The 114,074-nt window shown below is 71.9% G+C and carries 97 protein-coding genes and 2 pseudogenes (2 of these 99 cut by a window edge); 51 read left to right on the top strand and 48 right to left on the bottom strand.

Translation table 11 applies throughout. The features are described 5' to 3' along the window. Positions 1 to 358, top strand: the 3' portion of a protein-coding gene (locus QQM67_RS17905) for a 2'-5' RNA ligase family protein (protein ID WP_314174894.1). 287 nt of this gene lie to the left of the window's left edge; only the last 358 of its 645 coding nucleotides appear in the window; its start codon lies beyond the left edge, outside the window; its stop codon occupies positions 356 to 358. A gap of 212 nt (positions 359 to 570) precedes the next feature. Here the strand turns inward: QQM67_RS17905 and QQM67_RS17900 are convergent, their stop codons facing one another. Further along, on the bottom strand, positions 571 to 1,566 hold the full coding sequence (locus QQM67_RS17900; protein WP_314174893.1) for an aldo/keto reductase: 996 nt from the start codon (positions 1,564 to 1,566) through the stop codon (positions 571 to 573). A 68-nt stretch (positions 1,567 to 1,634) separates the two neighbouring features. Between QQM67_RS17900 and QQM67_RS17895 the strand changes: the two genes are divergently transcribed. Next, entirely contained in the window at positions 1,635 to 2,699 is a 1,065-nt protein-coding gene (locus QQM67_RS17895) for a hypothetical protein (protein ID WP_314174892.1), read from the top strand. A 73-nt stretch (positions 2,700 to 2,772) separates the two neighbouring features. On the opposite strand, the pseudogene QQM67_RS30665 reads toward QQM67_RS17895, so the two are convergent. Then, positions 2,773 to 3,048: pseudogene (locus QQM67_RS30665) on the bottom strand (TetR/AcrR family transcriptional regulator C-terminal domain-containing protein); the annotation flags it as partial. On the opposite strand from QQM67_RS30665, the pseudogene QQM67_RS17885 reads away from it, so the two are divergent. Further along, positions 3,026 to 3,415 (top strand): annotated as a pseudogene (locus QQM67_RS17885) (ABC transporter permease); the annotation flags it as partial. The pseudogenes QQM67_RS30665 and QQM67_RS17885 sit on opposite strands and share 23 nt — an antisense overlap. A gap of 102 nt (positions 3,416 to 3,517) precedes the next feature. Here the strand turns inward: QQM67_RS17885 and serC are convergent. From serC to QQM67_RS17870, 3 genes are all read right to left on the bottom strand, one after another. Next, a complete protein-coding gene (gene serC / locus QQM67_RS17880) occupies positions 3,518 to 4,636 on the bottom strand; it encodes a phosphoserine transaminase (protein ID WP_314174890.1) in 1,119 nt (372 codons plus the stop codon). A 212-nt stretch (positions 4,637 to 4,848) separates the two neighbouring features. After that, the gene (locus tag QQM67_RS17875) at positions 4,849 to 5,577 is read right to left on the bottom strand and encodes a DUF1990 family protein (protein WP_314174889.1); all 729 of its coding nucleotides are present in this window, start codon (positions 5,575 to 5,577) and stop codon (positions 4,849 to 4,851) included. A gap of 75 nt (positions 5,578 to 5,652) precedes the next feature. Next, positions 5,653 to 5,865 carry a hypothetical protein gene (locus QQM67_RS17870; RefSeq protein WP_399067010.1) on the bottom strand — a complete coding sequence of 71 codons (213 nt, stop codon included), beginning with the start codon at positions 5,863 to 5,865 and terminating at the stop codon, positions 5,653 to 5,655. Positions 5,866 to 5,943: 78 nt separating this feature from the next. Between QQM67_RS17870 and QQM67_RS17865 the strand changes: the two genes are divergently transcribed. The 11 genes from QQM67_RS17865 to QQM67_RS17815 all read left to right on the top strand — a co-directional run bounded on the left by QQM67_RS17865 (position 5,944) and on the right by QQM67_RS17815 (position 22,798). Further along, positions 5,944 to 6,714, top strand: a complete 771-nt coding sequence (locus QQM67_RS17865) for a DUF1990 family protein (protein ID WP_314174887.1) — start codon at positions 5,944 to 5,946, stop codon at positions 6,712 to 6,714. Between the two features lie 68 nt (positions 6,715 to 6,782). Next, the gene (locus QQM67_RS17860; RefSeq protein ID WP_314174886.1) at positions 6,783 to 9,710 is read left to right on the top strand and encodes an FAD-binding and (Fe-S)-binding domain-containing protein; all 2,928 of its coding nucleotides are present in this window, start codon (positions 6,783 to 6,785) and stop codon (positions 9,708 to 9,710) included. Between the two features lie 143 nt (positions 9,711 to 9,853). After that, positions 9,854 to 10,720 (top strand): TIGR03084 family metal-binding protein, encoded by an 867-nt coding sequence (locus QQM67_RS17855; RefSeq protein ID WP_314174885.1) that lies wholly within the window; start codon positions 9,854 to 9,856, stop codon positions 10,718 to 10,720. Next, complete coding sequence (locus QQM67_RS17850) at positions 10,717 to 12,477, top strand: acyclic terpene utilization AtuA family protein (RefSeq protein ID WP_314174884.1); 1,761 nt, start codon at positions 10,717 to 10,719, stop codon at positions 12,475 to 12,477. The genes QQM67_RS17855 and QQM67_RS17850 overlap by 4 nt, the downstream gene beginning before the upstream one ends. Beyond that, positions 12,474 to 14,099 carry an acyl-CoA carboxylase subunit beta gene (locus tag QQM67_RS17845; RefSeq protein ID WP_314174883.1) on the top strand — a complete coding sequence of 542 codons (1,626 nt, stop codon included), beginning with the start codon at positions 12,474 to 12,476 and terminating at the stop codon, positions 14,097 to 14,099. Before QQM67_RS17850 ends, QQM67_RS17845 begins: the two co-directional genes overlap by 4 nt. A gap of 20 nt (positions 14,100 to 14,119) precedes the next feature. Further along, positions 14,120 to 16,369, top strand: coding sequence for an ATP-binding protein (locus tag QQM67_RS17840; protein WP_314175135.1), 2,250 nt, complete (start codon positions 14,120 to 14,122; stop codon positions 16,367 to 16,369). Further along, the gene (locus QQM67_RS17835) at positions 16,366 to 17,538 is read left to right on the top strand and encodes an acyl-CoA dehydrogenase family protein (RefSeq protein WP_314174882.1); all 1,173 of its coding nucleotides are present in this window, start codon (positions 16,366 to 16,368) and stop codon (positions 17,536 to 17,538) included. The genes QQM67_RS17840 and QQM67_RS17835 overlap by 4 nt, the downstream gene beginning before the upstream one ends. 286 nt (positions 17,539 to 17,824) lie before the next feature. After that, positions 17,825 to 19,420, top strand: a complete 1,596-nt coding sequence (locus tag QQM67_RS17830; RefSeq protein ID WP_314174881.1) for a 4-coumarate--CoA ligase family protein — start codon at positions 17,825 to 17,827, stop codon at positions 19,418 to 19,420. 86 nt (positions 19,421 to 19,506) lie between these two features. Beyond that, positions 19,507 to 20,352 (top strand): enoyl-CoA hydratase family protein, encoded by an 846-nt coding sequence (locus QQM67_RS17825; RefSeq protein ID WP_314174880.1) that lies wholly within the window; start codon positions 19,507 to 19,509, stop codon positions 20,350 to 20,352. After that, on the top strand, positions 20,340 to 20,948 hold the full coding sequence (locus QQM67_RS17820) for a TetR/AcrR family transcriptional regulator (RefSeq protein ID WP_314174879.1): 609 nt from the start codon (positions 20,340 to 20,342) through the stop codon (positions 20,946 to 20,948). The genes QQM67_RS17825 and QQM67_RS17820 overlap by 13 nt, the downstream gene beginning before the upstream one ends. Positions 20,949 to 21,235: 287 nt before the next feature. Beyond that, positions 21,236 to 22,798 (top strand): sodium:solute symporter family protein, encoded by a 1,563-nt coding sequence (locus QQM67_RS17815; protein ID WP_314174878.1) that lies wholly within the window; start codon positions 21,236 to 21,238, stop codon positions 22,796 to 22,798. A gap of 49 nt (positions 22,799 to 22,847) precedes the next feature. Here the strand turns inward: QQM67_RS17815 and QQM67_RS17810 are convergent, their stop codons facing one another. Then, entirely contained in the window at positions 22,848 to 23,132 is a 285-nt protein-coding gene (locus tag QQM67_RS17810) for a hypothetical protein (RefSeq protein WP_399067005.1), read from the bottom strand. 116 nt (positions 23,133 to 23,248) lie between these two features. Here QQM67_RS17810 and QQM67_RS17805 point away from each other — a divergent pair, with 116 nt between their 5' ends. Beyond that, positions 23,249 to 23,986, top strand: coding sequence for a MerR family transcriptional regulator (locus QQM67_RS17805; RefSeq protein ID WP_314174877.1), 738 nt, complete (start codon positions 23,249 to 23,251; stop codon positions 23,984 to 23,986). Between the two features lie 48 nt (positions 23,987 to 24,034). On the opposite strand, the gene QQM67_RS17800 is transcribed toward QQM67_RS17805, so the two are convergent. Together QQM67_RS17800 and QQM67_RS17795 are read right to left on the bottom strand one after the other, a co-directional pair. After that, a complete protein-coding gene (locus tag QQM67_RS17800) occupies positions 24,035 to 24,484 on the bottom strand; it encodes a hypothetical protein (protein WP_314174876.1) in 450 nt (149 codons plus the stop codon). 55 nt (positions 24,485 to 24,539) lie between these two features. Continuing rightward, positions 24,540 to 25,640: a citrate synthase 2 gene (locus QQM67_RS17795; protein WP_314174875.1), complete on the bottom strand. Its 1,101-nt coding sequence runs from the start codon at positions 25,638 to 25,640 to the stop codon at positions 24,540 to 24,542. A 379-nt stretch (positions 25,641 to 26,019) separates the two neighbouring features. On the opposite strand from QQM67_RS17795, the gene pdxH reads away from it, so the two are divergent. Then, positions 26,020 to 26,667, top strand: coding sequence for a pyridoxamine 5'-phosphate oxidase (gene pdxH, locus QQM67_RS17790; RefSeq protein WP_314175134.1), 648 nt, complete (start codon positions 26,020 to 26,022; stop codon positions 26,665 to 26,667). Between the two features lie 420 nt (positions 26,668 to 27,087). Continuing rightward, a complete protein-coding gene (locus QQM67_RS17785; RefSeq protein WP_314174874.1) occupies positions 27,088 to 28,638 on the top strand; it encodes a PAS domain-containing protein in 1,551 nt (516 codons plus the stop codon). 30 nt (positions 28,639 to 28,668) lie between these two features. On the opposite strand, the gene QQM67_RS17780 is transcribed toward QQM67_RS17785, so the two are convergent. Then, entirely contained in the window at positions 28,669 to 29,421 is a 753-nt protein-coding gene (locus QQM67_RS17780; RefSeq protein WP_314174873.1) for an SIS domain-containing protein, read from the bottom strand. Between the two features lie 224 nt (positions 29,422 to 29,645). Here QQM67_RS17780 and QQM67_RS17775 point away from each other — a divergent pair, with 224 nt between their 5' ends. The 7 genes from QQM67_RS17775 to purU all read left to right on the top strand — a co-directional run bounded on the left by QQM67_RS17775 (position 29,646) and on the right by purU (position 38,266). Then, complete coding sequence (locus QQM67_RS17775; protein ID WP_314174872.1) at positions 29,646 to 30,341, top strand: metal-dependent transcriptional regulator; 696 nt, start codon at positions 29,646 to 29,648, stop codon at positions 30,339 to 30,341. Positions 30,342 to 31,056: 715 nt separating this feature from the next. Then, a complete protein-coding gene (locus QQM67_RS17770) occupies positions 31,057 to 31,977 on the top strand; it encodes an alpha/beta fold hydrolase (protein ID WP_314175133.1) in 921 nt (306 codons plus the stop codon). A 470-nt stretch (positions 31,978 to 32,447) separates the two neighbouring features. Then, a complete protein-coding gene (locus QQM67_RS17765) occupies positions 32,448 to 32,981 on the top strand; it encodes a hypothetical protein (RefSeq protein WP_314174871.1) in 534 nt (177 codons plus the stop codon). A gap of 246 nt (positions 32,982 to 33,227) precedes the next feature. Beyond that, on the top strand, positions 33,228 to 34,616 hold the full coding sequence (locus QQM67_RS17760) for a tetratricopeptide repeat protein (protein WP_314174870.1): 1,389 nt from the start codon (positions 33,228 to 33,230) through the stop codon (positions 34,614 to 34,616). A 139-nt stretch (positions 34,617 to 34,755) separates the two neighbouring features. Beyond that, positions 34,756 to 36,621, top strand: a complete 1,866-nt coding sequence (locus QQM67_RS17755; RefSeq protein WP_314174869.1) for a hypothetical protein — start codon at positions 34,756 to 34,758, stop codon at positions 36,619 to 36,621. 224 nt (positions 36,622 to 36,845) lie between these two features. Beyond that, entirely contained in the window at positions 36,846 to 37,292 is a 447-nt protein-coding gene (locus QQM67_RS17750) for an SCO4402 family protein (RefSeq protein ID WP_314174868.1), read from the top strand. Positions 37,293 to 37,339: 47 nt separating this feature from the next. Beyond that, the gene (gene purU, locus QQM67_RS17745) at positions 37,340 to 38,266 is read left to right on the top strand and encodes a formyltetrahydrofolate deformylase (RefSeq protein WP_314174867.1); all 927 of its coding nucleotides are present in this window, start codon (positions 37,340 to 37,342) and stop codon (positions 38,264 to 38,266) included. A gap of 50 nt (positions 38,267 to 38,316) precedes the next feature. On the opposite strand, the gene QQM67_RS17740 is transcribed toward purU, so the two are convergent. Then, a complete protein-coding gene (locus tag QQM67_RS17740) occupies positions 38,317 to 39,738 on the bottom strand; it encodes a zf-HC2 domain-containing protein (RefSeq protein ID WP_314174866.1) in 1,422 nt (473 codons plus the stop codon). Then, positions 39,735 to 40,319, bottom strand: a complete 585-nt coding sequence (locus QQM67_RS17735; protein WP_314174865.1) for a sigma-70 family RNA polymerase sigma factor — start codon at positions 40,317 to 40,319, stop codon at positions 39,735 to 39,737. The genes QQM67_RS17740 and QQM67_RS17735 overlap by 4 nt, the downstream gene beginning before the upstream one ends. Before the next feature lie 398 nt (positions 40,320 to 40,717). Between QQM67_RS17735 and QQM67_RS17730 the strand changes: the two genes are divergently transcribed. Both QQM67_RS17730 and QQM67_RS17725 read left to right on the top strand, forming a co-directional pair. Continuing rightward, on the top strand, positions 40,718 to 41,095 hold the full coding sequence (locus tag QQM67_RS17730; protein ID WP_314174864.1) for an STAS domain-containing protein: 378 nt from the start codon (positions 40,718 to 40,720) through the stop codon (positions 41,093 to 41,095). 393 nt (positions 41,096 to 41,488) lie between these two features. Continuing rightward, complete coding sequence (locus QQM67_RS17725; protein ID WP_314174863.1) at positions 41,489 to 41,983, top strand: ATP-binding protein; 495 nt, start codon at positions 41,489 to 41,491, stop codon at positions 41,981 to 41,983. A gap of 24 nt (positions 41,984 to 42,007) precedes the next feature. Here the strand turns inward: QQM67_RS17725 and QQM67_RS17720 are convergent, their stop codons facing one another. Further along, positions 42,008 to 43,078 carry a GlxA family transcriptional regulator gene (locus QQM67_RS17720; RefSeq protein WP_314174862.1) on the bottom strand — a complete coding sequence of 357 codons (1,071 nt, stop codon included), beginning with the start codon at positions 43,076 to 43,078 and terminating at the stop codon, positions 42,008 to 42,010. Between the two features lie 70 nt (positions 43,079 to 43,148). Between QQM67_RS17720 and QQM67_RS17715 the strand changes: the two genes are divergently transcribed. The 3 genes from QQM67_RS17715 (at position 43,149) to QQM67_RS17705 (ending at position 45,666) form a co-directional block, all read left to right on the top strand. Then, positions 43,149 to 44,564 (top strand): MFS transporter, encoded by a 1,416-nt coding sequence (locus QQM67_RS17715; protein ID WP_314174861.1) that lies wholly within the window; start codon positions 43,149 to 43,151, stop codon positions 44,562 to 44,564. A gap of 51 nt (positions 44,565 to 44,615) precedes the next feature. Then, a complete protein-coding gene (locus QQM67_RS17710; protein ID WP_314174860.1) occupies positions 44,616 to 45,077 on the top strand; it encodes an SRPBCC domain-containing protein in 462 nt (153 codons plus the stop codon). Positions 45,078 to 45,246: 169 nt separating this feature from the next. Beyond that, on the top strand, positions 45,247 to 45,666 hold the full coding sequence (locus tag QQM67_RS17705) for a VOC family protein (RefSeq protein ID WP_314174859.1): 420 nt from the start codon (positions 45,247 to 45,249) through the stop codon (positions 45,664 to 45,666). Between the two features lie 49 nt (positions 45,667 to 45,715). On the opposite strand, the gene QQM67_RS17700 is transcribed toward QQM67_RS17705, so the two are convergent. Further along, a complete protein-coding gene (locus QQM67_RS17700; protein ID WP_314174858.1) occupies positions 45,716 to 46,753 on the bottom strand; it encodes a GlxA family transcriptional regulator in 1,038 nt (345 codons plus the stop codon). A 212-nt stretch (positions 46,754 to 46,965) separates the two neighbouring features. Between QQM67_RS17700 and QQM67_RS17695 the strand changes: the two genes are divergently transcribed. Next, positions 46,966 to 47,820, top strand: a complete 855-nt coding sequence (locus tag QQM67_RS17695) for an NAD(P)H-dependent oxidoreductase (RefSeq protein ID WP_314174857.1) — start codon at positions 46,966 to 46,968, stop codon at positions 47,818 to 47,820. Positions 47,821 to 47,842: 22 nt separating this feature from the next. On the opposite strand, the gene QQM67_RS17690 is transcribed toward QQM67_RS17695, so the two are convergent. Both QQM67_RS17690 and QQM67_RS17685 read right to left on the bottom strand, forming a co-directional pair. Continuing rightward, positions 47,843 to 48,994 carry an NAD(P)-binding domain-containing protein gene (locus tag QQM67_RS17690; protein ID WP_399066997.1) on the bottom strand — a complete coding sequence of 384 codons (1,152 nt, stop codon included), beginning with the start codon at positions 48,992 to 48,994 and terminating at the stop codon, positions 47,843 to 47,845. A 157-nt stretch (positions 48,995 to 49,151) separates the two neighbouring features. After that, a complete protein-coding gene (locus QQM67_RS17685; protein ID WP_314174856.1) occupies positions 49,152 to 49,799 on the bottom strand; it encodes a TetR family transcriptional regulator in 648 nt (215 codons plus the stop codon). A gap of 769 nt (positions 49,800 to 50,568) precedes the next feature. On the opposite strand from QQM67_RS17685, the gene QQM67_RS17680 reads away from it, so the two are divergent. Both QQM67_RS17680 and QQM67_RS17675 read left to right on the top strand, forming a co-directional pair. After that, a complete protein-coding gene (locus tag QQM67_RS17680) occupies positions 50,569 to 53,202 on the top strand; it encodes an outer membrane protein assembly factor BamB family protein (RefSeq protein ID WP_314174855.1) in 2,634 nt (877 codons plus the stop codon). 46 nt (positions 53,203 to 53,248) lie between these two features. Further along, positions 53,249 to 53,632, top strand: coding sequence for a VOC family protein (locus QQM67_RS17675; RefSeq protein ID WP_314174854.1), 384 nt, complete (start codon positions 53,249 to 53,251; stop codon positions 53,630 to 53,632). A 69-nt stretch (positions 53,633 to 53,701) separates the two neighbouring features. Here QQM67_RS17675 and QQM67_RS17670 read toward each other — a convergent pair whose 3' ends face one another. Continuing rightward, positions 53,702 to 54,676, bottom strand: a complete 975-nt coding sequence (locus QQM67_RS17670) for a hypothetical protein (RefSeq protein ID WP_314174853.1) — start codon at positions 54,674 to 54,676, stop codon at positions 53,702 to 53,704. Between the two features lie 178 nt (positions 54,677 to 54,854). On the opposite strand from QQM67_RS17670, the gene QQM67_RS17665 reads away from it, so the two are divergent. Beyond that, positions 54,855 to 55,397: a hypothetical protein gene (locus QQM67_RS17665; RefSeq protein ID WP_314174852.1), complete on the top strand. Its 543-nt coding sequence runs from the start codon at positions 54,855 to 54,857 to the stop codon at positions 55,395 to 55,397. A gap of 75 nt (positions 55,398 to 55,472) precedes the next feature. Here QQM67_RS17665 and QQM67_RS17660 read toward each other — a convergent pair whose 3' ends face one another. The 11 genes from QQM67_RS17660 to QQM67_RS17610 form a co-directional block, all read right to left on the bottom strand. Further along, positions 55,473 to 55,706, bottom strand: a complete 234-nt coding sequence (locus QQM67_RS17660) for a hypothetical protein (RefSeq protein ID WP_314174851.1) — start codon at positions 55,704 to 55,706, stop codon at positions 55,473 to 55,475. A 224-nt stretch (positions 55,707 to 55,930) separates the two neighbouring features. Continuing rightward, entirely contained in the window at positions 55,931 to 56,128 is a 198-nt protein-coding gene (locus QQM67_RS17655; protein WP_314174850.1) for a hypothetical protein, read from the bottom strand. Positions 56,129 to 56,347: 219 nt separating this feature from the next. Further along, the gene (locus QQM67_RS17650) at positions 56,348 to 59,305 is read right to left on the bottom strand and encodes an AfsR/SARP family transcriptional regulator (protein WP_314175131.1); all 2,958 of its coding nucleotides are present in this window, start codon (positions 59,303 to 59,305) and stop codon (positions 56,348 to 56,350) included. A gap of 257 nt (positions 59,306 to 59,562) precedes the next feature. Further along, on the bottom strand, positions 59,563 to 60,867 hold the full coding sequence (locus QQM67_RS17645) for a cytochrome P450 family protein (protein WP_314174849.1): 1,305 nt from the start codon (positions 60,865 to 60,867) through the stop codon (positions 59,563 to 59,565). Further along, positions 60,825 to 62,291, bottom strand: a complete 1,467-nt coding sequence (locus QQM67_RS17640; RefSeq protein ID WP_314174848.1) for a cytochrome P450 family protein — start codon at positions 62,289 to 62,291, stop codon at positions 60,825 to 60,827. The genes QQM67_RS17645 and QQM67_RS17640 overlap by 43 nt, the downstream gene beginning before the upstream one ends. Then, positions 62,288 to 62,863 (bottom strand): GTP-binding protein, encoded by a 576-nt coding sequence (locus tag QQM67_RS17635; RefSeq protein WP_314175130.1) that lies wholly within the window; start codon positions 62,861 to 62,863, stop codon positions 62,288 to 62,290. The genes QQM67_RS17640 and QQM67_RS17635 overlap by 4 nt, the downstream gene beginning before the upstream one ends. Before the next feature lie 115 nt (positions 62,864 to 62,978). Continuing rightward, entirely contained in the window at positions 62,979 to 63,347 is a 369-nt protein-coding gene (locus tag QQM67_RS17630; protein WP_314174847.1) for a DUF742 domain-containing protein, read from the bottom strand. Further along, positions 63,344 to 63,769, bottom strand: coding sequence for a roadblock/LC7 domain-containing protein (locus QQM67_RS17625; protein ID WP_314174846.1), 426 nt, complete (start codon positions 63,767 to 63,769; stop codon positions 63,344 to 63,346). The genes QQM67_RS17630 and QQM67_RS17625 overlap by 4 nt, the downstream gene beginning before the upstream one ends. Beyond that, positions 63,766 to 65,562 carry an ATP-binding protein gene (locus QQM67_RS17620; protein ID WP_314174845.1) on the bottom strand — a complete coding sequence of 599 codons (1,797 nt, stop codon included), beginning with the start codon at positions 65,560 to 65,562 and terminating at the stop codon, positions 63,766 to 63,768. The genes QQM67_RS17625 and QQM67_RS17620 overlap by 4 nt, the downstream gene beginning before the upstream one ends. Before the next feature lie 298 nt (positions 65,563 to 65,860). Continuing rightward, the gene (locus tag QQM67_RS17615; protein WP_399066992.1) at positions 65,861 to 67,366 is read right to left on the bottom strand and encodes a CehA/McbA family metallohydrolase; all 1,506 of its coding nucleotides are present in this window, start codon (positions 67,364 to 67,366) and stop codon (positions 65,861 to 65,863) included. 205 nt (positions 67,367 to 67,571) lie between these two features. Continuing rightward, complete coding sequence (locus tag QQM67_RS17610) at positions 67,572 to 68,129, bottom strand: hypothetical protein (RefSeq protein ID WP_314174843.1); 558 nt, start codon at positions 68,127 to 68,129, stop codon at positions 67,572 to 67,574. 135 nt (positions 68,130 to 68,264) lie between these two features. On the opposite strand from QQM67_RS17610, the gene QQM67_RS17605 reads away from it, so the two are divergent. Then, complete coding sequence (locus QQM67_RS17605) at positions 68,265 to 70,865, top strand: bifunctional FO biosynthesis protein CofGH (RefSeq protein ID WP_314174842.1); 2,601 nt, start codon at positions 68,265 to 68,267, stop codon at positions 70,863 to 70,865. Positions 70,866 to 70,976: 111 nt separating this feature from the next. Further along, positions 70,977 to 72,071: an ADP-ribosylglycohydrolase family protein gene (locus QQM67_RS17600; RefSeq protein ID WP_314175129.1), complete on the top strand. Its 1,095-nt coding sequence runs from the start codon at positions 70,977 to 70,979 to the stop codon at positions 72,069 to 72,071. Positions 72,072 to 72,194: 123 nt separating this feature from the next. Here the strand turns inward: QQM67_RS17600 and QQM67_RS17595 are convergent, their stop codons facing one another. From QQM67_RS17595 to QQM67_RS17585, 3 genes are all read right to left on the bottom strand, one after another. After that, complete coding sequence (locus QQM67_RS17595; RefSeq protein ID WP_314174841.1) at positions 72,195 to 72,404, bottom strand: DUF397 domain-containing protein; 210 nt, start codon at positions 72,402 to 72,404, stop codon at positions 72,195 to 72,197. Positions 72,405 to 72,542: 138 nt separating this feature from the next. Then, positions 72,543 to 73,403 (bottom strand): helix-turn-helix domain-containing protein, encoded by an 861-nt coding sequence (locus tag QQM67_RS17590; protein WP_314174840.1) that lies wholly within the window; start codon positions 73,401 to 73,403, stop codon positions 72,543 to 72,545. Between the two features lie 435 nt (positions 73,404 to 73,838). Beyond that, entirely contained in the window at positions 73,839 to 74,642 is an 804-nt protein-coding gene (locus tag QQM67_RS17585) for a GOLPH3/VPS74 family protein (RefSeq protein ID WP_314174839.1), read from the bottom strand. A 229-nt stretch (positions 74,643 to 74,871) separates the two neighbouring features. On the opposite strand from QQM67_RS17585, the gene QQM67_RS17580 reads away from it, so the two are divergent. After that, positions 74,872 to 77,964 (top strand): D-alanyl-D-alanine carboxypeptidase, encoded by a 3,093-nt coding sequence (locus QQM67_RS17580; protein ID WP_314174838.1) that lies wholly within the window; start codon positions 74,872 to 74,874, stop codon positions 77,962 to 77,964. A 90-nt stretch (positions 77,965 to 78,054) separates the two neighbouring features. After that, on the top strand, positions 78,055 to 80,424 hold the full coding sequence (locus tag QQM67_RS17575; RefSeq protein WP_314174837.1) for a chromosomal replication initiator protein DnaA: 2,370 nt from the start codon (positions 78,055 to 78,057) through the stop codon (positions 80,422 to 80,424). Between the two features lie 40 nt (positions 80,425 to 80,464). On the opposite strand, the gene QQM67_RS17570 is transcribed toward QQM67_RS17575, so the two are convergent. The 7 genes from QQM67_RS17570 to QQM67_RS17540 all read right to left on the bottom strand — a co-directional run bounded on the left by QQM67_RS17570 (position 80,465) and on the right by QQM67_RS17540 (position 89,552). Then, on the bottom strand, positions 80,465 to 80,851 hold the full coding sequence (locus QQM67_RS17570) for a VOC family protein (protein WP_314174836.1): 387 nt from the start codon (positions 80,849 to 80,851) through the stop codon (positions 80,465 to 80,467). Between the two features lie 267 nt (positions 80,852 to 81,118). Then, on the bottom strand, positions 81,119 to 81,553 hold the full coding sequence (locus QQM67_RS17565; RefSeq protein WP_314174835.1) for an SSI family serine proteinase inhibitor: 435 nt from the start codon (positions 81,551 to 81,553) through the stop codon (positions 81,119 to 81,121). A 306-nt stretch (positions 81,554 to 81,859) separates the two neighbouring features. Then, entirely contained in the window at positions 81,860 to 82,231 is a 372-nt protein-coding gene (locus QQM67_RS17560) for a hypothetical protein (RefSeq protein ID WP_314174834.1), read from the bottom strand. 154 nt (positions 82,232 to 82,385) lie between these two features. Then, positions 82,386 to 85,253 (bottom strand): NHLP bacteriocin export ABC transporter permease/ATPase subunit, encoded by a 2,868-nt coding sequence (locus QQM67_RS17555; RefSeq protein ID WP_314175128.1) that lies wholly within the window; start codon positions 85,251 to 85,253, stop codon positions 82,386 to 82,388. Positions 85,254 to 85,758: 505 nt separating this feature from the next. Beyond that, complete coding sequence (locus tag QQM67_RS17550) at positions 85,759 to 87,876, bottom strand: NHLP family bacteriocin export ABC transporter peptidase/permease/ATPase subunit (RefSeq protein ID WP_314175127.1); 2,118 nt, start codon at positions 87,874 to 87,876, stop codon at positions 85,759 to 85,761. Positions 87,877 to 88,250: 374 nt separating this feature from the next. Then, a complete protein-coding gene (locus QQM67_RS17545) occupies positions 88,251 to 89,057 on the bottom strand; it encodes an HlyD family efflux transporter periplasmic adaptor subunit (protein WP_314174833.1) in 807 nt (268 codons plus the stop codon). Between the two features lie 291 nt (positions 89,058 to 89,348). Further along, a complete protein-coding gene (locus QQM67_RS17540) occupies positions 89,349 to 89,552 on the bottom strand; it encodes a type A2 lantipeptide (protein ID WP_314174832.1) in 204 nt (67 codons plus the stop codon). A gap of 1,280 nt (positions 89,553 to 90,832) precedes the next feature. On the opposite strand from QQM67_RS17540, the gene QQM67_RS17535 reads away from it, so the two are divergent. Beyond that, positions 90,833 to 91,309, top strand: coding sequence for a phospholipase (locus tag QQM67_RS17535; RefSeq protein WP_314174831.1), 477 nt, complete (start codon positions 90,833 to 90,835; stop codon positions 91,307 to 91,309). 208 nt (positions 91,310 to 91,517) lie between these two features. On the opposite strand, the gene QQM67_RS17530 is transcribed toward QQM67_RS17535, so the two are convergent. The 3 genes from QQM67_RS17530 to QQM67_RS17520 all read right to left on the bottom strand — a co-directional run bounded on the left by QQM67_RS17530 (position 91,518) and on the right by QQM67_RS17520 (position 94,467). Continuing rightward, positions 91,518 to 91,751, bottom strand: coding sequence for a hypothetical protein (locus QQM67_RS17530; protein ID WP_111602483.1), 234 nt, complete (start codon positions 91,749 to 91,751; stop codon positions 91,518 to 91,520). Positions 91,752 to 91,867: 116 nt separating this feature from the next. Beyond that, positions 91,868 to 92,284: a CBS domain-containing protein gene (locus QQM67_RS17525; RefSeq protein WP_314174830.1), complete on the bottom strand. Its 417-nt coding sequence runs from the start codon at positions 92,282 to 92,284 to the stop codon at positions 91,868 to 91,870. Positions 92,285 to 92,664: 380 nt separating this feature from the next. Beyond that, a complete protein-coding gene (locus tag QQM67_RS17520) occupies positions 92,665 to 94,467 on the bottom strand; it encodes a bifunctional metallophosphatase/5'-nucleotidase (protein WP_314174829.1) in 1,803 nt (600 codons plus the stop codon). Between the two features lie 323 nt (positions 94,468 to 94,790). Here QQM67_RS17520 and QQM67_RS17515 point away from each other — a divergent pair, with 323 nt between their 5' ends. Both QQM67_RS17515 and QQM67_RS17510 read left to right on the top strand, forming a co-directional pair. Next, positions 94,791 to 95,612: an SAM-dependent methyltransferase gene (locus QQM67_RS17515; RefSeq protein ID WP_314174828.1), complete on the top strand. Its 822-nt coding sequence runs from the start codon at positions 94,791 to 94,793 to the stop codon at positions 95,610 to 95,612. Between the two features lie 271 nt (positions 95,613 to 95,883). Then, entirely contained in the window at positions 95,884 to 97,191 is a 1,308-nt protein-coding gene (locus tag QQM67_RS17510; RefSeq protein ID WP_314174827.1) for a CapA family protein, read from the top strand. Positions 97,192 to 97,236: 45 nt separating this feature from the next. Here the strand turns inward: QQM67_RS17510 and QQM67_RS17505 are convergent, their stop codons facing one another. Together QQM67_RS17505 and QQM67_RS17500 are read right to left on the bottom strand one after the other, a co-directional pair. Beyond that, a complete protein-coding gene (locus tag QQM67_RS17505) occupies positions 97,237 to 97,929 on the bottom strand; it encodes a response regulator transcription factor (RefSeq protein WP_314174826.1) in 693 nt (230 codons plus the stop codon). Further along, positions 97,926 to 99,227: a sensor histidine kinase gene (locus tag QQM67_RS17500; RefSeq protein WP_314174825.1), complete on the bottom strand. Its 1,302-nt coding sequence runs from the start codon at positions 99,225 to 99,227 to the stop codon at positions 97,926 to 97,928. Before QQM67_RS17500 ends, QQM67_RS17505 begins: the two co-directional genes overlap by 4 nt. Positions 99,228 to 99,422: 195 nt before the next feature. Here QQM67_RS17500 and QQM67_RS17495 point away from each other — a divergent pair, with 195 nt between their 5' ends. The 10 genes from QQM67_RS17495 to QQM67_RS17450 all read left to right on the top strand — a co-directional run bounded on the left by QQM67_RS17495 (position 99,423) and on the right by QQM67_RS17450 (position 108,945). After that, entirely contained in the window at positions 99,423 to 99,878 is a 456-nt protein-coding gene (locus QQM67_RS17495; RefSeq protein ID WP_314174824.1) for a hypothetical protein, read from the top strand. Positions 99,879 to 100,557: 679 nt separating this feature from the next. After that, the gene (locus QQM67_RS17490) at positions 100,558 to 102,102 is read left to right on the top strand and encodes an ATP-binding protein (RefSeq protein ID WP_314174823.1); all 1,545 of its coding nucleotides are present in this window, start codon (positions 100,558 to 100,560) and stop codon (positions 102,100 to 102,102) included. Then, positions 102,099 to 102,503: a roadblock/LC7 domain-containing protein gene (locus QQM67_RS17485; protein ID WP_314174822.1), complete on the top strand. Its 405-nt coding sequence runs from the start codon at positions 102,099 to 102,101 to the stop codon at positions 102,501 to 102,503. The genes QQM67_RS17490 and QQM67_RS17485 overlap by 4 nt, the downstream gene beginning before the upstream one ends. 29 nt (positions 102,504 to 102,532) lie before the next feature. Continuing rightward, positions 102,533 to 102,868 (top strand): DUF742 domain-containing protein, encoded by a 336-nt coding sequence (locus QQM67_RS17480; protein WP_314174821.1) that lies wholly within the window; start codon positions 102,533 to 102,535, stop codon positions 102,866 to 102,868. Next, a complete protein-coding gene (locus QQM67_RS17475; RefSeq protein ID WP_314174820.1) occupies positions 102,840 to 103,448 on the top strand; it encodes a GTP-binding protein in 609 nt (202 codons plus the stop codon). The genes QQM67_RS17480 and QQM67_RS17475 overlap by 29 nt, the downstream gene beginning before the upstream one ends. Next, a complete protein-coding gene (locus QQM67_RS17470) occupies positions 103,445 to 104,719 on the top strand; it encodes a cytochrome P450 (RefSeq protein ID WP_399066983.1) in 1,275 nt (424 codons plus the stop codon). Before QQM67_RS17475 ends, QQM67_RS17470 begins: the two co-directional genes overlap by 4 nt. Then, positions 104,716 to 105,972 carry a cytochrome P450 family protein gene (locus QQM67_RS17465; RefSeq protein WP_314174819.1) on the top strand — a complete coding sequence of 419 codons (1,257 nt, stop codon included), beginning with the start codon at positions 104,716 to 104,718 and terminating at the stop codon, positions 105,970 to 105,972. The genes QQM67_RS17470 and QQM67_RS17465 overlap by 4 nt, the downstream gene beginning before the upstream one ends. Before the next feature lie 239 nt (positions 105,973 to 106,211). Next, complete coding sequence (locus QQM67_RS17460) at positions 106,212 to 107,447, top strand: polyprenyl synthetase family protein (protein ID WP_314174818.1); 1,236 nt, start codon at positions 106,212 to 106,214, stop codon at positions 107,445 to 107,447. Beyond that, on the top strand, positions 107,444 to 108,385 hold the full coding sequence (locus tag QQM67_RS17455; RefSeq protein WP_314174817.1) for a UbiA family prenyltransferase: 942 nt from the start codon (positions 107,444 to 107,446) through the stop codon (positions 108,383 to 108,385). Before QQM67_RS17460 ends, QQM67_RS17455 begins: the two co-directional genes overlap by 4 nt. Positions 108,386 to 108,525: 140 nt before the next feature. Further along, positions 108,526 to 108,945 (top strand): PPOX class F420-dependent oxidoreductase, encoded by a 420-nt coding sequence (locus QQM67_RS17450; RefSeq protein ID WP_314174816.1) that lies wholly within the window; start codon positions 108,526 to 108,528, stop codon positions 108,943 to 108,945. Positions 108,946 to 109,132: 187 nt separating this feature from the next. Here the strand turns inward: QQM67_RS17450 and QQM67_RS17445 are convergent, their stop codons facing one another. The 3 genes from QQM67_RS17445 to QQM67_RS17435 form a co-directional block, all read right to left on the bottom strand. Then, positions 109,133 to 109,450 carry a hypothetical protein gene (locus QQM67_RS17445; RefSeq protein WP_314174815.1) on the bottom strand — a complete coding sequence of 106 codons (318 nt, stop codon included), beginning with the start codon at positions 109,448 to 109,450 and terminating at the stop codon, positions 109,133 to 109,135. A gap of 122 nt (positions 109,451 to 109,572) precedes the next feature. Next, entirely contained in the window at positions 109,573 to 109,770 is a 198-nt protein-coding gene (locus tag QQM67_RS17440; protein WP_314174814.1) for a ferredoxin, read from the bottom strand. A gap of 55 nt (positions 109,771 to 109,825) precedes the next feature. Next, positions 109,826 to 111,031 carry a cytochrome P450 gene (locus QQM67_RS17435; protein ID WP_314174813.1) on the bottom strand — a complete coding sequence of 402 codons (1,206 nt, stop codon included), beginning with the start codon at positions 111,029 to 111,031 and terminating at the stop codon, positions 109,826 to 109,828. A gap of 133 nt (positions 111,032 to 111,164) precedes the next feature. Here QQM67_RS17435 and QQM67_RS17430 point away from each other — a divergent pair, with 133 nt between their 5' ends. After that, entirely contained in the window at positions 111,165 to 111,845 is a 681-nt protein-coding gene (locus QQM67_RS17430; RefSeq protein WP_314174812.1) for a TetR/AcrR family transcriptional regulator, read from the top strand. Positions 111,846 to 111,902: 57 nt separating this feature from the next. On the opposite strand, the gene QQM67_RS17425 is transcribed toward QQM67_RS17430, so the two are convergent. The 3 genes from QQM67_RS17425 to QQM67_RS17415 all read right to left on the bottom strand — a co-directional run. Beyond that, positions 111,903 to 112,700 (bottom strand): IclR family transcriptional regulator, encoded by a 798-nt coding sequence (locus tag QQM67_RS17425; RefSeq protein WP_314174811.1) that lies wholly within the window; start codon positions 112,698 to 112,700, stop codon positions 111,903 to 111,905. A 145-nt stretch (positions 112,701 to 112,845) separates the two neighbouring features. After that, positions 112,846 to 113,565, bottom strand: a complete 720-nt coding sequence (locus tag QQM67_RS17420; protein WP_314174810.1) for a class II aldolase/adducin family protein — start codon at positions 113,563 to 113,565, stop codon at positions 112,846 to 112,848. 67 nt (positions 113,566 to 113,632) lie between these two features. Then, positions 113,633 to 114,074, bottom strand: the end of a protein-coding gene (locus QQM67_RS17415; RefSeq protein WP_314174809.1) for an SLC13 family permease. Its footprint extends 965 nt past the window's final position; only the last 442 of its 1,407 coding nucleotides appear in the window; its start codon lies beyond the right edge, outside the window — the gene reads right to left on this strand; it ends in the stop codon at positions 113,633 to 113,635.

The raw sequence follows: 114,074 nt of genomic DNA, 5'->3' as shown, positions 1-114,074 counted from the left end.
CGGCGCGCCCTCCGGCCAGGACTTCGGCAGCGACGCCGCACCTGCCGGGGCGGACCCGTCCGGCGTCCGCCCCGACGGCGAGGCCCTGCGGTGCCTCGCCGCCGCCACCGCCGCCGCGGGGAGGCGCGTCGGCCTCGGTCCGGACGAGCCCCGGCGCTTCCGCGCACACGTCACGCTGGCCCGCGCCAGGTCGCCCCGGTTCGACCTGCGTCCGTACACCGAGGCCCTCGGCGCCTTCGTGGGCGAGCCCTGGACCGCGGGCGAACTCGCGCTCGTACGCAGCAATCTGCCGGAGAGCGGAGTGGAGGGCGAGCAGCCCCGTTACGAGCAGATCGCGGCCTGGCCGCTGGGCGGTTGAGGGACTTGGTTACCTTGGAAGGCGTGAATACCAAGACGAGGACGCGCATCGTCAGCGGTGCGCTCGTGCTGCTGCTGGTCGTGGTGGCCATCGCGGCGGCCGTCGGAGCCTAGATCCCGTACGCCCGGGACGCCCCCGCAGGCCCGGGACTCCGGGAACGCGAAGGGCGCCGGGCGGCCGGGCCTGTGCGTGCCCGGCCGCCCGCCGCCGCGTCACCAGGCGAACGCCTCCGGCGTCGGGCCAGGCCCGGGGAAGATCTCGTCGAGCGAGGCCAGCAGGCCCTCGTCGAGCTTCAGTTCCGCCGCGCGCAGCGCCGACTCCAGCTGCTCCGGCGTGCGCGGGCCGACGATCGGGCCCGTCACGCCCGGCCGCGTGAGCAGCCAGGCCAGGGCGGTCTCGCCCGGGTCGAGGCCGTGCTCGGCGAGCAGATTCTCGTAGCGCTGGATCTGCTCGCGTACCTCGGAGTTCGCCAGCGCGTCGGCCGAGCGCCCCGAGGTGCTGCGTGCGCCGCCGCCCTCCGTCTCCTTGCGGATCGCGCCGCCGAGCAGGCCGCCGTGCAGCGGCGACCACGGGATGACCCCCAGCCCGTACTCCTGCGCCGCCGGGATCACGTCCATCTCGGCGCGGCGTTCGGCGAGGTTGTACAGGCACTGCTCGCTGACGAGGCCGTACGTGCCGCGCCGTGCGGCGGTCTCGTTGGCCTGCGCGATGTGCCAGCCCGCGTGGTTGGAGGAGCCCGCGTAGATGATCTTGCCCTGCTGGATCAGTACGTCGACGGCCTGCCAGATCTCCTCCCACGGCGTCTGGCGGTCGACGTGGTGGAACTGGTAGAGGTCGATGTAATCGGTCTGGAGCCGCTTGAGGCTCGCGTCGACGGCGCGGCGGATGTTCAGCGCGGAGAGCCGGTCCTGGTTAGGCGTGCTGTCGCCCTCCGCGGCCATGTTGCCGAAGACCTTGGTGGCCAGCACCGTCTTCTCGCGGCGGCCGCCGCCCTTGGCGAACCAGGTGCCGAGGATCTCCTCGGTGCGGCCCTTGTTGGGGCCCCAGCCGTACACATTGGCTGTGTCGAAGAAGTTGATGCCGGCGCCCTGCGCGGCGTCCATGATCGTGTGACTGCCGGACTCGTCGGTCTGCGGTCCGAAGTTCATCGTCCCGAGGACGATCCGGCTCACCCTGAGGCCGGTGCGGCCGAGCTGCGTGTACTCCATGTCCGTAGAGCCAAGCCGTTGGAGTGGACTCGAAGCAAGCTCCCCTCACCGTGCGGGAGACTGTGACCATGTCTGTGCTTTGGCGCCGCGCCGTCGCGGCTGTGGGGGTCGGGGGAGTGGCGGGTCTGCTCGCGCTGGGGGCGGCGGCGGGTGCCGCGCCGGCGTCGGCGGCTCCGCGTGCGGCGGCCGGAGGCGAGGAGGGGCAGGGCTCGTTCCGCATCAAGGACCCCCGCATCACCGAGTCGAGCGGGTTGGCGGCGAGCCGTACGCACAAGGGCGTCTACTGGACGCACAACGACTCGGACGACGGCCCGTACATCTACGCCGTGGACTCCTCCACCGGACGGACCGTCGCCACGGTCACGCTCAAGGGCGTCAACCCCCGTGATCTGGAGGCCGTTTCGACCGGCCCGGGCGGCGAGGTGTACGTCGGCGACATCGGCGACAACCTGAACGGCGGCTGGAACGAGGTGTGGATCTACCGCTTCCACGAGCCGCGGACGCTGCGCGACACGACGGTGACCCCGACCCGCTACACGGTGCGCTACGCCGACGGCCCGCGCGACGCCGAGTCGCTGATGGTCCACCCGAAGACCGGTCGCGTCTACATCGCCAGCAAGAACCAGAACAAGAAGGGCGGCATCTACGCGGGCCCGGAGCAGATGTCGCCGTCCGGCGTGAACACCTTCCGCCGCATCGCCCGTACCGAGGTGTGGGCGACGGACGGCGCCTTCTCGCCGGACGGGACGCGGCTGGTGCTGCGCGGCTACTTCGGCGGTGAGATGTTCCGCTGGCGCGACGGCAAGCCCGAGGCGCTCGACACCCCCGTCAGCGTGCCCGTGGCGGGGCAGGGCGAGTCGGTGACCTTCACCGCCGACGGGCGCACCCTGATGTGCGGCTCGGAGGGCAAGGGCAGCACCGTCGATCCGCTGGAGCTGGAAGGGGAGTTGCTGCCGGACAGCGTTCCGGCGGACGAGCGGAAGGCGGACGGCGGAGCGAAGGGCGGCGGCGGCGCGAGCGGCGGCGACGAGGGCCAGATCGGCGAGAAGAAGGTCGTGGTGGGAGGCGCGGCGATCGCGGCCGCCGTGGTGGTGTGGACGCTGCTGCGGAGGCTCTTCCGGCGCCGGAGCTGACGTACGGCGTGAAGGAGTCCTCCGGCAGCGCGGCCATGTGCGGATACTCGCCGGTGCCCATCGCGCGTTCCAGATACGGCAGTTGGGAGTCCCAGAACTCCCGCTCCGACAGGCCTGTGTGCTCCGTGGCCGACTGCTGTAGCACGTGGGTGCGCGCCGCACCCAGCACGTAGTTGTCGAGCGTGCTCAGCAGGCCGATCTTCTCCCGTCCCGTCAGCTCCAGCCCTTCCATCGCCGACAGCGCGAACTCGACGCCCATCAGCGAGCCGGGCCCGAGCACGGGACGCACCTGGGAGACCTGGAGCAGCCAGGGGCTCCGGGTGTAGAGCGCCGGGAGTCTGCTCGCCACGCTCTGCGCGTTCGCGCTGCTGCTTCTGCTGCGCTTCTCGCTGATCTGGGTCGGCGTCTGGCTCGGCCTGATCGCGCCGAACCAGGAGGTCGCGGGGAACCTCTTCGCCGTGGCGTTCCCGTTCGGGATGATCTCCAGCGTCTTCACGCCGCCCTCGGCGATGCCGGACTGGCTGGGCGCCGTCGCGATGTGGAATCCGGTGTCCGCCACCGCGAACGCCGTACGCGATCTGTACGGCAACCCGCTGCCCGCGGGCGGCAGTTGGGTCGAGCAGAACGCGGCCCTGATGGCCGTGGTGGGGCCGCTGGTCATCACGGCGGTCTTCCTGCCGCTCGCGGTGCGGAAGTTCCAGCGGCTGTCGGGCTGATGCGGCTGCCGGTCTGACGGCGTCACGGGCTCGGCGGAAACGGGGCGGGCCCGGACGCCGTACGTACGGCGTCCGGGCCCGCCTTCGAGCGTGCTGTGCCCGTCAGAGGTTCTCGATGACGTAGTCCACGCAGCGCGTGAGCGCCTCGACGTCCGAGGGCTCGACCGCGGGGAACATCGCCACGCGCAGCTGGTTGCGCCCGAGCTTGCGGTAGGGCTCGGTGTCGACGACGCCGTTGGCGCGCAGCACCTTGGCGACGGCGGCGGCGTCGACGTCGTCGCCGAAGTCGATCGTGCCGACGACCTGCGAGCGCTGCGCCGGGTCGGAGACGAAGGGCGAGGCGAACTTGGCGTCCTCCGCCCATCCGTACAGCGTCCGCGAGGACGTCGCGGTGCGGCGGACCGCCCAGTCGAGGCCGCCCTGCCCATTGATCCACTCCAGCTGGTCGTTCAGCAGGAAGAGGGTGGTCAGGGCGGGGGTGTTGTACGTCTGGTTCTTGCGCGAGTTGTCGATCGCGGTCTTCAGGTCGAAGAACGCGGGGATGTGCCGGCCGGACGCGGCGATGCGCTCGGCCCGCTCGATGGCGGCGGGCGAGAAGACGGCGATCCACAGGCCGCCGTCGGAGGCGAAGGACTTCTGCGGGGCGAAGTAGTAGACGTCGCTCTCGCGCACGTCGACGGGGAGGCCGCCCGCGCCGGAGGTGGCGTCCACCAGGACCAGCGCGCCGTCGTCGGCTCCGGCCACGCGCTCGATGGGCATCGCGACGCCCGTCGAGGTCTCGTTGTGTGTGAAGGCGTAGACGTCGGTGCCGGCCTCGGCCCGCGGTGCGGGATGGGTGCCGGGCTCGGATTCGATCACCGTGGGCTCGCCGAGCCACGGGGCCTGCTTGGAGGCCTTGGCGAACTTGCTGGAGAACTCGCCGAAGGAGAGGTGCTGCGACCTGGACTCGATCAGCCCGTGCGTCGCGATGTCCCAGAAGGCGGTCGTGCCGCCGTTGCCGAGGACCACCTCGTAGCCCTCCGGCAGCCGGAACAGCTCTTTGACGCCCTCACGCACCTGCCCGACCAGGTTCTTGACCGGAGCCTGGCGGTGTGAGGTGCCGAGAAGGGACGTGCCGGTGGCAGCCAGCGCGGTCAGCGCCTCCGTACGCACCTTGGACGGGCCCGAGCCGAATCGACCGTCGGCGGGCTTGATGTCAGCGGGAATCTGGAGATCAGCCACACGTGCAGCCTAGTGCGTTCCTTCACATGGCACGGCGGGTGGTCCAGCGGATGAGACGAAGGCCCTGCTGGGACGGGCTGCGCTGTCCCCCTCCACGAGGGCCTGCGCCCCCGCGGAGGGGGCGGCGGCGGAGCTGTTTTCCCAACTGCCGGCGCCTTCATCCCATGCAGCGCTGCGAGATGCACCGCAGCGGGTCACCGTTCACCGTGCGTTCAACCACACGATTGCCGGGACGTGCCACCGATCCGCCCGCCCGGAGCGATCACGACACCCTCGCCGCCCGGGTGGGGTTCGGGCCTGGACGGTGGGCTTCCGCGCAGTTCGGCGAGGAGGAGCCGGTGCAGGCGCCGCGCGCTTCCGCGGTAGAAGCGGCGCTGCGTCAGGCGTCCGAAGAGCACGAATCCGAACCGGACGAGGGGGTTGCGGACCGGGGCCCGCCGGGAGTGGCCGGTGATGACGAAGTCCACGCGGCCAGTGGCCAGATGCTTGACGACCTCGTAGGTGAGCTCGCCCTCCTCCAGATGGCCGGGCAGGGTCTGGTAGCCCCAGCCCCACACGCGGCGTGCGCTGTCGCCGGTGCCGCGTGTGCCGTCCGTGACGGAGGTGATGCGCACGCCCATGTCGAAGCGCAGTCCGCAGAAGCGGCCTTCGAGGAGCATGTTCCGCCCCAGCAGCGGCTCGTGGACGTCGTAGATGCTGCGGAGGATGCGCGGATCGGCGAACTCGTAGTCGCGTACGAGGCGGCACGCGGTCTCCCACGGGCCGCCCGCGGTCGGCGCCCCCGCGTCCTCCGCGGGGAGCGGCTGGACGAAGGAGTCGAAGTGCCAGCCGGTGGCCGGGTCCGGCCCGGGAAGCCGGCGGGGATAGTTGACGGCCAGCCGGCCGAGAGCGCGCAGGGAGGAGACGGCGCTGTCGCGGCGCAGGCGCCTCTCGCGGATCACGCGTGCCTCACCGGCCCGCGCGGGCCGCGGCGCGGTTTCGCCGGGGTGCGCGGGCTGCCCGGGGCCGGTCCGGCGTTATTCGAGTTCACGCAACGACTGGCCCAGCAGCAACAGGGTGGGGGCCCACAGGCCCACGAAGATGGCGCGGCGCTCGGCGTTGCCGCGCTCGTCCTGGTCCAGGCCCGACGCGCGCATCCACAGCACGAGGCACAGACCGACCGAGCCCATGGCCGCGTCCTGCAAGTGCCGGCTGCGCAGTCCCGTGAAACGCATCACTGTCTCGGTCAACACTCACGGCTCCCGTTCTCCAGTGGCGACAGGTGGACGATCCTGCACGCAAATGGTGCATATGGTGTCATGACAAGCATGTCGACGCCGCATGCCGCACGTCCGCGGGGGGCTTCGCCGAGGCGCCGCGCCGGAGCCCTGGCGCGATTTCCCCTCGGCGTGCTGGTGGTGTCCTGGCAGTACCTCTGGCGCGTCACGGCGCTGCACCGCACCGAGACGCGCGGCGATGCCCGCGATCTGCCGCCCGAACTGCCCGCCGGGCTGTGCGACGAGCGCAGCAAGCCTCTGTCCGACGGCGCCGGGCCCATGTTCCACCGCCGCTTCAGCGTCCGGATCGAGGGCTCCCCGATGACCCCCGTCGAACTGACCGATGCCGTCATGGCGAATCTCAACAGGGTCGCGCCCTCGACCGTCGCGGTCTTCCACAAGATCGTGGGCGCTGACGGGCCTCCCAGCGTGGGCGACGAGTACCGGGTCCAGATGCCCGGTCCCTGGGACGGGCCCGTCCGCGTGATCCACCGCGACCCGGTCTCCTTCCGGTTCGGCACGCTGCAAGGTCATCTGGAGGCCGGGCAGATCGAGTTCCGGTCCCGCGAAGCCGGCGGGCGGCTCGTCTTCGAGATCGAGGCCTGGTCGCGTGCTGGGGACCGGCTGGCGGACCTGCTCTACAGCCGGCTCCGGGTGGCCAAGGAGATGCAGTTCAACATGTGGGTGCACTTCTGCCTGCGGGCCGCCGCCGTCGCCGGGGGACGAGTCGCCGGGGGTGTGAACATCGACACCCGCGACATCCCCGGGGAGTTGTGCCTGGAGGCCCGGGGTCCCAGGGACCCTGCCGGTCCGGCCAGGTGAGTACGACCAGGTGAGTACGGCCAGGTGAGGGGTGCCGCGAGCGGGCCCACAGCGTGCAGGCTGGAGCCATGGCACAGGCACAGGCGCCGGCACGGGCGCGCGAGGTCGAAGAGGCGTTGCGGCAAGCGGTACGGGGCGGGGAGGTCGAGTTCGGCACGGCCACGCGGTCGCTGTTCACCATGGACGCCTCGAACTACAGGCGCGTCCCGCTGGGCGTGGTCGCCCCGCGGGACGCGGACGACGTGGAGGCGGTGCTGGCCGTCTGCCGCGAGCACGGCGTTCCCGTGCTGGCGCGCGGCGGCGGTACGTCCATCGCGGGGCAGGCCACCGGAACCGGCGTGGTGCTCGACTTCACCCGCCACATGGACCGCATCGAGTCCCTCGACCCGGAGACGCGCACCGCGGTCGTGCAGCCCGGCGTGATCCTGGACCGGCTGCGCGACGCCGCCGCGCCACACGGACTGACCTTCGGCCCCGACCCGTCCACGCACAGCCGCTGCACCCTCGGCGGGATGATCGGCAACAACTCGTGCGGCTCGCACTCCGTGGCCTGGGGCACGACGGCCGACAACGTACGGGAGCTGGAGGCGACCGGCTACGACGGCCTGCGCATGACGCTCGCCCGCGGCGGCGAGGGCGTGCCGGAACGGCTGCGCGAGGACGTACGGGCGATGGTGCGGCAGGAGCTCTCGCGGCTGCGCACCGGATTTCCCGAACTGCCGCGCCGCATCTCGGGTTACGCGCTCGACGAGCTGCTGCCCGAGAAGGGCGAGGACTGGGCGCGTGCCTTCACCGGCAGCGAGGGCACGCTGGCCGTGCTGACGCGGGCGAAGGTCACCCTCGTGCCGGTGCCGGGGGCGCGGGTGCTGGCCGTCCTCGGTTACGTCGACGAGAGCGCGGCCGCCGAGGCCGCGGCGGGCCTGCTCGTGCACGGCCCGCTGACCGTCGAGGGCATGGCGAACGACCTGGTCTCCGAGGCTTCCCGGGCCGGACTCCCGCGCGGCGGCGCCTGGTTGTTCGTCGAGGTCGGCGGCGACGACGAGGCGCAGGCCCGCTCCCGTGCCGGGGAGCTGTGCCGGGCCGCCGCCGCGGACGGCTCGACCGACCACCGGCTCGTCGTGGAGCCGGGGGCGCAGCGCGCGCTGTGGCGCATCCGCGAGGACGCCTCGGGCACGGCGACGCGTCTGCCCGTGGCGACGGGAGCCGGAGGCTCCGGGGGAGAGGCGTGGCCCGGCTGGGAGGACTGCGCCGTGCCGCCGCCCCGACTCGGCGCGTATCTACGGGACTTCAGGGCGCTGCTGCGCCAGTACGACCTGCACGGGCTGCCGTACGGGCACTTCGGAGACGGCTGCATCCACGTACGCATCGACTTCGACCTGATGAGCGACGCGGGCATCCGGAGGTTCCGGGAGTTCTCCTCCGACCTCGCGGAGACGGTCGTGGCGCACGGGGGCTCGCTGTCGGGCGAGCATGGCGACGGCCAGGCGCGCGCCGAACTGCTGCCGAAGATGTACGGGGAGGAGATGGTCGGCCTCTTCGGGCGCTTCAAGGACATGTGGGACCCCGCGGGCGGGCTCAATCCGGGAATGCTGGTGCGCCCCGCGCGCATCGACGAGAACCTGCGCTTCGCCCCGCTGCCGCGTGAGCCGGTCGATGTGGAGTTCGGCTATCCGCACGACGGCGGCGACTTCTCGGCGGCCGTACGGCGGTGTGTCGGCGTCGCCAAGTGCCGCAACACGGAGGCCGCCTCCAGCGTGATGTGCCCGTCGTTCCGGGCGACCGGCGAGGAGCAGCACTCCACGCGAGGACGGGCCCGGCTGCTGCACGAGATGCTCGCGGGCGAAGTCGTCACCGACGGCTGGCAGTCGGAGGAGGTGCACGACGCCCTCGACCTGTGCCTCTCGTGCAAGGGCTGCCGCAGCGACTGCCCGGTGAACGTCGACATGGCCACGTACAAGGCCGAGTTCATGCACCACCACTACAAGGGCAGGCGCCGTCCGATGGCGCACCACTCGATGGGGAGGCTGCCGGAGTGGCTGCGGCTGGCCGCCGCGAGCCGTGTGGTCCCGCTGCTGAACGCGGCGGCGCGGGTGCAGCCGTTGGCCGCGCTGGCCAAGCGGTTCGGCGGGATCGCGCCGGAGCGCGACATCCCGGCGCTGCCGCGGGAGCCGTTCACGCGGTGGTGGCGAAGGCGGCGGTCCGGTGCGGGTGCCGGTGCAGATGCCGGTGCCGCCCGTACGAACGGCGCGGTGCCGGACGGCGGCGAGCGGATCGTGCTGTGGCCCGACACGTTCACCAACTACCTCTCCCCGGAGGCCGGTTCGGCGGCGGTGCGGGTGCTGGAGGACGCCGGGCTGCGCGTGACCGTGCCGGAGAAGCAGGTGTGCTGCGGCCTCACCTACGTCTCCACGGGCCAGCTCGACCGGGCGCGCGCCGTGATGCGCCGCACCCTCGACCGCATCGAGCCCGCACTGGACGCCGGGCTGCCGGTCACCGTGCTGGAGCCGCCCTGCGCGGCGGCGCTGCGGACCGACGTACCGGAACTGCTCGCGGACGACCCGCGCGCCCGCAAGCTGGCCGGTGCCGTACGGACCTTCGCGCAGACCCTCGCCGAGTACGCGCCGGAGTGGGAGCCGCCGCGCCTCGACCGTCCCGTCGCGGGCCAGACCCACTGCCACCAGCACGCCGTCATCGGGGACGCGGAGGACCGCCGCCTGCGTGAACGGGCGGGGCTGACGGGCGAGTTGAGCAAGGGCTGCTGCGGCCTCGCGGGCAACTTCGGCTTCGAGAAAGGGCACTACGAGGTGTCCGTGGCGTGCGCCGAGGACCAACTGCTCCCCGCCGTACGGGAGGCGGGCGCGGACGCGGAGCTGCTCGCGGACGGCTACTCGTGCCGTACGCAGCTGGAGCAGCTCGGCGGCCACCGCAGCCGGCATCTGGCCGAGGTGCTCGCGGAAGGGCTGGAGGCGCAGTCGCAGGCGCAGCCGAAGCGCTGATCCGGGCGCGAGTCGTAATGCAAGCACGCTTGCTTGTTTTTCTCGGTGCTGTCACGCTCGGAGACCACAGGACAGGGACCGGCCGGACCGGGACCGGGAACAGGAATCCGGTCCGGCCGGAACAGGAAGGGGCGGGGCGCGCGATGGACGACGCCGCGAACGTGACGGGAGCCGTCCTCGCGGACCTCCGGGACGAAGGCGACGCCCTGGAGGGACTGGTGGCCGGGCTCGACGCCGCGGCCTGGGCCCTCCCGACGCCCGCGCCCCGCTGGACGCTCGCCCACCAGATCGCCCATCTCGCCTGGACCGACGAGCAGTCGCTGCTGGCCGTGACGGACGAGCCCGCCTTCCGCGAGGCCTCGCAGGCGGCCCTCGCCTCGCCCGGGACCTTCGTCGACGAGGGCGCGGAGGCCGGTGCCGCGCTGCCGCCCGGGTCGCTGCTGGCGCGATGGCGTGCCGGGCGGGCCGAACTGGGGCGCGTACTGGGCGAGTTGCCGCAGGGGCACCGCATCCCCTGGTACGGGCCGTCGATGAGCGCCGCGGGCATGGCGACCGCGCGGCTCATGGAGACCTGGGCGCACGGCGAGGACGTCGCCGACGCCCTCGGTGTGCCGCGCGAGCCGACGGCACGGCTGCGTCACGTCGTACGGATCGGCGTGCGGGCACGGGACTTCGCCTACGCGGTGCGCGGACTGCGGCCGCCGTCCGAGCCCTTCCGCGTGGAGCTGGAGGGGCCGGGCGGCGAACTGTGGGCGCACGGGCCGGAGGACGCGGCGCAGCGGGTGACCGGCGACGCCGTCGGCTTCTGCCGTCTCGTGACGCAGCGCGTACACCGCGACGACGCCGGCGTGCGTGCCGAAGGCCCGGACGCACAGCGGTGGTTGGAGATCGCGCAGGCCTTCGCGGGGCCGCCCGGGGACGGCCGCCCGCGCAAGGAGACGCAGCGCAAGGAGGCACAGCGCAACGAGACACAGCGCAAGGAGACGCAGCGCAAGGAGGCACAGGCGTGAGCGGGCATGCGGCGGACGCTTCCGCCGAGGTGCTGCGCGTCGGCAACTGCTCCGGCTTCTACGGCGACCGCTTCGGCGCCATGGAGGAGATGCTCACCGGCGGCGCGCTCGACGTCCTGACCGGGGACTACCTCGCCGAGCTGACGATGCTGATCCTCGGCCGCGACCGGCTCAAGGACCCGGCGCGCGGCTATGCGAAGACCTTTCTGCGCCAGCTGGAGACCGGGCTGGGGCTCGCCAGGGACCGCGGGGTGCGGATCGTCGTCAACGCGGGAGGGCTCAATCCGGCCGGACTGGCCGACGCCGTACGGGAGTTGAGCGAGCGCACCGGCGTTCCCGCGGCCGTCGCGCACGTCGAGGGCGACGACGTGCTGGGGCGGGGCGGCTGGGGCGAGGGGGTGCTGACGGCCAACGCCTATCTGGGCGGCGGCGGAATCGCCGAGTGCCTGCGCGGCGGCGCCGACGTCGTCGTGACCGGGCGGGTGACGGACGCCGCACTGGTGAGCGGGGCGGCCGCCGCGCACTTCGGCTGGGCCGCCGACGACTGGGACGCGCTCGCCGGAGCCGTGGTCGCGGGCCACGTGCTGGAGTGCGGTGCGCAGGCCACCGGCGGCAACTACGCGCTCTTCGCGCAGGAGGGCATCGACGTGACGCACCCCGGCTTCCCGATCGCCGAGGTCGCGCGGGACGGCAGCGCCGTCATCACCAAGCAGCCGGGCACCGGCGGTGCCGTGACACCCGGCACCGTCACCGCCCAGCTGCTCTACGAGACCGCGGGCGCCCGCTACGCCGGGCCGGACGTGACGGCGCGGCTGGACTCCGTACGGCTGTCGCACGAGGGCACGGACCGGGTGCGCATCGACGGTGTGCGGGGCGAGGCGCCGCCGCCGCGGCTCAAAATCGGGCTGACCAGGATGGGCGGCTGGCGCAACGAGGTCACGTTCGTGCTGACCGGCCTCGACGTCGAGGCCAAGGCGGCGCTCGTACGGCGGCAGATGGAGGACCGGCTCGCGGCGGACGGGCACCGCCCGGCGGAGGTGACCTGGAGCCTCGCCCGTACAGACCACGCGGACGCGCCCGTGCAGGAAGAGGCGAGCGCGATGCTGCGGATGGCCGTGCGGGACCCGTCGGAGGAGGCCGTCGGGCGGGCCGTGAGCGGTGCGGCGATCGAGCTCGCGCTCGCGAGCTTCCCCGGGTTCCATGTGACGGCGCCGCCCGGAAAGGGCTCGCCGTACGGGGTGTTCGAGGTGGCGTGGGAGGACGCGGGGCGCGTGCCGCACGTCGCCGTGCTGACGGACGGGCCGGGGGTATCGCCTGGCGGCGGCAGGAGAACCGTGGAGGTGCCGGCTCCCGGGAAGACGCAGGAGCTCGTGCCCGTCGCGGAGCCCGAGCTGCCGGAGCCGCCGGCCGCAGCGGACGGGCCGGTGCGCAGGGCGCCGCTCGGTCTGGTGGCGGGAGCGCGCAGCGGTGACAAGGGCGGCAGCGCGAACGTCGGCGTGTGGGTGCGGAGTGATGAGGCGTGGCGGTGGTTGGTTCACGCGCTGACAGTGGATGAAATCTGTCATCTGCTACCTGAAATCCGTGATCTGCCCGTCACCCGCCACGTACTCCCCAACCTCCGCGCCCTCAACTTCGTCGTCGACGGGCTGCTCGGCGAGGGCGTCGCCTCGCAGGCGCGCTTCGACCCCCAGGCCAAGGCCCTCGGCGAGTGGCTGCGCTCGCGGCACATGGACATACCGGAAGGACTTCTCCCGTGACCGTGCTGACCTCGTCGCTGGACGTCTCCGGCGACGAATACGCCGCGCACCGGCGGCAGATGCTGGACCGGCTCGCCGAACTCGACGCGGAGCTGGCCAAGTCGGTCGCCGGCGGCGGCGAGAAGTACACCGAACGCCACCGCCGCCGCGGCAAGTTGCTCGCCCGCGAACGCATCGAGCTGCTGCTCGACCCCGACACCCCCTTCCTGGAGCTGTCACCCCTGGCGGGCTGGGGCAGCGACTACACCGTGGGTGCCTCGCTGGTGACCGGCATCGGCGTCGTCGAGGGCGTCGAGTGCCTGATCACCGCGAACGACCCGACGGTGCGCGGCGGGGCCAGCAACCCGTGGACGCTGAAGAAGGCGCTGCGCGCGAACGAGATCGCCTACGCCAACCGCCTGCCCTGCATCAGCCTCGTCGAGTCCGGCGGGGCGGATCTGCCCAGCCAGAAGGAGATCTTCATCCCCGGCGGGGCGCTCTTCCGGGACCTCACCCGGCTCTCCGAGGCCGGAATCCCCACGCTGGCCGTCGTGTTCGGCAACTCGACCGCCGGAGGCGCGTACGTCCCCGGCATGTCCGACCACGTGATCATGGTCAAGGAGCAGTCGAAGGTGTTCCTCGGCGGGCCGCCGCTGGTGAAGATGGCGACGGGCGAGGAGGCCGGGGACGAGGAGCTGGGCGGCGCCGACATGCACACTCGCGTCTCCGGCCTCGGCGACTACTTCGCGCTCGACGAACCGGACGCGCTGCGCCAGGCGCGCCGCGTCGTCGCCCGCCTCAACTGGCGCAAGGCGCACGGCGGTTCTCCCCCTGCCTTCGGCGGAGGTGCCCCCAGCCTGCCCGTACCGCCGAAGTACGACGAGGACGAGCTCCTCGGTGTCGTCCCCGGCGACCTGAAGACCCCTTTCGACCCCCGCGAGGTCGTCGCCCGCATCGTCGACGGCTCCGACTTCGACGAGTTCAAGCCCCGCTACGGCACGAGCCTGGTGACCGGCTGGGCCCGGCTGCACGGCTATCCGCTGGGCGTCCTCGCGAACGCGCGCGGCGTGCTCTTCAGCGAGGAGTCGCAGAAGGCCACGCAGTTCATCCAGCTCGCCAACCAGCGGGACATCCCGCTGCTGTTCCTGCACAACACCACGGGATACATGGTGGGCAAGGAGTACGAGCAGGGCGGCATCATCAAGCACGGCGCGATGATGATCAACGCGGTGTCGAACTCGAAGGTGCCGCATCTGTCGGTGCTGATGGGCGCGAGCTACGGCGCGGGCCACTACGGCATGTGCGGACGGGCCTACGACCCGCGCTTCCTGTTCGCCTGGCCGAGCGCCAAGTCCGCGGTGATGGGCCCGCAGCAGCTCGCGGGCGTGATGTCGATCGTCATGCGGGAGTCGGCCGCGGCGAAGGGGAAGCCGTTCGACGAGGAGGCCGACGCCGGGCTGCGGGCGATGGTCGAGCAGCAGATCGAGGCGGAGTCGCTGCCGATGTTCCTGTCGGGACGGCTCTACGACGACGGCGTGATCGACCCGCGCGACACCCGCACGGTGCTCGGCCTGTGCCTGTCCGCCATCCACACGGCGCCCGTCGAGGGCGCGCGCGGCGGCTTCGGCGTCTTCCGGATGTGAGGAGCGGAGTGGACCAGAGAATGATCACAACGGTGCTGGTCGCGAACCGTGGCGAGATCGCCCGGCGCGTCTTCCGTACGTGCGTGGAGCTGGGCATCGGCACGGTCGCCGTCCACTCGGACGCGGACGCGGAGGCGCCCCACGTACGGGAGGCGGACGCCGCGGTGCGGCTGCCGGGCGACGCGCCCTCGGAGACTTACCTGCGGGGCGACCTGATCGTCGAGGCGGCCCTGGCGTCCGGCGCCGACGCGGTGCACCCGGGCTACGGATTCCTCTCCGAGAACGCGGAGTTCGCGCGTGCCGTGCGGGACGCGGGCCTCGTATGGATCGGGCCGCCGCCGGAGGCCATCGAGGCCATGGCCTCCAAGACGCGGGCGAAGAAGCTGATGGGCGAGGCGGGTGTGCCGCTGCTGGAGCCCGTACGTCCGGAAGAGGCGACCGAGCGGGACCTGCCCCTGCTGGTGAAGGCGGCGGCGGGCGGCGGTGGACGCGGCATGCGGATCGTGCGTGAACTCGCCGCGCTGGAAGGGGAGATCGCGGCGGCGCGCGCGGAGGCCGCGTCGGCCTTCGGGGACGGCGAGGTCTTCGTCGAGCCGTACGTCGAGCGCGGACGCCATGTGGAGGTGCAGATCCTCGCCGACGGCCATGGCGCGGTGTGGACGCTCGGCACGCGCGACTGCTCGTTGCAGCGGCGGCACCAGAAGGTGATCGAGGAGGCGCCGGCGCCGGGCCTCGCCGCCGGACTGCGCGACGTGCTGCACCGTTCGGCGGCCGACGCGGCACGTGCCGTGGAGTACCGGGGCGCGGGCACCGTGGAGTTCCTGGTCGCGGGCGGCGCGGACCCCGGCCTGGACGGCGGGGATGGCGGAGAGAGCGCAGACGGGCGGGACGGCGACGGCGCCCGTGCGTACTTCCTGGAGATGAACACCCGGCTCCAGGTCGAGCACCCCGTCACCGAGTGCGTGCACGGCGTGGATCTCGTGGCACTCCAGATCCGCGTCGCCGAGGGCGAACGGCTGGACCCGGCCGGACCGCCCCCGGCGCGCGGGCACGCCGTCGAGGCCCGTCTCTACGCGGAGGACCCGGCGCGCGGATGGCAGCCGCAGACCGGCACGCTGCACCGCCTGGACGTCCCGGGCGCGGGAGTCGCGTCTGCGGACGCGAGCGGCGGCGTCCGGCTGGACAGCGGCGTCGCGGACGGCGACGTGATCGGCGTGCACTACGACCCGATGCTGGCCAAGGTCGTCGCCTGGGCGCCCACACGACGCGAGGCGGTGCGCAGGCTCGCGTCGGCGCTGGAGCGTGCGCGCGTGCACGGGCCGGTGACCAACCGCGAGCTTCTCGTTCGGTCGCTGCGCCACCCGGACTTCGCCGCGGCCCGCCTCGACACCGGCTTCTACGACCGGAACCTCGACGAGCTCACCGCGGAGCCGGAGCAGACCGACGGTGCCGCGGGCAGCCGCCGGCTGGCGGCCCTCGCCGCCGCGCTCGCCGACGCGGAGCGGACACGGGAGGCCGCCGGCACCGTCGCCGCGCGCCTCGGCGGCTGGCGCAACGTGGCCGCGCACCCGCAGACGAAGACCTTCAGGGCCGAGCCCTCGCACCAGGAGATCGAGGTCCGCTACCGCCTCACGCGCGGCGGACTCGTCCTCGACGACGGGGACTTGCCGGACGGCGGGCTCCGTCTGCTGCGGGCGGCTCCCGACCGCGTCTGTCTCGAAGTCGGCGGCGTGCGCCGGGAGTTCCGCGTGGCGCGCTACGGCGAGGACGGCTCGCAGGTGTACGTGGACGCACCGCCGCCCTCCCCCTGGGCCTGGGGGCACCACCCGGGCCGAAGGCCCAGGGGGAGGCCCGGGTGGTACCCCCAGGGCTCCCACGCCTTCACCGCGCTGCCGCGGCTGCGCGAGCCGGAGACCGCGAACGAGCCCGGTTCGCTGCTGGCCCCGATGCCGGGCGCCGTGGCGCGCGTCGTGCCCGGGCTCGCCGTCGGCGCCACCGTCAAGGCGGGCGAGCCGCTGCTGTGGCTGGAGGCGATGAAGATGGAGCACAAGGTCGTCGCCCCGGTGTCCGGCACGCTCACCGCGCTGCACGCCGAGCCGGGCCGTCAGGTCGAGGTCGGCGAGCTGCTCGCCGTCGTCACCGAGGACGACGAAGCGCAGCCGGACGCCGTACGGACGACCGGGCCGCCCGCTGAGCCCGAACCGGCGTCCGTCCCCGCACCAGCACCCACACCCGCCCCCGCCACGCCCGCCCGTGAGGAGACGTCATGACCAACGCCCTGCTGGAGACCGAGGAACAGCGTGATCTGCGAGCCGCGGTGGCCGCGCTCGGCAAGCGATTCGGGCGCGAGTACTTCACCGGCGTGGTCGCCGACGGCAAGCACACGGACGAGCTGTGGGCCGAGGCCGCCTCGCTCGGCTACCTCGGCGTCAACCTCCCCGAGGAGTACGGCGGCGGAGGCGGCGGCATGACCGAACTGGCCATCGTCCTGGAGGAGTTGGGCGCCGCGGGCTGTCCGCTGCTGATGCTGGTCGTGTCGCCCGCGATCTGCGGCACCGTCATCGCCCGCTTCGGCACCGAGGCGCAGAAGCGCGAGTGGCTGCCCGGACTCGCCGACGGCAGCCGCAAGATGGCCTTCGGCATCACCGAGCCCGACGCGGGCTCCAACTCCCACCGCATCACCACCACCGCGCGCCGCGACGGGGAGGACTGGCTGCTCTCCGGCCGCAAGGTCTTCATCTCCGGCGTCGACATCGCCGACGCCACGCTGATCGTCGGCCGCACCGAGGACGCCCGTACGGGCAAGCTCAAGCCGTGCCTGTTCATCGTCCCGCGCGACGCGCCCGGCTTCACCCGCAGCCCCATCGAGATGGAACTGGCCGCGCCGGAGAAGCAGTTCGAGCTCGTACTCGAAGACGTGCGGCTGCCCGCCGACGCGCTCGTCGGCGGAGGCGAGGGAGAGGACGCGGGGCTCCTCCAGCTGTTCGCCGGCCTCAATCCCGAGCGCATCATGACCGCCGCCTTCGCGATCGGCATGGGCCGCCACGCCATCGACCGCGCCCTGGACTACGCCCGTACGCGCCAGGTGTGGAAGGAGCCCATCGGCAGCCACCAGGCCATCGCCCACCCGCTCGCCCAGGCGCACATCGAGCTGGAACTCGCGCGGCTGATGATGACGAAGGCCGCCGCGCTCTACGACGCGGGCGACGACATGGGGGCCGGGGAGTCGGCCAACATGGCCAAGTACGCGGCCGGGGAGGCGTGCGTGAAGGCCGTCGACCAGGCGGTGCACACCCTCGGCGGCAACGGGCTCACCCGCGAGTACGGCATCGCCTCCATGATCACGGCGTCCCGCGTCGCCCGCATCGCGCCCGTCAGCCGCGAGATGGTGCTCAACTTCGTCTCGCACCAGACGCTCGGCCTGCCCAAGTCGTACTGAACGGAGTCGTACTGAGCGGAAAGGAACGGAGCCGCAACGGAGCCGCGAAGGCCGGTACGGGACCGGCAAGCGGGACGGACCGGGAAGGGATCGGGGCGGACCAGGGACGGGAGCCGGACCGGTCGCCGTGCGGAGCGCAGCGCACGGGGCTTCTGGGGAGCCGCGGAAGGCACGAGACTGTGGGCATCTCCGGTCATTTCACCGGCGCCGGCGCCCGGACCCGCCCCCGACCGGGGCGGACCCGGCCCGCGCCGCACCGCTCGACCACGCCGCTCGGGAGGGCCGCATGATTTTCCACAGCGAGTACGCCGACGTCCCGCTCGTCGACGAGCCCATCCACGACGCCGTGCTGGGCTGCTCCGCCCGGGAGCACGCCGAGAGGACCGCACTCGTCGACGGCGTCGACGGCTCCACGCTCACCTACGCCCAACTCGACGCGTTCTCCCGCCGTATCGCCGCCGCGCTGACGGAGGCCGGGCTGCGCAAGGGCGACGTCCTGGCCCTGCACAGCCCCAACACCCTCGCGTTCCCCGCCGTCTTCTACGGGGCGACCCGCGCGGGCGCGGCGGTCAGCACGGTCCATCCGCTCGCCACGGCCGAGGAGTTGGCGCGGCAGCTCGGCGACTCCGGGGCGCGCTGGATCGTGACGGTCTCGCCGCTGCTGGAGACGGCACGGCAGGCCGCGGAGCGCACCGGAGGAGTGGCCGAGATCTTCGTGTGCGACCGGGCCGAGGGGCACCGCAGCGTGCTCGACATGCGCGAGAGCACCGCGCCGGAGCCGCGGCCGGAGATCGATCCCGTGCGGGACCTGGCGGCGCTGCCGTACTCCTCGGGCACCACGTCCTTGCCGAAGGGCGTGATGCTCACGCACCGCAACATCGCCACCAACCTCGCCCAGCTCAACCCGCTGATGCCGAGCGGCCCGGACGACAGGCTGCTGGCGGTGCTGCCGTTCTTCCACATCTACGGTCTGACGGCCCTGGTGAACGCGCCGCTGCGGCAGGGCGCCACCGTCGTGGTGCTGCCGCGCTTCGAACTCGGCCAGTTCCTCGGGGCGATCGAGACGCACCGGGTGAACGTCCTCTACGTGGCGCCGCCGATCGTGCTGGCCCTGGCCAAGCACCCCGACGTGGACAAGTACGACCTGTCCTCGCTGGAGTTCGTCCTCAGCGCCGCCGCGCCACTCGACGGCGAACTGGCCGCCGCCTGCGGGCGGCGGCTGAACGTGCCGGTGGTCAAGCAGGCGTACGGGATGACGGAACTCTCGCCGGGCACGCACGTCGTGCCCCGCCACGAGTCGGCGCCGCCCGGTGCGGTGGGGAAGCTGCTGCCGTCCACCGAGATGCGCGTCGTCTCCCTCGACGACCCCGGCCGCGACGCGGGCAGGGACGAGGAGGGCGAACTCCTCTTCCGCGGGCCCCAGGTGATGAAGGGCTACCTGGGACGTACGGGCGAGACCGACGCGATGATCGACGCCGACGGCTGGCTGCGCACCGGGGACGTCGGGCGCGTGGACGCCGACGGATGGCTGTACATCGTCGACCGCGTCAAGGAACTCATCAAGTTCAAGGGCTACCAGGTCGCCCCGGCCGAGCTGGAGGCCGTGCTCCTCACCCATCCGGGGATCGCGGACGCCGCGGTCATCGGCGTGACGGACGAGGACGGCAACGAGGTGCCGAAGGCCTACGTCGTACGGCAGCAGGGCGGCGCGGGCGCGGAGTTGACCGAGGAGGACGTGCTGGCGTACGTCGCGGAGCGTGTCTCCCCGTACAAGAAGGTGCGGCGGGTCCGGTTCACGCCGGGCGTGCCGCGCGCTGCCAGCGGCAAGATCCTGCGGCGCGAACTGCGCGCCGCGGAGCGGGACATGGCGGAGACGACGTAGCGGGCGCACGGCGTGCGGCGTACCGGCGTGGAACCACTACGGACGTACGGACGCACGGCGTGCGGGTGTGAACGAGGCTGCGACGCATGAGCGGACGAGCGCGGAAGGACGAGCGAGAAGTGACCGGAAACGCCGAAGAGGCCCGCGGCGACGGGCAGTTGGTGCGCCACGCCCACGAACGGGGCGTCACCACCCTCACCCTGGACTCCCCGCACAACCGCAACGCGCTCTCCAAGGGCCTCGTCTCCCAGCTGTACGCGGGCCTGGAGCGGGCAGCGGACGATCCACGGGTGCGCGCGGTGCTGCTGACCCACACGGGCAACACCTTCTGCGCGGGCGCCGATCTGCGGGACGGCAGCGGCAGCCCGGCCGATCTCGTGGCGCTGCTGCGCGCGATCGTGGAGCTGCCCAAGCCGGTCGTCGCGCGGGTCGACGGCCATGTGCGGGCGGGCGGTACGGGGCTGCTGGGAGCGTGCGACATCTCGGTGGCCGGGCCGCGGTCGAGCTTCGCGTTCACCGAGGCGCGCATCGGGGTGGCGCCGGCGGTGATCTCGATGCCGCTGCTGCCGCGGCTCGACGCGCGTGCCGCCGCGCGCTACTACCTCACCGGCGAGCGGTTCGACGCGGCGGAGGCGGCCCGCATCGGACTGGTGACGCTCGCGGCGGGCACCGGCGAGGGCGGCGGCAGCGCGGACAGCGGCGCGGACAGCGGGGTGGACGCCGTGCTGGAGCCCGTACTCGACGGCCTGCGCCGCGGCTCGCCGCAGGGTCTGGCGGAGTCGAAGCGGCTGGTCACCGCGGAGGTGCTGCGCGTCTTCGACCGGGACACCGGTAGCCTCGCGGATCTGTCCGCGCGGCTGTTCGCCTCCGACGAGGCCCGCGAGGGCATGACCGCCTTCCTCGAACGACGGGAGCCCGCATGGGTGCTGTGAACACCCGCGGTGCCGCACCGAAGCAGGACCGCAGCCGCGCCACGCGGCAGCGGCTGCTGGAATCGGCCGTCACCTGCCTCGCCGAGCACGGCTGGACGGGCAGCACCGTGACGGTCGTCGCCGAGCACGCCGGCGTCTCGCGCGGCGCGGCGCAGCACCATTTCCCCACGCGCGAGGACCTGTTCACGGCCGCGGTGGAGTACGTGGCCGAGGAGCGCTCCAAGGCGCTGCGGTCTCCGGGACGGGGCTCGGACGGGCGGCCCGGCACGAGGGCCGCCGTCGAGATGCTCGTCGCCCTCTACACGGGGCCGCTGTTCCGCGCCGCTCTGCAACTGTGGGTGGCGGCGTCCAACGAGCCCCAACTGGGGCCGCGCGTCGTCGCGTTGGAGGCGCGGATCGGCCGGGAGACACACCGCATGGCGGTGCAGCTGCTCGGTGCCGACGAGTCCGTGCCGGGCGTGCGGGAGACCGTGCAGGGGCTGCTCGACATGGCGCGGGGCCTCGGCCTGGCGAATCTGCTGACGGACGACAGCGCGCGGCGCCGGCGGGTCGTCGCGCAGTGGGAGTCGATCATCCGCGACGCGCTCGCGCGGTAGCGGAGCCACAACTCGGCGCCCGTCACGCGGAGGCCGCGGCCCCGGCACCCTTGTGGTCCGCATTCACCGACGTGGATGCGGATCACGGACGCGCCGTGTTCCGGCCTCTTGCAGGCAGTTCCCCGTCCCGTCTCGCCCGTGGCTGATATGCGCTTGTGCGCGGTATTGACGGTCTACCAGGCCACTTCTATGGTGACGCTCGATTCATGGACCTGGTAAGCGTTCAAGTCAGTGAACGTCAGGCTTAGTTGGGTCCTCCCGGCGCACACCGAACACCGAGGAGCGTCATGTCCGGACTGGACTGGGTCGTGGTCGGCGCGTACTTCTTCGTGATGCTGGCCATCGGAGTGTGGTCGAAGACCCGCGTCGAGAACGTGGCCGACTTCTTCACCGCCCGTGGCCGCGTCCCCTGGTGGCTGTCCGGCATCTCGCACCACATGTCGGGCTACAGCGCGATCATGTTCGTCACCTTCGCGGCCGTGGCGTACGACGCCGGCGTCACCGTCTACTTCTGGTGGGCGATGACCATCGGCATCGGCATCGGCATCGGCGCGTTCCTCTTCGCACCGCGCTGGAACCGGCTGCGCGCCCGGCACGGCGTCAACTCGCCGCTGGCCTACCTGGCCGTCCGCTACAACCTCCCCACGCAGCAGGTCCTCGCCTACAGCGGCGCGGCGCTGAAGGTCGTCGACATCGCGGCCAAGTGGGTCGCCATCGCCGTGCTGTTGCAGGGTTTCGCCGACATCCCGATGGCGTGGGGGATCGGGCTGACCGGCGTCTGCACGATGTTCTACGTGACCTTCGGCGGCCTGTGGGCCGATGTCCTCACCGACTTCGGGCAGTTCGTCATCCAGGCCGTGGCGGGACTGGCGATGCTCTTCGCGGTACTGGCGCACCTCGGCGGCGTCTCGTCGCTGTGGACGATGTGGGGAAGGCTTCCCGAAGGGCACGGCGATCCTGTCGCGGGCGACGTCACCACGGGACTGATCCTCGCGTTCCTGCTGGTGAAGACGTTCGAGTACAACGGCGGCATGTGGAACCTGGCGCAGCGTTACATGTCCGCGCCCAGCGGCTCCCGCGCCCGCAAGTCGGCGCTGCTCTCCAGCGCGCTCTGGCTGGTGTGGCCGTTCGTCCTCTTCGTGCCGATGATCGCGGCGCCCCTCGTCGTGCCCGGGCTGGACAACGCGGAGGACTCCTACATCCGCCTGGCCCAGGAACTGCTGCCCACCGGGCTCATCGGGCTCCTGCTGGCCGGGTTCTTCTCCCACACCATGGCGATGGTCGCCTCCGACTCCAACGTCATCACGGCCGTCATCACCCGTGACCTCGCGCCCGTCCTCGTGCCCCGGATCAAGCGCATGACGCAGCGCGGCCAGCTGCTCTTCGCGCGCGTCACGACCGTCGCGTTCGTGACGTCGAGCATGGCGCTGGCGCTCTTCAGCGACCCGGACGGATTCATCATGACCGTCGTGGTGAGCATCGTGGCGGCGACCATGGGGCCGATCTCCATTCCGCTGATGCTCGGGCTGCTGCCCTGGTTCAAGCGGACGGGCCCGCTCGCCGCCATCACCTCCTGGGCCGGCGGGCTCGCGGTGTGGGCGTACCTCTACTGGGGCGTGGGCGACGCGTCGGAGGCCGAAACCGTCGGCTTCCCCGTGCTCACCTCGCTGGTGCTCTACGTCGGCGTCGGCCTGCTGAGGCCGCAGGCCGACGACGAGCGTGCCGCTCTCGTCGACTCTCTCGGCAGCGATCCGACCGAAGAGGAACGGCTCGCGCTGGAGCGGCAGTTCCTCGCCGACCCCGACAAGGGCGGTGAGCCCAGGGAGAGGACGGCGGCGGGGGAGCGGTAGCGGGGAGCCGTGACGTCATGAGGGGATCCGTCGCCTCATGAAGGGCGCCTCATGAAGGCCGCCTCATGAAGGGCCGCGCAAAAACGCCCCCCGTGCGGGACGCCTCGACCCGTGCGACCTCCCCGGGCGTGCCCTCCGCGACGATCTGCTGCAACACCCCCAGCAGCCGCGCCGTGTCCGCGACGTGCAGCCCGGTCGAGCGCTGCGCGAGCCCCTTCGCCAGCTTGATCCGCTGGGCCTCACCGCCCGACAGCGTCGTCGCCGACTGGCCCAACCGCAGGTAGCCGAGGCCGACTTCGTCCAGCCGCCGGATGCGGGCAGCCGCCCTGGGCACCCGCGCGGGGCTTTGCCGAGCCCGTACCAACGGCGAGCAGGGAGTGCGGAGTTGGAAGTCTCAACCACCCCGTGAGGGCGTCGGTCGATCGTCGGTCGATCCTGGAGGAGGCGAAAATGCGGAAGGGGGGCCCGGTGAGCGGTGAGGAGAAGCGGCTGCGTCCCGTCGATCTCGCGCGCGCGGCGGGCGTCTCGGCGCAGCAGATCCGCAACTACGAGGCGTCCGGCATCCTGCCGCCCGCGTCGCGCACGGAGTCCGGCTACCGAAAGTTCACGGAGCGGCACCGCAGCGCGCTGCTCGCCTACCGGGCACTGGCGCGCGGTCACGGCCCGGTCGCCGCGCAGGCCGTCATGCTGGCGGTGCACGACGGGGACGTGCCGCGGGCGCTCGCCCTCGTCGACGAGGGCCACGCCTCGCTGCACGAGCAGCGCCGCTCCCTGCGCGAGGCCGCGCGGGCGCTCGAAGCGATCGCGGGAGGGGACCCGGAGGCCCACACCGGCCGTCCGCCGCGCCCCGACCTGCGGATCGGCGAGGTCGCCGCGCACATCGGAGTGCGCACGTCGGCGCTGCGCGTATGGGAGGACGCCGGTCTGCTCACCCCGCGGCGGGACCCCGCGACGGGCTACCGGCGTTACGGCGCCCGCGAGGTGCGGGACGCACGGCTGGTCGACACGCTCCGTCGGAGCCGCTATCCGCTGCCGCGCATCGCCGGCGTCCTCGACGGGCTGCGCCGCACCGGCAGCACGGACGCGCTGCGCGAGGCGGTCGCCCAGCGCCGCGAGGAGCTGGACCGCCTGTCGCGCGCCATGCTCGAAGGCGCGGGCCTGCTGCACGGCTATCTCGCAGGCGGCTAAAGCCTGTTCGGCGCTACTTCCGGGACGATCGCCGGCACTCCAGCGGGGTCACTCGTCGGGCCGATAGCGCTCGCCGGTCCCGTCGTCGTGGACCAGACGCATGCCGTCGGTGGGGTCGTCCGTGGTGAAGGCCGACCAGACCGGGCAACTGTGCACCGGGCCGCCCCTCGGCTTGAAGGTCATCTTCGCGCCGGGGTTCTCGTCGCTGAACGCGCCCACCTTCCAGGTGCCCGTGCCCGATACGCGCTCACGCATGGGGCGCTCGGACTCGGGGTCGCAGTTCGGGCCGAGGGTCACGTCGGTGGCGACGAACCGCCCGTCACTCCGGAATTCCAGTGTGCCCTTCCGATTGGACTTCCAGACGCCGACGATGTCCGACTCCTCGATGTCCGGTTGCGCGGAGCACCCGGCGATCGGCCATGCGACGGCCATGACAGCCACGACCGCACGCGAGACGGCGGTCGCAAGCCCAGGCGAGGGCCGGAAGGGCCTGCTCATCGACTCGCTCCGACGGACGGCCCGGCACGCGGAGGCCGGGCCGCCCGGACCCGGCTCAGTGCAGCGCCTCGCCGTACCCGTCCACCTGGCGCGGATCGCGCGGGCCGGGCCCGACGTACCGCGCCGAGGGCCGAACCAGCCGCCCCGTGCGCTTCTGCTCCAGGATGTGGGCCGCCCAGCCCGCCGTGCGGGCACACGTGAACATCGAGGTGAACATGCTCGCGGGCACCTCGGCGAAGTCCAGCACGATGGCCGCCCAGAACTCCACGTTCGTCGCCAGCACCCGGTCGGGACGGCGCGCGTGCAGCTCCGCCAGCGCCGCGCGCTCCAGCGCCTCCGCCACCTCGAACCGCGGCGCGTCCAGCTCCTTCGCCGTACGGCGCAGCACGCGGGCGCGCGGGTCCTCCGCGCGGTAGACGCGGTGCCCGAAGCCCATCAGGCGCTCGCCGCGGTCCAGTTGGCGCTTCACGAAGGCCTCGGCGTCGCCGGTGCGCTCGATCTCCTCGATCATGCCGAGCACGCGCGACGGGGCACCGCCGTGCAGCGGCCCGGACATCGCGCCGACCGCGCCGGAGAGCGCGGCCGAGACGTCGGCTCCCGTGGAGGCGATGACGCGGGCGGTGAAGGTCGAGGCGTTCATGCCGTGTTCGGCGGCCGAGGTCCAGTACGCGTCGACGGCTGCGACGTGCTTGGGATCGGGCTCGCCGCGCCAGCGCCGCATGAACCGCTCGACGATCGTCTCCGCCTTGTCGATCTCCTGCTGGGGCACCATCGGCACGCCGGGGCCGCGCGCCGACTGCGCGACGTACGACAGCGCCATCACCGCGGCGCGCGCCAGGTCGTCACGGGCCTGCCGCTCGTCTATGTCGAGCAGCGGTTTGAGACCCCAGACGGGCGCGAGCATCGCCAGCGCCGACTGGACGTCCACGCGGATGTCGCCGGAGTGCACCGGGATGGGGAACGGCTCGGCCGGCGGCAGCCCGGGGTTGAAGCTGCCGTCCACCAGCAGGCCCCACACGTTCCCGAACGAGACGTGTCCCACCAGGTCTTCGATGTCCACGCCGCGGTAGCGCAGCGCGCCGCCCTCCTTGTCGGGTTCGGCGATCTCCGTCTCGAACGCGACGACACCCTCGAGCCCGGGTACGAAGTCGGACATCAGGCGGCTCCTCATGATGTTGTCGGCGCCGGCGCGCGGCCGGTTCGCCGGTGTTCGGTCGGGCGGGGACGAGGCGGTTCCACCGCCGGTGCAGGCTGGCGGACCGCGACGTCGTCACTCCAGGCCTGCCCCGTGCGGAGCGTGGTCACCCCCGCCCGTGCGGTCGTGCAGGGCGGCGGCCGGACAACTCCTGTGTGCGCAGGCCGCGATGGTACGGCTGACGATTCTGGAGCCTGCCCGCTCCGGCGGACATCCATGGGACGGGGTGAGATCAGGCACACGGACGCGGCGGCGGATGATGTTGCAAGATGAGTGCGTGCCCGACGCTGACGAAGACGCCGCCCGCAACGCCCCGCTGACCGTCCTCGATCCCGCCGCGATGCGCGCCCGCTACCGCGCCGAGGGGCTCGCGGAGCAGGAGCTCGCGCCCGATCCGTACGGCCAGTTCGCGCGCTGGTTCGCGGACGCCGCGGCGAGCGGTCTGCACGAGCCGAACGCGATGATCGTCTCGACGGCGGACGCGGACGGCCGCCCCAGCTCCCGCACGGTGCTGATGAAGCAGTACGACGAGCGCGGCTTCGTCTTCTTCACCAACTACGGCTCCCGCAAGGGCCGCGAGCTGGACGCCAATCCGTACACGTCGCTGCTCTTCCCGTGGCACTCCATCGCCCGCCAGATCATCGTCGGCGGCACCGCGGAACGGATCGGGCGGGACGAGACGGCGGCCTACTTCCGCACCCGCCCGCACGGCTCGCAGCTGGGGGCATGGGCGAGCGAGCAGTCCTCGACGGTGGCCTCCAGGACGGAGCTCGACCGTCTCTACGCCGAGCTCGCCGAGCGCTATCCGGAGGGCGAGGACGTGCCGGCCCCGCCCGGCTGGGGCGGCTACCGGGTGCGGGCGGAGACGGTCGAGTTCTGGCAGGGGCGGGAGAACCGGCTCCACGACCGGCTGCGTTACGTACGCGACGAGGGCGCATCCACGGCGCCGGGCGCCGCCGGCTGGAGGGTCGAGCGGCTCTGCCCCTGAGCCAGAACGGCGGTGGGTGGCGAACCGTCGCGTCGCAGAAACGGCGGCGCGGTGCGTGCGAACGCAGGCGGCCCGCGGGCTGCTCCGCTCGCCGGGGGCGAACGGCGCCGGTCGGACGAGTCCGACGAGCCCGCGGGCCGGGTGACTGCATTGAGATTGGCCGGCGATACCGGCGTCACACTGTGGCGTCGGCGCTAGGCCGCAGCCACCTCACGCGTCCGGGAACTCTTCATCTACCGGATCACCTCCTTTCTCGTGTACCAGGCACGCTATGCAGCGTGAAAGGACGCCCGCAAGCGATTTCGGGGCGGCAACGATTTCGCCGAACATCGTGTGCGCTGCGTCACGTTCGAGTTGAATGATCCGTGCGCGCAGCGGCAAGCGGCAGTCAATTCGGCGCGTTCAGCTGGGGGTGCTTAGGTGTCCGCTCGATCCAGGACCCACGCTGCTTCGTCGTCCGACGGCGACGACAGGCACGGTCCCGACGACGAACTGCTCCTCGCCGCGCTGCTGGACGGCATGGACGCGGCGCTGTGCGCCTTCGACGCGTCCGGCGTCGTCACCCACTGGAACCGCGAAGCGGAACGGCTGCTGGGCTGGACGCCGGAGGAGGCCGTGGGCCGCAAGGGCCTGGCGGGCTGGGCGGTGCGCGAGGCCGACGCGGAGCAGGTCCAGGCGCGGCTGTCCGCCGCGATGCACGCCCCCGGGCGGCAGGTGCACGAGTTCGCGCTGCTGACGAAGGACGGCCGCCGCCTTCTCGTACGTACGCAGGCGTCCGGCGTCGTCGCGGCCGACGGCAGCCCCATGGGCGTCTACTGCGCGTTCAGCGAGGTGCACGCGCAGATCGACCTGGAGCGCTCGATCGCACTGAGCGAGTGCCTCTTCGAGGACGCGACGTGGGGCGTGGTCCTGGTCGACGCCGATCTGCGTCCCGCGGTGGTGAACATCTCGGCGGCGAGCGCCTTCCGCGTCTCGCGGGCGACGATGCTCGGACGTCCCCTGGGCGAGCTCATCGACCAGGGCGTGGAGGAGCTGGAGGGCGCGCTCCAGCACGTGCTGGCCGACGGGCCGCCCGCGTCCCCCGCCGAGATCTGGGTGACGCTCCGCTCGGGCCGCCGCTCCGCCGAGGAGTCGTCCGCGGCGCCGGGCGAGGGGAACGGCGCGCGCAGATGCTGGCGCAGCGGGTTCCTCCGGCTCTCCTCCCCGCTCGCCGAGGCGCCGGTGCCGCTGGGCGTGGCATGGCTCTTCCAGGACGTGACGGAGTCGAAGCGCCAGGAGCAGGAGTCCGACCGGCTGCGCTTCCGCGACAACCAGCTGCACCGCGCGGCGCGCGCCGCCGCCGAGTGCGAGAAGCCGATGGAGGCCGCGACCGTCCATCTCGACTTCGCCCTCGCGGGCTTCGCCGACCATGCGCTGCTGGATCTGGCCCTGCCCGCCGAGGACGAAGAGGACGGCGACGGCGAGGGCCACGGGCTCGACGCCGACGGGCTGAGCGCGAGCCCCGACCTGGTGCGCGTCGCGTCCACCCCGTCGGCCGGACCGGGCCCGGTGCCCACGCTGCGGCAGGGCGTCGCGGGCGGGCAGGGCGCACCGGGCACACCCGGCGGCATCCCCGTCGGCTACCCGGAGGGACACCCGGCGCATCAGGCGTACGCGCGCTGCGGTTCGGTGCGGGCGAGCGTCGGCGGGGCCGCGTCCGCCGGTGCGGCCGGCGGCGCCGTGATCGAGGGCTGGGCCACCGCGCGCAAGTGGCCGGAGGGCACGGTCCACGGGCTGTGCACGGTGCTGCGCAGCAGGGGCCGCACGCTCGGCGTGGTCACGTTCCTGCGCGGGGCGAGCCGCCGCTCCTTCGACCGCTCCGACGCCTCGTACGCGGAGGACATCGCCGTACGTATCGCGGCCGCCGTCGATATGGAGCGGCTTGAGCAGGCCGCCCGGACGGCACGGACCGCGGGCGGCGCGCACCCGTAGCCACTGGGAGCGCACCCAGCACCCGCGGGGTCAGCGGTAGAAGATGCGGTCCGCGTAGCGCTCCATGACGGTGTCGTTCCACGCGAGTCCGCCGTCGACGTTCCCGGAGCGCAGCAGCGGCGGCTCGATGCCCCGGGAGACGAGCTCGCCCGCGGCGGTGGCCACCACGGCCTGCATCAGCGCGCTGGTGACGACGGTCGAGGCCGGAGCGAACGGAGCGGGCACGCCGTCCGTCGTCAACTCCGCGTCCCCGACGGGGATTCCGCTGTCGAGGACGACGTCGCAGTGGTCCTTGAGGAAGGTTCCGCTGCTGTGCCGGGACGTCGTCTCGCGTGCGTAGGCGACGGAGGTGACGCCGACGACCTTGATCCCCAGGGCACGCGCGTGCGAGGCCATCTCCACCGGCAGCGTGTTGCGGCCCGAGAGGGAGATCACGAACAGCAGGTCGCCGGCGCGCGCGGGCCCGGTCTCCAGCACCGCCGACGCGAGCCCGCCCACGCGCTCCAGGGCGCTGCCGAGCGTGGCGGGGCGCACGTCGACCCCGACGGCGCCGGGCACGGGCAGCAGATTCATCACGGCGAGACCGCCGGCCCGGTAGACGACGTCCTGGGCGGGCAGCGAGGAGTGGCCGGCGCCGAAGGCGAAGACCCGGCCGCCGTCCTCGACGGTGCCGGCCAGCAGCTTCCCGGCGGCCGCGATGTCCTCGGCGGCGGCGTCTCTGACCTGCTGGAGCAGGGATATCGCAGCGTCGAAGAAGTCGCTCGCCAGCGTGTGGTCACTCATTCCGCAGGTCCCCCCGGGGACTCGTCGTGGGCGTCGTCGCAACTCTGGGCCCTGTGCCCGGGCCCGGCGGATTCCCGTCCGTGCCCGGGTCCGGCCGCGATCACGTTAGAGGTCTGGACCAGTCGTCTGTCAAGAGAGCAATCAGTCCGGGGAGGGACGGTTGTCCGTGCGATGCGTCAGAATTGGAGCAGGCCACGGATGGCACGAACTGACGAGGGGCACGCATGTCCGGACTGATCGACACCACGGAGATGTATCTCCGCACGATTCTGGAGCTGGAGGAGGAAGGCGTCGTCCCCATGCGTGCCCGTATCGCCGAGCGCCTGGACCAGAGCGGGCCCACGGTCAGCCAGACCGTCGCGCGCATGGAGCGGGACGGCCTGGTGAAGGTGGCAGGGGACCGGCACCTGGAGCTGACCGGCGAGGGCCGCCGGCTCGCGACCCGCGTGATGCGCAAGCACAGGCTGGCCGAGTGCCTGCTGGTCGACGTGATCGGCCTGGAGTGGGAGCAGGTGCACGCGGAGGCCTGCCGCTGGGAGCACGTGATGAGCGAGGCGGTCGAGCGCCGCGTCCTGGAGCTGCTGCGGCACCCCACGGAGTCGCCGTACGGCAACCCCATCCCGGGCCTTGAGGAGCTGGGCGAGCAGTCGGAGGCCGAGTCGTTCCTGGATGACAGCATGGTCAGCCTCACGGATCTGGGGGCCGGCGGCGACGCGAAGACGGTCGTCGTGCGCCGCATCGGCGAACCGATCCAGATGGACTCGCAGCTGATGTACACGCTCCGGCGCGCGGGTGTGCAGCCGGGCGCGGTCGTGAGCGTGAACGCCGGTGCGACGGGCGGCGTGCAGATCGGCAGCAGCGGTGAGGCGGCCGAGCTGGATTCGGAGATCGCGGCGCACGTCTTCGTCGCCCGGCGCTGACTCGCTGACCGCCCGCGCAGACCGCTCGCGTACGGCTGATCGTCGCGCGGTGCCACTCGCGGTGCCGCCGTGGCCGCCCCCGCTGCGCCGCGCCCGCGGACCATCCGGATTCCCTGACGCCCCGTCAGCACGTCAGCACATCTGCGCCGGGCAAGTGCTCCCGGCCTGAAAGCGGAACATCTTCCCAAAGAGCGCTGCCGGTACGAAAGTTGCGGTAAGCCGAGTGCCCGGCAGTGCGTCGTGCGACGCTGTGGCTACGCATGTACGGGCGGAGGGGAGCCGTCGATGGATCGCGCTGAGCGGGTCGAGTGGGCCGGGAGTGCACAGCGGGCCGACGGAGCGCTGCGCCGGAGGTCACGCAGACCGGCGCCGCCCCGGAGACTCGAACCTCCCTGCGGGTACCCGGCCTTCAGGCTCCGGCCCCGGAGCGCCCCGGCCGGCGCCAGACTCCGCCTTGGTTTTGACCCCGGCAATGACAAGGGCCCCGGTGCCTTCGGCGACCGGGGCCCCGCCTCCCCTTTTCCCCTTGAGGCGACCCAGAGCCCCGAGCTCCCAGGGTCGGCCTTCCTCCCGGTAGCTGTCTTTCCACGACCCCGGCGATCAACCCTTGAGCCCAGTCACTCGAAAGTAGGGGTTTCCGCTGGACTGCGGCGCGTTCGAATAGAAGTTCGATAGCGTGGGGGAGCGGCCAGAAGGAATGGGGGTGCCGGAGCGCATGGTGCGACGGCTCGACGTGACTGGTTCGGACGGAGTCCGGCTCGCGGCATGGGAGTTCTCCGACATGCCCAAGTGCGGCCCGGAGGAGGCGGAGCCCGGCGACGCCGCCGCGGAGAGTAAGCCGTTAGCACGCTCGAAGGGCGTGCTGCTCCTGCACGGGCTGATGGGGCGCGCGGGGCACTGGGCCGACACCGCGCGCTGGCTCTCCGGCCGCTACCGCGCCGTGGCCCTCGACCAGCGCGGCCACGGACGGAGCGAGAAGCCCGTCGGCGGTGAGGGCCAGGACCCGTACGAGCGCGAGGAGTTCGTCGCCGACGCCGAGGCCGCGATCGAGCAGCTCGGGCTGGCGCCCGTCGCGCTCATCGGCCACTCCATGGGTGCGCTGACCGCCTGGCAGCTCGCCGCGAAGCGCCCCGACCTCGTACACGCGCTGATCATCTGCGACATGAAGGCGTCGGCGCTGGGCGAGCACTCGCAGCGCGAGTGGGAGGAGTGGTTCAAGTCGTGGCCCGTGCCCTTCGCGACGCTCGCCGACGTCCGCAGATGGTTCGGCGAGGAGGACCCTTCGCTGGAGCGTCCGCAGCCTTCGCGGGGCGACTTCTTCGCCGAGGTGATGACGGAGAAGGACGACGGCTGGTGGCCGGTCTTCTCCCGGCGGCAGATGCTCCAGGTGCGCGAGGCGTGGGTGCACGACGCGCACTGGGACGAGCTGGCACGCGTGGTCTGCCCGACGCTGGTCGTACGGGGTATCGACGGTGAACTGGGCCGCGCCGAGGCGCAGGAGATGGTGCGGGTGCTGCCGCGCGGCATCTACGCCGAAGTGCCGGAGGCGGGCCACCTGTTGCATCTCGACCAGCCGGCGGACTGGCGCCGGGTCGTCGAACCCTTTCTTCAGGCGGTGCTCCCGACGGACGGCTAGCGGTGCCGGTCGTCCACGGACGCATCGCCCGCCCGCACGGCCGGCGGCACCGGACTCCAGCTCCAACTCCCCTCCGCCGCACGGAAGTCGGTCGGCGATACGGATTTCGTCGGGCGGTGCTGATTCACGAACTTCCAGGGGTCTCGTTACCGGCGGTAGCACCGCTACTGTCCGCGTGCACTTTTGTGTAAGCGGATAGTGGTGCGACCCCGAAAGCCTGCTCTGGAGTGTGCCCATGGCGACTACGTGCCCGAAGTGCGGAACGACATCACTTGAGAAGGCGGAGTCCTGCAGAGGCTGTGGCCGTGATCTCTATCGGGTGTCGTATCCCGCCGCGTCGGGTGCTCTGTGGCACAGCCTCCGGATCGACCGCGTGCCGCCACGTATCGCGGTGAGCCTCGCGCTCGTCCTCGTCGGCGCGGGAGTGTCAACAGGCCTTCTGTTAGGGCGGAGCCCCGAACGGGCAGCCGGTGTCGAAGAGCAAGATCCCGGCGCAGGCCGTCCCCCGCGACCCCACACCGTCGCCGACGCCTTCCTCTCCCAAGCCCTCAAAGACGCCGCCCAGCACGCCGTCCCCGAAGCCTTCGCCGTCGAAGCCCGAGAAGCCCCCCACGTCCGAGCCCTCCGCCTCGCCGACCTCCGGAGCCGGGTGCGGCCCTCGCCGAGCTGACGTCGAATTCGGTCCCGACGGCCACTGGTACGTCCGCGACACCGGCAACGATGAGGACTGCGAAGGCGCCGGCTGGTTCTACGACGAGAGCGGTCACGGTGGCTGGTTCTACGACGAGAGCCGTCACGGTGACTGGTCGGATGACGGTGGCTGGTCGGACGACGGTGGCGGTGACGGCGATTGGTCGGATGACGGAAGCGGCGACGGCGACTGGTCCGATGACGGAAGCGGCGACGGCGACTGGTCGGATGACGGAAGCGGCGACGGCGACTGGTCGGACGACGGAAGCGGCGACGGCGACTGGTCGGACGACGGAAGCGGCGACGGCTACTGAACTTTGATCCGGGGAGGTGCGGCAGGCCGTGCCTCGGGGTGCCGCGGGCCGGGCTCCGGCCGCGGTCCCCGGCGCGGCAGTCTCCGGTGAGGGCGCACGGGGGCACAACCGGGGGCGCACGCGTAATCGGCCAGGCGTGGCGGGTAGTTCCCCACTGCGGTGCGCTGTCCGATAGGCGGTGCATCGACTGAGACACGGGCATATGTCCTGGGCAGTGGTCATCCAATGTCGTCCTGAGGGGGATACATGACCGCCCGGCCTCTGGTCGCTCGGCAGCCCAACGAGAAGCTGCAAGCACTCATCCAGGAAGCCAACTGCTCCAACGCGGGGCTCGCGCGGCGGGTCAACGTCTGCGGACTGGAGCACGGGCTGGATCTGCGTTACGACAAGACGTCCGTCGCGCGCTGGCTCCGCGGCCAGCAGCCGCGCGGGCGCGCACCGGCCGTCATCTCCGAGGCGCTGGGCCGCAAGTTGGGGCGTACGGTCACGCTCGACGAGATCGGCATGGCCGGCGGCAGGAACCAGGCCACGGGCGTCGGGCTGCACTTCTCGCCCACCGTCGCGGGCGCCGTCGAGCAGGCATGCGAGCTGTGGCGCAGCGACGTCGGCCGGCACGGCTCGCTCGGCGGTACGACGGTCGCCACGTCCGTGCTCGTGGAGCCCAGCCGGGACTGGCTGATCACCGAGCCGGACGGGCAGGTCGCGCGGAGCACGGGCGCGCGCGTGGGGATGTCGGACGTGGTCGCCGTACGCGCCACCACGGACGCGCTCTCCCAGCTCGACCACCGCTTCGGCGGCGGGCACGTGCGCCCCGTCGTCGTTCACTACCTCAACAGCGTGGTCTCCGGGCTGCTCGTGGGCTCGTACAAGGAGAGGGTGGGGCGCGCTCTGTTCGCCACGACCGCCCGGCTGACCGAACTCGCGGGCTACATGGCCGTCGACACCGGCCAGACCGGCCTCGCGCAGCGCCACTTCATCCAGGCGCTGCGCCTCGCCCAGGCCGCCGGCGACCGCGCCTACGGGGGGTACGTGCTCGCCGCGAGCATGAGCCATCTGACGGCCTCCCTCGGAAACCCGCGCGAGGCCGCCCAGTTGGCCCGGGCGGCGCAGGAGGGCGCACGCGGTCATGCCACGCCGCGCACCGAGTCGATGTTCTGCGCGGCCGAGGCGAGGGGGCACGCGCTGCTGGGCGACGTACGCGCGTGCCAGGAGGCCGCCGGGAGGGCCGGATCGGCGATGGAGCGCGCGGCCTCCGGCGGCACGGGGGACGATCCGGCGTGGATCTCCCACTTCGACCGCGCCTATCTCGCCGACGAGTTGGCGCACTGCCACCGCGATCTGCGACGGCCGGAGGAGGCCGCCGAGCAGGCGGGCGAATCGCTGGCGGGCCACCCGGAGAACCGGGTGCGGCGGCGGGCCATCGGCGCGTTCCTGCTGGCGTCCGCCCAGTTGCAGAAACGTGAGCTTGAACACGCATGCCATAACGGGACGAAGGCGGTCGAACTCCTCTCAACTCTCCGCTCCGGACGCGGAACCGAGTACCTGGAGGACTTCCGGCGGCGACTTGTGCCGTTTGTGAAGGAGCCGGTCGTACGGGACTTCACGGCTCGCCTGGAGGCGTCACCGGTCACGTAAGTGACGCTGTGTGCCGGTTTGTTCCTTATCCGAGGTGAAGGGTTGGTGTCGCCCCATCAGGTGCGTGGTCGCTCCTCCTGGGCACCCGGTAGCGTGACCCGACGGTTCCGGCAGCCAGTTGATCGATCGAGGAGTCCCGGTGACAGCGCACAGCGGACGTGGACAGGGCGACCAGCCCCTCTACGAGGGTGTCGTGCTGCCGGCGAACGGCGATCCGTGGACCCCCGAGCAGCAGCGTCAGGTCGACCGAACGCACGGGCAGCCTCCCGCCGGACAGCCGTGGGGCGAGCCCTGGGGTCCCGATTCGCAGGCTGCCGTGGCGCCGGGCGAGCACTCGGCGCCGCCGCTGCCTCCGCCACCGCCGCAGGCACCGTCGCCTCCTTCAGCTCCGCCCGAGGCGCCGCCCGCCGTACCGCACCAGCAGCAGTACTCGCTGCCGGGGTACGGGGAGGAGGCGGGCGCGGCGCCGGGCGGGAGACTCGGCGGCGGCGATCTGACGCCGCCGCCCGGACTTCCGGCGCCGGATCTGCCGCCTCAGGGCGTGCAGCCGCCGCCGTCCGCTGACGCTCCGCTTCCTCCGGCGCAGTCTCCGCCACAGGGGCCCGGCCCGCAGGCGTCGCACATACCGCAGGCGCCAGGACCCGTGGACGGCCTGGGCTTTCCCGGGGACGCGCAGCCCCTGCTGCCGCCGCAGCAGCCTCAACAGCCGTTCGCCGGGCAGCCGTTCGCGCAGAACGCCGACGCCACGCAGATGCTCGCCGCGGGGCACGGCGTCTCCGCGCCCGTGTCCGAGCCGCCGCCCGCGGCGGCGCCTTCCGCATCCGGCGCCGCGGCGGCGTTCCCGTCCACTTCGGATGCCACGCAGTACATTCCGCCGGTGACCGGCGCCCCGCCCGTGCCCGGCCAGTACCAGCCGGGGCAGGCGCCGGGCATGGCCGACGCCGACGCCACGCAGATGCTTCCGCCGCAGACCGGCGAGGCCCCCGTTCCGGGCGTCCAGGACCCCGAGTCCACGGCACAGCTCCGCACGCCGCTGCCGCCCGAGGCACCCGCCGGGCAGGGCGGCCAGGGCCGGGGCGGCGCGGCCCAACAGGCGCAGCCGCCCGCCGGGTTCGAGAGCCTCTTCCGCTCGGAGCCAGGTTCGCCCAACGAGCCGGGTTCCACCCAGGGCCTGCCCCTCTTCGACCAGGCGGTCGCCCGGCAGCGCAGCGGCGGAGTCGGCGGCCTCGGCAACGCCGCGGGCCCGGGCGGTGCCGCGGGGCCAGGGGGGCCTGCGGGTCAGTCCGGCCCGGCCGGCCCGTCGAGCCCGTACGGACAGGACCCGCAGAACGGCCAGTGGGAGCCGCAGGGGCGAGCCGCCCGCCGCAACGCCGAGCGGAGCACGCTCTCGCGCATCTCGCCCGGCATCCTGATCGCGGTCGGCGTCGCAGTCGTCGCCGCGGTGGGCATGGCGGCCGGCGCCGCGCTCTCCGGTGGCGAGAAGGGCGACGGCGACAAGAAGGGCAAGTCCTCGGCGGCGCCCGCCAGCGAGAAGTCCGCGGGGCCCGATCCCGTCGAGGCGCAGGCCAAGGAACTCGACAAGCTCCTCGCCGACAGCAACAACAGCCGCGCCACGGTGATCCGTTCGGTAGAGAACATCAAGTCCTGCAAGAAGCTGGGCCAGTCCGCCGCCGATCTGCGGTCCGCGGCGGGGCAGCGCAACAGCCTGGTGACCCGCCTCGGCAAGCTCCAGACGGACAAGATCCCCTCCACCACGCAGCTGAAGGCGTCCCTCACCCGCGCCTGGAAGGCCTCCGCCTCCGCCGACAACCACTACGCGGCCTGGGCCGACCAGACAGCGGGCAAGAAGGGCTGCCGCAAGGGCAAGGCCCGTACAACCGCCCACGTCGGCCTCGGGGCGCGCGCCAGCGGCGAGGCGACGGCCGCCAAGAAGCAGGCGGCGGGGCTGTGGAACCCGACGGCGAAGAAGTACGGGCTGAAGGAGCGGCAGGTCGGCGAGCTCTGACGCACGGGCTCCGACGCACGGGCTCTGACGTACGGGCTCTGATGTACGGGCTCCGGGCACTGACGCACGGGCTCCGACCCTGCGCGCCCCGAACCCGGGGCCCCGGGCGGCGGCCCGCGGAGGGGAACGTATGGTCGATGGTCATGCAGCAGAGTTCCGGGCCGCAGGCCTCCGCGGAGCGAGATTCGGCGAGGGCTTCCCGTCGCACCCCCCGGTCCACCACCATGGACACCATGCCCGTCCATGACATGCCTTGGTGGCGCTGGCGCAGCAACGTGCGCTCCGCACTGCACATGCTCTCCGACCCCGTCTTCCAGCAGGAGTGCTGGGCGACGGGCCGGCCCGGATACGGCGACGTCACCGATGCCGTCTACCGCCTCGTCGAGGACACCTGGCTGGACAACTGGTCCGCCGAGAAGTACGTCGGGACGATCTTCCGCGACTCGCAGGAGGCCGCCCTCGTCGACACCGCGGTGCTGCGGGTGCTGCGCATCATGCACCAGGTGGGCGCCGACGCCCCCGTCGTCTCGTACATGGAGCACCACGGCTGGCCCGAAGCGGTGCGGGCGGCCCGCGACGCCCACGTACGGCTGGCGACCAACGACGGCGAGGACCCGGACGAGCCGCCCCGCTCCCTCGACGTGCTGGCGATCATGCTGCACAGCGTCTGAGCGATACCGGGCGGAAGGGCCGCCTCCGGCTGTGCAAGGCTTGCCTCATGAGCCAGCCGCATGCCGATGCCCGCGCCGACAGCAGCCAGGACGCCTCCGCCGGCTCGGACGGCCGTCGCGAGGAGTACGTCCTCACGCTCTCCTGCCCCGACAAGCAGGGCATCGTGCACGCCGTGTCCAGCTACCTCTTCATGACCGGCTGCAACATCGAGGACAGCCAGCAGTTCGGCGACCACGACACCGGGCTGTTCTTCATGCGCGTCCACTTCTCCGCTGACCCGGGCGTGACGGTGGAGAAGCTGCGCGCGAGCTTCTCGGCGGTCGGCGACTCCTTCCACATGGACTGGCGGGTGCATCCCGCGGAAGAGCGCATGCGCGTCATCCTGATGGTCAGCCGCTTCGGCCACTGCCTCAACGACCTGCTCTTCCGCTTCAGCAGCGGCGCCCTGCCCGTCGACATCGCGGCCGTGGTCTCCAACCACACCGACTTCGAGGGGCTGGCGGGCTCGTACGGCGTTCCGTTCCACCACATCCCGGTGACGAAGGGGAGCGAGGAGAGCAAGCAGGAGGGCGAGGCCAGGCTGCTGCGCCTGATCGAGGACGAGAACGTCGAACTGGTCGTGCTGGCCCGCTACATGCAGGTCCTCTCCGACAACCTCTGCAAGCAGCTGCCCGGCCGGATCATCAACATCCACCACTCCTTCCTGCCGAGCTTCAAGGGCGCGCGGCCCTACCACCAGGCGCACGCCCGCGGGGTCAAGCTGATCGGCGCCACGGCGCACTATGTGACCGCGGAGCTCGACGAGGGCCCGATCATCGAGCAGGAGGTCGAGCGCGTGGGGCACGAGGCGTCGCCGCAGCAACTGGTCGCCGTGGGGCGCGACGTCGAATGCCAGGCGCTGGCCCGGGCGGTCAAGTGGCACAGCGAGCACCGGGTGTTGCTGAACGGCCACCGCACCGTCGTCTTCGCCTGACGGTTGCATCCCGGGACCTGACGGGCGCCTCCGCGGCCCGGCGGCCTCCGCTACATCCGGGAGAGCGACGCCGCGGCGAACAGCACGTCGCGCACGGCCTCCCGGTCGCCGTCCTGACCGGCCGCCGCCTCCAGGGGCGGTACGTGACCGGCCACGAGCTGGCAGAACTCGTAGCGGTCCAGGGCCACATGAGCCACCGCGTCTCCGGGGCGCGCCGCCGCCGCGGGCGAGTCGAGCGGGATGTACCAGTCGCCGCCGCCCTCGCCCTCGACCTCCAGATGCAGCGCCCGGCCCGGAGCGCCCGCGGTGGTCAGCCGGCGTGGCGCACCCGCCAGGCCCGTACGGCGGCGCCAGGCGATCGTGCCGGGCAGCAGCCGCGCCGCCAGGTCGACCATCTGGTGCATGTACCGGCCGCGCGGTGCGGCGTAGGGGTAGTCGATGGCCTCCGCGATGTCCTCGGCGTGCATCCAGCACTCGAAGGCCCGGTCGAGCAGGGCGTCATGGACGGAGAGCGTGAAATCGCCGTAGTCGACGTCGAGTTCGGCGACGCCGCTGCCCGCGAACGACGCCGTGCGGACCATGGCGTGCCCCTGCTCCCGCCACGGCTCGCGGGCGCTCGGCGTCCGCAGCACCTCGGGGTCCGCGCGCCAGAACTCCTCGGTGCGGGAGGCCGGCCCGGACAGCCCGTCCGCGGTGCCATTGTCCGGGTCCAGCGGGTCGGGCAGCCCGAGCGCGGTGGCCACCAGGCCGTCGACGGCGAGGAGATGAGCGATGACCCCGGCGACCGTCGTCTCCCGCTCCGCCTGCTGCCGCCCGTCGAACCAGCGCAGCGAGACCGGCGCGAGCCACTCGGCGTCGGCCATGTCCCGCAGCAGGGCGTCCAGCCGGGACGTCTCGGCGTCGTACGGGGCGGCCCACTCGGGCACCGGAACGCGCGGAGCGCGCCGTACCATGCAGCCCTCCAGCACCTGTGCGCGCAGAGCGGGATCGAGGTCCAGGCTGTCCTCGGGGTGCAGCAGGCCGACGGCGTCGCGCAGCCGCAGCCCCTCCTCCGCGCAGGCACCGCAGTCGCTCAAGTGCCCCTCGACGGCGGCCGTCTCCTCCGCGGAGCACGCGGCGAGCGCCCAGGCACCGAGCAGCGACTTCAGCACGCGATGGTCGAAGCGCTCATCCGACTGCCCCTCGGGCGGGGCCGGTTGGGGGGTCGCGCCGCTTGCGGGCTGTTCGGCAGCCGCGGGCCGCCCGGCCGGAGCCCCGCCCTCCGGAGGCGCTTCGGGCGAGTGCGGCGCGCGGTCGCTCGCGGGCGGTGTGCGGTGCGCCTCGCCCCGGGCGCCCTCTCCGCCGGCGGTGCCGCCCGCCCCGCCGCTTCCGCCCGGGCTTCCCGAACTGCCGCCTCCCGTACGGCCGTTGCCGCCCGCAACGTCGTCGTGCCCGCCGGAGAACTGTCCGTACGGCTCGTACGGCCCGTTCACCGTGGACGTCCGGGACCGCTCGGCTGCGCGGGCATCGGCCGGCTCGTCGCCGACGACAGCAGTTGCAGGCCCAGCCGCAGCCGCCGCCTCGCCTCGTCCTCGGTGACGCCCAACTGCCGTGCCGCCTGGCGGTAGTCACGGCGCTGGAAGTACGTCAGCTCCAGCGCGGCGCGCAGCGACGAGGGCATGGACGTGACGATGTAGTCGGCGCGTGCGGCCGTCGACGCGGCGCGGACCTTCTCCTCGATCTGCTCCTGCCGCTCCGGCGAGTCCGGCGTCCGCGGGCCTTCCTCGCGGTGCCGTCTGCGCAGCCTTCCGGCCGCCAACTCCTGTGTGACTCCCGCTATCCAGGAGCGCATCGGGCCCTTCTTCGGGTCGTACGCGTGCGGGTTCTCCCAGATGTATGCGAACACGTCGCGCGTGGTGCGGTCGGCTGCCGTCTCGTCGTCGAGCACTCGGTGGGAAAGGCTGTGCACGAGTGAAGCGAAACGGTCGTACAGCTCCCCTAACGCTGCCTCTTCGCCACGCGCGAGACGCTGCTGCATCCTCCGGTCCCAGCGCGGTGGTGTCTCGTTCGCCATCGTGACTCCCAGCCGAATCCGTGCCTCCCCCAGAGCCTTCGGGCCTGGGACCATTGCCGCTGCCGCCGCAAGCCGGCACCTCGAATGTAGTGCGAGGGGCTGACAACGCACGCCCCTTTGCGGCAATGTGCCTCCAGTGCTGATCGCTGATGGTGTCGATCCCGTCACGTTGCGATATTGCTCAAGGGATGTCGGCGTGCGATCACATCTGAAATTGCCAGGGAGTCATGCGGGTATGACTGCGACCATTGCCGGGGAGGAGCGGCCTTCGGGCGCACAGGCTCTGGTGACTGGCTCGTTTTGACCGTGGGGGGCCGGGCAGCCGCACAAGGGAAGGGACCATTCCGGTGGGGTGCGCGGCCCGGGCAGGCGTTGTCGAGCGAAGGGAATGCAAGGACGTGTCGTTGAAGGTGTTGGAGGAGGAACGGGGGGAGTGGGCCGTTCTCCGGGTCTCCGGAGAGATGGATCTGGTCACCTCGCCCGCCGTGCGGCAGCACGTACACGACGCGGTTGCCGAAGGACGGCGCAGTCTCGTCCTCGATCTTTCGGAAGTGCTCTTCTGTGACTCAAGCGGTGTCGGTGTCCTGATCGCTTCCAGACGGCTGATGCGCTCCTGTGCAGGGCAGTTGCGGCTGATCCTGCCCGCTCAGGGAGCCGAGGACGGATCCCATGTGAACCGCGTGCTGGCCGCGCTCGGCGTGCGCCGGCTCTTCGACTGCTATCCGGATCTGCCGACCGCGACCCAGCACGCCGCCGCCGGTCCGCTCTCGGCCTGAGCGCGCCCGTAAGCCCGAAGCCCGAAGCCCCAACGCCCTGAGCCTGTACGCCCCTTACGCCCCTTACGTCCGTACGTCCCCGGCTCCGAGCACGCGCGCACGCCGCGCCCGCTCGTGCCCGCCGCCCCCGCCACGCCGGCCGGCCTTCCGGCTCATGTGCCGCCTGCCGCCGAGCTGTTGACGCGCCGGCGCCGATGTTCGCGGATGTCCCCGAACGCGCTCTCCGCGAAGTGCCGCACAGTATGCAGTACGGCTACTCCTTTGCGCCGGAATATGCCTGAAGCGCTTGTTGCCCCAACTATGCGTCAATCATGCTGTGCTCAGTAAAGGCCACTCACCGTGGCCTCCCGATGACGCGAGGCGATGTGCTCGCCAGTACGGACGGTGTGAGCAGTGCGGGTGCTTCAGGTGCAGCTGGAGATCGGGGCGGACCCGGAGGAGGTGGGACGGGCCCGCAGGTGGGCCCGGTCCAGACTGGCCGGCTGCGGTGTCGGCAGCGACGAGGCGCTCGCGGAGACGCTGTTGCTGCTGGTCTCGGAGCTGGTCACCAACGCCGTCGTACACGCGGGCACTCCGTCGGTGCTCCGCATGCTGCTGCCCGGGCGCCAGTCGCCCGGCGCCGTCCGCGTGGAGGTCGCGGACATGAGCACCTGCCCGCCCCGGCAGCGCCACGCTGAGGGGGACGACACCCACGGCCGTGGCCTGGAGCTGGTCGCCGGCCTCGCGGACCGCTGGGGCTGGCAGCGCGAGGGCCTGGGCAAGCGCATCTGGTGCGAACTGGACCGGGCCGGGGCCGGCCAGGAGACGGTCTCCGCTCTTTCCGGGCTGCCCGCACAGCAGTTGACGGCGGGCGCGGTGGGCGGCGGCGACGGAGGCTTACCCGCGTGACCCCCGCACCGCCCGCGTCTGCCCTCAGGCCGCGGAGTGCCCCGCCGCGTCACCGGTACCGCGAGTGGTGCCCCCCGAGCCGCCGCCCGTAGGGACGGCAGGGACCGTACGCACGCGGAACGTTCGCCTGTACGCGCTGGGTGAGACCCCCAACGCGGCCTGGAAGTGCAGCCGGAGAGTCGACGCCGACCCGAACCCCGCGTCCCGCGCGACCTGTTCGACGGGCATGCCGCTGCTCTCCAGCAGATGCCGCGCCCGCTCGATGCGCTGCCGCGTCAGCCACACCTGCGGGCTGAGCCCGACCTCCTCGCGGAAGCGCCGCGTGAACGTCCGTACGCTCATGGACTCCTGCCCTGCCAGCTCCCGCAGGCCGATCGGCCGCTCGAGGTGCCGAAGGGCCCAGGCCCTGGCGGTGCCGGTGGTGTGCACTCCCGACTGCGGCACGGGCCGCTCGATGAACTGGGCCTGGCCGCCGTCCCGATGGGGCGGCACGACGGTGCGCCGGGCCACGGAGTTGGCGACCGCCGCGCCGAAGTCCTCCCGCACCATGTGCAGGCACAGGTCGATGCCCGACGCGACGCCCGCCGAGGTGAGCACGTCCCCGTCCGCGACGTAGAGCACGTCCGGGTCGACGCGGACGGACGGGTGGAGCCGCTGGAGGCGCTCGCACGAGGACCAGTGCGTCGTGGCGCGCCTGCCGTCGAGCCAGCCGGCGGCCGCCAGCACGAACGCACCCGTGCAGATCGAGGCGACGCGGGTGCCTGGCCGGATCAGGGCCAGCGCGCCGGCCAGCGGGCGTCCGAGGCGGCCGTCGGTGTACGGCGGGTCCAGTTCGTGCGAGGCGGGCACGATCACGGTGTCCGCCTCGGCCAGCGCCTCGGGGCCGTGTCCGACGGCGATGGTGAAGTCCGCGTCCGTACGGACGGGGCCGGGCGTCACCGCGCACGTGACGACCTCGTACAGCAGCGTGCCGCTCTCGTCCCAGGAGCGGCCGAAGATGCGGTGCGGGATGCCGAGTTCCATCGGCAGCAGGCCGTGCCGTACGAGCACGGCGACACGGTGACGCCGGTGGTGGCGGAAGACGCTCGCGGTCATGGCCCGATCCTCGCACAACATGGCCTCCGGGCCACTCGCGCTGCGGGCGGCCCCGGCGGAGGCTGACTCCGTGACCGAACCAGTGACCGAGCCGTCGGCCCAGCCAGTGACCGGACAGCGGAACCAGCAGAAGCAGGAGCAGGATCGGGAGGAGCGCGAGCGGGAGGGGCAGCGGGAGCAGGGGGGCCCGCGACCGGCGCGCGGGCGCCCGGGCCGGCACCCGCTCGCGCGCGTGCACCGCGCCTGGTGGGTGGCGGCCGTCTCGTTCGTCGCGCTCGTCGGGGCGGCCGGCTTCCGTGCGACGCCGAGCGTCTTCATCGATCCGCTGCATGAGGAGTTCGGCTGGTCGCACAGCACCGTCTCCGCCGCCGTCTCCGTCAACGTCCTTCTCTACGGCCTCACTTCGCCCTTCTCCGCCGCCCTCATGGAGCGCTACGGCATCCGCCGCATCGTCTCCGGCGCGCTGCTGCTGATCGCCGCCGGAAGCGGACTGACCGTCTTCATGGACGCGACCTGGCAGCTCGTCCTGTGCTGGGGCTTCCTCGTCGGCCTCGGCACCGGCTCGATGGCGCTCGCCTTCGCGGCGACGGTCTCCGGCCGGTGGTTCATCGAGCGGCGCGGTCTGGTCAGCGGCATCCTCACCGCCGGCGGAGCCGCGGGGCAGCTGATCTTCCTGCCGCTCGTGGCCCTGCTGGTCGAGGGCCCGGGCTGGCGTGCGGCGTCGCTGACCGTGGCCCTCGCCGCGCTGGCGGTGGTGCCGCTGGTGCTGCTCGTGCTGCGCGACCGCCCCGAGGACGCCGGGCTGCTGCCGTACGGTGCGGGCCCCGACTACGTCACGCCGCCGCCCGCACCGCCGGGCGCCGCGAGGCGCGCCCTCCGCGCGCTGTACGACGCCGCCCGCACCAAGGTCTTCTGGCTGCTGGCCGGGACCTTCGCCGTATGCGGCGCCTCCACGAACGGCCTGGTCGGCGTGCACTTCGTGCCCGCGGCACACGACCACGGGATGCCGGTGCCCGCCGCCGCGTCCCTGCTCGCCGTGATCGGCGTCTTCGACCTGGTGGGCACGGTCGCCTCCGGCTGGTTCACCGACCGCTTCGACGCGCGCAGGCTGCTGGCCGTCTACTACGCGCTGCGCGGCGTCTCGCTGCTCTTCCTGCCGATGCTCTTCGCGCAGAGCGTGCGCCCGTCGATGCTGTTCTTCATCGTCTTCTACGGGCTCGACTGGGTCGCCACCGTCCCGCCGACCATCGCCCTGTGCCGCCGGCACTTCGGCGAGACGGGCCCGATCGTTTTCGGCTGGGTCCTCGCGTCGCACCAGGTCGGCGCGTCGGTCGTCGCGTTCCTGACGGGCCTGGTGCGGGACACCTTCGGCAGCTACGACGTGGCGTGGATCGCCTCGGGCGCCCTGTGCGGCACGGCCGCGCTGATGGCCCTGGTGATACGGGGCCGTGGCGAGCCGGAGACCGTGGGCGTGCCCACGAAGTAGCGCCGTCCCCGGCCCATGTGAGGCGCACGCGGGGGGTGCTAGGTTCGCGCCATGCCACGCACGGACAGGGCGTCGAGGGTGATCGCTGCGCAACCCGGCCGCGTCTGGGATGCGCTCGTCGATCGCGAGGCCCTCACGGCGTGGCTCCCTCCGGCCGGGATGACCGGCAGATTCGAGCGATTCGACGCCCGGCCGGGCGGGTCGTTCCGGTTGGTGCTGACCTACTCCGACGCGTCCGGCGCACCCGGCAAGGCGACCGAGGACTCCGACATCGTCGAGGCCCGCTTCGTCGACGTCGTCCCCGGCGTGCGGGTCGTGCAGGCGGTGGACTTCGTCTCCGACGATCCTGCCTACGCCGGAACGATGACCATGACCTGGGCAGTCACCGCCTCGGAAGCGGGGACGCGCGTCGACATCGTCGCCGAGGACGTCCCGGACGGCGTCTCCGCGGAGGACCACGCCGTGGGGCTCGCCTCTTCCCTGGCGAACCTCGCCGCCTACGTCGAGCGGTAACCAGCCCTCGCCGACGTCGCGTCGGGCGATGCGGGCCCTGCCACGAGGTGCCGTGCGGTCCCGGCGCCGTGCGCGGCGGCGTGTGTCCGTCCCTGCTCCACCGATGAATTCGCGGAAGTCGCGCTGTCGGACATGGCAGAGTCACGCGGCACCGATTGGAGCGAGCGAGATGGCGACCGACTACCGACCCTTCGTGTTCTACGCCGGAGACTGCCGAGACGCGTTCACCCGCTACAAGGAGATCCTCGGCGGGGACCTCGTGCTCCTGACGTTCGCGGACGCGCCGTCGGAGGAGCCGGTGCCGCCGGAGCAGGCGGACCTCATCCTCCACGCCGCCCTGACCACCGACGGTGCCTACGTGATGGGCTCCGACGACCCGACGGGGGAGTTCGCGGGGATCCGGGGCATGAGCGTCAGCGTCTCGGTCGACGACGCCGTCGAGGCCCGCCGCGTGTTCGGCGCGCTGGCCGACGGCGGGCAGATCACGGCGCCGTTGACGGAGACCTTCTTCTCACCGGCGTTCGGCATGTGCGTCGACCGCTTCGGCGTGCCGTGGATGGTCGTCGCGGCGTCGCCCGCCACGCGATGACCCACCGCGCTGCGGGACATCGCTTGGCGACGGTGCGCGGGGCAGCGCCTCAGGCGTCCGCGCCCTGACCGCGGAACGTGGCCCGGTAGGCCCGCGGGGAGACGCCGAGCGCCGCCTGCATGTGCTGCCGCAGCGAGGCGCCCGTGCCGAAGCCGGAGCGTGCCGCGACGGCGTCCACGGGCATGTCCGTCTCCTCCAGCAACTGCCGTGCCCGCTCCACGCGTTGACGCGTCAGCCACTGCACCGGCGTGAGCCCGGCCTCCTCCCGGAAGCGGCGTGTGAACGTCCGTACGCTCATCGACTCCTGCTGCGCCAGCTCGCGCAGCGACAGGGGGCGGTGGAGATGGCGCAGCGCCCAGGCGCGCGCGGCGCCCGTCGAGGAGCGCACGGAGGGCTCCGGCACGGGCCGCGGCACGAACTGCGCCTGGCCGCCCTCGCGGTGGGGCGGCACGACGGTGCTGCGCGCGACGTCGTTGGCGACGGCCGCGCCATGATCGCTCCGGATCATGTGCAGGCACAGATCGATGCCCGCGGCCTCGCCCGCCGCCGTGAGCAGCTCGTCCTCGTGCGTGTAGAGGACGTCCGGGTCGAGGTCGACGCGCGGGAAGAGGCGGCGGAAGTCCTCGGCCGACTTCCAGTGCGTCGTGGCTCGCCTGCCGTCGAGCCAGCCGGCCGCCGCCAGCACGAACGCGCCCGTGCAGATCGAGGCGATGCGGGTGCCGGGGCGGCGGATGCGGCGCAGGGCCGCGGCGAGGGGAGCGCCGAGGCGTCCGGCGGTCTCGGGGTCGTCCTCCTCGTGCGTGGCCGGGAGGATCACGGTGTCCGCCTCGTCCAGGGCCTCGGGGCCGTGTGCCACGTACGCGGTGAAGTCGGCGTTCGTACGGACCGGGCCCGGCGTGAGCGTGCACGTGACGACCTCGTACAGCGGTGCCCCGCCGCCGCCGGTTCCCTCCGGGCTCCTCGCGGCGCCGAACATCTGGTGCACCAGGCCGAGTTCGAGCGGCATCACACCGGGGCGCACGAGGACGGCGACGCGGTGGCGCCCGTCGCCGTGGAACGGCGAGAGGGCGTCACCCGGGCGGTTCACCGCCCTCGCGGCGTGGTCCGCGGTGCCTGGAGTTTCGGTGGCCGGAGTTTCGGTGGCCGGAGTTTCGGTGGCCGGAGTTTCAGTGGCCGGAGTCTCAGTGGCCGGAGTCTCAGTGGCCGGAGTCTCAGTGGCCGGAGTCATGGCCAGATTCTTCCATATGCTGGCCATCCGGCCACTCGTTCCGCGGTCGCGGGCGCCGCAGCATCGGAGCCATGAAGGTTCTCTGGATTTTCGCCCACCCCGAGCAGCGCTCCCTGAACGCCTCCCTCATGCGCGCGGGCCTGCGGGAGCTGACCGCCTCCGGCCACGAGACGCGGGTCTCCGACCTGTACGCCATGGGCTGGAAGGCGGTCCTGGACGCCGGGGACGTACGCCCGTCCTCGGCGGCGACCGGCCCGGAGCCCGCTGCCGGCACCCGTACGGACCCGCCCTCCGGGTACTCCCGGCTGACCGTCGGTGCGGAGCAGGAACGGGCCTACGCCGCAGGCGAGTTGAGCGACGACGTCCGCGCGGAGCAGCGCAAGGTGGCCTGGGCCGACGCCGTCGTCTTCCACTTCCCGATGTGGTGGTTCGGGCCGCCCGCCATCCTGAAGGGCTGGTTCGACCGCGTACTCGTGCAGGGCTTCGCCTTCGGGCTCAAGGGCGCCGACGGCCGCACCCTGCGCTACGGCGAGGGCGGCCTGGCCGGAAAGCGCGCCATGGTGATCACCACGGTCGGCGCCCGCGAGCCGGGCTTCGGACCGCGCGGCATCCACGGCCACATCGACGACGTGCTCTGGCCCGTGCTGCACGGCACGTTCTGGTACACGGGCATGTCCGCGCTGCGGCCCTTCGTCGTCTACGGCGCGGACCGGCTCACCGCCGAGCAGCACCGGGAGTACGTACACGCCCTGCGCGAGCGGCTGCGCGCCCTCCCCGACGCCGAACCGCTGCCGTACCGCAGCGAGAACGGCGGCGACTACGACGAGGACCTCACGCTCCGGCCGTGGATCGAGCCCGGAGCCGCCGGCCTCACCGTCCACGCGTCGCCCGCACCGTCCGAACGGCCCGCGCGGACGGCCTGCTAGGACAGCCTGCCGGGGCCGGGGATCAGGCCCGCCGGGCCGTCGCCCGCGCGATCGCCTTGCCGATGCGCTGCGCGTCCAGCGACAGCTCCCGCAGCATGCCGCTGAGCGGATTCGTGTAGCCGATGAAGTAGAGCCCGGGGGCCTCCGGGTGGGTCCGGCCGCCGTGCACCAGCGGGCGCCCCGCGTCGTCGAGCACGCCGAGGCCCCCGACGAGGTCCTCCAGCCCGCGCACGTAGCCGGTCGCCGCTATCACGACGTCGGGGGCGACGGACGTCCCGTCGGCGAGCTGGATCTTCGCTCCGTCGAAGGACTCCACGGCCGCGACGGGCTCGACGCTCCCCTTCTGCACGGCGGCGATCAGCCCCACGTCCTGCACGGGGATCGCGCCCTGCCGGGCCCGCGTGTACAGCCCGGTGTCGGGCCGCGGAAGCCCGCGCGCGGACAGGTCGGGTACGGCCATCTTCGCCATGCGCGCCGCGAGCCCGTCCACCAGCCGCGTGGGCAGCCGGCGGCAGAGGATGCCGTTGGCCTGCGCAGGCCAGCCCAGGGTCGAGCGGCGGACGATGTGCGGGACGGTGCGCACCGCGAGCCGCACGCGCGAGGCCCCGCCCTGCGCGAGGTCCGCCGCTATCTCGGCCCCCGTGTTGCCCGCGCCCACGACGAGCACGTCCTTGCCGGCGTACGGCTTCGCGTTGCGGTAGCGCGAGGCGTGCAGCAGCACGCCCTCGTACTCCTCGCGCCCCGGCCAGGACGGCATGCGCGCCGTGTGGTTGTAGCCCGTGGCGACGACGACGGCGGGCGTGCTCAGTCGCCGCCCTCCGTTGGCGTGCAGCACCCAGTCGGTGCCGCTGCGCTCGACGCTGTCGACCTCGACGCCGGTGGCCACCTCGATGCCGTGGTGCTCGGCGTAGCTCTCCAGGTAGCGGACGAAGTCGTCGCGCGCGACCCAGCGCCCGTACGAGCGGGGTATGGGCAGCCCGGGCAGAGCCGACCAGCGGCGCGTGGTGTGCAGCCGGAGCCGGTCGTAGTGGGCGCGCCAGGAGGCCGCGACCGACGCGGACTTCTCCAGTACGACGGTGCTGATGCCGCGTTCGTGCAGTGCGGCCGCCGTGGCGAGACCGCCGGGACCGGCGCCGATGATGTGTACGGGAACTCCGTCGTCGGTCATGGGCATGACGGAGAGCCTAGTGCTGGCGGCGTGGTGTTCCCGTCACGGAAGAGTCACGGGAAGAGCACGTGGAGGCCGCTGCCGGGCGGGGCGTGGAGAGACGTCCGGGGGCCAGGGCCGAGCGCGAGGGAGAAACGTTTTTCGGGGTGGTTGGGAAAACGGTTCATCTTGTGGGCTTGCGGCCCGTCACACCGAGGTGGACCAGCAGCGTCAGATTCGGCTTCAGCTCCGCCTGCCTGACGCCCCAGGTCTGGAAGCCCTTCTGATGGCTCGCCACGGACGCGAGCATCATGACGAGCGCCCCGGCCGTGGCCGCCGGATTGACCTCGCTGTCGACCCGGCCCCTGGCCTGGAGGTCCTTGATGGATTCGGTCAGCGGCCCGTTGACCGAGTTCAGCACCTTCATGCGGATCTTGTAGAACCGCTTGTCGCCCTCCGCCGCACCCAGGTCGACGACCCGCAGGATGGCGTCGTTCTTGCGCCAGAAGGCGAGGAACCCGTCCACGAGTTCCTCCGCGGTGCGCCAGCCGGACTTGCCCGCCCACGAGCGGTCCGTCACCAGATCGCTGAGAGCGGCCCCGTCCTTGGCCATGGACTCGGCAAGTTCGAGGACGGCGCCCTCGACGTCCGGGAAGTACTGGTAGAAGGTCGCCGGGGACGTGCCCGCCCTCCTGGCGACGTCGATGACCTTGACATCGCGATACGGCGACGAGCTGAGCATCTCGCCGAGGCAGTCGAGCAGCTTTTGCCGCGTCGCCTGCCCGCGGCGCCCCGCTACTCGCCCGTCGACGGTTCGAACTTGTCCTGTCATGCCGTCAGCTTATCGACGGGGAACGGGCGCGCGATTCGGCCGCATGCAAATGGGGTGGCACCGTTCGGCATCGTCCCGGATACGGGGGTGGTCCGGACGCGGCGAGCGGGCAGACGTAGAGGACGGGCCCGGTGCGGACCGGAGCGCCGCCGGCGTACCGGCCGGTGCACGGCCCGGCGTACACAGGACCGGGCCGGGGGAGGACCGGAGGACGACCGGAGGGCAGAACACTGCGCGTTCGAATCATCGGCCTGCGCACGCTCCAGAACGCGGCTAGCGTGCCGTACGGGCGGAATGGTCCGCACACGCCGGGGGGCGGGGCAGGGGCAGCGACAGAGACAGGGCGAAGCAGGGGAGGCAGACAGCTCATGGCCGTACGGGCAGAGACATCCGCCTGGGGCGGTCCGCCGCCCCTCCGTGCCGTGGCGGTGACCTGCCGGCCCGCGGCAGTGGGCCCGGCGTGAGGTGGGGGCGCACGCGCCGGGTGCCGAGTACGTGCCGTGCCGGCGTGCGCGGCCACCGGCTTCGTGACCGACTTCGTGACGGGCTCCGGGACCGGCCTCGGGACCGGCCTCGGGACCGGGACAGAGACTGGAATGCGGCCTTGCGCTTCGTTGTTTGGCCTGCGGAGACCCGAAGGGGTTGCCCCCGGGTTCGCAACCACCGCCTTGGGCAGGAAGAATCAGCCCGTGGACCGCGTGTCCGGTACGGCAGTGAGAAGCTGCACGGGGCGGGAGTCGAGTGGCCCCGACGGGGAGGTGGCAGGTAAGTGGTGGAGCAGCTGACGCAGCACGATCCGCGACGGATCGGCCAGTTCGAGGTGCTCGGCCGACTTGGCGCCGGGGGCATGGGGCTGGTCTATCTCGCGCGTTCGGCCTCCGGGCGCCGTGTGGCGATCAAGACGGTGCGCACCGAGCTCGCCGAGGATCAGCTGTTCCGCGTGCGCTTCACGCGCGAGGTCGAGGCAGCGCGCGCCGTCAGCGGCTTCTACACCGCGGCCGTCGTCGACGCCGACCCCAGGGCGGCCGTGCCGTGGCTCGCGACGGCGTTCGTCCCGGCGCCCTCCCTTGAGGAAATAGTCAACGAGTGCGGGCCCCTGCCGGTGCAGGCCGTCCGCTGGCTCGCCGCCGGAGTCGCCGAGGCGCTCCAGTCCATCCACGGCGCCGGGCTCGTCCACCGGGACCTCAAGCCCTCCAACGTCCTCGTCGTCGAGGACGGGCCCCGTGTCATCGACTTCGGCATCGCCTCCGGCGTATCGAACACCCGCCTGACGATGACGAACGTGGCCGTCGGCACGCCCGCGTACATGTCGCCCGAGCAGGCGCGGGACTCGCGCAGCGTCACGGGCGCGAGCGACGTCTTCTCCCTCGCCTCCACCCTCGTCTTCGCGGCCACCGGGCACGCGCCCTTTCACGGTGCGAACCCGGTCGAGACGGTCTTCATGCTGCTGCGCGACGGCCCCGATCTGGAGGGGATGAACGAGGAGCTGCGGCCGCTCATCGAGCCCTGTATGCGCATGGCCGCGGAGGAGCGTCCCTCGCCGGCCGACATCCAGTCGCAGCTCGCCCCGCACCTCTTCTCCGCGGGAGGCGACGACAGCGGCACGGCGTCGGCGTGGCTGCCCGCGGGGGCCGTTGCCCTGATCGAGCGCAAGCGCGGGGCACGTCCGACTCCCAGGAGGCCCGCGCACCGTCAGGACGGTCCGCCGGAGGTGCCGCCGGACGCGGCCGCGGAGGGAGCCGGTGACAGACGCGGCTCGCGGCCCGCACCGTCCGCCGCCTCCGCGCCTCCGGCCGTCACGCAGGCGCCGCCCGCGCACGCCGCCGGGAGCGGACGCCACGGCGGGCCCCGGCACGCCATCCCGGCCGGTCCGGGTGGGCCGTCGGCCGTCGGCTCGCTCGCCTCGCATCCACCGCAGCCCGCGGCTTCGGCTGCCGGACCGGGCGGAGCCGGTGGCCATGCGCCGCCCGTGCCGTCCGCCGAGGCCGCCGCCGGTGCGCCTCCGGCCCAGCCCGCGGAGGTCGCCGACGGCGCTCCCGTGCGGCTGCCCGGCTCGCACGTGCCCATCGGGCCCGGGCCGCGCCGCTCCGAGGACGTACGAGCGGAGTCGGCCGGTCCCGCCACGGGCTGGGTGCGGCCGCCGAACGGTGCGCAGCACTCGCCCCTTTCGGGCCCGGGCGCCGCCGCGGCGGCTCCGCCTCCGCTCGCCGGGCCGACCGGAGTGGTCTCCGCGCCGGGTCAGGCCGGGGAGGCCGGCGGCCAGGCGCAGCCGCAGCGCTGGCGCCCGTGGCGCTTCCGTATGTCGAACGACGTGTGGGGCACGCCGGTCGTCGCCGACGAGCTGCTCTACGTCACCTCCTTCGAGGTGCACGCGCTCGATGTCGCGAGCGGACGGCGCCGGTTCAGGACGCGCGAGGTCGCCTGGTCCATGGCCGTCTCCGACGGACGTGTGCACGCCTCCGACGGACCGAGCCTCTACGCGCTGGACGCTCGCGACGGCTCCGAGCTGTGGCGGCTGGCCACCGACGGCTGGGTCTTCTCCCTCCAGGTCGACCGCGGCACCGTCGTCACGGGCACGCGGGGCGGCGGCGTGCAGGCGTGGGACGCGGCGAGCGGCGAGAAGCTGTGGGAACTGGGCGGCGCGCAGACCGAGTTCGAGACCCGCGAGGGCGGGCCCTCCGTCCACGAGGGCACGGTCTACACCTGGGGCGAGGGCCGCCTCTTCGCGCTGGACGCCCGTACGGGAGCGGAGCGCTGGTCGTACCCGGTCGGCGACGCCTCGGTCACCGGCGGCGTACCGCTGCGGCTCAACCCCGCCGAGGACGGTGTGGTGTACGTCTGCGCCGGTGCGCGCGTCCATGCCCTGGACGGCGCCGGCGGCGCGGAGCGGTGGCGCTTCGAGGCACCCGCGGCCTTCCTCAGCCCGCCCGCCTTCGTGCACGGCCCGGCGGTCGCGGGCGGTGGCGTGTATCTGGCCGACTACCTCGGCACGGTCTACGCGGTGGACACCGTCACCGGTCAGGACAGATGGCGGATCGCGACGGAGGCCCGGCACTCGACGGAGCCGGTCGTCGTCTCCGACGGTCTCGTCCACCTGGGCAGCGGCGGTGCGCTCTACACGCTGGACGCCGTGAGCGGCACACCGCGCTGGCGGTTCGCCGCGGGCGGCGACCTGGTGGGCGCTCCGGTCGTCGCCGACGGGCGGGTGCACTTCGGCTCCGCCGACCACTGCCTTTACACGCTCGACGCCGTCGGCGGCCAGCTCCGCTGGAAGCTGGCCACGGGCGGCGAGATCACGGGGTCGCCGGTGGCGGAGCGGGGAGTCGTCTACGCGTGCAGCAAGGACCGCTGCGTCTACGCGCTGGACGCGTCGAAGGGCACGGGGCAGGCTCGTCAGGCCTGAGCACGGCGATCACGCGCCGGGCGACGACGGACGACGAGGAGGCGCCGTGAGCGGCAGACCGCGTACGAGACTGTCGGGCATCGTGCTGGGAGCACCCGATCCGCGCGCGCTGGCGGACTTCTACCACCACCTCATGGGCTGGCGCGTGAAGTGGGACGAGCCGGACTGGGTGATGCTCGAAGCACCGGGCGGCGGGCCGGGGCTCTCGTTCCAGACCGAGACGGAGCACGTCAGGCCGGTGTGGCCGGCCGGTCCCGGCGACCAGCAGATGATGATCCACCTGGACATCGAGGTCGACGATCTCGATGTCGCCTCGGCGCACGCCGTCGACGGGGGAGCGACCGTCGCGGAGTACCAGCCGCAGGAGGGCGTACGGGTTCTCTTCGACCCGGCGGGGCATCCGTTCTGCCTGTTCCTTCCGGGGCACTGAGCGCCCTGACCCGGCCGGGGCCGTGGACCGTGCCGGGCTGCCTCACCGGTCAGGCCCCGTGCGCCGCGCTCACTGGTACGGGCCGCCCCGGTAACGGCCCGGGCGGCGCGGGATGCGCTGGGTGTCGTGGGGCCCGCGGTCGCCGTCACCCGTGCCGTCCGTACCGGCCGTACCGCCCGTGCCGCCGCCCGGCCCGGGGGACGGGGGCGGAGGCTGCTTCTGCGGACCCTGGGGCGGCTGGTCCGGCGGCTGGTCCGGCGGCTGTCCGCCGGACTCGTCGCGCTGGTCCTCGTCGCCGTGCCCCTCGCGGTCGCCGGGCCGTTCCGGTCCGCCGGGCCCACCCGGCGCTCCCGGCAGCGGCTGGACGATGGGAGGCCGGGGCTCGGGCCGGCCGGCCGCCCACGGGTCCCACTCCTCGGAAGGAGTGGCGTCGTCGTCGTACGGATCGTGGCCCCGCCCGTACGGTCCCCAGTCCTCGTCCGCCCGGTACGCGCCGTGCGGCCCGTGGGTCGTCCCGAACGGGCCGTACGGCTGGGGCATTTCGGAGAACTCCTGGTCCTCCTGTGCGGGGGGTGCGGCATGGCCGTCGTCCACCCGGCCGGGCCCGCCGCGGCCCTTGCGGCGCCGCCCGCGCCGTCGCCCGCGCATCACGAGCGCGCCGACGAGGAGCAGCGCGCCCCCGCCGATCGCGTAGCCCACGCCCTCGCCCAGGCCGCCGGCGCCGGCCGTGAGGGTCCCCGCCTCCTGCCCCTGGCGGACCATCCACAGGATGGTGAAGCCGAGCACGACCAGTCCCGCGAGTGCCACCAGCAGACGTGAGCGCAGCAGCGCCGCGAGCAGCGTGAGCACGGCGACGCCGAGCATGGGCGCGAACAGGCCCGTCCAGAGCGCGGCTTGGGTGCCGGTGATGCCGGTGGAGGTGAAGAGCTCGTCGACCTTGAAGTCGCGGCCGAGCCGCCCCCCGTACCAGGTGGCGAACGGGCTCCACGCAGCGGCGGCCGCTCCGACGAGGGCAAGCAGAATGCCGAACACGTTCCGGGCCATCGGCTCTCAGCCTCGCTTCCGGCGCCGCGGGTGCTTCTCCCGTCGGGAAGCAGAGGGACGCGCAGGGTGCGTCGTCCTGCACGAAACGTTACGCCGGGTGGAACCCCCCGGCCAGTCGGCGGCGTCCCCGCACGGGGGCGTCCGCCTCACACGACATGCCGGAATCGGGGGTTCATCCATGCCGCGTCACCTCAAGCTCGTCGCCGTCGTCGCCGTCGTCCTCGCGGCGATCAGCGGGTTCAGCCCCGCCCGCAAGGGCGGCGGCCACCGGAGCGGCGGCAGCGGAGGCGGATGCAGCAGTTCGAGTTCGAGCAGCCACAACAGCAGCAACGACGCCGGATCCGACTACGGCACCGGGAGCAAGGACGGCTACGGCTCGGACGGCGGCCGCCGCAGCTCGCGGCGCTACCACAGCACCACCGGGACGACCGGCGCCGGCAACGGCGCCGCCCGCAACGGCGCCGCCTCCGGGACGGTCACGCGGTGCGCGGCGCAGAGCGGGAGCGAGGCGAAGGCCGTGGTGGAGGTCCGCAACCCGAAGAGCTACTCCAAGACCTACCGGGTGAAGGTGAAGTTCCTCGACGGAGCCGGGGCCCAGGTCGACTCGGGTCTCGCGAAGGTGGAGGTCGGCGGCAGGGACACCGAGCCCGTCGACGTTCGCATGGGGCATCCGGAGCGCGTCGGCGACGTCTCCGAGTGCCTTGTGGAGTCGGTCAGTTGACGGTCCGGCCCGACGGGTCAGGTCAAGGCGGTGAAGGGGCCCCGGCGTCCGCGTGGCCGGGGCGCTGCCCCGCCGTCACGCGGGCGCTGTCCCGGGCATGTGCGGTGTGGAGGTCTGATGCCGGTCAGGGACGGTGAGTTGGGAGACGAGCCGCTCGGAGAGAGCCGGTCCCGAGAAGGTCTGATGCCGGTCAGGGACGGTCAGTTGGGAGAAGGCCCGCTCGGCAAGGGCCCGTTCGGAGAGAACCCGCTCGGAGCCGGTCTGGTGCCGGTCGGCGAGTGCCGGAGCGGCGGAAGTCCCTAACAGCACTGCGGTGATCGCACATATGGCAGCGATCCTTCTCGATTTCTCCACAGAATCCTCCAGATTGGGGTCCGGCGTCTTCTCCGGGTATTCCCTGAATGCGGCAATCACCAAATACCCGTTGCCATATACGCGTACACGGCCCCGCGAACACGTGGGCGCCCATCGGCGGCTCCCCCTCCGAGCCGCCGGTAGGCGCCCACTTCCTGCCCCCGGCTTTGCCGCGAGCCTCAGTCAGCCGGATTGATGGACTGGTGGCGGTCCATCACCGTGAGGTCTTCGTCGGCTGCTTCCTCGTCCTCCGTCTCGGCGGACTCGCCGAGCGGGTTGATGGACTGGTGCCGGTCCTTCGTGACGAGGTCTTCTTCCGGGACCTCTTCGGTCTCGGCCGGCTCCTTCTCATGGGTCTTCAGATCGTTTGCACTCATGGTGTTGTGCTCCCTGGGCTGATCGAACAATGCGGTACGACGCGTCCGGCGGCTCCCCCGAGGACCGCCGGACGGCCGTTGCATAGCCGCACTTCTCAGAAACAGCCAGTGCGGCTTTCCCCCTGTGCGGTCCGCCTGCCCCCCGACGCGGCGGAACCGTCATCAGAAGAATGGCCCGACAGGATAAACGATTAATGAACGTTCCATATGCCGGTGCGTTTACGTCATGACCGGCGCTGTGAGCAGGGCCCTTACCTCGTCGGCCTCGTCGGTGCCGAGCTTGTCGAAGATGCTCAGCGCCTCTCGCCAGCACGCGCGTGCCCGGTCCGACTGGTGCAGCAGCTCCAGGGACTTGCCGAGCGTCACCAGGACGGTTCCGCGCCGCCACTCGCCGCCGATGCCGCGCAGCGCCAGGGCCTGTTCGGCCTGGCCCGCGGCGAGTGCGGCCTGGTGGGAGGCGAGATACACCTCGGCCAGCCTGAAGTGGGTCATGCCTTCCCACAGTTGCTGGCGGCTGTGCCGGAAGATCTCCAGCGCCTCCAGGAACTCCCGCTCGGCCTCGGTGAGCCGGACCGCGGCGGTGAGGGCGATGCCCAGCGCGTAGAGGCCGTTGGCCAGACGCATCGACATGTCCAGCCGCCGGTAGATTGCGACGGCCTGCTCGGCGAGCGCGACCGCGCTGTCGGCCCGTCCGGTGCCGATGTGGGCCCGTGCGATGTTGCACAGCGCGCTGGCCTCGGACGGCTGGTTGCCGTACCCCTGGAAGGTGCGCAGCGCCTGGGTCAGATACTCCTCGGCGTCGCCGTGGCGCCCCTGGTAATTGGCAACGATTCCACGGTCGTTGAGGGCGTAGGAGGAGGAGATGGGATCGTCCGCCTCGGCGCCCAGCACGCCCGCCATCCGCGCTTCCTCGTCGGCCTCGTTGAAGGAGCCCGTCGTCAGGTGCAGCCCCGTCAGAATGGAGCGGCTGCGGGCCTCGGCGCGGGTGTCTCCCGCCGCCCGTGCGGCCTCCTTGAGCTCCTGCGCGGCCTGCTCGTACTGCCGTACGTTGATGCCGGCCTCCGCCAGGTCGCTCGTCGCCATCAGCAGGTCGACGGCCCTGCGGAGCGTGTCGCCCCTGCCGAGCTGGCGGGCCGCCGCCAGGAAGCAGGCGGACTCGGCGAAGAGCCAGTCGATGGCGGAGGTCTGGTCCGTGAAGCTCAGGCCCGGTGTCTCGGTCTGCTCCAGGAAGTCGACGAGGCGCTCGCCGGGGCGCTCCAGCGCGAAGACGCTCTTCGCGGTGGCGAGATAGAAGTCGAGGAGCCGGGAGTAGGCCTCTTCCCGGAGGGACGGCGGCTGTTCGTCGCGCTCGGCGCAGGCGCGGGCGAAGAGGCGCACCAGGTCGTGGAAGCGGTAGCGGCCCGGTGCCGCCGACTCCAGCAGCGACGCGTCGACCAGGGACTCCAGCAGGGACTCGGTGGTCTCCGCGGGGCGGTCGAGCAGCGCGGCGGCGGCGTGCACGGAGATGTCGGGGCCGTCGGCGAGGCCCAACAGGCGGAATCCGCGGGCCTGTTCGTCGTCCAGCTGGCCGTAGCCGAGTTCGAAGGTGGCCTTCACGGCCTGGTCGCCGACCTGGAGTTCGTCGAGGCGCCGCCGCTCGTCGGCGAGCTTCTCGGCGAGAGTGGCGACCGTCCACGTGCGCCGGGACGCCAGCCGGGCCGCCGCGATCCGGATGGCCAGCGGAAGGAAGCCGCACGCGCCGACCACAGCCATGGCCGCCTGGCGCTCCGCGGTGACGCGCTCCTTGCCGACTATGCGGCCGAAGAGCGTCATCGCCTCCTCGGGGCTCATCACATCGAGGTCGACGAGGTGCGCGCCGGCGAGGTCGACCATACGGGTGCGGCTGGTGACCATCGCCGCGCAGCCCGCCGCCCCGGCGAGCAGAGGACGGACCTGTGCCGCGTCGCGTGCGTTGTCGAGCAGGGTGAGCACGCGGCGTCCGGACAGCAGCGACCGGAAGAGGGCTGACCGCTCGGCCACGCCCTCCGGGATGTTCGCGTCCTCCACGCCGAGCGATCGCAAGAACGCGCCCAGTACGGCCTCCGGTTGGGCCGCCGAGGGGCCCGCGCCCTGGAGGTCCACGTAGAGCTGGCCGTCCGGGAAGTGCTCGGCCGCGGCGTGTGCGACGTGCACGGCGAGGGTCGTCTTGCCGACGCCGCCGATGCCGGCCACCGCCGAGACGGCCATGACTGTGCCCTCGGCCTGGGCGAGTTGGTCCTTGAGCTCCGCCACGAACGCGTCGCGGCCCGTGAAGTCGGCGACGGCGGCGGGCAGTTGAGCGGGCTGGCGGGGCCGCCCCGGCGCGGCGGTGCCGGACGGCTCCTCCGGGGCGAGGGTGAGGCTGTCGTCGGCCTCCAGGATGCGCTGGTGGAGCGCTATGAGGTCGGCGCAGGGATCGACGCCGAGCTCGTCCGCGAGCAGCCGCCGCGTGTCGGCGAAGACCGCGAGGGCCTCGGCCTGCCGGCCGCTGCGGTAGAGCGCCAGCATGAGCAGCTCCCGCAGTCTCTCGCGCAGCGGATGCGCGGCCGTCAGAGCCGTCAGCTCACTGACCGTCTCGGTGTGCGAGCCCAGTTGGAGGTCGAGGTCGATGCGCTGCTCCTGGAGGGAGAGCTGCCATTCCGTCAGCCGGTTGCGGTGCCGTTCCGCGAACGGGCCGGGCACGTGCGCCAGCGGCTCGCCGGCCCACTGCGAGAGCGCGGCGGCGTAGCTCGCGCGCGCACCCGAACGGTCGCCGCTCGCAACGGACTTCTCCGCGTCCGAGACATGGCCCGTCGCGGTGTCGAGGTCCAGGACGACGTCGGAGTACGCGCGGCCCGTCCGGATCGCGTAGCCGCCGGATTCGCTGACCATCAGCTCGGCGTCGTCGCCGAGGGCCTTGCGGATGCGCGAGGCGTACGTACGCAGCGCCGCTTTCGCCTGGTCCGGGGGCTCCTCGCCCCAGATGGCGTCGATCAGCTCCTCGGCCGTCGCGGTGTGGCCGCCGCGCAGCAACAGGGCGGCGAGCAACGCGCGTTGCTGCGGCGAGCCCATGGGGATCTCCTGATCGCCGCGGTGGGCTCGGACCGGTCCGAGCACGGCGAAGCACAGCTTGTGCTTCCGCGGCTCGGTCCCGCGGCCGATGTTCCCCTCGGCGCCCATCATGGCCCCCTGCGCTCCTCATTCCAGTCCCGCAGGGGTCAGTCTGCCTTGCTTGTCAGCTATACGTCATCAGGGCCCCGGGTCCTCTACGAGTCCTTCGAACTTCTCACGGAACAAGGGCGATTGGTGTGGTAACGGGCACTGCGGCGATACCGTGAGCGATCGGATCCGGACGGCTGCGGCCGGATCCGTACGGAGCGGCGGACGGCGGCAGGGCGCGGCGGGACCGGACACGGCGTCAGCGCGGCCCGCAGGCGTCAGCGCGGCCCGTGCAGCAGCACCGGCAGCGTCCGGTAGCCGTGCGCGATGAAGGACTCCACCTGTTCCAGCTCCTCCGGCGGTACCGCGAGGCTCAGTTCGGGGAAGCGCTCGAAGAGAGCGGGCAGCGCCGTACGTGCCTCCATGCGCGCGAGGGGGGCGCCCAGACAGAAGTGCACGCCGTGTCCGAACGACAGGTGCTCCACGTCGGTGCGCCGCACGTCGAACTCCCCCGCGGTGTCGCCGTGTCTGCCGGGGTCGCGGCCCGCGGCGGCGTACGTCGCGAGGATCGCCTCACCCTGACGGATCGTCGCGCCTCCGGGCAGCTCGATGTCCTCGACCGCGTAACGCAGCGGGAGCGAGGCGATGCTGGGGGCCCAGCGGAGCGTCTCCTCGATGACGTCGTTCCACGAGACCCCGCCGTTCAGGACGAGTTCGAGCTGTGCGGGGTGAGTGAGGAGCGCGTGCACCGCGTTGCCGATCAGGTTCACCGTCGTCTCGTGACCGGCGCCGATGACCAGCAAGAGCGTGTCGAGCAGTTCGGCCTCGGAGAGCTCCGAGCCCGTCTCGTCGTCGCGGGCGGAGACCAGCACGCTGGTCAGATCCTCACCCGGCTGCTCCCGCTTGAGGGAGACGAGCGCGCCGAACGTGCTCTGGACGTCCTGCGCCGTACGGGCCGCCTCCTCGGGCGACGCGGAGGTGTCCATGATCCGCTCGACGAGGCGGGCCATCTCGGGGCGCTGCTCGCCGGGGATGCCGAAGAGCTCGCAGATCACGCCCATCGGCAGGGGGTGCGCGTAGGCGCTGCGCAGATCGACGGGCTCGCCCCGCGGCAACACCGCCATCGCGTCGAGGAGTTCAGCGGTGATCCGCTCGACGCGGGGCAGCATCGCCTCCGTGCGGCGGCCGGTGAAGGCCGGGGCGACGAGCTTGCGCAGGCGGCGGTGGTCGGCGCCGTACGAGGTGAACATGTTGGTCACGCCGACCCACGAGCGGATCCAGGTGCCGTGGAACTCGCCGCGCTGCCAGGCCGGCCAGTGCCGGCGCGGGTCCTTGGAGACCCGGTCGTCCGTCAGCAGTTGCTTCAGCAGGTCGAAGCTGCTGACGGACCACGCGTGGATCCCGGCGGGGAGCTCCACGAGTGCGGCGGGGCCCGCGCCGCGCAGGCCGTCGGCCTCCCCGTGGATGTCCTGTCCGGCGGGGTCGATGGGGACGGGGCGGGAGAGGCCGGTGCCGCCGGCGGACGCTCCGCCTCCCGCGGCTAACCCGTGCTCCTGGTCTGCCTGCTGTCCCTGCTGTCCCATGGAGTGGCTCCTGCCTGGTCGGGGCTGATCGGTGTGAAGCGGGCGGGCAGTTGTGCGAGGGCGCGGTGGAACGGCCCGGGCCGGTGGGCGAGCCGGTCGTGGGCGACGGTCAGCTCGATGTCGGAGAGCCAGGCCGTGAGCCGTTCGATGGCGGTGGTCGCGATGAGCAGCGCGGACCGGGGCACGGGGCAGGAGTGCGGTCCCGCGGACCAGGCCAGGTGCGCCCCTCCGCCGGAGCCGCCTGTGTGGAGTGGGCCTGAGCCTGAGCCGCCGGGGCCGCCCGTGTGGCCCGAGGCGCCCGAACTGCCGTGGCCCTGCCCGCCGTTGCCGCCGGCCGCGCCGGCTCCCGTACGGCCGTGTCCGGCCCCGGCCGCCGCGTACGAGACCATGACGAGCTGACCCGTGCGGATCCACGTGCCGTGGAAGTACACGTCCCGTCTGGGGAAGTGCGCCGAGTAGTTGGTGATCGGCGGCTCGTTCAGCAGGACGTCCTGGATGGCGTCACGCGGGGTCAGGGCGCCGCCGGACAGCGTGCTGTAGTAGCGGTCGTCCGTGAGCATGCGGGCCAGGGCGTTGCCGATGAGATTGGTCGTCGGCTCGTGGCCGGCGCCCATCGTGAGTACGAGCTGGTGCGTGACCTCCTCGTCGCTGAGCCCGGCGGGGTGGTCCATGAACCAGGACGTCAGATCCCGGCCGCGCACGTGCTTCTTCGCCGTGATCAGCTCGCCGATGTAGGCCTCGAACTCCGCGTTGGCCGCCGACGCCTCCTCCGGGTCGCCCTCCATCATTCCGGCGAGCGAGGAGATGAGCCGCTCGCTGTAGGAATCGGGCAGCCCGAAGAGGCGGTTGAAGAGCTTCAGGGGCAGCAGCCGCGCGAACTGTGCCATCAGGTCGGCCTCGCCGTCCGCGCCGAAGTCCGCGATGAGCGAGTCGGCGATCCCGACGACCATGTCGCGCAGCTCGTGCGGCGGGATGCGGTCGAAGCCGTCGGTGATCACCTGGCGGTAACGCGCGTGCGCGTCACCGTCGTTGAACATGACGTTGGGGCGCCAGCCGAGCATCGGCAGGATCGGCGAGTCCTCGGGCAGGGTCTCCTGCCAGATCCGCGAGTCCTTGGACCAGGTGACGGGGTCGTGCAGCAGGTCGAGCGCCGCCCGGTAGTCGGTGACGAGCATCGCGGGCACGCCCGGCGAGATCTCCACGGGCGCGAGCGCGCCGTACCGGCGGAGCCTGCCGTAGACCGCCTCCGGGTCCGCGGCGAACTCCGGCCCGTACAACTGCGCCACTTCTGCGTGCGGTTCGCTCCAGGGCGGAGGCGGTTCGGGCCGCCCGCCCGGTTCGGGACCACTGGGTTCGGCTTCTCGGGCCGGTGCTTCATCCGGGCCCGGTGCTTGTCGCTGGCCCGGTTCCGGCGCGGAGGTCACGCGGTCTCCTGGGGCGTGAGGGCGAGGACGTGGCCCACGAGGCCGATCAGCGCGTCGGTGGCCTGGTCGCGGTCGCGTGCGTCGCACAGCACGAGCGGTGTGTCGGGGAGCAGGTCGAGATGGTCGCGGAGCGTGGAGGGGTGGTGCGAGGGGGAGTCGGGGAAGGCGTTGACCGCGACCGCGTACCGCAGCCCCGCGTCCTCGATCATGTCCATCACCTCGAAGGAGTCGGACAGGCGGCGTGTGTCGGCGAGGACGAGCGCACCGAGCGCGCCGCGCGAGATGTCCTGCCACAGCGGGGAGAAGCGGCGCTGGCCCGGGGTGCCGAACATGTACAGCACGACGTCGCCGGGCAGGGTCAGGCGCCCGAAGTCGATCGCCACCGTCGTCGTGGACTTCTCCCGGACTCCGGACAGGTCGTCGACCAGCGCACTGCCCCTGGTCATCACCTCCTCGGTGTGCAGCGGCTCCGTCTCCGACAGCGACCGGATGAACGTGGTCTTGCCGACCCCGAACGGGCCCGCGACCAGCAGCTTCACCAGGGTCTGCGTCCGCTCTGCGTCGAGGTAGATGCCGGTCTCCGGCGGCGGGGCGGGAGTGGGAGCGGGGGCGATGTCGGTACGGGTGCCCGTACCGGTGAGGCCGCCGCCCGCGGGCGGCCGCACGTCGCGTTCGTCACCGGGGTCGTCATCGCGAGGACTTGAGAGTGCGGAGTCCATCGAGAACTTTCTCCAGAATCTGCCGCTCGGGCAGTTCGGCGTCGGGTACGGGGGCACGGGCCGACAGCCGGCCCGCGTCGACCAGATCGGCCACCATGACCTTGACCACGCTGACAGGCAACCGGAGATGCGCCGCGGCCTCGGCCAGCGACAGCGGACCCGGCTGAAGCAGCTCCAGCAGGCGCCGCTGCTCCGGGCGGAGCCCGCTGTCCGACGGGTCGGCCGGGGCGTGCAGCACGGTGAGCCGGTCGAGCGTGTTGCGGCTCGGCCGCGCGCGTCCGGTCGTCGCCAGATACGCGGGGACGAGACGTCGCTGGTCGCGTGGCGGCGGATTCATGCCGGGCTGTCGCTCCGTGTGGGACTGCTCATGGCCTTGGCGCCCAGGGTCGCCACCTGGACCTGCATCGTGTGCGTGACGACGCCCATGTTGACCTCCGGGCCCGCGAAGACGGCCAGGCACGTGTTCTGGCCGGCGGGTATCGCGAACACCCAGCCCTGATCGGACTCGATCACTGTCTGGCGCAACGTGACGTCGTAGTCGCCCGCGAAGGCCGCCGTGGTCGTACGGGCGGCGCCCTGAAGGGCGGAGAGCATCGCGGCGACGCCTTCTGCGGAATCCCGCTCAAGGTTCGGCGAGCGGCCCTCGATGAGACCGTCGCCGGAGATGACGGCGGCATGGATCACGTGCGGCAGCTCCAGGAGCGGCTCCAGCACCCAGGAGGTGTCCTCCCGGACGGGGCGGCGTGCGGGGGTGGTCATGCAGGCTGATTCCCTTCGGATGCGCCAGGGCCGTCACCGCCGGACGGGTCCGTGGCGGCTGCGGCGTTCGAACTGCCCCTGGCGTTCGTGCTGTTCGCGTCTGTCGTGGCGTCAGCGGGTGCCGGGCCCGGGTCTGGACCCGTACCGCCTTCGCCGCTTGTGTCGTTCGTGCTGCCCTGCCGCTCGGTGCCGTCCTGCCCGTCCGGCCGGTCCTGCCCGTCCTGCCCGTCCGGGCCGGTCGCCGGGTCCGCCTCGTCCGCCGTGCTCGTCACCGGGGCTTCCGGGCCGGTGCTGCCGGGTCCGCCGGGCTCGCCGGGCCCAACGGGCGTGCCGGGCACGCCCGTTGCGGCGGCGGCCCGTCCGGAGAAGGTGCCCTTCTGGAACGCGGACCAGCGCTCCGCGCTCTCCTCGGGCGTCGAGGGCGGGCCGGCCGCGGTGCGCACGGCGGTGCCCTGCGCCTCCTTCCCGGCGTGGCCCGCCGCAGCGGCCTTCTCCTCGGCACTCGCGCGGTTCCGCCTCCGACGGCGCGGCAGCTCCCCGGTGGCCGACGAGCCCGACGAGCCCGACGAGCCCGACGAGCCCGTCGTGCCCGGGACTGCGGGCGCCGAACTCGCGGCAGTCGGCGCGGATATGGCCTCGGACCGCGCCGGTGTACGGGCGTCCGTGGCCGCACGCCCCGGAAGCAGCGGCGTGCCGTGCGGCGGCGTCGGCGCCATCGCCGACATCGGGTGCTCCGCCTCGTCGAGCAGCGTCAGCAGGGGTTCGCCGGGTATGTGCACGACCGCGCGGACGCCGCCGTACGGGGACGCCTCCGCGTGCGCGCTGAACCCGTACTGGCGCACGAGCTGCCCGACGGCCGCGAAGCCGTTGCGCGGAGGGTCGCCGAGCTCGGTCAGGAGAATCGTCTCCTCGCCCGACATCAGCCGCTTGGCGCGCGTGAGTTCTTCGGAGTTCATGCCGACGCCCGCGTCGTCGATGATCACCGAGACTCCGCGGTTGCCCTGCTGGATCGTGACGACGACGGGCAGCTCCGGGTGGGAGTAGTGGAGCGCGTTCGCCATCAGTTCCGTCAGCGTCACGGCGATCGGCTCGACCGCGCGGGCGATCACGCCGATCGGGTCCCGCAGCAGGTTGCTGACCTGGATGCGCTCGTAGCCGCTGAGCCTGGACGAGGCGCCCACGACGACGTCCGCGAGATGCGAGTTCTCCCGTGTCAGACCCGGCCAGGCCCCGCACACCACGGCCGTCGACTGGATGCGGCGCAGGGCCTGTTCGTTGAGGAAGTCGGCCGCGAGCAGATCCTCCGCGACCAGCGGGTCCTCGTACTTCTCCTGCATCCGCTGGAGCAGCGTCTGCAACTGGTAGAGCAGCGCCTGGATCGTCGTCGTCGCGCCGCGCATGGACGCCTGTGCCGCCGCGTCGACGCGCTTGCGCTCCTTGGTGACCTCTTCCCTCAGCCGCGCGAGCACGGCGTCGATGGACCGGTCGAGGTCGGGGCTCAGCGTCGCCGTGCCGAGCGGGCCGGGGACGGGGACGTTGGAGTGGGCGAGCGACGCGGCCAGTTCGGGCATGCGGGAGTCGACGAGATGCCTCAGCTCGGCCTCGACCGCGTGCAGCCTGGCCCCCAGATCGGTGGCGTACCGCGACGCCCCTTCGAGCTCCGTCTCGGTCGCCTCCGTGCGCAGCTGGGCCCTGCTCAGCTCCTGCCGCGAGCGGACGAGAAGCAGCGCCAGAACGACGGCGACGGTACCCAAGGCGAGGAACACGATCAGCGCCACCGGTGTGTCGGTCATCGGCGTCCTTGGTCAACTGGTTGCTGTGATCGGTGGTTTGAACGGGCTGCCGGCGGAAGCGGACGTGCGATTTCGAGCCACGCCCCTTCGGCACTCCTCGCCCGGGGAGTCCCCACATGCTGCCGCAGACCAGTGGTGCGCACACCCGTAACGGGAACATCCGTACACATCGACTGATCGCATTTCGCCGTGAAACGGGGAGAGTTCGGACGCCGGTCCGCGGGAGCTCTTCCAAGGGTGACAAAGCCCGCCGCGGCGAGGCTTTGGACGGCCGAAAATCAGCCTAGGCCGAGCTCCGTCAGCCGTCGTGGCCGAACCGGATCGGGTTGGTCATCGCGGCCATCGCGCCCGGCAGATCGGGAGGCGATCCGACCGGCGGACGGTGGCGTATCTCCGCCCGCACATACGCGGCCAGCGACGCCCTCGTCCGCCACTCCAGGGGCGCGCCCGAGACCGGGCTCGCGAACATCTCGCCCTGGTCCGTGAGGAACCGGGCCGTCGCGCCCTCCGGCGCACCGGAGACCTCCAGGCGGACGGTGACCTCCGCGTCCGCGTCGACCGCCAGCCTGCCGCCGATACCGGCGTGTTCGCCGTGCTCGCCGCTCGCCGCGAACCGCACGGAGATCTTCGACGACTCCGCGATATAGCTGCGGCCCTCCCGTATGCCCTCCAGCAGGGCCTGCCGGGAGAGGTCGTCCGCGAGGACGACCGTCTGCGGCAGCCCCACCACCTGCGGTTCGGCGTGTGCGTCGCTGTTGCCCATCGCGGGGAGCGGGCCGCGGCCGGCCGGCGGGGCCACGAGCATGTTGTCCCAGGCGGCGACGGCGAGTTCGTCGTCCGTCGTCCACGGCCCGTTCCACACCTCCACGGCGTCGGCGTCCTCATAGCCGAACTTCCACTGGCAGCCGACGAAGGGGCAGTCCGGGTGCGCCGGGACGACGAGGCCGCCCGCCCGGCGGATGCGGCGCGCGAACCTCGGGAAGTGCCCGTCACGCGCGCGGTAGCGCCAGTCGAGGAACGTGCCCGGGTCCGTGCCGAGAGCCAGCACGTGCCCGTTGCGGGTGGTGATCTCCTCGCCGCAGAGGATCAAGAAGTCCTCGTCCCACAGGCCTTCCCAGGCGCCGTGCCCGGACGTGGTGTTGTGCTCGGTGGTGGTGATGAAGTCGAGCCCCGCCTCGCGGGCCGCGGCGGCCGCCTCGGCGGGGGTGCGCTTGCCGTCGGAGTGCACCGTGTGCAGATGGCAGTCTCCCCGGTACCACGCTCGGCCGCGGCCCCGCGCACGCTCCGGCGGGTGGACCGGGCGCGGTGTCTTCCCCGGATCGCCGTGCCGGAGCGTGACGGTGACCTCGTACTCCATGCCCTGCGGGGCCACCGTGTACGGACCGAGGACGACGTGCCACGTGCCCTCGCGCACCGGACCGGCGAGATAGCCGGGCGTGGCCGCTTCCGCGCTGATCGTGAAGCGGTCGCGCGCCCCGCCCGACCAGCCGCGGAAGCCCCGGCCTCCGAGGGCCGTGCCCCGCTGGTCGAAGACGCCGATGTCCAGCGCGTTCCCCTTGGTGCCCGGCGGGACCGACGGCTTGTCGTAGGAGTACGAGACCTCGATCTCGCGGACCCCGGCCGGAACCTCCACCGGCAGATAGACGAAGTCGGGCGCGCCCGTGGGCAGTCGGCCCTTCACCGTCCTCGACGTCTGCGAGCCGTCGGCGGCGCGTGCGAAGCTCACGCCGCCGAGCGTCAGCACGCTCGTGGCGCCCGCCACCGCCGACAGCCGGAGCACGTCACGTCTTTCCACACCCGCCATGGGAGCCTCCCCCGCACGCGGCACGCTGCCGCGGCCCGCACCTGAAGTCCTGCGGCGCCTCCGTGACGCCACGAGTCACTGTTGTACGCGCAGGAGACGAGCCGGGAAACCCCTGTGGAAAACTCCGGCGGCCCCGCGGGAACGGCCGGACCGGCCCCGCCGGAAGAGCCCGGCCGAGGCCGCCGGGGAGAGCCCGTCCGGCCCGTCAGGAGCGGCGCCGGGACGCCGCGAAGAGGGCCAGGCCCACGGCCACGATCACGACCAGGACGAGCGGAATCAGCAGCCACATCCACCAGCGGCTGCCGCTGCTCGTCTTCCGGTCCGAGTCGGAGCCGCTGTACCCGCCGCTGCTCGTCGTGGTGGTCTTGCCCAGCGTCGAGCCGCCCTTCGTGCCGCCCGAGCTGGTCTTGCTGACCCCTCCGCCGGTGCTGACGGTTCCGCCCCGGCTTCCGCCGCTGCTGGAACCGCCGGATATCCGTCCCGGCGCGGCCTGCGTACGGACGCCGTCGCCGCCCCCGGCCCGGTCCGCGGCGCCGCCCGTGGACGCGCCGCCCCCGCCGGACCCTCCGGACGAGGACCCTCCCGACGCCGAACCCTCCGGCGCCGTCTGCGCCGTCTGCGCTGTCGACGCCGCCCGCGCCGAACCCGCGCCCGCCGGACCGCCGCCCGGTGCGGCGGCGCTCGCGGCGTGCGCCGTCGCGGCGCCCCCGCCCAGGACGGTGAAGGCCAGCACCGCGGCGCTGGTGAGGAGCCGAACTCGCATGTTTTCCCCCGTAGTTGTGGTGTGTGATGCGGACGGGACGCACGTGCCGTGCGTCCCGCAGCACCGTAGACGATGTGACATTGCCCGCAGGGACGACTCCGGAAGGCCGCCGACCCCCGCTCGTATGCTCGGTCCATGACTTCGAACGCGCAGGCAGCCCCCACCGCCAACGCAATGCGGCGTGCGCTCCGCCGCGCCCGCGACGGGGTGACGCTCGACGCCGCCGAGGCCGCGGTACTGCTACAGGCGCGCGGCGGCGACCTCGCCGAACTCGCCCGCTCCGCGGCCCGCGTGCGCGACGCGGGGCTGGAGGCGGCGGGCCGTCCCGGAGTGATCACGTATTCGCGCGGGGTCTTCATCCCGCTCACCCGGCTGTGCCGGGACAAGTGTCACTACTGCACGTTCGTCACCGTGCCCGGCAAGCTGCGCCGCGACGGGCACGGAATGTTCCTCTCCCCGGACGAGGTGCTCGACGTCGCGCGCCGTGGCGCCCGGATGGGCTGCAAGGAAGCCCTGTTCACGCTCGGCGACAAGCCCGAGGAGCGCTGGCCCGAGGCCCGCGAGTGGCTGGAGTCGCACGGCTACGACGACACGCTCTCGTACGTACGCGCCATGGCGATCCGCGTCCTGGAGGAGACGGGCCTGCTGCCGCACCTCAACCCCGGGGTGCTCTCGTGGTCCGACTTCCAGCGCCTCAAGCCCGTTTCGCCGTCCATGGGCATGATGCTGGAGACCACCGCCGAGCGGCTGTGGAGCGAGCCGGGCGGTCCCCACTACGGGTCGCCGGACAAGGAGCCCGCGGTGCGGCTGCGCGTCCTGGAGGACGCGGGGCGTTCCAACGTCCCCTTCACCACAGGGCTGTTGATCGGGATCGGCGAGACGTACGAGGAGCGCGCCGAGTCCCTGTTCGCGCTGCGCCGCATCCAGCGGGCCTACCACGGCATCCAGGAACTCATCATGCAGAACTTCCGCGCGAAGCCCGACACGGCGATGCGCGGAATGCCGGACGCCGAACTCGAGGAGCTGGCCGCGACGATCGCCGTCGCACGCCACATCATGGGCCCCTCGGCGCGCATCCAGGCGCCGCCCAACCTCGTCGACGGAGAGTACGCGATGCTCATCGACGCCGGCATCGACGACTGGGGTGGCGTCTCGCCGCTGACCCAGGACCACGTCAACCCCGAACGCCCCTGGCCGCAGATCGACGACCTGGCGGAGCGCACCGCGGCCTCCGGCTTCGTGCTGCGTGAACGGCTCCCGGTCTACCCGGAGTTCGTGAAGCGCGGCGAACCCTGGCTCGATCCGCGCCTGATGCCGCACGTCGACGCGCTCGCCGAGCCGGAGACGGGCCTCGCGCGCGAGGACGCCCCCGTCGAGGGCCGCCCATGGCAGGAGCCCGACGAGGGATACCTCGCGCCGTCGGGACGTACGGACTTGCACCGCACCATCGACACCGACGGGCGCACCGCCGACCGGCGCGACGACTTCGACGAGGTCTACGGCGACTGGGACTCGCTGCGCGAGGCCGCCCGGCCGGGCATGGCACCCGAGCGCATCGGCACGGACGTGCGCGCCGCCCTGGCCACCGCCGCCGACGACCCCACGCGCCTCACGGACGACGAGGCGCTCGCCCTGCTGCACGCCGACGGGCCCGCGCTGGACGCCCTGTGCCGGATCGCCGACGAGCTGCGCCGCGACGTCGTCGGCGACGACGTGACGTACGTCGTCACGCGCAACATCAACTTCACCAACGTCTGCTACACGGGCTGCCGTTTCTGCGCCTTCGCGCAGCGCCGCACCGACGCCGACGCCTACACCCTCTCCCTGGACCAGGTCGCCGACCGCGCCCAGCAGGCCTGGGACGTGGGCGCCGTCGAGGTGTGCATGCAGGGCGGCATCCACCCGGACCTGCCGGGCAGCGCGTACTTCGACATCGCCCGCGCGGTGAAGGAGCGCGTCCCGGGGATGCACGTGCACGCGTTCTCGCCGATGGAGGTCGTCAACGGCGCGAGCCGCACCGGGCTCTCGATCCGCGAGTGGCTGCTGCGGGCACGTGAGGCCGGGCTGGACTCCGTGCCCGGCACGGCCGCGGAGATCCTCGACGACGAGGTCCGCTGGATCCTCACCAAGGGCAAGCTGCCCGCCGACACCTGGGCCGAAGTCATCGAGACGGCACACGAGTCGGGCATCCGCTCGTCCTCGACGATGATGTACGGGCACGTGGACCAGCCCCGCCACTGGCTCGGGCATCTGCGCCGGCTCGCGAGCATCCAGCAGTCCGCGCTCGCCAAGGGCGTCGAGGGCTTCACCGAGTTCGTGACGCTGCCCTTCATCCACACCAACGCGCCCGTCTATCTGGCGGGCATCGCGCGGCCCGGCCCCACGACCCGTGACAACCGCGCGGTGACCGCGATGGCGCGGCTGCTGCTCCACCCGTACATCACCAACATCCAGACGAGCTGGGTCAAGCTCGGCACGGAGGGCGCCGCGGAGATGCTCCGCTCCGGCGCCAACGACCTCGGCGGGACGCTGATGGAGGAGACGATCTCCCGGATGGCCGGGTCCTCCTACGGCTCGTACCGCTCGATCCGGGATCTCGTCGCCATCGCCGAGGCGGCGGGCCGTCCGGCGCGCGCCCGTACGACGCTGTACGGAGAGGTGTCGGAGGAGCGCCTGGAGGCGGCCCAGCGCTCGGACGGCCACCTTCCCGACCTCCTGCCGGTGTTGGAAAAGTGAACCGGCGTTCTAGAGTGCTGACCTGCCGAGGGGCCGACCTCCCCTTGCCGCGCTTGCCTGTCCGTCGTCGTATCTGTGGGAGAAGACGTGGCCGCTTCCGGCGGTGATGCCATGTGGGGCCGCACCGAGCAGCAGGATTTCCGCAGCAGGGTGCGGGGCTGTCTGCTGGGCGGCGCGATCGGAGACGCCCTCGGGGCCGGCATCGAGTTCGACTCGCTCAGTACGATCCGGGAGGCGCACGGCCAGGCCGGGGTGACGGACTACGTGCCGGCCTACGGGCGCCGCGGAGCCATCACCGACGACACCCAGATGACGCTGTTCACCACGGACGGCCTCATCCGTGCCCACGTGCGCCGCGACACCGGCGCCTGGCACCCGCCGACGGACGTGCACGCGGCCTACCAGAGGTGGGCCGCCACCCAGCGGGACTGGGGGCCGGACGAGCGCAAGGAGGAGGACGGCTGGCTCGCGCGCGAGGAGTGGCTGTACGCGCAGCGCTCCCCGGGCAAGGCCTGCCTCAGCGGACTCTCCGACGAGCGGATGGGCACGCTGGAGACGCCCAAGAACCCGGAGTCGAAGGGCTGCGGCACCGTGATGCGCTCCGCGCCCTTCGGCCTGCTGGTCGGCTGGGAGCCGCAGTTGGTCTTCCAGCTCTCCGTGGAGTGCGCCGCGCAGACGCACGGCCATCCGACGGGCTACCTGGCGGCGGGCGCGTTCTCCGCGATCGTGCACGCACTGGCCCGCAAGGACTCCCTCGACCACGCCGTGCAGAAGGCCCTGGCCATGCTCGCCACGCGTCCGGGGCACGACGAGACGACGAACGCCCTGAAGCGGGCGCTCGGCGCGATGCGCCAGGGCATGCCGTCCGCGGAGCGCGTCGAGGCGCTGGGGGAGGGATGGACCGCCGAGGAGGCGCTCTCGATCGGCGTCTACTGCGCGCTGGTCGCCGAGGACGTACGGCACGGGCTGCTGCTCGCCGTGAACCACGGCGGCGACAGCGACTCCACCGGCTCCATCTGCGGCAATCTGCTCGGCACCATCCACGGGGAGACGGCGCTTCCGCCCGCGTGGGTCGCGGAGCTGGAGGGGCGCTCGACGGTGCTCGAACTCGCCGACGACTTCGCCATGGAGATGACGCAGGGGCCCGCGCTGCACGCCCCGGGCGCGGCGTCCCAGGCGTGGCTGACGCGCTATCCGCGGGTGTGACACCGGAGTCGGCGCTGCCCGGGTGCCGCCGATCCCGGCTCGCGGGCATGGAAGAGCCCCCTCGGCAGGGACGGCGGACCGGTCGAGAGGGCTCTGTTCCAGGGGCTGACGGTGGTTCAGAGGTCAGGCGCTAAGGCCTGGCCCTCCACCGCACACGTCGGCCACGAAGCCGCGCCACGTTCCCGGCGGGAAGCTCAGCGACGGCCCGTCCGGGACCTTCGAGTCACGCACCGCCACCTCACTCCGCGTCGGGGACTTCACTTCGACGCACGCCCCGTTCGCGGAGTAGCTCGATTTGATCCATCCTGTCGTGTTTCCCTGCTGAAATGCCATGTCTGCTCCGGTAGTTCGACTCCAGTGGCCGACCGTACGCCTGGATTTCCCCAAGCGAAGGGGTCGTTCACTCGACCGGATGGCATATTCCGGAGCGCTCTTCACGCTGCTCTCGGGCAGGGTGTACGCTCCCCGCCCTCAGCCACGGGCATAGTCCTTTGCCACATTCTCGATGAACTCGCGTGTCTGGTCCGGGTTGAGAGCTTCGGCGCGCAAATGCTCGTACATCACGCTGTAACTCTGTACATCGTGCGACTTCTCCAAATAGAGGTCGCTTGTGACTCCCTCCAGATAGACCACGGAGGAGTCGGAGGCGTCGGGGAACTCGAGGATCGCGTACTGACCGTTGACGCCGGGGTGCGCGCCCATCGAGAAGGGCATCACCTGAACTGTCACGTGCGGCAGTTGGGAGACCTCGTTGAGCCTCTCCAGCTGCTCGACCATCGTCTGCCTGCCGCCGACCTGGCGGCGCAGCGCCGACTCGTCCAGCACCGCCCACAGCCGCAGCGGATGGCGGGGCTCGTGGATGCGCTCCTGGCGGCGCATCCGCACCTGGACGCGCTTCTCGATGTCGCCCGCGGACGCCTCGGGCTGTGCGCCCTCGCAGACGGCCTCCGCGTACGCCTGCGTCTGCAACAGGCCCGGCACGACCTGCGGTTCGTAGACGCGCAGCGACGCCGCGTCCGTCTCCAGACCGATGTAGACGCTGTACGGGATGTCCCCGAACGCGTGCCACCAGCCCTGCTGACGGGACTCCTTGGCCATCTGCATGAGCGATTCGACTATGCGGTTGTCCTCCACCTCGTAGACCCCGCACAGGTCTCGCACGTCGCGCTGGCTGATGCTGCGGCGGCCGTTCTCCAGGCGGCTGATCTTCGACTGGGAGACCAGCAGGCGGTCCGCGACCTCCTCCGCCGTCATGTTCTTCAACTCGCGGAGGCGACGCAGCTCCTGGCCCAGACGGCGGCGCCGGACGGTGGGGTTGACGTTTGACGCCACTGGGGCTGCACCTCCGCGTAAGTACGACTACTTTCAAGCAGGTTGCCACCACCGTGAGCGATCTCGCTGGCGAATGGCAACAGAGGGTGCAGAGCCGGGCACGCAGACGGGCCGGATACGGCCACGGTGGGACTTCCCGGCCGCACCCGGTACGCGCCATGGCCGCCGGGGGCGCGAAGGCCGGGCGCACTCGGGGCCGCTCCGGGACGGGCCGTGCGCGGTGTCCGTGCGCCAAGTGCGTCGCGCGGCAGGGCCGTTGCCGCTCACCTGCTGTTCAGTCGGCGCAGTCCGCTCGGACGGCACGGCTCTGCCTCGTCCGTACGGTCTGCTCGATCCGCGTCGGGGGCTGTTTCAGGCCCCGCGCGCCATCACGGCTCCGGCAGGCGCGTTGTAGCGGTGCCGGTTGTGCCCGGTGCGCTCGCGCGCACCTTGTGATCAGCGTGCGCCGGCGCGGACCATCCCGCCCACACTCGGCCGTGCCTTCTCCGGCACCTGCCTGGGCTGGACGTGCCCGGAGGGTACGCCCGCGCGCGCTGCCGCGGGACGACCGTTCTGAGCCGGGGGCGCCGCCGGAGCACCGGCCGCACCGTTGCCCGCCGCACGCCGGGGCTGAGCCCCCGCGCCGTTCTGCACGTCCATCACGGCGTGCGCGACGAGTCCGCCCATCGGGTCGTGCCTTATCAGGTCCCGGAGCCGGGAGCGGCACGAGCGCCCCTCGTTGCCGGGATAGAGGTGCTTGCCGAGGCCGACCGCGTGGGCGAGCGCGGCGAGCGCCGCCGTCCGCGGGTCCGGCGGCACGCCGGTGCGGATCGCGGCGTCCAGCCGGGTTCGGATCTCCCGGCTGATCGCCGTCTCCGTCGCCTGGTAGCGCGTCGTCGGCAACACCCCGCACATCTGGCTTGATACGGCGTGCACCATGCCGCACCGCTCCAGGTGTGTGAGATAGGTTTGGCGAAGTCCCAAGCGGGGCCCGCCGATCCAGTGGACAGCGCGCACCGGGCTGCCACGCCTTCGCAGCAACTCCAGTGCGGAGTCCAGAGTTGGATCTCCGGTCGGCCGTGGCAGTACCACGGCGATACGGTCCCCGTCCGGGGCTATACGTCCTGCGAGAGCCAGCTCGACGAGCTGGGCCCCGGCCAGGCCGAGGTCAAGCGACTGCGGCTGTGCCGTGGTGCCCGTGGCCGGGTCCAAGGCCAGCAGCAGAAGCTCCTCCGGAATAGTTCTGCGACTCCTGCCCATCCATGCCTCCCCGCGTGGATGTCTGACAGGGTGACCCCTCTCACAATGGTCTGTCGAGAGTGCCTGGGTGTTATAGGCGGGAACCAGTAGGTATGTCGTTCTCGTCTGCACGGTCGGAGAGACCTGTCCGTGACCTTGCCGGAGCCCCCGCGCGATGTGGGCGGCGCGGCGCGCAGGACACTGTTAACTGGTACGGCGAGCGGCGAGCATTCATCAGCAGGAGGCATCGGTGGCGGGCGAGTCCCCCGACAAGGTGGAGCGCAAGGAGTCGTCGGGGGAGACGACGGACGGCAGCGGGACGGTTGCGTCCACGGCCGGGAAGAAGTCCGGGAAGAGCGGGAAGAAGCGTGAGCGGAAGTCCGCGGCAGGTGCGGACTCCACCGGTGCCGGCTCCGCGGAGGCTCCCGGCGAAGCCCGTGAGGAAGCCGTGGACGACGCCTCGGAGACTCCGGGCGAGGGCCCTGCGGGCAACGGCGCCGGCACCGAAGCGGAACGTACTCGCGGCGCTTCCGACGACGGCTCCGCGACGGGCTCCGACCCGGAGGACGGCAAGAGCGGGGGCAAGGGCGACGGGAGCGGCGACGAGCGGTTGAAGGCCGCGGTGGCGGCCTGGGTCGCGGGGTCCGGCGACGAGCCCGACGAGTCCGCGCAGAGCGACGAGAGCTCCGCGGACGGCAAGGGCGTCAAGTCCGAAACCGCGAAGTCCGGCTCAGGGGAGAAGAATTCAAGCCAAATCCCGGCCGGAGATCGTTCCGTACGCCCGAAGTCCGACGGCGCCGACGGCCCCGACAGCGCGGAGCCCGCGGGGGCCGCCGGCGAAGTCGACAACCCCACCGCGATGTTCAGGACCGTACGGCCCGGCTCCGACGACTCCGCGGCCGCGACGGACAGCGAGGAGGCGGCGAGGCGCGCCGAGCGCATGACGGCGGCCTTCTTCGGCTCGGCTAAACCGGCCAAGGCGGAGTCGGAGGAAGCGCCGGAGGCGGGGTCGCCTGAGCGCCCGGAGGCCGCGGAGCCCGAAGAGCAGGAGGACCGCTCCGAGGGCCCTGACGGTGAGGGCCGGAGCGAGGGCGACGCCGAGGGCGACGACGAGGACCGCGCCGAGGACGGCGAGCCCGGCGGCGGCGAGCGTGCCGCGGACGCGACCGAGCGGGGGCCGGAGCCGAAGGCGAAGCCGGAGCCGCGGCCGGATTCGGAGACGAAGCCGGAACCCCAGCCGGAGTCGGCGCCGAACGCGAAGCCGGAACCACAGCCCGAGCCGGAGGCGGTGAAGGCCGCCGAAGAACCCGCCGCGAAGGGCGAGCAGGCTGAGGAGCCGACCGCGGAGGGACCCGCCGCGAAGCCGGAACCGCAGCCCGAGCCGGAGGCGGTGAAGGCCGCGGAGGGATCCGCCGCGAAGGGCGAGCAGGCTGCGCCGACCGCGGAGGGACCCGCCGCGAAGGACGAGGGCGAGAGGGACGAGCCCGGCAGTCCTCGGGTGGATCAGCCCACGACCGCCTTCCGGGCGCTCGACCCGACTACCGCCGAGAAACCCGACGGCGACGACCACCCGGTGGACCGTCCGACGACCGCTTTCCGCACCGTCGACCCCGCCAAGGAGCAGGGAACCGGGAAGGCCGAGAAGGCCGCGCAGACCCAGAAGGCGACGGAATCCGAGAGTCCTGAGAAGGGCGACGTGGCGGATGCGGATGCAAAGTCCGCAAAGCCCGTAGACCCGCGGGCGGCCCTCGCCGGAGGGCCCGAAGCCGGCGCGGGCGACGCGGAATCGGACTCCGCGACCAAGACCGCCGAGCCCGAGCCGGACAAGCCGGACGCGGGCAAGCCCGGCCCCGGCAAGCCGGAGCCCGAGGCCGAGTCGGACTCGGAGCGTACGAGCCAGTTCGTGCCCCTCCGGTCCGCCGACGCGCCCCCGCGCCCCAAGCGCGCACCCGGCCCCGTCGTACCGCCGCAGCCCGAGAGCGCGCCCACCGCGGGTGAGCTGCCGCCCGAGGCCGAGGCCCCGAAGCTCAGCGAGGCCGAGCTGACGCGGCAGCAGGTGCGGCCGGACCAGGCCCCGCTGGATCTGCTCGCCCAGCTGACCAACACCCCGCCGCCGCCCGAGACTCCGCTGCGTACGGCCGTGCGCCGTGTGAAGATCTGGACGCCGCTGGTGGTGCTGCTCGCGATCGTCTTCGCCATCGCGCAGGCCGTACGGCCGCTGCCGGACCCGGAGTTGTCGCTCTCCGCCTCGCCCACGTACAGCTTCCAGGGGCCGAAGCCGTCCGTCCCCTGGCCGAGCGAGGGTCAGGCCGCCCTCGACGTGCAGGGTCTCGGTTCGTTCGGCTCGCACGGCAAGCAGAAGCCGGTGCCGATCGCGAGCGTGGCGAAGGTGATGACGGCGTACGTCATCCTCCGCGACCACCCCGTCAAGAAGGGTTCGAAGGGCGCCAGGATCCCCGTCGACAAGAAGGCGGAGAAGGAAGCGGGCCTGAGCGCGCAGAACGAGTCGACCGTCGAGGTGAAGAAGGGCGACACGCTCACCGAACATGAGGCGATCCAGGCCGTGATGATCGCGTCCGCGAACAACGTGGCCCGGTTGCTGGCCCGTTGGGACGCGGGCTCGGAGAAGGCCTTCGCGAAGAAGATGAACGCGGCCGCGAAGGATCTGGGGATGAAGGACACCAAGTACACGGACCCCAGCGGTCTGACGTCCTCCACCGTCAGCACGGCAACGGACCAGGTGAAGCTCGCGAAGAAGGCGATGGACATCGATCTCTTCCGCGACGTCGTGCGGCTTCCGGGATACACCGACACCAAGGGCGACCAGCACGGCAACTGGAACAAGCTCGTCCCGCTCGACGGAGTCGTCGGTGTCAAGACCGGTACGACGACGAAGGCGGGCGGCAATCTGCTCTTCGCTGCGGAGAAGAGGGTCGGCGGCACCCGGCAACTGATCATCGGAGCCGTGCTCGGGCAGTATGAGCCCTCGATACTCGACACCGTGCTCGCCGAGAGCAAGAAGCTCATCGACACCGCACAGGACGCGCTGCGGGCCCAGAAGGTGGTGCAGAAGGGCGAGGTCGTCGGTTACGTGGACGACCAACTCGGTGGCAAGACGCCGGTGGTCGCCTCCCGCGACGTGTCGGCCGTCGGCTGGTCCGGGCTGAAGGTGAAACTCGGGCTGACGGACGGAGGCAAGGCGCTGCCCCACGAGGGCAAGGCGGGCGACCGCGCCGGCACGCTGACCGTGGGCGACGGGCCCGGCCAGGTAAGGGTGCCGGTGAAGCTGAAGGACGACATGACCGAACCGGGCTTCGGATCGAAGTTGACCAGGATCCTGTGAACCCTGATGCCATGACCCGGCGTCACTGGTGAACAGGGGCTCGGCTCACAGCGGATGAGGCGGGCCGGAGCGTACGGGGGAGAGAGCGCAGTGGCGACTGTGCAGGAGCCGCAGATGCCGGAAGGCGACGACGCCGGTATAAGTCCCGGGGACAACGACGTCCCCGGGACCGGCACGTCGCGGCGCACCGTCGCCGACAGGGCGACGGAGAGCGGCACCGTTCCGGGGCCGAGGCGGGAGGCCGACGCGCCCGCCAGGGAGGACGGCGCCGCGCGTACGAGGCGGCGTACGCGCGGGCGCACTGTCGCCGGGACCCGCTCGCGCCGGGGGCACCCGGCGGTCGCGGACGAGCCCGACGGGACGGCGCGCTCCGGAGCACGGGGCGGTGCCGGGACTCGCAGCAGGCGACGCCCCGGCACTCCCGAACTGCCCGGCGCTCCCGGCCTTCCCGGCGCCCCTGACCGTCCCGTTCCTCCCGCCGGGCCCGGCCCTGACGACGGCCCCGGCCGCGACTCCCACTCCCTTCCCGACTCCGATCCCGGTTCCGCTCCTGACTCCGGCCCCGGCGCAGCCTCCGTCCCGGACTCCGCGCCTGCCGCGGCTCCCACGGCGACACCCGCCCCGGCCCCGCGCCCCGCCGACGACGCGGCCACGCGCAGGCGCGTGCGCTCCCGCGTACGCCGCCTGACGGCGACGTCGGTGCGGCATCCCGTGGCCGCGTCCGTGCTGCTCGCGACCGTCCTGCATCTGCTGTGGCTGTGGCTGTTCGCGAGCGGCGGCGGTGACCTCGCGGCGCAGGACGCGTGGGCGGAGTTCGTCAGGGAGCACCCGGACTCCGCGTACAACCTGGCCTGGTACGGCGGGCTCCACCCCTTCTCGTACAGCGTGCTCTCGCCCTATCTCATGGCGTGGCTGGGTGTGCGCAGCACGCTGATCCTGGCCGGAATCCTCTCCGCCGGTCTGCTGGCGCTGATCCTTCAGCGCGTACTGCGCAAGCCGCTGGCGCCCGCCCTGTGGGGCGCCTTTTCCTTCACGTGCAATGCCGCTTCGGGGCGTGTGACGTTCGCGCTCGGCGTCCTCTTCGCGCTCGGTGCGGTCGCGATGGTGTGGGCGTGGCCGCGGCGCTGGTGGCGCCCCTCCGGCAAGGGACGGTACGCGCGGGGTGCCGCAGCCGCTGTGCTCGCGGCGCTCGCTACGACGGGCAGCCCCGTCGCGGGACTCTTCCTCGAAGTGGTCGCCGCCGCCCTCTTCCTGGACCGGCGCCGACAGGCCGCGTACGCGCTCGCCGTCGCACCGCCCGTCGTGGTCGCCGTCTCGGCGGTCTTCTTCCCCTTCCAGGGTCTTCAGCCGATCCCCTGGTGGTCGGTGCTCTTCCCGCTGGCCGGTGCGCTGCCCGCGTTCCTGCTCGTGCCGCGGTCGTGGCGGACCGTGCGGCTCGGAGCGCTCGTGTACGCGGCGGGCATCGTCCTGGCCTGGCTGATCCCCTCGCAGGTCGGGTCGAACGTGGAGCGGCTGAGCCTGCTGTTCGGCGTGGTGATCCTGCTGGCGGCGGCGCCGCTGATCGTGCGGGACTGGCGGTCGCGGCGCGGCGTGGCGATGATCGTCGCTCTCGTGGTGGCGGCGGGCTGGCAGATCGGCAAGCCCGCCTACGACGTCTTCGCGACCACACCGGACGGTGCCTGGACGGGCGAACTCCGTCCGCTCGTCGAGCAGTTGAAGAAGGTTGACGCGTCGCGCGGACGGGTCGAGGTCGTACCCGTCCGAAGTCACCGCGAGGCGTCGGCGCTCGCTCCGTACGTCAATCTCGCCCGCGGCTGGAACAGGCAGGCCGACACCGACCGCAACCCCGTCTTCTACGAGAACGGCGGTCTGACGGCCGAGAGTTACCACGAGTGGCTGCGGCGCTGGGCGGTGCGCTATGTGGTGCTGCCGTCCTCGCCGCCGGACGGCGCGGGCAAGGAGGAGGCCGAGATCGTCCGTGCGGGGCAGCCCTATCTCAAGGAGATCTGGAGCGGCGTGCACTGGCGGCTCTTCCGCGTCGACGATCCGCTGCCGATGGCGGACCCGCCCGCGAGCGTCGAGCGCGCGGGCGCGGGCCAGGTGACGGTGCGGGTGCGGAAGCCCGGTGCCGTGCTCGTACGGATTCCCTGGTCGCCGTGGCTGGGGCTCGTCGACGCCCGGGGGCGGCGTATAGAGGCGCCGGTGCCCGGGAGGCCGAATCTCCAGGGCTGCCTGCGGAAGGCCAGCCCGCGGGTGGGAGGCCCGCCGCCGCCCGGTGAGGAGGAGCCCGTGATGGACACCTGGACCCTGCTGGAGGCGCCTCGCCCCGGGACGTACCGCTTGGCGGCTCCCTACAAGCTGCCCCGCGGTACGACCTGTCCGGACGCGGGCAGCACGATCGGCGGGACGGCCGGCCCCACGGCGGGTGAGGACGAGCAGGGCGGTACGGGCGGCCCGTGAGCCGCGGACACGCGACCGGCCGTAGGACGCGCCTAGCGGGTCAACTGCCGCTGCCGTAGGGGCGGGTGAGGATCTCCATGGAGTGCCCGTCGGGGTCGGCCCAGTACACGCCGCGCCCGCCGTCGTTGTGGTTGATCTCGCCCTCGTGCTGCCGGTGCGGGTCCGCGTAGTAGGTCAGACCGGCGTCCTTGATCCGTCCGAAGATGGCGTCGAAGTCGTCTTCGGAGACGAGGAACGCGTAGTGCTGCGGCGTGATGCCGCCGTCGCCGGCGTCCATGAAGTCGAGCGTGACGTCGTTGGCCGCGACGACGGGCAGGAACGGGCCGAACTGCGGCTGCACTTCGAGCCCCAGCAGGCCGGCCAGGAACTCGGCGGAGGCCTTCTTGTCGGTGGCGTGGACGATCGTGTGATTGAGCTGGACGGCCATGTTCTGTCTCCTCACGCGCTCGACGACGGGGAGGCGCCCGCCGCACGGGAGGCGGGTCCGTCTGCTTCTTCTTCCGTTTCCTTGCCCTCCACCTGTTCCAACGGAGATCCGGCGCAACGGATTTCGGGACGCGCTTCGGTCTTTCGTCGTAGTCCCGCAGGGCGACATGGGGCGGGAGGGGCATGGAGCGGGCCGGGGCGGCGGCCCCGGCCCGCGGTCGGTGAAGCCCGCTCCAGAACACGTGGAGGGCGGGGTCTGTAGGAGTCCCTACGAGGGCGCGCGCATGCTCGTGCGCGGCAGGAGCGGCACGAGGGCGTCCCAGCGCCTCATCTCGCAGCCGTTCTCGCGGTTGAAGTGGGCGTCGACGCGCCGTCCGGCCCAGACGCCGCGCACATGGGCGCTCGCGGGGCCGCCGTACTGCATCGTGCAGCGGGTGCCCGGAGCCACGGGGGCGAAGGGGTCCTTGCCCCAGGTGGTCAGCTCGTCCAGTCCGTCGCAGGCCTCTTCGGGACGGGGGTGGTCGCCCGCGGCGGGGTGGCAGTACAGCTCGAAAGTGCCCTCCGTCGAGGCATGGCCGGATTCGGCGACGGTGACGGTGAGGTGGTCCGTCGGCCTGACCTGCGCGTCGGCGAACGCGTCCGGGGTGACGGTCAGGGCGGAGGTGAGTGCGGTCGCGGTGAGGGCGAGTCGGCGGATCAGCATCGAAGGCTCCTGGACACCGGTACGGGCAGAAGGACGAGGGCAGAGACGGGACGGGGACGGGCGAACGGTGAGCGGGGCGGCGAAGCTCCGACGGCCGGGCCCTCGGAGCGGGGCAGCCCCTGGCCCGCCAACGCGGCGCGGGGGGCGTGCGTCGCGCTCGAAGCCGCAGGTTGACCCGGACGAGCTACACCACGGGCCATACGGACCGGCCGCGGGCGGACCGGCGTTCGGATCGCCTCCGTGCCGCGCCGCCCCGCCCCTCCATGCGGTACCGGCACCGGCACCGGCACCGGCACCGGGCCGGGGTCACGCGGGGCGCTCGGCCGCTCCCGGGGCGCTCGCGGGACCGACAGCCGGACCGACAGCCGGACCGACAGCGGGGCGGACGGCGGAGGTGATGGCCGGGACGGAGCCGTCGCGCTCCTCCGCCTCGCTCGACGGCAGGTCCGCGTCCCGGGCGTCCGTTCCGTCGGGCCCGCGGGACCCGTCCGGCAGAACGCGCCAGTGCTCCCGCGGCTCGCCCGGGACCGTCCTGCCCTGCCGGTTCCATTCGTTCGCGAGCCCGGCGTAGATCGGCTCCAGCCAGTAGGCGCCGGTCAGTTCGGCGAACTGCGTGCGGGGCTCGGAGAGCACGTCGTGCCGTGCGGTCCTCAGAACGATGAATGACGTGTTTCCCATGCACGGGCAACAGCGGGCGGCGAAGCGGGGACACCGTCCGTCCGGTCGCTTCACTGCCACGAGAGCCCTCGTTCGATCACGCGTTGGTCACGGAACGTCAAGAACCTGTGTCAATGTCCGATTTCGCACGGGAGCGGGCACGCGCGCCCTGGCGTCAGCGGATCTGGCGGCGGACCAGTTCGTGGAACTCCCCGGAGGTGTCCGCGAGCAGTTCCGCGGGCGACCCCTGCTGGACGATCCGCCCTTGCGACATCACCAGGACCCGGTCCGCGTCCATGACGGTCGAGAGCCGGTGGGCGATCACGATGCGCGTGGCCTGGAGCTTGCGGGTGCTGTCGATGACGGTGCGCTGCGTCTCGTTGTCGAGGGCGCTGGTCGCCTCGTCGAAGTAGAGGATGCGCGGGCGCCTGATGAGGGCCTGGGCGATCATCAGGCGCTGCCGCTGCCCGCCGGAGACGGCGGCGCCTCCGTCGGAGAGGATCGTGTGCATCCCCATCGGCATGCGCTTGATGTCCTCGGCCAGGCCCGCCATCTCGGCGGCCTCCCATGCCTCTTCGTGGGAGTAGATCTCCGCGCCGCAGATGGAGTCGAGGATCGAGCCGACGAACGGCTGCGCGTTCTGGAGTACGACGCCGCACTGCCGGCGCACCGCCGCCTGGTCGAGGGCGGACAGGTCCTGGCCGTCGTACAGGACGCTCCCGGAGGCCGGCTTCTCGAAGCCGATGAGCAGGCGCAGCAGAGTCGACTTGCCGCAGCCGCTCGGTCCGACGACGGCCACGAACTCGCCGGGCTCCACGCGCAGCGAGACGTCGTCGAGCGTCAGCGGCCCGTCGTCGCTGTAGCGGAACGACAGCTGCCTGGCCTCGATCTCGCCGGTCAGCTCGCCCGGCTGGGTGCTCCCGCCGCGTACTTCGGTGGGCTCGTTCAGCACCGGCTTGACCTTCTCGAACATCGGCAGCGCGGCGGCGGCCGAGATGAGCGAGTTGGTCAGCTGCGTCACCGACGTCAGCATCATCGTGACCGCGGTGTTGAAGGTGAGGAAGGCGCTGGAGGAGAGGGTGCCGCGGGCCGGTCCCGCCAGCAGCATGAAGAGGATGAGTGAAGTGAGCGGCAGATAGACCGAGTTGAGGACCGTGGTGAGGTTCTTGATCCGCCCCACGCGCTGCTGGAGTTCGCGGCTGCGCGCGAACTCCCGTGCCCACGCCGCGTACGCGAAGCTCTCGGCCGCGGCGACGCGCAGCTTCGGCAGACCGCGCAGGGTCTGGAAGGACATGTTGTTGAGCTTGTTGTTCAGGTCGACGAGCTTGCTCTGCCAGCGCAGTTGCCAGATCCCCATCGCGATGAACGCCCCCGCGATGACCACCAGCAGCGCCACAGCCATCAAGGCCAGCGGGATGCTGTAGAAGAGCAGCAGCGCCAGGTTCATCGCGCCGATCGTGCACGCCTGCACGGCCACCGGGCCGACCCCGGACAGCACGCGCCGCATGGTGCTGATTCCCATGGCGGCGCTGGCCAGTTCGCCCGTGGAGCGCTCCGCGAAGAACTTCGTGGGAAGGCGCAGCAGCCGGTCCCAGACGGCGGGCTGGAGCGCCGCCTCGACGCGTCCCTCCATGCGCAGGATCGAGGTGTTCTGGAGCAGCATGAACGCGGCGGTGACGATGCTGCTGAGCACTATCGCCAGCGAGACCTGCTTGATGAGGCTGGTCTCGGCGTTCGGCACGAACTCGCCGAGCACCTGCCCGGTCGCGACCGGCACGAGCGCGCCCAGCGCGACGGCGACGAGCCCGCCGAGCACGAGGTTGCGGACGTCCATGCGGGTGCCGCGCAGGCAGAAGCGCAGCAACTGCCACGCGTTCATGGGCTCTTCGGGCAGCGGACGGTAGAACATCACGGCGCGCGGCTCGAATTCGGCCGCGCGGGACTTGCGGATCCTGGTGCGTGCGCCGTCCGCGTCCACCGCCTCGTACCGTCCGCGGCGCCACAACAGCGCCACGGGTTCCCCGGACCCGGCCCGATGGCCGACGAGGGGCCCGGTGTTCTCCCGCCACCAGCGGCCCCGCAGCTTCACCACGCGCGTACGGACGCGGGAGCTGAGCGCGATGCGCTCCACGGGATTCGTACGGTCGTTGACCGCGCGGCCCCGGGCGGGGGCCGACAGCTCGATGCCGGCGGCGCCGGCGGCCATGCGGGCGACGGCGAGCGTCGCGTCGTCGTTCGCGGAGGTGTTGCCGGAGGCACCCTTGCCGGTGGTGTTGATGGAGGCCAGCAGCGCCTGGTCCGCCTGGGCGCGTACGGCCTCGCCCGCCTCGATGCCCGCGGCCGTACGGTCCTCGTGAGCGCGTTCGAGGCGTTCGATCCAGCGGTCCAGGGCCGAGAGCAGCCGGAACTGCTGGTCGACCATGCGCTGCCACACCGCGCCGTCCACGAGCAGCTGGGACGTCGCCGCCGGGCTGAACTCGGCCCCGTACTGGACGCTTCGGGGGTCGACGTGCATCCACAGGATCTCGTCGTCGCTCTGGCCCTGGCCGGCGCCCGGGTGGACCGCGTCCGGGGTCACCTCCCCGTCGAGCGGCGCCTCGAAGAGCACGCGGAGGCTGCGCCCGACGCCGAGGGCGAAGGCGGAGTCGAGCGGGGTGTGGGGCAGCGCGGCGAGCCCTTCGGCTTGGTTCTGGCCCTGGTTCTGTCCCTGACCGTGGCCCTGGTCCGGGTGCTGGTTCCAGGAGGAGTGACTGCGGAAGTGCGACGAGACGTCGCTGTACTCGGGCCGTTGCAACTCGCGCAGTTCGATGCGGCGCAGCGCGCACTCGCGCAGCGGCCTGCCGACGAGCGTGTGCAGCGTGCCCTGGACCGGGCCGAGGAGGAGGGTGCCGGGCTCCAGCCGCCCGAGGAAGTGCCAGTGCCCCTGCTGCACGTCGTCGACGGCGAAGAGGTCCATCGCCCCGGCCGTCACCAGCCAGAGCACGTGCGGGCCTTCGAGCGGAAGGCTGCGCACGCCGATGCAGTCGACGTCCTCGCCGAGCATCCCGAAGGCGGCGACCACGGGGTCCTGCGGCGAACTGGCGGCCGCCGGAACGGTCTGGTGCCGGCCGGTGTCGTACGGGTCGGGCTGCTGCCGGCCGGTGTTCTGGCTGACGGTGGGGTATTGGCCGGTGTCGTGGCCGACGGTGGGGTACTGGCCGGTGTCGTGGCCGACCGTCGGGTGCTGGCCGGTGTCGTACGGGTCGGGCTGCTGCCGGCCGGTGTTCTGGCTGACGGTGGGGTATTGGCCGGTGTCGTGGCCGACCGTCGGGTGCCGGCCGGTGTCCTGACCCACGGTCGGGTATTGCCCGGTGTCCTGGTTCACCGTCGGGTACTGCCCCGTGTCGTGGCCCACCGCCCGGTGCTGCCCCGTGTCGTACGAGCCGTTCCGTTCCTGTGCCACGGTCTCGTGCGAGCCGGTGTCCCACTGGCCGCCCGCCGTCCGCCACGAGCCGGTGTCGTGCCCGCCCGCGCGCGGGTCGTCCGCGGAGCCGTCGCCGGATGCCACGTCAGTGCTCCTTGACCAGTTCGGCGTACGGGCCACCGCGGGCCACCAGCTCCTCGTGGCGCCCGCGTTCGACGACGCTGCCGTGGTCCAGCATGACGATCTCGTCGCTGTCGCGGACCGTGCTCAGCCGGTGCGCGATGACCACGCAGGCGCAGCCGCGCCGCCGCAGGTTGTCGATGATGACCTGTTCGGTCTGGGCGTCCAGGGCGCTCGTCACCTCGTCCAGCACGAGGATGCTGGGCCGCCGCACCAGCGCGCGGGCGATCTCCAGGCGCTGCCGCTGACCGCCGGAGAGGTTGCGGCCGTCCTGCTCGACGCGGCTGTGGATGCCGCCTGGCCGCCGCGTGAAGTCGTCGAGGACGGCGGCGTCCCGCAGGGCCGCGGTGACGGCCTCGTCCGGTATCGACGGGTCCCACAGCGCCACGTTGTCCCGCACGGTCCCCTCGAAGAGGAAGACGTCCTGGTCGACGAAGGAGACCGACGCGGCAAGCGCGCTGCGGGAGATGTCCTCCAGCGGCTGCCCGTCGATGCGGATCATTCCCTCCCACGGGCTGTAGAGGCCCGAAATCAGCCTGGACACCGTCGACTTGCCGCTGCCCGAGCCGCCGACGAGCGCCACCTGGCGGCCCGGCCCGACCGACAGCGAGAACTCCGTCAGCAGCGGCTTGTCGAGCGGGCTGTAGCCGAACGTGATGTTCTCCAGCGAGACATGGCCCTTCAGGCGGCGCGTGTCCGCGACGGGCTCGCGCCGTGAATAGAGCGAGTCCACGGGGAAGTTCTCCACGTCCTTCAGCCTGGCCACGTCGGCGGCGAAGTCCTGGATGCGTCCCGCGACGCCGTTGAGCCGTGTGATGGGAGCGGTGAAGCGCGTCACGAGCGCCTGGAAGGCCACCAGCAGACCGATCGAGATGTGCCCCTCGACGGCGCGCATGCCGCCGATCAGCAGGATCATCGCGCTGTTGAGCGTCGCGAGTGTGGGCGCGACGACGGCGAGCCAGGCGGTGGGCACCCCGAGCTTCTGCTGCTCCTCCAGCGTCGTGGCGTGCTGCCCGGACCAGCGGCGGAAGTAGCCGTTCTCGCCGCCGGTCGCCTTCATCGTCTCGATCAGCTGCAAGCCGGTGTACGAGGTGTTGGTGAGGCGGGCGGTGTCCGCGCGCAGCTTCTGCGTGCCCGTGGCGCGCAGCCGTATCACCACTCGCATCGCGACGAGGTTGAGCAGCGCGATCAGCACGCCGATGAGGGTCAGTTGGGGGTCGTACGTCCACAGCAGCACGGCGTAGAGGATGACGACGACGGCGTCGACGCCCGCGGCGGCAAGGTCGCGCGAGAGCGTCTCGGCGACCGTGTCGTTGGACTGGAGGCGCTGCACGAGGTCGGCGGGGCTGCGCTGCGCGAAGAACGTGACCGGCAGCCGCAGCAGGTGCCGGAAGAAGCGCGCGCTGCTGAGCGTCGAGGAGATGATGCGCCCGCGCAGCAGGTTCGCCTGCTGGAGCGCGGTCAGCGCCGCGGTGAGCACGACCATCGCGCCCATCGAGGCGAACAGCACGCCCAGCAGGGACGTCTGGTCCCCGATCAGGAACATGTCGATGTACGTGCGGCTCAGCGCGGGAACCGCCGCCCCGACGCCCACGAGCAGCAGGCTCGCGAGCAGCGCGGCCAGCATGGTGCCGGTGGTGCGGCGCAGTCGCGCCGGCATGGCGCTCATGAATCCGGGGCGCTTGCCGCCGCGGCGGAAGTCCTCATCGGGCTCGAAGGTGAGGACGACGCCGGTGAAGCTGGTGTCGAACTCCTCCAGCGGGACGAAACGCCGGCCCTTGTCCGGGTCGTTGATGTGCACGCCGCGCCGGCCGAGGCGGCTGCCCATCCCCTCGTAGACGACGTAGTGGTTGAACTCCCAGAACAGGACGGCGGGCGCGGGCACTTCGGCGAGCGCCGCGGGTTCCATCTGCATGCCCTTGGCGGCGAGGCCGTAACTGCGGGCCGCCTTCAGGAGGTTGCTGGCGCGGGAGCCGTCGCGGGAGACGCCGCAGGCGATGCGCAGCTCTTCGAGCGGGACGTGCCGTCCGAAGTGCCCCAGGACCATGGACAGCGCGGCGGCGCCGCACTCGACGGCCTCCATCTGGAGCACGGTCGGCGTGCGGATGGCCTTGTACTTGGGCTTCGGTATCGGCTGCGGCGAGCTGTGCGCCGCCGCGCCCGTACGGTGCTTGCCCCCCTTGGCGCCGTCCTTGGCGTTGCGCTTGCCCCCACCCTTGGCGCTGCCCTTGGAGCCGCTCCTGGAGCCGTCCTTGGAGCCCTTCTTCGCGCTGCTCTTGGCCGGATTCCGGGAGCTGCTCTTCGTGGTGTTCCTGGAGGTGCTCCTGCTGCTGCCCGGGCGGTGCCGCCGGTGGCCCGGGGGAGGGAGCCGGTTCTCGCCGGTGTCCTCGACGTCCTCGGTGCCGCGGTCCGCGGCCTGCGCGTCGCGCGCGTCGTCGGCGCTCTTCTGCCGCGGGCTCACGGGAGCAGCCAATCGACGGGACGCTGCTTGGGCTGGTGTATCGCGCCGTCGGTGATCGTCATCGAATCGAGCCGGTACGGCGGGCCCTTCTCGGAGGACCATCTGTAACCGGACTTCGTCTCCGAGGACTTGTCCAGCTGCACCATGACCGGCACGGGCTGGCCGTCCTTCGTGAACTGCGCAGCCAGCTGGCCGTTGCCGAGGAAGCTCGATATCTGCTGACGCGTCTGGGCGGCCCGCCCGACCGCCTTGACGCGGCCGCGCAGTACGCCGTACTCGTCCGTCGGTGCCGACTGCACCGTCAGATCCACCGCGGCGCCGGGGGAGACGGTCGAGCCGCTGCTGCCCGGCACGTACAACATGGCCACCAAGGGCTCGTCGTCACGCTCGATGCGCTCGACGGTCGCCACGTCCTTGCCGGTGGTGATCACGGAGCCGATCTTCGCCGTCAGCGACGTCATGCGTCCCGCGGCCACCGTGCGAACTGACCGGTATCCGAGGTCGGTTCGCACCTTGAGCACAGGTGTGTTCGGCGGAAGCATGCGGCCTTCCTCGGCCAGCACGTCGACGACCTGGCCCGAGACCGGGCTTTGCAGCACGTAACTGCCCTTGGCGTGGGTGAGGACACCGGGCGCGTCCAGCTTCCCGGAGACCCTGCCGGTGATGGCCCAGTAGCCCGCGCCCGCCATGACGAGAACGGTCACGAGCAGCACGAGCCAGCCCTGCGGGCGCGCGTAGCGCACGGGCAGGTCGAGCTCCTCTGGGGACTGGAGCTTGGAAAACGCCTTCTGCCGGAACTGCACGGGGCTATTCCCTCAACTGCGTTCGTCGCTTTCAGGCATGACGCTTCCTTCGGTGGCGGCACCGCACGGCGCCGGCTTCGTCGGTGGAGCGGTCGGGCGTGCGAGCGGCAGCCGCCGACGGCAATTCGGGGACAACAACGGGCGCAAGACTTTCACAACTGACCCCGGACGCATCCGTAAGCCCCGGAACAAGGGGGTTCCGGGGCTCACGATCACCCCACTGGGATTCGGATGCGCCGAGCGGAACGGGCTTCGCACTGCTGTCCCGTCCGCCCGGCGACGGGCATCGCCTCAGAGACCGGCGAGGCCCGTGACCTGGGAGGTGTCGACACCGGTCAGGCCGGAGGCGACGCCGTTCACGGCGTTGGTGGTCTCGGAAACCGGGGCCACCGAGTCGGCGGTGCTCACCGCGGTGCCGACGACCGAGCCGAGGACGCCACCCGAAACGTTGTCCAGGTCGTTGTCGGAAATCTCGCGGGTCTCAATGCGGTCCATGAGTTGAGCTTCCCTTCGCTTGCTTTGGTCTTCTCAATAGCATCGGCCGGCTCGGGGAAAGCCGTCCGGCCGTACGAGCGGTCGTCTGATGCCCGACAACGGGAACCATTCGTTCAACTTCCGCGTCAGGGCCCGATCAAAGCATGTGTACGCGCTGCCGGGCCACTCATCCGTGCGCTGCTCCGGCGTCGATACGGCCCTCAACTTCCGTGAGGTGTAGCCGCGTCCACGAATTCGTGGCGATCCCTTCACTTGTTACTCGGGCATAGACCGCCGTGTGCGAACTCACGACGGGCCCTCAATTGGACATTCCCGCACCAACCTCGCCGCGCCCGGGGTGCGCCGGTGGATGTCCCGGGGGCCATGTGCCGTCCTTACGAACCAGTTGTGCAGGTTCGCTGAATTCAGTTTCGAGCGGCTGCACTTGGTCCTGCCTGCGCGGTCTGACCTGGGAATGGAGGCTCTGTGAAGCGGGGTCCACGAATGGTGTCACTCAAGGTGACCGGGGAAATCCGCTGCGAAGTCATGCTGCTGACACAAGTGCCTATGGAGCGGTAAGGGCGAAATGACTTGTTCGAATGCTGAGACATGTGCGGGATGCACGCACCTGAATTTCCGCCGGCGGCCTGCTCTTTCTTCACGGCGATCGATCCATAAGTGTCCATGCGCAGCCGCAACATGAGGGCAAGTCAGCCGAGTTCCCCGGTACACGCCGAAATGCTGCTTTTCGGGACGGCGTGAGAGGCAGGGGTGTCCGGTCTGTGAACGCGCCGCTCGTGGCTGGCAGTTCAGGGGGGCCTGTCCGGCGAGGTGTGGCGGGGAGACGTGACGGGTCGTCGGCCGCGGCGCCCGACGCGCAGGCGCGGCGCGCACCGGGTGGGGTGCGGCGCATGGCGGCGCCCGGCCGGGCACGAGCTGCTACCCCGTCAGGCGTGCAAAGTCCAGTAATTCGGAGAACCGTGCAGAACCGTGACGATAGCCGGGCGTCTTCGTTAAGCGTGTGCAGGCTGGTAGTGGGTTCCCCCCACGTTGGCGACGGAGGCCCCGGGTTCGCCCCGGGGCCTCCGTCTGTTTCCGGGTGCGCCGTGCTCGCACCGGTCGTGCGTCCCCCGTCCCCGTGCTCCCCCGCACCGTCCGTACCACAGCCCTCACGGGTGCCCCCATGAGTTGAGTCGACCGGAGAACTTCTGCGCACGCGCCTATTTGGCAAGCGGTTGTTCTGTCATGCTCATGCTTTGTCAGTCCGATGTCTGGACCGTCTCTCCCCACGGAGGTACGAAATGCGTCGAAGACTCGCCGCGGGCGTCGTCGTCTCGTCCGCAAGTCTCCTCGCCGTCATCGGCACCGCCACAACCGCTGTCGCAGACCCCGCAGACAAGCCCCAGGTCCTCGCGAGCTGGACACAGGCCGACGCCGGGAGCCAGAACGCCTTCCTGGCCGCGAGGGCGGACCAGGGCGCCTGGGCCGACTACAACTTCGACTGGTCGACCGACGTCTGCTCCTCGTCCCCTGACAACCCGTTCGGTTTCCCCTTCGAGAACGGCTGCATCCGCCACGACTTCGGCTACCGCAACTACAAGGCACAGGGCACGTTCGAAGAGAACAAGGACCGCATAGACAGCGCCTTCTACGAAGATCTCAAGCGCGTCTGCGCCGGATACGACGGCGCTGCGAAGAAGTCCTGCGACGGACTCGCGTGGACGTACTACCAGGCCGTGGTGGTTCTGGGCGTCAAGAAGGGCAGCCCCGTCGGCTGACGGCCTCTCCGCTCGCCAGTCCGCTCCGTCCGCTCAGTCCGCTCTGTCCGCCCCCGCACTCGCCGCCTCTCGGAGGGGACGGCGCAACAGCGCGCGGGACGCCGCCCGGTGGCTGCGGCGTCCCGCGCACTCTCGTCAAGCGGTCACCGCGCCCGCACGGAGCGCGGTGACCGGGGGAACCTTCCGGTGGCCGGACGGATCAGACGGATCAGACGCTGTCCGCCAGTTCCATGCGGCCCTGCATGCGCGCACAGCTCGCGCAGCAGAAGAAGCGTCCTTCGGCCTGTAGGCCGTGGCCCAGGATGCGGCACCCGCAGTTCTCGCAGATCGGTGCCATCTTCTGCGCGGCGCACTCGAAGCTGTCGAAGGTGTGCACAGCGCCTGCCGCCCGGACCTCGAAGGCGGCCTCGTAGTCGTTCCCGCAGACCTCACATACGGCCATCTCATGGCTCCTTGTGTGATGTGGACGATTGAACGGTGGAGAGCTCGGCGTGGAGAGTTTCGACGTGGGGGTTCGGCACGGAGAGAACGGTCGAGGCGGACGGGCGGCCGGAGCCGTCAGTCGGCGGACAGGGCCTCGACCAGCTCGCCCGTATCGGAGTTCGGCAGCGAGCGGGCCACGTCCGCGACCGACACCATGCCGACGAGGCGGTGTCCGTCGATCACCGGCAGCCGGCGCACCTTGTGACGCGTCATCGTGGCCAGGATCTCCTCGGCGTCGTCGTCCGCCCCGATCGTGACGGCCTCTTCCTGATTGAGGCTGCCCGCCGGGAACGTCCCCGGGTCGCGACCCTTGCCGAGCACCTTGACCACGATGTCACGGTCCGTGATCACGCCCTTGATCTTGTCGTCCGGACCGCAGATCGGGAGGGCGCCCACTCCGGCCTCGGTCATTATTCGGGCGGCGTCGGCCGCCGTCTGATCGGTCTGGACGCACTCGGCGCCGGGGCTCATCACGTCTCGCGCAGTAGTCATGGGACAACTCCTGAACGCATATGGGCGGCGGCGCGGAAGCCTCGGTCCGTACTTCTGCCGGGGCCGGAAGCGCCGCATCGTCGCCGCAGCGGGTAGCACGCTCCGGCGCGCTCAAACCCGGGCGGAAGGGGGGTGCGGGAGCGGCGGACGGCCCCGTCCGCCTGCCAGACGGCGGTCCCGGCGCCCGCCTGACCCCGAGCCCCGGGGCCGGCGCCCACGGGAGCCCGGAGGCCGCCCGCGCACCCGCGAACCAGAGCGCCCTGCCCCGCGGGGAAGACCCGCCGGGCAGGGCGCCGTTCGGTGGTGCCGGTGTGCTCTCTCGTGTCTTTCGTGTCTCCCGTACTGCTGCTCTCGTACTGCTGCTTCGTACCGCTCCGGAGCTACTTCTCGACGACCTTGATGCGGTCGGCCTTCGGCGGCTCCAGCGGGTCGGACTTGGAGGAGTGCTCGCCGAAGTACGCCTCCAGCGCCTCCAGATCGGACTTGCCGACGAGCTTGTCCTTGCCGTCCTTGAAGACCGCGAAGCCGTCGCCGCCGCCGGCCAGGAACTCGTTCATCGCGACGCGGTACGTCTTGTCCGGGTCGAGCGCCTTGCCGTCCAGCTTCACCGAGTCCGTCACGACGCGGTCCTTGCCGGACTTCGTCATGTCGAGCGTGTAGCTGAAGCCCTTCGAGACCTGGAGGATCTTCGGCTGCTCCTCGTTGGCCCCGCTGACCTGCTGCTGGAGGGCCGTGACCAGCTGCTTTCCGGTGAGGTCGATCGCCGTCATCATGTTCGTGAACGGCTGCACCGTGAAGCCTTCGCCGTACGTCACGACGCCGTCGCCCTCGTCCTCGGCGGCCTTGTAGACGAGGTCGGAGCGGATGCCGCCCGGGTTCATCAGCGCGAGCTGCGCGCCGCCCTTGTCCTCCGGAGCCATGAACTCCAGCTGCGCGTCGCCGATCACGTCACCCAGCGGCGACTCGGGCTTCTCGGCGCCGCGTCCGGGGATGTCGTCGGAGATGTAGCCGATGGGCTTGTCCGCGATGGGATCGGCCAGCTTGCCCCAGTGCTTGATGAGCGAGGTCATGTCCTTGGCCTTGGCCTGCTTCCGGCTGACCACGTGGTTGGCGCTCTTCACGCCTGTACGCACGATGTCGCCGCTGCGGCGGTCGTACGTCAGCGTGGTGTCCGTGTAGAGCTTGCCGAAGGAGGACGCCGAGGTGACCGTGCGCGGATTCCCGGACGGGTCCGGGATGTTGCACGCGTAGGCCTCGTGGGTGTGGCCGGTGACGAGCGCGTCGACCTTCGGGCTGATGCCCTTGGCGATGTCGGTGATCGGGCCGGAGACGCCGTCGCCCGGACCGGGGCTGTCGCAGTCGTAGTTGTACTCGGGCTTCTCCGGCAGGCCGCCCTCGTGGATGAGCGCGACGATGGACTTCACGCCCATCTTGTCCAGCTTCTTCGCGTACTTGTCGACGGTCTTGATCTCGTCGTGGAACTTCAGCCCCTTGACGCCCTCTTCGCTGACGATGTCCGGGGTGCCTTCGAGCGTGACGCCGATGAAGCCGATCTTCACGCCCTTCTTCTTCCACACCGTGTACGGCTTGAGGATCGGGCGCTCGGTCTTCTCGTCCGTCACGTTCGCGGCGAGGTAGGGGAAGTCGGCGCCCTTGAAGACCTTGCCGTCCTCGGAGCAGCCGTCCTTGGGGTGGCAGCCGCCGTCCTGGAGGCGCTGGAGCTCCTTGCGGCCCTCGTCGAACTCGTGGTTGCCGACGCCCGCGACGTCGAGGTCCATCTTGTTGAACGCCTCGATGCTGGGCTCGTCGTGGAAGAGGCCCGAGATCAGCGGGCTCGCGCCGACCAGGTCGCCGGCCGCGGCGGTGACGCTGTAGGGGTTGTCCTTGCGGGCCTTGCGCAGGGACGTCGCCAGGTACTCGGCCCCGCCCGCGGCCACCTTCTCGGTGGAGCCGTCGGGCTTCTGCCGGGACACCTCGCCGGAGGATCCGGGAGGCGGTTCGATGTTGCCGTGGAAGTCGTTGAAGGAGAGCAACTGCACGTCGACCGTGCGTCCTTGGGCGTGGTCGGTGCCCTCCGCGCCGGCCGGCATCGCCGCCGAGAGCACGCCGACGGCTGCGGCGAGCGTCGCGACGCCGGCGGTCAACCGGCGGAGGCGTCTGCGACGTTGAGGTTTCACGGTCATCGAGGTTCCCCTTCCTGGTCTGCGCGAGCGCTGGCAGCCTACGGTCAACGCGCGTAGTCCGTCAGGAGTGTTGCGGTAACGACAGGGTTGCGGGCAGGCGATCGGGCCGTGGCGCGTGCTCTGTCCGGCTCGCCGCGGGCCGGGGGCGGCCGATGTCGTCCGCCGGTGGCCCCGCCGTACGGATGAGGGGTTAATCTCGGCTGCATCCGTACGGACGGCACGAGCCGCCGGGCCCGGCGGGGCAGCGATCCGCGGCACCCCGGACGCCCGTCACACTCGTGGCGTCTTCCGAGACTCGTGGCGTCCTTCCGAGAGGGGCAGAGTTGAGCAGCGAGGGGCCGGGGCACCGTACGTCCGAGGACATACGGGACAGGATCGACACCAGCATCACGCACACCGCCCGGGTGTGGAACTACTGGCTGGGCGGCAAGGACCACTACGAGGTCGACCGGAAGACCGGCGACCAGATTCGCAAACTCCACCCGGGCATCGGCGATTACGCCCGTGCCGACCGGCGCTTCCTCGGCCACGCCGTCGCGTATCTCGCGGGCGAACTCGGCATCAGGCAGTTCCTCGACATCGGGACGGGCCTGCCGACCGCCGACAACACGCACGAGGTCGCACAGCGGATAGCACCCGACAGCCGCGTCGTGTACGTGGACAACGACCCGATCGTGCTCGTCCACGCGCAGGCGCTGCTGACCAGCACCCCCGAGGGCAGGACGGACTATCTCGACTGCGATCTGCGCGACGTCGGCACGATCCTCGAACGGGCCGCGGAGACACTGGACTTCAGCCGTCCCGTGGCGCTGATCCTGCTCGGCGTGGTCATCTTCATCGAGGACGACGACGAGTCGTACGCCATCGTGCGCCGGCTCATGGACGCCCTGCCGTCCGGCAGTCACCTCGTGCTGTCGCACACCATCACCTCGCCCCCGATGCCCGACGTGGACGAGGCCGTCGCGTTCTGGAACGCCAACGGCACGCCGAAGCTCACGCAGCGCACCCCGGAGCAGGTGGAGCGCTACTTCGACGGGCTGGAACTGCTGGAGCCCGGCGTCGTCTCCTGCTCGCGCTGGCTTCCGGGGACGCGGCTCGACGCGGAGGACGTGGCGATGTTCGGGGGCGTCGGCAAGAAGGCCTGATACCAGGCGCGGTTCCAGGCACGCTGCGGCGCCGCGCCCGGCGCGCCTCGCTTCACCCGGCCCCGCGGCCCGCCGGTCGCGGGGTCTCGCCGTGTCCGTACGAGGAGCCGTGTCCGTACGAGGGGGCACGCACCCGCCGTCACTGAGCGTGTCCGGTCCGGCACACCGGCGGGCGCAGCCGTTGCGCCGTATGGCCGCGAGGGCGCGCGGTGCCCGTAGCGCCCCCATATATCTGGGTTTGTCGACTTTCCCTGAGGAAGCGAGAGCCCACATGAGCACGTACATACGTCACGCCGTCCTCGTCACCGCCACGACAGTGCTGCTGGGAGTCGTCGCCGGGTGCGGCGGCCAGCAGGATCCCCGGCACCGGGACAGCCGCCGCGACGATGCCGCTGCGAAGAGTGTGGCGTCACCGGCGGCCGCGCAGCGACCGTTCACCCTCGTCGCCACAGGCGACGTCCTCTCTCACGACTCGGTGATACGCCAGGCCCGTGAGGACTCCGCCGGCTCCGGCTACGACTTCCGCAAGATGCTCGCCGGTGCCAGACCCCTCGCGTCGCGCGCCGACTTGGCGATATGCCACATGGAGACCGTCTACGGCCGCTCCGGCGGCCCCTTCAGCGGATACCCCGCCTTCAAGACGCCCCCGGACGTCGCCGCGGCCATCAAGGACACCGGCTACGAGAGCTGCTCGTCCGCCTCGAACCACTCCATGGACGACGGCGTGGACGGCGTCCGCCGCACCATCACCGCCATGGACGAGGCGGGTCTGAAGCACGCCGGGTCAGCGGCGTCCGCCCGCGCCCGCACCCGTACGACGATGATGAAGGCGGGCGGCGCGAAGGTCGCCCAACTCGCTTACACCTACGGCACGAACGGCATACCCGTACCGAAGAACAAGGCGTGGGCCGTCAACCGCATGAACCCGAAGCGGATCATCGCCGACGCGCGCGCCGCGCGCCGGGCCGGAGCCGACATCGTCGTGACGAGCATGCACTGGGGCACCGAGTGGCAGCAGACCCCGGACGACCGGCAGAAGAAGCTCGCCAAGCAGCTCACCCGCTCCCGCGACGCCGCCGGACGCAAGGACATCGATCTCATCATCGGCACGCACGCGCACGTGCCGCAGCCGTACGAGAAGGTCAACGGCACCTGGGTCGTCTACGGGATGGGCGACCAGCTCGCCGGGAAGATGAACGACCCCCGGGGAGCCATGAGTTCGGCGGCCCGCTTCACCTTCGTACCGCCGAAGACGAAGGCGAAGGGCGAGTCGCCGGCATCGCGGGTGTCTTCGCCGGCGGCGCCCGGGAGGGACGCGAAGGGCGGCAGCAGCGGAAAGTCCCGCAAGGACAAGTCCCGTAAGGACACCGGCAGTCAGGGGCGTGCGGGCGAATGGTCGGTGAAGAAGGCCGAGTTCGTCCCGTTCTTCGTCCAGACGTCGCCGCGGATCAGCGTCGTCGACCTCAGCCAGGGGAACGCCCGGGACGCCGGTGAGGGCCGCGCCGAGGCCTACCGGACGATTCGCAAGGCGGTCCTCAGCCGGGGCGCCGCGAAGCAGGGCCTGCGCATGGGTCACTGACACGGCGCGGTATGCGAGCCCGGGCCGGACGCATGGCCCGGGCTCTCAGCCCCGTCCGGAGCCCGCGGGCGGGCCGTGCCCGTCCGCGGGGCCGATGCCGAAACGGCAGGCGGCGACGGCGAGTTGGACGCGATTGCGGCTGCCGGTCTTCGTCATCAGGCTGGCGACGTGGGACTTGACGGTGGTGACGCCGATGAAGAGCCGCTCGGCGATCTCGGCGTTGGAGCGGCCCGCGACGACGGCTTCGAGGACCTCGCGCTCCCTGGCGGTGAGCGCCGCGTGCCCGGGCCGACCGGCCTGCCCCTCGGGGGCGTGACCGGTCGCGACGGCCCGCCGCACGAGGCGGCGCAGGACGTGCGGGCTGAACGGGCTCTGGCCGTCGGCGGCCCGGCGTATCCCGTCCAGCAGCTCCTCCGGAGCGGTGTCCTTGGCGAGGAACCCGCAGGCGCCGGCCTCCAGCGCCGGATAGAGATGCTCGTCGTCGTCGAAGGTCGTCAGTACGAGGACGCGCACGGACGGACGCGCACCCAGGATCCGGCGCGTCGCGGTGATTCCGTCGACACCGGGCATGCGCAGGTCCATCAGCACGACGTGCGGCACCAACTGCTCGGCGAGCGAGACGGCTTGACGGCCGTCCTCCGCCTCGCCCACCACCTCGATGCCGTCCGCGGCGGTGCAGAGCATGCGCAGCCCGGCGCGTACGAGCTGCTGGTCGTCGACGACGAGGGTCCGGATCACGGCGCTGCCCGTACCTTCCCGGCACCCGGGGCGCCGGAGGGCGCCGGGGCCTCCGGCAGAAGCGCGAGCAGGGTCCAGCCGACCCCGTCCGGGCCCACGTGCAGCTCTCCGCCGAGCAGTTCGAGACGCTCGCGCATCACGAGCAGTCCGTGTCCGGGTTCGGCCGCGGGCGCCGGGCGTGCGGCGTCCGGGCCCGCGCGTCCTCCGTCGTCGTTCACCTCGACCCGCACCCTTCCCCGGTGGTCGGGTCCCCGGTCGTCGGAATCCGGGTTGTCGGAAGCCGGGTCGTCGGGCCCCTGATCGTCCGGTCCCTGGCCGTCCGGCCGCAGCACGAGCCGTACGTGCGCACCCGGGCGCGCGTGCCTGAGCACGTTCGTCAGTCCCTCCTGCACCACGCGCAGCACGGCATGGCGGCAGGCGGTGTCCAGCCGGTCGACCGTCTCCGCGTCCACCGCCGTCTCCACGCTCGCGCCCGCCTGCCGCGTGCGCTCGACCACCGTCTCCAGCTCCGCCGCGAGCGCGGAGGACGTCAGCAGCACGGGCTCCCCGACGCTCTCCGGATCGCGCAGTACGGACACGAGCCGGCGCAGGTCGGCCAGCGCCTGGCCGCCGATGGCGTGCACGTCCGCCAGGGCCTCGTCGACGCGCGGATCGACGGACGGCACGACATGGCGTACGACTCCCACCCGCAGCACGACGGACGCCACATGGTGGGCGACCACGTCGTGCAACTCGCGGGCCACGGCGGCCCGTTCGTCGGCCCGCGCGACCTTCGTCTCCCAGCTCCTGCGCTGCTCGGCCTCGCTTGCGCGCTGCTCGGCCTGTGCGGCGAGTTCGCGCTGCGAGCGCAGGAACGAGCCCAGCAGCAGCGGCAGTCCGGTGTCGAGCAGCAGGACCAGCAGATTGGCCGCGAGCGAGTAGTGCGGGAAGAAGTCCGCGCCGCCGGCGGCGCCGAGCGCCGCCGCACACCACCACACCCGAGGGCCCCGGCACCGCAGCGCGACCTCGCCGAGCGCCACGCACGCGAGGATCCGCGCCACCCCGCCCCCGATCTCCGCGGAGGCGGGCACGGCGGCGACGAGCAGGACGCACTGGGCCAGCAGCACCGGCACCGGCCGGCGCCCGCCGGCCGGCACCAGCGCCGCCGAGGCCACCGCCACCAGCCAGTCCCAGCCCGACGGCCCGAACTGCGGCACGTGCAGCAGCCCGACGAAGCCGACGGCTCCGGCCATCGGCAGCAGCCGCACCCACCCGTAGTCCGCGACGTGGGTGCGCAAGGAATCCCGGATCGGCCGCACGGGGCGAACGTAGCCCTGGCCGCCGGTGCCCGGCGTCCTACCGGAGGAGGGGGAGGCCCTCCTCCTTCTGGCCGCCGCGGCGGCCGGGAGCACGAAGCGGACGCCCGCGGCCCGGCCGGAGACTGACGGCGACAACGGACCGACGAGGCGCGCCCGTAGACCGGCGGTGCGCGAATCCGGAAGGACTCGAAGCCCATGGCATCCAGGAAGCCGCGACCGCCCCGCCTGACCACCGCGATCCGGCTGGTGCTCTTCGCCGTCTTCGCCGGCTACGGGACGATCAAGCTGCTCGGCGGCCAGTACGACTACGGGGACTGGACGATCTCCAGCCACACGGCGGACGGCACGAGCGTGGTCTGGGCGTTCTACGGCTACTCCCAGATCTACGGACGCTTCACGGGCCTCTACGAACTCCTCCCCGCCCTGCTGCTCCTCTCCCGAAGAACGGCGACGCTCGGCGCCCTGGGGCTCTTCGCTGTCTCGCTGAACATCACGGTGATGGACTTCGCGTACGGCTACCCGGCGGTCAAGTACTTCTCGCTCGCCTACACGCTGCTGGCCCTCTTCCTGCTCGTCCAGGACCGCGACCGCCTCCTGACGGCCTTCTGGCGCCGCTCCTGCGATGCGACGGTGCCGGGCGGGCGCGAGTGAGGCCGGGAACCCGGCGGGACCGACTGGCGGGCGGGGAACGCCCGTTGCGACCGATCCGACCCGAGTAGGGGCTGTTCCGAGGAATTTCTGGTTTCCGTTGTTTCGGCCTTTCCTCGTGTTTCTCTCACTGGTCCGCTGTAACGCCGGGTGGCGAGAATTGTTCCTTTTGGCCCGCGGGCCGCGCAAAGGTAGCAGTCGATTAGTCGTGCCGGAAGCCCGTACGCCATTGCCGGGCATCAGCCGCGCGCTTCCGCTCACCAGCGGCGAAAGAATCCCGGGGGCCTAGCGCGCAACCTGAACTGTGCAGTGCCGTCCGTCTGCCGCCGCGTCAGCCGATTGACGGGGCGGCAGATTCGAGCGTCCGGTTCACCTGGAGAAGCCGCAGGTCACAGCCGTATGGAATGGGAGTCAATGGGCGGTCCGGTGGCAGTCGCCGCAGGTTCTCAACTTCCTTCTGCCCCCGCTTCCCACGCAGGGTGACGGCATCTACACTGACGCCGCGTCAACCGCCTCCACTTCTCATCGATATGCGAAAGCTGCGGTCAACCTATTGAGTACCGAATCTTTAACCGGCAGGACAGGGTACAGACGCCAGACCGTGTGGCCCGCCGCCCTTTTACTTGCGGCTGTCGCTGTCGTCGCGCAGATGGTCAGCTGGTGGACGCGGTCGCCCGCCGTAATGGCGAGCGGATCCGTGGCCACGGTGGGGCTCCTGGCGTGCCTTCCGCATCTGTGGCGGATGCACCGCGAGGACATACGCCATGCCGACAGCTCCGAGGAGCAGGCCGAGCAGGCACAGCGCGCCGCCAAGGCCCAAGTCGGCTCGGAGCGGGCGCGCTTGACGGAACAGTGGCAGACCTGGTCGCAGGCGCAGTTCGAGGCGTTCCACGAGTCCGTCGAGACCTGGTGCCGCGATCTGCACACAGTGCTCACGGAGCGGCGCAAGCCCGATACCGCGCTCCCCAACCTGAGCCCCCAGACGGCGAAGTTGCTCAGCAGCGCGCTCGATGAGGTGGACGAAGAGCTCATCGACGTCCAGGACGCCTGCGAGCACGCGATCGTCTTCCTCGCCCAGCGGCTCCAGACCGGCGGGCTCCAGATCCAGGAGAAGGCCGGGGCGCTGATCGACCGGCCCGAGCCCGGACTCCCCGAACTCGGCATCGAGATCGACCACTTGGCGACGACGTTCGCGCACCACGCGCAGAGCCTGCGCATCCTCGGCGGCTCGTGGACCGGGCAGCAGTGGCAGGAGACGGTTCCCCTCACGGACATCGTCCGTGCGGCAGGCGGCCAGATCACCGACTACCAGCGCGTGGTGATCGGCGGCGAACCCGACCTGGGCGTCAAGGACTTCGCGGCCGAATGGCTCATCCACCTCGTCGCCGAACTCCTCGGGAACGCGACGACCTACAGCCCCAGCAGCAAGGAGGTCACCGCACAGCTGGAGGCCGTGCCGTCGGGAGCGGTCATCCAGATCGACGACCGCGGAACGGGCATGACGGAGGCCCGCCTGCAAAAGGCGCTCGAACTGGTCGCGGGGCCGCGGGACACCAGCATCCGCGACCTTCAGACGCCGCAGGTCGGCCTCGCCGTCGTCGGCAACATCGCGCGGCGCCTGAAGCTCCGGGTGAGCCTGGGGCGTTCACCGTACGGAGGCATCCGCGCCGTCGTCCTCGTCCCCATGGATCTGCTCGAAGCCATCGACCCGGTGTACACGATGCCCGTACCGGAAGGCACCGCCGGCCAGGCGGTGGAAGTGGAGCAGGCCGAACGCCCGGAGCGGGACGAGCATCCGCTCGCGGCGCCGGCCCGGATGCCGCGCGAGTCCTCTCCCGCCGGGTCCGCGTCCGCCGCACCGGCCCAGGCTCCGGCCCCGGCTCCCGAGGCCGCCCCGCTGCCCACTCGCGAGCGGAAATCGGACTTCGGCTCCGCGTCCTCCACGTCCTCCGCGCCGTCCACGCCGTCCTCGACGAGCGGGACCACTGGGACCACCGGGACCACCGAACACTCCTCGGATACGGCACCCCCTCCGGTGGGCCTGCCGCGCAGACGCTCGCCGCGTCACACGACCTCCGCGGCTCCCGCCGAAGCACAGCAGACCAGCGCCGGCAGTGAGGAAGACCCGGAAGCCGCCGCTTCCTTCATGAGCTCCTTCGTGCTGGGGGGCCGGACCTCTTCGCCCGACGACGACACCGATTCGCCCCAGGGGGACGACGACCGATGAGTCACGAAGCAGCTGCGCACGACCAGTCCTGGATGCTCAGTGACGTAGCTGATGTTCCCGGTGTCCAGCACGCGGTGGTGCTCAGCGCCGACGGGCTGGTCCGCGCCCGTACCCGCGATCTCGGCATCGACGAGGCCGACACGCTTGCCGCGGCGGCGGCCGGGCTCCAGTCGCTCGGGGTCAGCCTGGCGGGGCGGTTCGGCGAAGGGGGACTGAAGCAGCACATGGTCGAGTGGAAGGGCGGCTTCCTCTTCCTGCGCGGAGCGGGGGACGGGTCGAGGCTCGCGGTGATCACCAGCAACAAGGTCGATCCGGGAGTCATCGCCTCCCAGATGGTTCTTCAGGTGCAGCGGTTCGGCGATCACCAGGGCAGCCCGCCGAGGAGGCGCTCAGTAACGTGACCCGACCGAGAGGACCGAGAAGGGGGCCCGTGCGCCCCTACGTGCTGACCGGCGGGCGCGCTCGCCCTCGTCAACGGCTCGCGGTGGAGACGCTGCTGGAGACCGTCGACCCCGACGGCACCGAGCTTCCGGTGACCGCCAGCCGGCAGGAACGGATGCTGTGGCGGATGTGCCGGCACAGACTCTCCGTGGCGGAGTCCGCCGCGCATCTGGGTCTGTCGGTCAGCGTCGTCACGATCCTCGCCTGCGACCTGATCGACGCCGGCTACCTGACCACACGTTCGCAGGTCCCCAAGGCGCAGCTTCCCGACGTGCACATACTCCAAGAGGTACTGGATGGACTCCGCAGACAACTCAGCGCCTGAGAGGCGCTATCTGGCCCCCACCGTCGACCAGGCGCTGAAGATCCTCGTCGTGGGCTCGTTCGGGGTCGGCAAGACCACGCTCGTGGGGAGCGTCAGCGAGATCGATCCGCTGCGCACGGAGGAGACCATCACCCAGGCCAGCACGGGCGTGGACGATCTCTCGGGCCTGTCCGGGAAGACCGCGACGACCGTGGCGATGGATTTCGGGCGCATCACGCTCAACTCCCGAATGGTCCTCTACCTCTTCGGAACGCCGGGTCAGCGGCGCTTCTGGGACCTGTGGGAGGGCCTGGTCATCGGATCGATCGGTTTGCTGGTCCTCATCGACACCCGCCGGATCGAGGACAGCTTCGAGATCCTCGACCAACTCGACGTGCGCAGCCTTCCGTTCGCCGTCGCCATCAACCAGTTCCCGGACTCCGTCCGGTACGACGAGGAAGACCTGCGCGAGGCGCTCGATCTGCTTCCGGAGACTCCGCTCGTCCACATCGACGCCCGTAACCGGCACTCGTCGACGCAGGCGCTGATCAGCCTCGTCGAGTACGCCGCCCGCATCAAGGCCCAGGAGAAGGTTGCGTGACCACACCGGCACCGACTCGCCCGTACGACTCCGAGACGCTCGTCTCGCTGACGGACATCACCCAGTCCAGAGACCCGCACCGCATCTACCACCAACTCCGCCTCCAGCACGGCCCGGTGGCCCCCGTCGAGCTGGAGCCCGGAGTGCCCGGGTGGCTGGTGATGGGCCTGGAGCAGCTGCGCATCATCACCGAACGCGAGGCGCTCTTCTCGCGTGACGCCCGCAACTGGCGCGACCTCAACGACGGCATCGTCTCGCCGGACTCGGGTCTGCTGCCGATGATGGCCTACCGGCCGAACGTCATCGGCGCCGACCAGCAGGAGCACCGGCGCCTGCGCCAGCCCCTGGACGACGGGGTCGGACAGATCAACCACCGCGCGCTGCGCCGCCAGGTGCAGCAGATCTGCAGTGAACTCATCAACACGTTCGCCCAGTTCGGCCGGGCGGACCTCGTCGCCGACTACGCGGCGTACGTCCCGATGCTGGCCGTCGCGAGCCTCTTCGGGCTCGACACGCGCCAGGGGCACGAGCTGCGCGCCGCGCTGATCGCGCTGTTCAGCAGCCAGACGGACTCGCAGGTCGGCAACCGCAGCTTCGAGCAGATCCTCTTCGACACCCTGCGGGAGCGGCAGCAGAACCCCACCGAGGATCTGACGACCGCCCTGATGAACCACCCCAACCTCCAGGACGATCCCGAGGTGCTCCAGTCCATGGTGGTGATGATCTCCGCGGGGAACGAGACCACCACCTGCTGGATCGCCCACACCCTGTACCGGATGATCACGGACACCTCGTTCGACGACCGGCTGCGCAGCGGCCAGCTCGGGGTGGACGACGCCCTCGACGAGGTGCTGTGGCGCGAACCGCCCATGACGCACATGCCCGCGCGGTACGCGCTGCGCGACATCGAACTCGGCGGCCAGTTCATCCGCCACGGCGACGTGCTCATCCTCGGGCTCTCCGCCGCGAATTCGGACCCGGCGCTCGCGCCGGGGGGCCACCGTCCGCCCAACAACCGTGCGCACATGGCCTATTCGGCAGGACCGCACATGTGCCCGGCGCAGGACACCTCGCGCGTGATCACCCGTACGGCCGTGGACACCGCGCTGCACCTGCTTCCCGGGCTGCGGCTGACCGTCACGCCCGGCGAGATCACCTGGAACCCCTCGCCTTGGACCCGGTGTCCGACGGCGCTGCCCGTCGTATTCGCCGTTCCCCACGACATCACCGCTCCGCCAGCCGCCGCCCGCCCCATTGGAGAGACCGCATGACGGCAGACCAGGCATCGCCCACCTCCGGCGTACCGACCCTCGAACTCGACCCGCACGGCCGCGACCACCAGGGAGAGGCCGCGAGACTGCGCGCGCTGGGTCCGGTGGTGCGCGTCAAGCTGCCGGGAGACGTGGAGGCCTGGAGCATCACACGTCACGACCTGCTCAACCAGCTGGTGCTGGACCCGCGCATCTCCAAGGACTGGCACAACTGGGGTGCCATGCAGCGCGGTGAGATCCCGGACGACTGGCCGCTGATCGGCATGGTCAAGGTCACCAACATGGTCACCGCGGACGGCGCCGAGCACCGCCGGCTGCGCAAGCTCGTCAGCCAGACGTTCACGGCCCGCCGCGTGGAGGAACTGCGGCCCCGGACGACGGAGATCGTCGAGGGCCTCCTGGACGCGCTGCCCTCGCACGCGGAGCCGGACGGCACCGTCGACCTGCGCAAGCACCTCGCGTACCCGGTGCCCATGCAGGTGATCAGCGACCTCTTCGGCATCCCGGACCACGAACGGCCCGAGCTGCGCGAGGCGGTGGACAAGATCTTCCGCTCCGACCTCTCGCCCGAGGTGGTCGGCGCGAACCAGATCGCCGTCTACCAGCTGCTGGCCCGCGTCGTCGAACTGCGCGGCAGGGAACGGGGGGACGACCTCACCAGCGCCCTGATCTCCGCGCGCGAGGCCGAGCCGGACGCGCTGACGCAGGAGGAACTCGTCGGCACGCTCCTGGTGATGCTCTCCGCCGGGCACGAGACGACGCTCAGTCTCATCGTCAACGCGGTGCGCGCCCTGCTGACCCATCCCGACCAACTCGCCCTCACCAAGGGCGAGGAGGACATGTGGCCCGCGGTCGTCGAGGAGACGCTGCGCTGGGAGGCACCCATCGGCAACTTCCCCTTCCGCTACCCGACGGAGGACATCGAGGTCGCGGGCGTCACCATCCCGGCGGGCGATCCGATCATGGCTCCGTACAGCGCCGTCGGCAGGGACCCGCAGCAGCACGGCCCCGACGCGGACACCTTCGACATCAGCCGTGAGCAGGCGCGCCACCTGGCGTTCGGGCACGGCGTGCACGCGTGTCTCGGTGCGCCCCTCGCGCGGCTGGAGGGGACGATCGCGCTTCGCGAACTCTTCGCGCGCTACCCGGACATGATCCTGGCCGCAGTGCCGGGCACCCTCGATCCGGTGCCGTCGATGTTCTCCAACAGCGTCACGACGCTGCCCGTACGGCTGGGGAGGCCCGCCGGGTGATACGACGCGGGAGGGGGCGGCACCGGCAAGGGGAGAAGGACCGTGCCGCCGCCCCTCCCTTCCGGTGTCCGGCCCGGGGGCGCCCCCGGTGGGGGCCGCCCCAGCCGGACCGGGCCGTACGGGGAGGGGGAGCAGGAGGCCGTCGCGCACCTGGGTCCCCGTACGGACCACTGCACGTCCGCACGTAGCAGCTGCCAGAAGCACCACACCCCAGGTTCTTCACGGAAGGCGCGACGACCATGCTCGACGGACAGGAGTACCCGGACATAGCAGCACCGTCCGGACCACCGCCGGCCTCAGCCCCGGCCCCGGCGGGGCTGAACGGCCGGCACCGCCTCAACGGAAACGGGACCGGGAATGGGAACGGGAACGGCGCCGGTACGGCGACCGGCCCCGAGACCCGAGCAGAGACCCGCACGCAAACCCCCTCACAAGCCCCCACACAAGCCCCCACCGGGACCGGCACCCACGACGCCGCGCGGGAAGGCCTCGAAGACTGGCTGGACTTTCGGTACGGCGACCCACTGGCCGAACAGCACCGCTGGGCGCTGCTGCCTCCGGGCAAGCTGCTCCGCCCGGTGCTGCTGCTGGAGTCCGCGGCGGCCGTCGGCGGCAGCCCCGAGCAAGTCGCGCCCGTGGCAACGGGGTTCGAGCTCATGCACGCAGGCAGCCTCATACACGACGACATCATCGACGGGGACGAGTTGCGCCGCGGGCGGGCCGCGACCCACTGCCGGTACGGCGTCGACCGCGCCGTCGTCGGTGCCGACGCCCTCTTCTTCGCCGTCTTCGAGACGCTCGGGGAGTGCCGTCTGCGCGGCGTCTCCGACCGGCGCATCACGGAGGCGACCGCCGTCATCGCCGGGGCCGGGCTGGACATCACCCGCGGGGCGACGCTGGAGCTGGACCTCAGCGGCACGTCCCCGGACGACACCGAGACCTATCTGGAAGTGGCGCGGCTGAAGACCGCGGCGCTGCTGCGTGCGGCCTGCCGCACGGGCGCCGTACTGGCGGGCGGCAGCGCCGAACAGACCGCCGCGCTCACCGAGTTCGGGGAGGCGCTGGGCATCGCCTTCCAGATCCAGGACGACCTGCTGCCGTACGCCCGGCCGCCCCGGGCACAGGCCACGCCCACGGAAAGCGCGCCTACGCGCATCGCGGGCAAGCCTCGCACCAGCGACCTGCGCAACAGGCGTCCCGTCCTGCCCCTCGTGCTCGCCCGGCGCGACGGCAGCGACGCCGACCGCGCACTCCTCGCCGAACTCCTCGACGGCGGGGCCGCGGACGAGGAGTCGCGGCACGAACGCCTGCACCGGCTCCTCGACTCCACCGGCGCCCTGAAGGCCGCCCAGCACACGGCCGACACCTATCTGGAGCGCTGCCGCTCGGCGCTCGCCGTACTGCCCCCGAGCCCGCACCGGCGCCGTCTCGCGTCACTGGCCGATCGGTGCGCCAGCCGGGGGGACGGCCGATGACCACCACGACCACGGACACGGACGGACCCGCGAAGCCGACGCCGGAACCCGGTGCCGCCGGTGTCGCCCGGCGGCTGCTCCGCCCTTTATGGCGCGAGGTCTTCGTCAGCTACCGCTTCAACAGCAACGACCTGTGGTCGACCGTCGTACCCGCCTCGTGCTTCGTCGTCGCCGCCCTGGACCGCGCCGGACTCGGGCCGTACGAGGCCGCGCTCACCGTCGCCGGGGCACTGCCGTACTTCTGGCTCTTCATCTACGGATCGAGCCTGATCAACCAGATCACCGGCGTCGAGGAGGACCGCCTCAACAAGCCCTTCCGGCCCCTGGTCACCGGCGACAGCTCGATGCGGGGGGCGAAGCGGCGGCTGGCGGCGGTCCATGTTCTCTTCCCCGCGCTGGGGCTCGTCCTCGGCGTCGTCGAGTGGGCCCTGCTGTGGCAGTTGCTCTTCATGCTGCACTACGCGTGGGGTGGCCACCGCCACTGGCTGGCGAAGAACCTGCTGATCGCGCTCGGGGTCGTCTCCCAGCTGGCGGCCGCCTGGCAGATGGTCATGCCGATCGAGCCGGCCGTGTGGCACTGGATTCTCACGATGGCCGCCATGACGTTCATGATCATCGGGGTGCAGGATCTGCGGGACGTGGAGGGCGACCGCACCCTGGACCGCCGCACGATGCCGATCGCCCTCGGCGATCTGCCCTGCCGGATCTACTGCTGCGTCAGCTTCGTGGTGCTGCTGCCCGTCACGCACTTCGTGATGGTGGCGCCCGCCGGGTTCCACTGGTGGACGGTCGCCGTCGACGTCGTGCTCGCCGGGCTGAGCGTGCTGCTGGCCGCACGCGTGCTGCTGCTGCGCACGCCCGCGCAGGACCACCGGACGCAGCGGTTCGTCGAGTGGTGGTACACGTTCGTCCTCGCCACCGCGGTCTTTCTGCTGTGACGTCGCCGCTCAGTCGCCGCCCACGGGGCCTGAGACGGTCGCCGCCGGGTACGCGCACGAGAAACTCAGCACGCAGCACACCGCACGCAGCAAGAGCGCACAGAGCACAGAGCACATCGCTTACCCGAGGAGCGCGCCCGATGTCGAAACCACCGCTTCCCGACGCCGCAGTGGCGATGCTGGAGAAGGCCAACCCGGCCGTCGTCACGACGCTGCGGCCCGACGGCCAGCCCGTGTCCACGGCCACCTGGTACCTGTGGGAGCAGGGCCGCGTACTGGTCAACATGGACGAGGGCCGCAAGCGGCTGGAGCACATGCGCGGCGATCCCCGCGTCACGCTCACCGTGCTCGACGAGGGCAGCTGGTACACCCACATCAGCCTCATCGGACGCGTCGTCGAACTCCGTGACGACGAGGACCTGTCCGACATCGACCGCCTCGCCCGCCACTACGTCGGCCAGCCGTACCCGCAGCGGGACCGCGGCCGGGTCAGCGCGTGGATCGAGATCGACCGGTGGCACGGCTGGGGCTCGCAGAAGGACAGCGGCCAGTCGGGCTGACCCGGTGCACCCGCCCGTCGGCGGTGTGAGAGTCAGCCGGACACGGTCAGGCCGTCCGCCCGGTGGGCTGTGCGGGTGCTGACCTCGCACGGCCCACCGGAAGTGCCCTGGAAGCTGAAGGTCATCGGCAGGACGGCACACCCCTCCGCGGCGGACACCCCGCGGCGGATCGCGATCGACCGGAGTTCTAGGGCTTGTCCGACGGGTCCGTGGCTCGAGTCGTCGGACAGGCTGCCGTGGCGAGACCCTCTTTCTCGGCCATGTAGGAGCAAGCCTGCGCGGCGACTGTCATTCCCATGCGGTCCAGCACCTCAACGGACTCCAGAAGGAGCTTCGCGTCCATCTTCGCCATGGCTTCGCCGAATCGATCGCGCTCGGCCACGTCCTCTGGGGACACCGCGGTACGAAGTGCCGCCACCCGCTCGGCCAGCTTCTCGCGCTCGGCTTGCATCGCCGCGAACCCGCGTACGGTACGGACGATCTCCTCATCAGCCATGTCGCTCATCGGGTACCCCTTCGGTCTCCTGCCTTGGTCTCCGGGTCAGGTGAGGCAACTGCACGCCGAGGTCACTCCATCACGTCGACTGAGACATGCGCGACCTGGTCACGTGCGGCCCTCGGGCCCCCTCAGTCCTCGCTGAGCGAGAGCGCCCCGCTCGGGCAGGTCTCGACCGCCTCCCGCACACCGGCCCGTTCGCCTTCCCCGGGCCGCTCGGTCAGGACGACGACCGTGCCCTCCTCCTCGTCCTGGTCGAAGACCGCCGGTTCGCTGAGCACGCACTGGCCGGCGCCGACGCAGCGCGTCGTGTCCGCGACGATGCGCATCAGTCCTCCCTTCCTCTTTGCGGTGGCGTCCTCTTTGCGGGTGGCGCCGAGGCCGCTACCAGGTGACCGGCAGTTCGTAGAGCCCGTAGACGTTGCTGTCGTGCTTGAAGGGCAACTCGTCGACGGGCGCGGCGAGCCGGAGTCCCGGAACGCGCCGGAAGAGGGTCTCGAAGACCATCTGGAGCTCCATGCGGGCCAGGTTCTGGCCGAGGCACTGATGTGCGCCGAACCCGAAGGCCACGTGGTGCCTGTCGCCGCGCGTGAGGTCGAGTTCGTCCGGGCGGTCGAATACGCCGGGGTCGTGGTTGGCCGAGTTGCCGAGCCCGAGCACCCCTTCGCCCGCGCGGATGAGCACCCCGCCGATCTCGACGTCCTCCGTCGCCACCCGGGACGTGGCGGCGTCCACGATGCTGAAGTAGCGCAGCAACTCCTCGACGGCGCCCGGCATCGCGTCCGGGTCCTCACTCAACCGGGCCCTCTCGTCCGGGTGTTCAAGGAGCGCGACGGTGCCGAGCGAGATCATGTTCGCCGTGGTCTCGTGACCCGCGATGAGCAGCAGCACCGCGAGGCTCACGAGCTCCGCGTGGCCGCCTCTGCCCGTCTCCCGCTGCTTGAGCACCTGCCTGCCGAGCAGGTCGTCGGTGGGGTTCTGCTCCTTCGAGGTGATCAACTCGTCGAGGTACGCCCGGAGTTCGTCGCGCGCCTGCTCGCGCGCCGCGACCGGCTCCGTACGTCGCAGCATCCGCCCCGAACGGGACTGGAAGAACTCGTGGTCGGCATACGGCACCCCCAGCAGCTCGCAGATGACGAGGGAGGGGACGGGCAGCGAGAGCGCACGCACCAGATCGGCAGGGCGGGGCCCGGCGAGCATCGCGTCCAGGTGCTCGTCCACGATCTGCTGGATCCGGGGCCGCAGCGCCGCCATCCGCTTGACGGTGAACTCTCCGAGCACCGCCCGGCGGGCGGGCCCGTGCTCCGGCGGATCCATCGAGATCAGCGACAGCTTGAACCTCGCAGTGAGCTGCTGCTGGCCCTCGGCGAGTACGGGGAAGCCGGGACGCGTCCGGTCCGAACTGAACCGCGGGTCGGCGAGCATCGCCCGCACGTCCTCGTGCCGGGTGAGCGCCCAGGCGGAGCCGCCGCCGGGCAGGGCGACGCGGGAGACCGGCGCGTTCTCGCGCATCCGCTCGTACTCCGGGGGCGGGGAGAAGGGACATGTGCGCTGTAAGGGCATTGTCACCGTGGACTGATCGCTCGTCATGGGACCCCAATCCGGGACATGGATTTCCGTGGCGGACCTTCAGCGGCGCGCTCTTTCACGGTAGTTAAGTGGATGATTTTCGTCCACATCTGGAAGTGAAAGAATCAGCCAACTTCCTTTGAGAGGTGGGGACATGGAAGCGGGCTCCGGCTCCGGCCCGGCGGCGGGCACGGGCACACCACTGCGGGCCGACGCGCTGCGCAACCGGCGGAAGATCCTCGCCGCGGCCGAGGAGATATTCGCTCTGCGCGGGCCCGACGTGCCGATGGAGGACATCGCCCGCCGGGCCGCGGTCGGCGTCGCCACGCTCTACCGCCGGTTCCCCGACAGGGAGACGCTGATCCGCGCGGTCGCGCAGGACACCTTCTGCCGGGTGCTGGAGGAGTCCCGCGCGGCGGTCGCCGAGGAGGCGAGCGCTTGGGAGGCGCTCGTACGGATGCTGCGCAGCTCACGCGAGTTGCAGCTGAGCGTCCAGCTCGCCGTCCACTCGGAGCTGGCCCGCACCACCATCCGGGACGACCCCGAGACCGGCCGGTTCCGCAACGAGCTGCTCGGCACGCTCGACCAGGTGGTACGGGCCGCTCAGGATGAGGGAACGCTCCGCGCCGACATCGGCACCGGCGACGTGGCCGCCCTGCTCTCGCTGCTGCTGCGCCGTACGTCCGCGCCGCCCGGGCACCCGGCCGGAGTCGCCTCGGAGCGGGCGATGGGACTCATGCTCGACGGGCTGCGCGCCCGCCCGGGGAACACCTCGCTGCCCGGAGATCCGCTCTCCGTGGACGACTTCGACCCGCGGAAGGCCCGGGACCTGTGACGGCGCCGGGCCGGGGCCGCGGACGGCCGCGGGTCCCGACGGCACGGGCTCACCCGCTCACGGCATGATCTGCGACGCCCGGTCCACCGTCTCGCGGAGCAGTTCGCCGATGCGCTTGACGTCGCTGCGGCTGATCCGCCCCACCGGTACGGCGGTGTTGAACGCGAGGCGCAGGGACGGGAGTTCGCCGCCGAACGCCACGGCGACGGACGAGACGCCCTCCTCGCTCTCCTCGGAGCTCGCCGCGTAACCGCGCCGCCGGATGACCGCGATCTCCTTCTCCAGCTCGCTGCGGCTGCGCACGGAGTGTTCGGTCAGGCCCGTGAGCTCCTCGTCGGGATAGAGATGGTGGAGCTGCTCCGTCGAGAGAGCCGAGAGCATGGCCTTGCCCGAGGACGTGCAGTGCGCCGGCATCGAGCGGCCCAGGCGCGAGGCGACGCGCACGGCCCGCGGGCTCTCGATGGCATCGATGAAACGCACCGTCGCCCCGTCGAGGACGCTGAGATGGACGGTCTCGCCGGTCTCGTGGTTGAGCTCTTCCAGGAACGGCCTCAACTGCTGCCGTACGTCGAACCGTTGGAGGATCGAGAAGGCGACCCCGGTCAGCGCCGTGCCCGGCACATAGGCCTTCGAGCGGGCGTCCTGCCGGATGAATCCCCGGTATTGCAGCATCGCGAGGAGCCGGTGCGCCGTCGACGAGGCTACGCCGAGGTACTTGGCCACCTCCGTGAGCCGCAGCTCGCTGCGCTCGCCCAGGAGCAGCAGGATCTGCATGGCGTTGTCGACCGACTCGATGGGGTACTGCGGCCTGGAGCCGGAGGCGGCTCCCGGTCCCGGAGCCGGAGATTTCTTCATGGCAGAAACCCTAATCGACGGTGGTCAGGTGCCGCGCAGGGCGTGATCGTGCACTCGCGGGCGCCGGGCCCCGCCCGGCACGCCTGTCCGCCGTGCCCCCTGGTGGGCTCCTCCCCCCTGGTTCGCCCACTCCTCTTCCTCGCTCTCAGTGCGTGTCCGTGGGGGTGTGCGGGTGCGGGTCCGGCAGGCGCCGCACGAGGTGGTCCCAGACGGCGGAGACCGCCCGGTCGTGGTAGATGTGCTCGCGCTTGGACAGCGACTCCTCCGGCCGTGACCACGACGGCTCGCCGCCGGCCGCGGCCGTCAACAGCTGCTGTGCGCAGGCCCGTTCGAGCAGTACGGCCGCGACGGTCGCCTGCTGGAGCGTCGCGCCCACGGTCACGATGCCGTGGTTGACCAGGAAGACCGCGCGCGCTTCGCCGAGCGTGCGTGCCACCGAGCGGCCGAGGTCCCGGGTGAGGATCAGGTCGGCGGTGTCGGTGAACGCCGGCACGTCCGGCGGTACGAAGTAGTTCGCGGCGTGGCTGACCGGCCGCAGCGGCAGCCCGGCCGCGGCGAGCGCGACGGCGTGCGGCGGATGCGTGTGCACGACGCCGCCGACGTCCGGCCGCGCCGCCATGATCTCGGTGTGGATGGGGTATTCGCTGTGCGCGACGCCGTCGCCGCTGAGCACAGTCCCGTCCGGCGCCACGAGTTGGACGCGCGCCGCGGTGACCTCGTCCAGACCCCACTCCGCGGACTTGATCCACACCCCCCTGCCGTCGGGGTCGCGCGCCGAGGAGTGGCCCCAGATGAGGTCGTCGTGGCCGGCCGCCGCCAGCACGTGCGAGGAGGCGGCGACGAGTTCGCGGACGTCGTTGCTCATGCAGGTGTCCTTACGGGCGGGTCGGCGGCACGTCCGGGCCCCGTGCCGCCGGTCGGTGCGCCGCTGCTCAATGTGCGCTCGGCAGGGTGAAGAAGAGCCAGGTGAGGAGGGGCGCGGTGACCGCCATGGCGAGGCCCCACACGACCATCACCCGGAAGAGCGCGGGGCGTTCGGTCTCCGGTGCGTTGGCGAGCGTCAGCGCGCCGACGGACGAGAAGGGCGTGGAGTCCACGACGGTCGCGGAGATCGCCAGCGCGGTGATGACGGCGGTGACGCCGATGTCGCCCTGGACGAGGAACGGCACGGCGAGCGGTATGAGCACGCCGAGCAGTCCGGCGCTGGAGGCGAACGCGGAGGTGATCGCGGCGACCAGGCAGAGCAGGAACGCGGTCAGCAGCGGTGCGCCCAGGTCGGCGATGCCCTTGCCGATCACCTCCACGGTGCCGTACCGCTGAAGGGCCTCGACGAGGGTGACGACACCGCAGATCAGCAGCACGACGGACCACACG

Source organism: Streptomyces winkii (genome assembly GCF_032248595.1).
GTDB classification, from domain to species: domain Bacteria; phylum Actinomycetota; class Actinomycetes; order Streptomycetales; family Streptomycetaceae; genus Streptomyces; species Streptomyces winkii.
This window is presented reverse-complemented; position numbering and strand designations above follow the sequence as displayed.

Excerpts from the sequence above, each read along its gene's own strand:
- QQM67_RS17645 (WP_314174849.1), bottom strand. The coding sequence starts at position 60,867 with ATGGGACAGCAGGGACAGCAGGCAGACCAGGAGCACGGGTTAGCCGCG.
- QQM67_RS17520 (WP_314174829.1), bottom strand. The coding sequence starts at position 94,467 with ATGACCGTGAAACCTCAACGTCGCAGACGCCTCCGCCGGTTGACCGCC.
- QQM67_RS17750 (WP_314174868.1), top strand. The coding sequence starts at position 36,846 with ATGGACACCATGCCCGTCCATGACATGCCTTGGTGGCGCTGGCGCAGC.
- QQM67_RS17450 (WP_314174816.1), top strand. The coding sequence starts at position 108,526 with ATGTCGAAACCACCGCTTCCCGACGCCGCAGTGGCGATGCTGGAGAAG.
- QQM67_RS17620 (WP_314174845.1), bottom strand. The coding sequence starts at position 65,562 with ATGACCGACACACCGGTGGCGCTGATCGTGTTCCTCGCCTTGGGTACC.
- QQM67_RS17820 (WP_314174879.1), top strand. The coding sequence starts at position 20,340 with ATGGGTGCTGTGAACACCCGCGGTGCCGCACCGAAGCAGGACCGCAGC.
- QQM67_RS17560 (WP_314174834.1), bottom strand. The coding sequence starts at position 82,231 with ATGGGAAACACGTCATTCATCGTTCTGAGGACCGCACGGCACGACGTG.
- QQM67_RS17655 (WP_314174850.1), bottom strand. The coding sequence starts at position 56,128 with ATGAGTGCAAACGATCTGAAGACCCATGAGAAGGAGCCGGCCGAGACC.
- QQM67_RS17535 (WP_314174831.1), top strand. The coding sequence starts at position 90,833 with ATGCGTCGAAGACTCGCCGCGGGCGTCGTCGTCTCGTCCGCAAGTCTC.
- QQM67_RS17720 (WP_314174862.1), bottom strand. The coding sequence starts at position 43,078 with ATGACCGCGAGCGTCTTCCGCCACCACCGGCGTCACCGTGTCGCCGTG.
- QQM67_RS17775 (WP_314174872.1), top strand. The coding sequence starts at position 29,646 with ATGTCCGGACTGATCGACACCACGGAGATGTATCTCCGCACGATTCTG.
- QQM67_RS17710 (WP_314174860.1), top strand. The coding sequence starts at position 44,616 with ATGCCACGCACGGACAGGGCGTCGAGGGTGATCGCTGCGCAACCCGGC.
- QQM67_RS17855 (WP_314174885.1), top strand. The coding sequence starts at position 9,854 with ATGGACGACGCCGCGAACGTGACGGGAGCCGTCCTCGCGGACCTCCGG.
- QQM67_RS17525 (WP_314174830.1), bottom strand. The coding sequence starts at position 92,284 with ATGACTACTGCGCGAGACGTGATGAGCCCCGGCGCCGAGTGCGTCCAG.
- QQM67_RS17425 (WP_314174811.1), bottom strand. The coding sequence starts at position 112,700 with ATGAAGAAATCTCCGGCTCCGGGACCGGGAGCCGCCTCCGGCTCCAGG.
- QQM67_RS17860 (WP_314174886.1), top strand. The coding sequence starts at position 6,783 with ATGGCACAGGCACAGGCGCCGGCACGGGCGCGCGAGGTCGAAGAGGCG.
- QQM67_RS17455 (WP_314174817.1), top strand. The coding sequence starts at position 107,444 with ATGACCACCACGACCACGGACACGGACGGACCCGCGAAGCCGACGCCG.
- QQM67_RS17670 (WP_314174853.1), bottom strand. The coding sequence starts at position 54,676 with ATGGCCCGGAACGTGTTCGGCATTCTGCTTGCCCTCGTCGGAGCGGCC.
- QQM67_RS17585 (WP_314174839.1), bottom strand. The coding sequence starts at position 74,642 with ATGGGCAGGAGTCGCAGAACTATTCCGGAGGAGCTTCTGCTGCTGGCC.
- QQM67_RS17555 (WP_314175128.1), bottom strand. The coding sequence starts at position 85,253 with ATGCTCGGCGAGGACGTCGACTGCATCGGCGTGCGCAGCCTTCCGCTC.
- QQM67_RS17825 (WP_314174880.1), top strand. The coding sequence starts at position 19,507 with ATGAGCGGACGAGCGCGGAAGGACGAGCGAGAAGTGACCGGAAACGCC.
- QQM67_RS17625 (WP_314174846.1), bottom strand. The coding sequence starts at position 63,769 with ATGACCACCCCCGCACGCCGCCCCGTCCGGGAGGACACCTCCTGGGTG.
- QQM67_RS17695 (WP_314174857.1), top strand. The coding sequence starts at position 46,966 with ATGAAGGTTCTCTGGATTTTCGCCCACCCCGAGCAGCGCTCCCTGAAC.
- QQM67_RS17665 (WP_314174852.1), top strand. The coding sequence starts at position 54,855 with ATGCCGCGTCACCTCAAGCTCGTCGCCGTCGTCGCCGTCGTCCTCGCG.
- QQM67_RS17800 (WP_314174876.1), bottom strand. The coding sequence starts at position 24,484 with ATGAGCAGGCCCTTCCGGCCCTCGCCTGGGCTTGCGACCGCCGTCTCG.
- QQM67_RS17795 (WP_314174875.1), bottom strand. The coding sequence starts at position 25,640 with ATGTCCGACTTCGTACCCGGGCTCGAGGGTGTCGTCGCGTTCGAGACG.
- QQM67_RS17485 (WP_314174822.1), top strand. The coding sequence starts at position 102,099 with ATGAGTCACGAAGCAGCTGCGCACGACCAGTCCTGGATGCTCAGTGAC.
- QQM67_RS17685 (WP_314174856.1), bottom strand. The coding sequence starts at position 49,799 with ATGACAGGACAAGTTCGAACCGTCGACGGGCGAGTAGCGGGGCGCCGC.
- QQM67_RS17615 (WP_399066992.1), bottom strand. The coding sequence starts at position 67,366 with ATGGCGGGTGTGGAAAGACGTGACGTGCTCCGGCTGTCGGCGGTGGCG.
- QQM67_RS17760 (WP_314174870.1), top strand. The coding sequence starts at position 33,228 with ATGACCGCCCGGCCTCTGGTCGCTCGGCAGCCCAACGAGAAGCTGCAA.
- pdxH (WP_314175134.1), top strand. The coding sequence starts at position 26,020 with ATGCGCGCCCGCTACCGCGCCGAGGGGCTCGCGGAGCAGGAGCTCGCG.
- QQM67_RS17460 (WP_314174818.1), top strand. The coding sequence starts at position 106,212 with ATGCTCGACGGACAGGAGTACCCGGACATAGCAGCACCGTCCGGACCA.
- QQM67_RS17610 (WP_314174843.1), bottom strand. The coding sequence starts at position 68,129 with ATGCGAGTTCGGCTCCTCACCAGCGCCGCGGTGCTGGCCTTCACCGTC.
- QQM67_RS17570 (WP_314174836.1), bottom strand. The coding sequence starts at position 80,851 with ATGGCCGTCCAGCTCAATCACACGATCGTCCACGCCACCGACAAGAAG.
- QQM67_RS17900 (WP_314174893.1), bottom strand. The coding sequence starts at position 1,566 with ATGGAGTACACGCAGCTCGGCCGCACCGGCCTCAGGGTGAGCCGGATC.
- QQM67_RS17690 (WP_399066997.1), bottom strand. The coding sequence starts at position 48,994 with ATGCCCATGACCGACGACGGAGTTCCCGTACACATCATCGGCGCCGGT.
- QQM67_RS17440 (WP_314174814.1), bottom strand. The coding sequence starts at position 109,770 with ATGCGCATCGTCGCGGACACGACGCGCTGCGTCGGCGCCGGCCAGTGC.
- QQM67_RS17770 (WP_314175133.1), top strand. The coding sequence starts at position 31,057 with ATGGTGCGACGGCTCGACGTGACTGGTTCGGACGGAGTCCGGCTCGCG.
- QQM67_RS17530 (WP_111602483.1), bottom strand. The coding sequence starts at position 91,751 with ATGGCCGTATGTGAGGTCTGCGGGAACGACTACGAGGCCGCCTTCGAG.
- QQM67_RS17735 (WP_314174865.1), bottom strand. The coding sequence starts at position 40,319 with ATGGCGAACGAGACACCACCGCGCTGGGACCGGAGGATGCAGCAGCGT.
- QQM67_RS17595 (WP_314174841.1), bottom strand. The coding sequence starts at position 72,404 with ATGGCATTTCAGCAGGGAAACACGACAGGATGGATCAAATCGAGCTAC.
- QQM67_RS17540 (WP_314174832.1), bottom strand. The coding sequence starts at position 89,552 with ATGGACCGCATTGAGACCCGCGAGATTTCCGACAACGACCTGGACAAC.
- QQM67_RS17840 (WP_314175135.1), top strand. The coding sequence starts at position 14,120 with ATGATCACAACGGTGCTGGTCGCGAACCGTGGCGAGATCGCCCGGCGC.
- QQM67_RS17510 (WP_314174827.1), top strand. The coding sequence starts at position 95,884 with ATGAGCACGTACATACGTCACGCCGTCCTCGTCACCGCCACGACAGTG.
- QQM67_RS17895 (WP_314174892.1), top strand. The coding sequence starts at position 1,635 with ATGTCTGTGCTTTGGCGCCGCGCCGTCGCGGCTGTGGGGGTCGGGGGA.
- QQM67_RS17865 (WP_314174887.1), top strand. The coding sequence starts at position 5,944 with ATGTCGACGCCGCATGCCGCACGTCCGCGGGGGGCTTCGCCGAGGCGC.
- QQM67_RS17445 (WP_314174815.1), bottom strand. The coding sequence starts at position 109,450 with ATGAGCGACATGGCTGATGAGGAGATCGTCCGTACCGTACGCGGGTTC.
- purU (WP_314174867.1), top strand. The coding sequence starts at position 37,340 with ATGAGCCAGCCGCATGCCGATGCCCGCGCCGACAGCAGCCAGGACGCC.
- QQM67_RS17430 (WP_314174812.1), top strand. The coding sequence starts at position 111,165 with ATGGAAGCGGGCTCCGGCTCCGGCCCGGCGGCGGGCACGGGCACACCA.
- QQM67_RS17420 (WP_314174810.1), bottom strand. The coding sequence starts at position 113,565 with ATGAGCAACGACGTCCGCGAACTCGTCGCCGCCTCCTCGCACGTGCTG.
- QQM67_RS17490 (WP_314174823.1), top strand. The coding sequence starts at position 100,558 with ATGGCGAGCGGATCCGTGGCCACGGTGGGGCTCCTGGCGTGCCTTCCG.
- QQM67_RS17475 (WP_314174820.1), top strand. The coding sequence starts at position 102,840 with ATGGACTCCGCAGACAACTCAGCGCCTGAGAGGCGCTATCTGGCCCCC.
- QQM67_RS17495 (WP_314174824.1), top strand. The coding sequence starts at position 99,423 with ATGGCATCCAGGAAGCCGCGACCGCCCCGCCTGACCACCGCGATCCGG.
- QQM67_RS17435 (WP_314174813.1), bottom strand. The coding sequence starts at position 111,031 with ATGACGAGCGATCAGTCCACGGTGACAATGCCCTTACAGCGCACATGT.
- QQM67_RS17805 (WP_314174877.1), top strand. The coding sequence starts at position 23,249 with ATGCGGAAGGGGGGCCCGGTGAGCGGTGAGGAGAAGCGGCTGCGTCCC.
- QQM67_RS17630 (WP_314174847.1), bottom strand. The coding sequence starts at position 63,347 with ATGAATCCGCCGCCACGCGACCAGCGACGTCTCGTCCCCGCGTATCTG.
- QQM67_RS17780 (WP_314174873.1), bottom strand. The coding sequence starts at position 29,421 with ATGAGTGACCACACGCTGGCGAGCGACTTCTTCGACGCTGCGATATCC.
- QQM67_RS17650 (WP_314175131.1), bottom strand. The coding sequence starts at position 59,305 with ATGGGCGCCGAGGGGAACATCGGCCGCGGGACCGAGCCGCGGAAGCAC.
- QQM67_RS17465 (WP_314174819.1), top strand. The coding sequence starts at position 104,716 with ATGACGGCAGACCAGGCATCGCCCACCTCCGGCGTACCGACCCTCGAA.
- QQM67_RS17835 (WP_314174882.1), top strand. The coding sequence starts at position 16,366 with ATGACCAACGCCCTGCTGGAGACCGAGGAACAGCGTGATCTGCGAGCC.
- QQM67_RS17565 (WP_314174835.1), bottom strand. The coding sequence starts at position 81,553 with ATGCTGATCCGCCGACTCGCCCTCACCGCGACCGCACTCACCTCCGCC.
- QQM67_RS17830 (WP_314174881.1), top strand. The coding sequence starts at position 17,825 with ATGATTTTCCACAGCGAGTACGCCGACGTCCCGCTCGTCGACGAGCCC.
- QQM67_RS17605 (WP_314174842.1), top strand. The coding sequence starts at position 68,265 with ATGACTTCGAACGCGCAGGCAGCCCCCACCGCCAACGCAATGCGGCGT.
- QQM67_RS17815 (WP_314174878.1), top strand. The coding sequence starts at position 21,236 with ATGTCCGGACTGGACTGGGTCGTGGTCGGCGCGTACTTCTTCGTGATG.
- QQM67_RS17705 (WP_314174859.1), top strand. The coding sequence starts at position 45,247 with ATGGCGACCGACTACCGACCCTTCGTGTTCTACGCCGGAGACTGCCGA.
- QQM67_RS17600 (WP_314175129.1), top strand. The coding sequence starts at position 70,977 with ATGTGGGGCCGCACCGAGCAGCAGGATTTCCGCAGCAGGGTGCGGGGC.
- QQM67_RS17550 (WP_314175127.1), bottom strand. The coding sequence starts at position 87,876 with ATGGAGGCCGTCGAGTGCGGCGCCGCCGCGCTGTCCATGGTCCTGGGG.